The organism is Actinomadura oligospora ATCC 43269, from assembly GCF_000518265.1.
In the GTDB taxonomy this organism is placed as follows: Bacteria; Actinomycetota; Actinomycetes; order Streptosporangiales; family Streptosporangiaceae; genus Spirillospora; species Spirillospora oligospora.
On record NZ_JADG01000003.1, the window covers coordinates 230,687 to 342,713 of the forward strand.

Sequence of the window (112,027 nt, forward strand, 5' to 3'; positions counted from 1 at the left end):
GTAATGGGGGAATATGAGCATTGTGGACACGGGCACCGCCCGCAGTTCCCAGACCAGCCGCACCAGCAGCCGGAAGCGATCCTCACTCGGCGTCGTCATCGACCCTCCGTTCCATGTCAACGCCAGGTTCGTCGCCGAGAGTGATCGCCTCAACGCTCTCACAGGAAGTTCGAGACATTCGGGCGTGATATGTCGCGGAGCTGATGGCCCGCAGAACGAATACTTCTAACTTCGACTGAAGCGATTGACGCGAGCACGCAGGGTGACAAGGTGGTGCTCATGTCCCCAGCGGATCGCCAGTCATATCGCCGCCGCAAGATCGGCGTCGCGCTTCGGCAGTTTCGTGAGGCGCGCGGCTGGACCCAGGATGCCGCTGCGCGTCGGCTCGATCGTTCGCAAGCTTCCCTCAGCGCGTACGAGAACGGGCACCGTGCGATCCGTCCGCGAGACCTGGAGCAAATCCTGGACCGTTACGGCGTGCGCGATGTCCAGCAGAGGCAGCAACTCATGGACTTGGCGGCCCAGGGGCGCAGGGACGGCTGGTGGCACAGCTTCGAAGAGCGGCAAGACCCCACGGTGGTGGACTTCGCCTCGCTTGAGGCGGATGCGTCACGCATTCGCTCGCTTGAGTTGCACCTGGTGCCGGGCCTCCTGCAGACGGAGTCCTACGCTCGCGTGCTCCTTGGCTCCTACGACGGTGTGCTTGACGAGCCGCACGACGTGGAATCCTCGCTTCAGTTCAGGCTCAATCGTCAGCGCGTCCTTCGAGGCGATGATCCGCCACGCGTCGAATGGGTCATCGGTGAGGCGGCGCTGCATCTTCGGGTCGGGGGTTTGGAGGTGATGCGCGAGCAGATCGGCGCACTGCGCGAGGCCTCGCAGCTGCCTCATGTGGACCTGAGGGTGCTTCCGTTCACGGCGGGCAGCCATCCGGGTGTGGACGGGCCCTTCTCCATCATCGACGTCGTTCCTGACGAACTGATGCAGGTCGTCGCAGTGCACAGCCTCAGCCGAAGCTGGTACATCGATGATCCCTCGAACGTCGGAACCTACGTTCGAGTCTTCAAGAAGCTCCAGTCGCTCGCGCTCTCACGATCAGACTCCTGTGAGCGCCTCGACCAGATAGCGTCGGAGAAATGAGCAAGGTTTCCGAGTCTGTGCTTGCGTGGCGGAAGAGCAGTTACAGCGGTGTTGACAAAACCGACTGTGTCGAGGTGGCGGCACTGCTCGCCTCAGGGGCGGTGGCCGCTCGTGACTCGAAGGATCCGGGTGGGCCCTTGCTCGCGCTCGGGGCGGGCGAGTGGGCCGACTTCCTCGGAGCCGTGAAGGACGGCGCGTACGACCTCTGATCGCACGCCACCGGCGTCGTCCGCTGGCACCGCAAGAAGATCGGCGGTAAGGGCCGGGCACTGCCGCCCGGCCTGCGGTGCGTCAGGTCGGTGAGGCTGTGCCAGCTCTACGAGACCGGACAGCGTGGTGGTTCATCACTCGGGAGTGGGCCATTCCTCGGCCAGGAGCGCGTATGAGAGGCCGTCGAGCCATCCCTTGGTGCGGTGGAGGGAGTCTTTCACCGTGTGCTGTTCGCGGCGCATCCCGACCCGCTCCATCAGCCGCCACGAAGGTTCGTTGTCGTAGAAACATTCCGCGACCAGGCGGCGCAGGCCGAGACTCCCGAAGGAGACGTCGATGAGGGCGCGTACCGCTTCGGTGGCGTAGCCCTTGCCGCCGTAGGAGGGATCCAACGTCCACCCGAGCTCCGCCTGGACGCCTTTCGCCTGGTCGGCGACCTCCTCCTGGGCCCAAGCGTCCTGGACGTGCAGCGTCAGATCGCCGATCACCCGGCCGTCCAGTTCGACGATGAGCAGGCCTGTGAGCCGATCCTCGCGGAGAAAACGCTCACGGTAGTCGTCGTACGACGTCGTGGCGGCCCCGACCCATTCGTGAGACTCCGGCAGCTGCCGGTAGACCCAGGTCGCGTCCACGTCGTCAGGGGCAGCCCGGCGCAACAGCAGCCGGTCGGTGGAAATCGGCCAGTCCAGAGTGTCAAGAGGGTGGCGCATGGGCCTCATGCTGGCAGAGCCGTGGTGACACACAAAACGGATTTCTGCGGGCGACGTCCCAACAACGACGCGGCGATCGCCTTACAGGAACTGACCGGACACCGCAGCGACCAGGGGCCCCGGAGACCGCGTTCTGAAAACCAAGTGGAGTCGCTGTCGCGGGTATACCCGTGCCTCGGGTACGGGACGACCAGAGGACGGGGTCCTCATGTCCCCTGAGGCATGGCGTCATGGCAATACTGATCTTGGATCAAGGATCCCTCGGGCATAGGGTCCGGGTGACCACGGATCGAGGCGGGTGCGCAACGTGGTCGCGGTACTCGGCCAGCCCGTGTTCGTCCGTGGAGGTCCGGTGCCCGTCGGTTATTTGATCACAGTGGCGATCGTCGCGGTCGGCACACTGTGCGCTCTGGCGCCGGTGCGGAGGCCGCGCCCGCTCCAGATGCTGAGTTACCACTTCGGCCTCGTCGCGAACGAGATGCCGTTCGCCGCCTTCTTCTACATGCTGGTCCTGCCGACGTTGCTGGCATTCGGCCAGGGCGACATCGACTCGGCGGGCGGATGGGCGATCGTCGCCGCGGCCACAGTGACCACGGCCGGGCTCGTGGTCATCGCACGTCGCGGAATCGGGGACCGGACGCGGATCGAGCACGCCATGGACGAAGGGCTCGGCGCAGGGTGGCGCGGCACCCTCGACTCCGGCCTGGCCCAGGGCCTGCGGAGCCGACCTCCGCTGGTCCGCATCCTGTTCCATCCCGTCTATCGCCGCCGCCGGGACGTCCGGCGCGTGGCGAACCACTCCTACGGCGACGCGGGCCGCCGGAACCTCCTCGACGTCTACCACTCGCGTTCGCGGCCGGAAGGCGCGCCCGTGCTGATCCACCTGCACGGAGGCGAGTACCGTCACGGACACAAGAACAGCCAGTCGCTTCCGCTGCTCTATCACCTGGCCGGCCGGGGCTGGGTGTGCATCAGCGCCAACTACCGGCTGCGGCCCCACGCCCAGCACCCCGACCACCTGATCGACCTCAAGAAGATCATCGCCTGGGCGCGGGAACACGGCCACGAGTACGGAGCCGATCCGGCGACGCTGTTCGTGGCGGGCAGCTCGGCGGGCGGACACATGGCGGCGCTCGCCGCGCTCACGCCCAACGACCCCGACTTCCAGCCGGGCTTCGAGGACGCCGACACCTCCGTCACCGGCGCCATCTACCTGAACGGCTGGTACGGCGACTACTTCGGCATGGGCCCCCAGTCCTCACCGCTGGGCCACATCACCGCGGACGCGCCGCCGTTCCTCGTCGCGCACGGCGACCTGGACCCGCTGGTTCCCGTGGCGGACGCCCGGCACTTCGCCGACGAACTACGCCGCACCTCGGCGAACCCGGTCGTCTACGCCGAGCTGCGCGGCGGCAACCACGCCTTCGACCTCTACCACTCCTTCCGCTTCGAGGCGCTCGTCGACGCCATCGAGGGCTTCACCACCTGGGTGAGATCCCGAGAGAGGACGCCCCAGCCCTAACGACCCGACCGGGTGATGGTTCGTTCGAGGGCCGGGCGGCCCGGCGAAGCCCAGCGATGTCGAACCGGTGCGTGTCGCTATGTCTCGACCTGTTCCGCCTCGGTTCCCAGGTGCGGATGGTGCAGGTCGAGCGCGGGCCGTTCCGACCTGATCTGCGGGATCGAGTGGAAGTTGTGACGGGGAGGCGGGCATGAAGTGGCCCATTCCAGGGACGCGCCGTGGCCCCACGGGTCGTCGACCTCGACCCGCTTGCCCTTCTTCCACGTGATGTACACGTTGTAGAAGAACGGCAGCATGGAGGCGCCCAGGATGAACGAGAAGATCGAGGAGGTCTCGTTCAGCCCGGTGAACTGGCTGGCGTAGTCGGCGTACCGGCGCGGCATGCCCTCGGCTCCCAGCCAGTGCTGGATCAGGAACGTGCCGTGGAAGCCGACGAACAGCATCCAGAAGTGGATTTTGCCGAGCCGCTCGTTCAGCATCTTGCCGGTGAACTTCGGCCACCAGAAGTAGAAGCCCGCGAACATCGCGAAGACCACGGTTCCGAAGACGGTGTAGTGGAAGTGCGCGACGACGAAGTAGGAGTCCGACAGCTGGAAGTTCATCGGCGGGGACGCGAGGATGACGCCGGTCAGGCCGCCGAAAAGGAAGGTGACGAGAAAGCCGATCGACCACAGCATCGGTGTCTCGAACGTGAGTTGCCCTCGCCAGATCGTTCCGACCCAGTTGAAGAATTTCACGCCGGTTGGGACGGCGATGAGGAACGTCATGAACGAGAAGAACGGCAGCAGCACCTGCCCGGTCACGAACATGTGGTGCGCCCACACGGTCATCGAGAGGCCCGCGATAGTGATGGTCGCGAACACCAGGCCGATGTAACCGAACACCGGCTTACGGCTGAACACCGGGAAGATCTCGGTCACGATGCCGAAGAAGGGCAAGGCGATGATGTACACCTCCGGATGGCCGAAGAACCAGAAGAGGTGCTGCCAGAGCAGCGCGCCACCGTGCGAGGCGTCGAACACGTGCGCGCCGAACTTACGGTCGGCCTCCAGGGCCAGCAGCGCCGCGGCCAGGATCGGGAACGCCAGCAGGACCAGGATCGAGGTCAGCAGGATGTTCCAGACGAAGATCGGCATCCGGAACATCGTCATGCCGGGGGCGCGCATGCACAGGATCGTGGTGACGAAGTTGACCGAACCCATGATCGTGCCGAAGCCCGACATGGCCAGACCCATCACCCACATGTCGCCGCCGACGCCCGGCGAGCGCACGGCGTTGGAGAGCGGGGCGTAGCCGGTCCAGCCGAACGGCGCGGCGCCGCTCGGGGTGAGGAAGGCCAGCACGACGATCAGGCTGCCGAACAGGTACAGCCAGTACGCCAGCATGTTCATGCGCGGGAACGCGACGTCCGGCGCGCCGATCTGTAGCGGCATGATCACGTTCGTGAAGCCCGCGAACAGTGGCGTCGCGAACATCAGCAGCATGATCGTGCCGTGGATGCTGAACGACTGGTTGAACTGCTCGTTGCTGACTATCTGGAGCCCGGGCCTGAGAAGCTCGGCCCGGATGAGCATGGCGAGGACGCCGCCGAAGAGAAAGAAGGCGAAGGAGGTGATCAGGTACAGGTACCCGATCTTCTTGTGGTCGGTCGTGGACAGCCAGTCGGCGACCAGTCTCCCCTTGCTCGTCCGGGCTGCTGGAACGGCTTCCTGAGTCGGCTCTGCGGTTCTCATGTCCATCCGTTGGGTTCGGGAAATCATCGACCGGCGTCCGGCGTCCGGCGTCCGGCATCCGCCGTCCGGCGCGCGACGCACGGAGCAGCGGCGTCCGACACGTCCGCGGGCCGCGCTGCGCTTCTCGTGAAGGATTTACCAGGGGCGCGAAGGAATCACCGCTCCGGCAGGTAAACAACCATGCCCAATTGGGCATGAACAGGCATTGCGACATACTGCACAATTCGACAAGAATCACGCCAATAGCGACTGGTGCTCGACCCGAGGAACATGCGGTACGAGCCTCCGGGCGTCCTCGCGCGGGATGACGTGTCCGGCCTGGCTCTGGAACCGGGCCAGGGCCGAGGTCGGCGGCATCCTCGGCAGCTGCGGAACGGGTATGGGGGCATGCGACTCAGGTCACAGACGACGGAGGTCACAGAATCCGCGGCTCCATCGTCTTCCTCGTGCACCGGAGTAACAGAACGGGAGAGGTCATGAAGATCGCAGTCGCTGGTGGTACCGGGGTGGCCGGGCGGTTCGTCGTGGACGTGGTGAAGGCGCGCGGGCACACACCCGTGGTGATGTCGCGCGGGCGGGGCGTCGATCTGGTGAGCGGGGCCGGACTCGATGCGGCGCTGGCCGGGGTCGAGGCCGTCGTGGACGTCGCCAATCTGGCCACGAGCCGTAAGGCGGCGGCGGTGGAGTTCTTCGACAAGGCGGGGCGGAACCTCGTCGCCGCGGCCGGACGAGCCGGGGTGCGGCACCTCGTGACGCTCTCGATCGTGGGGATCGACCGGGTCAGGTTCGGCTACTACGCGGGCAAGCTGCGGCAGGAGGAGATCGTCCAGGGTGGGGCGGTGCCGTGGACGATTCTGCGGGCGACGCAGTTCCACGAGTTCGCCGGTCAACTGCTGGACCGAGTGCCCGGGCCGATCGCCCTGGTGCCGACAGGGCGGGTCCAGCCCGTCGCCGTGCGCGAGGTGGCCGAAGCCCTCGTCGACGCCGCCCTCGGCGCACCGCAGGGGATGGCCCCCGAACTCGCCGGCCCGCGGGTCGAGTCGCTGGTCGGCATGGCCCGGAGCCTCATCGCCGCCGGTGGGGCCCGCAGGCGCCCGGTCCTTCCCGTGTACTTGCCCGGAGGGATGAGCAGCGGTGGTCTGCTGCCGACCGGCGCCGGTCCTCGCGGCACCCAGACCTTCGCCGACTGGCTCAAGGAGCAGACCACTCCCGCATGACCGGTTCCGGCGGTCGGCGTCCCTTCAGGCCACTTCGCGCTGTCGGCCGTTCCGGTCCGGAAACATGGGCGATCTTGCTAGCGTGCGTTGAGGACGGCGTTTCCGATCTTTGAGGAGGGCTCGTGACTGACTCGAAGGACACCACCGCCGGACCGCGCGACGTGCTGGCGCGGTACCAGCAGGCGTCGATCGACAAGGCCCTGGACGTCATGGTCGACCTGTACGCCGAGGACGCCGTGCACGAGTTCCCCTTCAGCCGTCCGGGCATGCCGTCCGAACTGCGCGGACGCGAGGAGATCCGCGCCTTCCTGGAGGCGGGCTGGCGGGACGGCCCGCTCCGCTACGACTCCTATGGCGACGTGGTGGTGCGCGAGACCACCGACCCCGAGGTCATCGTCGTCGAGCAGTTCGCCGTCGGTTTCTCGAACGTGACCGGACGCGACTTCGTGCTCCCCAACATCGTCGTCCTGACGGTTCGCGACGGCCGGATCGTCCACTTCAAGGACTACGTGAACGTCCTGGCCGCCGGCGAGGCCCTGGGAATGGCACTGCCGTCCTAGCGACGTCCACGCGTTTGACCGTGCGGGCGGCGAGGCGGCAGGCTGGCGCCGTGATCTTCACTCAGGCGGAACTCGACTACCTGGCCGGTCAGCCCCTCGGCCGCCTGGCCACCGTCTCCCCGGCCGGCCAGGTGCAGAACAACCCCGTGAACTTCTCCGTGGACGCCGCCGCCGGAACGATCCTGATCGGCGGCGGCGCGATGGGGACGTCCAAGAAGTTCCGCAACGTCCAGCAGGGCAGCACCGTGTCCTTCGTCGTGGACGACCTGGAGTCGATCGACCCCTGGAAGGCGCGCGGCATCGAGATCCGCGGCACGGCCGAGGCGATCACGGCCGAGGAACCCCCGATGCCGCGCGTCTCCCGCGACCACATCAGGATCACGCCGACCCACATCGTCTCCTGGCACCTGGACGGCCCCCGGGCGAGCCGCAAGGTCTGACCGCGCCACCGCCGTCGCGAGCCGCCTACACGGGAGTGCTGAACGAGATCCAGACGTCAGGCGCCAGCTCCGGACGACCCGGTACACCTCGGCGTTCCTCCGTCCACACATCCCCGGCGATCTCCGTGGCCACCCGCCGCCAGAACCGCACGGCGGCGCCGTTGGCGTCCTGGAACGCTACGGCCCACGAGCCGGGATGCCTGGCCACGATCTCCTGGACGGCGTCCAGCCCGATCCCACTCCGCAACTCATCGAACTGCGACATGTCAGCAGCCCACGCCGACCCGACGCACCGCACCGCCATCGGGCTTGGCTAACCGGTGAACTCGGCGGCGATCGACGTGATGATCGTGTCGGCGTCGGCGAAGTCGGCGGCCTGCTCCATCGCGGCGAACAGCCCCTCGTAGTGCTCGACGTCCGGCCCGGTCAAGGTCAGAACCTGTGTCTCGGTGCCGACCGTGACCAGCCGTTCGTCGTAGATCTCGAACCCGTGGAGCGGCACTTCGGAGACCCGGGCGCTGAAGGGGACGATCCCGATGCGCAGACGCCGCCGTCCGATCAGTGTTCGCAGATGCTCCAGCTGGCCGAGCATGACCGCCTCATCGGCGACGCGCCACCGCAGCGCCGCCTCCGACAGCACCACCGTGATGGAGAGCTGACGTCTGGAGAGCACCGATTTCTGCCGCTCGTGCAGGGCCCGCAGTGATCGCTCCAGGGCCTCGCCCTCCAACGACAGCCCATAGATCTGCCGCGCGTAGTCGGGTGACCGGAGCAGCCCGGTCACCATGACCGGCTGGTAGACGCGCAATCTTCGCGCCTCGCCCTGGGCGCGGGCGATCTGCTGCTGGCGGGTCCAGGCGCCTCCGCGCATCAGAACCTTCCGGCTCTCGACGCGTCGGTGCAGGGACGTGGCCAGCTCGACCAGTTCGGTGGTGCGTTCAGGGGGCGCGGAGTAGATCAGGCACAGTGTCTCCACCATCTCTGCGGGCGGGACGGTCGCGCCGGTCTCGAAGCGGGAGATTCGCGGCTGACTCGTGCCCGTGCGCTCAGCGACCTGCATCCCGGTCAGCCCCGACCTCACACGCAGTTCACGAAGCGCGTCGGCCAACTCCCGGCCTCCACGCTCATATCGCTCAGGTGCCTCTTCCATCAGGGCCTGAAGTCTAGGGCGGACAGGGTACGAGACCGTGGCGGGCCCAAGCGGGACACCCCGCCTCAGCCCTTGGCGCGGAGCGTCATGCCCGCAACCAGGAGGAACGCCAGTGCTCAGGGTGAGCCTGCCACCACTGGTCATAGGGGACGGCGTCCCGCTCGGCCACCGCACGTGCGTGCCGCAACCTGACCGCCTCCCCATCGTCGGCCAGGTGCGCGCCGGTGAACCGCTGGTCCCGGTCGTACCGCAGGACGACAACGGCGTCATCGATGATCCAGAAGTCGGCGTCGGTCATCCCGTCCGGAGGCATGCGCTCCGACAGGTCAAGTATCCGCACCCGCTGTCCGTACCGTGAGGACGCCGGCCACGCCCATTCGCACGCATAGCGGAAGTAGGCGGTGGTGGGGTCGCGCAACACATGAACCTTGCCCCACCCCTTGCCCATCCGCACCTGCGCGGCGAGTTGCTCGTTCCAGCTCATGTCCGCCGGAGGACGGTAAGGCTCCCCGGCAACGTAGCGGCGGACCTGCTCGGACTCATGCTCGGTGTCGTAGTTGTCCAGGTTCTCCAGGCGGAAGACCTCGCGTTCGAAGTGGTCGAACATCTCAGAGAGCCGCTCCAGATCCAGCATCGACCTCCTCCTCCCACCGCACCTCGACCTCGACGGCCTGCTCACCCTCGGGAAGGGCCAGGCGGTCCAGCGCCTCGGGTTCGGTGACGGGCTTCCCGCGAATCAGCCACGTGCCCCGGTCGGTCAGGCTCTGGCCGAACGACGGAAGGTCCTCCAGGAGGGACGTGGGGACCTCCACGAGTGTTCGGTCCGCCTCGTCCACCACCCAGCCCTGCACGACGGCCGTCCTGATGCCGGTGCGGTAGACGGACGGGCAGATTGGCTTGTTCTCGCAGTCGGTTCGGACCAGTGCCCACACGCTGACCTCCGGGACTCGGGAAGCACGCCATCACTCAGCATTCGGTCCGTCAGTGAATAAGTCAAGGCCCTTGAGTTATGCAGTCTGTGGGCGAATACTCGCAGTGAAGCAGCGCACTCACCACGCAGCGCTTGGAGGAGTCTCATGGGCAAGCATGACTCGACTGGTGACGGTCACCGGCCCGGCCAGCCGATCCCGCCTGACAAGAAGGACGATGACAACACCGGTGGCGGCGGGAAGCGCGGGAAGTGAGCACCCGTCCGCCGATCGACGAGCTGGCCGATCGTCTGGTCGACCAGCTCGTCCGGGAGGGGCACCTGAGGTCCGGGCACTGGGGCGCGATGTTGCGCGAGGTGCCGCGCGACCACTTCGTCCCTGATCGTGCCTGGTGTCTTCCCGACACCCCGGACGGTGCGCCCCATGCGATCGACCGCGCTCTCAAGGCGGATCGGTGGCTCGACGCCGTCTACTCCGATTCGGCGATCATCACTCAGGTCGATGACGGCGCGGGCGACCCGGCTGATGGCAAGGGACGTCCGACATCGTCGCTCTCAGCCCCGGGCGTCGCGATCGGGTTTCTGGAACTGCTCGGGCCGCAGCCGGGGGAACGGATCCTGGAGATCGGCACGGGAACCGGCTGGACCGCCGCCGCCCTCACGCACCGCGTGGGGTCCTGTGGCGTCACGTCCATCGAGGTCGATCCCGCGGTGGCCGTCGAGGCCGCGGCGAACCTGGCGTCGGCTGGGCTCGTCCCCGGGGCGGACGTCCACCTGGTCGTCGGCGACGGGACCGACGGGCATCCTGACCACGCGCCCTTCGACAGGGTGCATGTGACCTGCGGCGTCACGACCGTCCCCCACACCTGGATCACGCAGACGCGGCCGGGCGGTGTGATCGTCCTGCCGTGGATGCCGGAGCACGGCGACGGGCGCGAACTGCGGCTGGTCGTCCAGGACGATGGGCGGACGGCCCACGGGCGGTTCAGCGGCATCTCCTCCTACATGATGTTGCGCGGTCAGCGCACGCGCATGCCCGACATCGACCCGGACGGCAGCGAACGGTGGAGTGAAGCCAGAACGCGCACCGACCCACGCGCCATCGTCTGGGACGGACCCGGCCAGGACCTCATGCTCACCGCCGCGATGCCCGACGTCATCATCGACAAGCGGCTCGACATGCGCGACGGGACCCTTCGCCTGGAGATGGCGACCGTGGACGGCACCAGCCAGGCCGTCATCGAATCGCGCTGGGGCGGCGAGCACGCGCAGGTTCGGCAGCTCGGCGACCGTTCCCTATGGGACGAGGCCGAGGCGGCACGAACACGCTGGCTGAAGGCCGGAAAGCCAGATGTCAGCCGGTACGGCCTCACGGTCGCCCCGGACGGACAGTACCTGTGGCTGGACGAACCACGTGGCACCGACCTGCGAGGCCGGACGGCCGGAGCCTGACGATCGTCCTCAGGTCGGGGACGATCGGAGGGCTCCGCTCGCCGTTGCCCATCCGGGAGGGGCGCCGTCAGGGGATGAGGATGAGTTTGCCGCGGGCGGTGCCGGTGGACAGGCGGGTGTGGGCTGTGGCGGCTTCGGTGAGGGGGAGGCGTTCGCCGATGGTGGTGCGCAGGACGCCCTCGGACGCCAGGCGTGACAGTTCGCGGAGGCGGCCGGTGTCGAACTGGGCGCCGATCACCTGGGGCGTGATGCCGCGTGCCTCGGTGAACGGTCCGCCGGGCACCCAGAACTCGGGCACGACGGTCACGTAGCGGCCTCCGTCGCGGACGGCGTCGAAGGCGGCCTGGGCGCGGTCGCCGCCGACGGTGTCGAGCGCCGCGTCCACCGGGCCCTCCCCGTTCGCGGTCACGGTGATGCCCCGGTGCTCGGCGAGCTGGACGGTCAGCGAGCCGACCGCGCCGCGCGGTCCGTTCACCAGGAGCGTCGCGCCGGGCGCGAGATCGAGGGCGGACAGGGCCTCGAACGCGGTCAGTCCGGCGAGGGGGAGCGCGGAGGCGTGCGCGGCGTCCATGCCGTCCGGGGCGAGGGCGAGCAGCCGGGTGGGAAGCGTGACGTACTCGGCGTACGCGCCGATTTGGGTGTGCTTGTGGCCGGTGATGGCGATGACGTCGGCTCCGGACGGCCATTCGGGAGTGCCGACCTCGATGGTTCCGGCCAGGTCGTATCCCGGGACGAGGGGCAGCCGCGGCTCGTCCGCCCACGGGTAGCGGCCTTCGCGCATGCCGAGGTCGGCCGGGTTCACGGCCACGGCCTTCACCCTGACCACGACCTCGTCGGGGCCGGGCTCGGGGACGGGCAGGTGGACGGGCTTCAGGTTCGCGGGCGGTCCGAAGGTCTCGACCGCCATGGCTAGCGTCTCCATGCGGACGACGTTAGGAGCGTCCGCGCGGCCTGTCGTTAACCCAGGTTAATCGCCATGCGGGAACGGATCCGGCTCAGCGCGACCGGCGTCACCCCGACGAAGGACGCGATCTGCCGTTGCGTCAACCGTCCGGCGAGATGGGGATAAGCGGCGAGGAAATCGCGGTACCGGGTCTCGGCGTCGTCCAGCAGCAGGGCGCGCTGGCGTTCGTCCTGCTGCAGGTAGAGGTGGTCGGTGAGCTTGGCCAACGCCCGTTCCCAGGCCGGATGGCCCGCGCAGAGCTCGTCGAAGGCGGGCCGGGAGGCGACCAGCAGCGCCGAGTCCTCCAGCGCCTCGGCCGTCGCGTGCGCCGGGGAGTCGCGCAGCACCGCGCCGTACGCGCACACCAGCTCGTCCTCGGCGCGGAACCCGAGCGCCCGCTCGCGCCCGTCCGCCGCCGAGTACCAGAGGGCGACAAGGCCGCGCGTCACGAAGGCGACCTTGTCGGCGGGCTCACCGGCACGGAACAGCAGCTCACCGCGCGGCAACGACACAGGCCGGAACACCTGCCGCGTCCTCGGCAACTCGGTTCGCGGGATGTCGGCGAGCCGAATCAGATACCGGTCAAGCGCCTCGTACCCGTCCATCTCCAACCCTCCCGCTGAAACCCACCCAATCCTAAGCGCCGCCCCCGGGCCCGCTCGCGGCTCGGTGGCGGGGCAGCGAGGTCAGCGGCGGACGACCGGGGCCTGGCGGTCGATCTCTCGGCCGAGGGCCATGACCATGTCCTCGAAGGCGGCCGTGCCGTGCTTGCCCCTCAGAGCGGGGAACAGGTTCTCGCGGGCGGCCATCCTGAGCATCTCGCTCAGGGCCGTGTGCGGGACGGGCCGTCCGAGCGCGAGCTCGTCGTGTGCCCGGCGCGAGAGGCGCATGAGTTCGGGGTGGTCGGCGGACTTGCTGAGGATCATGCGCGTGGCGTCCTGAGGAGCATGCGCGGAGTCTACGGGGGAGTGGTCCAGCCCGTCGCGGCCACCACTTCGCGCGCTATGCCCGGGACGGGACGGTCGTCGGTGGCCACGCGGACGGTGTTCAGAGGTCGGCGTCCCGGCTGAAGGTCCTCTGGATCCAGGTGCGCGTCGAGGTCCGGTCGGCGGGGGACGGCGGGACGTCGTCCGGGGACGGCTCCGCGCGCCGCCGGGCGGCGTCCTCCGAACGGTCGTGGGCCTCGGTGAGGTGGCCGTTCTCGAACAGCAGCTCCTGGACGTCCTCGTACTTCCACGAACTCTGGAATCCCATGTGGACGTACAGCTCGCTGAGGAACCCGCGGCCGAGCAGCAGCCGTCCGGTGAACCGCACCGGTTCCCGCAGGCCCTCGTAGCGGGGGCCGCGCAGCCCCTCCTTCAGGGGCGTGACCCCGAACAGCGGCGGCGGCTCGCCCTCGACGAGCATCTCCAGTTCCGTGAGGACGAGCCCGCCGTCCACCACCGTGTACTGGCACACGTAGCCGCGCCAGCAGGCGGTCGACATCGCGAGGGGCCTCAGCCCCAGCGCTGACGGGTCGAACAGGCCGTCGCCGTCCCGGCCCGTCAGCGCGTATGACTGATCGCGATAAATCACCGAATCAGGAATTTGTCCCGTCATGTGCCAAACGTAGTTGGCGAAGCGCTCATATCGCCGGGACGGCGGCGGACGGGTCGTGTCCGGCAAAGGCCATCCCGATCACGAACCCGGCGACCTCCTCCAGCTGCCGGGCCCGGTCCAGCCCGCCCAGGACGACCGGGTCTCCGCCCAGGTCACGGGCCAGTTCACCGACCGCCTTGAGCGCGCCCGGATCGTCCCCGGCCATGACCACGACCGGCGTGCGGCCCTCGGACGGCCCCGTCCACTGCATGAACGGGAACGTGTGGAACGCCTTCACGACGTGCGCGCCGGGCGCCGCCGACGCGATCCGCTCGGCCATCGACTCGCCGGGCGCGATGAGCAGGCTTCCGATTCCATGCCCGACGGCGTTCGTCGGGTCGATGAGCACCGTCCCGGACGGGACGCCCGCGAGGGCGACGACCTGCTCCGACGCGTCCCAGGGGACGGCCACGAGCACCGCGTCCCGTCCGGTGGCCACGTCCTCCAAAGGAACCGAACGCGCGCCGAGCTCGTCCGCCAAGGCCTGTGCCTTCTCGGGGGAGCGGCCCGCGATCGCCACCTCGTGCCCGGCCCGCGCCCATGCCGCGCCGAGCGTCCTCGCGATGTTGCCCGTCCCGATGATTCCGATCCGCATATTTCCGCCTTCCCTTGCTGGTCGGAAGGCCAACGTAGGGATTCCGAAATGCACCGATCGGTGCGTCTCGGATCGGGGACCATGGACGGGTGACCGATGAACTCATCGTCGACTGCCAGCTGCGCTCCGGGCTCGAACTCTTCGCCCACACCTGGGACCCGCTCGTCATCGTCGCGCTGCGCGGCGAGCCGCTGCGCCGCCGCGTCCTGAAGAACGCCATCGGCGGCGTCAGCGACAAGGTGCTGACCGAGTCCCTGCACCGGCTGCTCGCGAACGGCCTGGTCGCGCGCCGTTCGTTCGCCGAGGCCCCGCCCCGGGTCGAGTACGCGCTGACCCCGCTCGGCCGCACCCTCCTGGAGGGCCCGCTCCTCGCCCTCGGCCACTGGCTCGAGGGACACGCCGAGGAACTCCTCGCAGCTCAGGAGGCAAGCGAGGCAGGATGATCCTCGACCGCCGACGAGTTCGGCGCCGAGGAGTTCGCGCCCGCCCGGCGGTCACTCCTGACACACCGACGAAGGAGAGACCATGCTGGCAGAACCCGTCGAGGCGACCGATCTCAACATCTACGGCGACGCGAAGCTGCCCTGGGACCGGGTGGCCGCCGCCCTGGACGAGGGGCTCCCGCTCATGGAGACCGCCGTCTTCCTCGGGACGGTCGGCCCGCACGGTCGTCCGCACTCGGCGGGCATCGGAGCCGCCGAGTCCGAGGGCCACCTGTACTTCACCAGCGGACCGAAGACCCGCAAGTCGCAGCGCCTCGAGGCCAACCCGGCCTGCACGATCTCCATGCGGCTGCCCGGCGTCGACCTCGTCCTGGAAGGGGACGCCGCCCGCACCACCGACCAGGCCGAGATCGCCCGCGTCGCCGCCGTCTACGCCGCGGGCGGCTGGCCCGCCGAGCAGGACGGCGACGCGATCACCGCGCCCTACAGCGCACAGAGCGCCGGTCCGGGCCCCTGGCACCTCTTCCGCTTCACCGTCCACGCGGGCGTCGGCGTCGCCCTCGCCGAACCCTTCGGCGCCACCCGCTGGCGCTTCGCCTGACCGTCGCTGGACGTCGTCCGCGCCACGAGAAGGCCAGCGGGATCGGCATCGCCAGGGCTGTCCGCTAGGCGTGCTGCATTTCGGACGACCTGCGCGAGGTCCGGGACGGCCTCCGCGTCAGCATCAGGAAGCCGAGGTGGGCGAAGGGCAGGATCAGGATGAGGTCGGCGACGTGGGCGATGACGACCTCGCGGGGGATTCTGCTCAGCGGGAAGACGACGGCCCCGACCACGATGAGGACGCCGGTCGGCAGCGGCACGTACCTGATGCGCGTCAGCACGACCCCGAGCGCGATCATGCTGGTCGGGAACAGCACTCCGGCGACCCACAGCGTGAGGAACGCGGCGGCCGGGTGTTCTCCCATGAGCTTGACCGCCTGGTCGTGGCTGACTCCGAAGAGCTCTTCGGACAGGCCCTGGAGGCCGAAGGAGGCGCCGCCGAGGCAGCCGTAGACGGCCAGCGGCCAGGCGACCGCCGCATAGCGGGGGACGCGCTCCTCGATGTCGTGGAAGACGCGGGCGAGGCCGACGATCCAGCCGAGGGTCGCGAGCATGATGAGCGTGCCGGTGGTGATTCCCTGCCGGTCGCCTTCCCAGAAGAACGTCGAAAGGGCCTGGACGACCGGGGCGAGTATCAGGCAGCTCCCGGCGATGAATCTCGTGTGTGAAGCCATGCCCTGGACGCTAGAGAAACGCGCGATCCATTCCGTCGGCCCTCGGACTGCATCGCGGTACGGCGTTCGCGGCAGGGCCGCTACTCCGGGCGCGGTATCCCGGCCAGCCCGGTCTGGAAGGCGATCACGACCAGGTGGGCCCGGTCGCGGGCGCCGAGCTTCGCCATCGCCCGGTTGACGTGCGTCTTCGCGGTCATCGGACGCATCGCCAGCCGGACGGCGATGTCCTGGTTGGTCAGGCCCTCCGCGACCAGCGTCACGACCTCCCGCTCGCGGGCGGTGAGCGCCGCCAGACGCTCCGGCTCGACCGGCGCGCGGCCCGTCCGGGCCGTTCCGTCCGCGCGGCCCACGAACGCCGAGATCAGCCGCCTGGTCACGCTCGGCGCGAGCAGCGCGTCGCCCGCCATCACCGTCCGGACGGCCTGCCGCAGCCCCTCGGGGTCGATGTCCTTGAGGAGGAAGCCGCTCGCGCCCGCGTGAAGCGCCCCGAACACGTACTCGTCGTCGTCGAACGTCGTCAGCACCACGACCTTGGTCGCGGCGAGCCGTTCGTCCGCGAGGACGGCCCGGGTCGCGGCCAGGCCGTCCGTGCCGGGCATCCGCACGTCCATCAGGACGACGTCGGGTCGGTGCGTCCGCGCGAGCGCGACGGCCTCGTCTCCGTCGGCCGCCTCGCCGACGACCTCGATGTCGTCCGCGCGCTCGAGCAGCATTCTGAACCCGGCGCGCACCAGCGTCTGGTCGTCGGCCAGCAGCACCCGGATCATGTCGTCCCTCCGCCGGGCAGCCACGCGCGCACCCGGAACCCGCCCTCCGGGGCCGTCCTGGCCTCGACCCGTCCGCCCAGTCCCGCGGCGCGCTCGGCCATGCCCCGCAGCCCGTGCCCGCCGGACGTCCCGTCCTCCGCGCCCCGGCCGTCGTCCCGAATCTCAAGATCAAGACCGTCGTCACGGTAGCGGACGACGACCTCGACCGTCTCGGGATCCCCGTGCCGCAGGGCGTTGGCCAGTGCCTCCTGGACGATCCGGTACGCCGTCAGCCCGACGAGCCGCGGCACCGCGTGCGGCTCGCCCTCCGCCCGCAGGACGATGCGCGGCCCGGCGTCCCCGTAAGACGCGGCGAGACGTTCCAAGTCGTCCAGCCCAGGTGAGGGCGTCGTCCCCTCGGTGTCTCCCTCTTCGCGCAGCACGCGGACGGTCGCCCTCAACTCCCCGAGGGCTTCGCTCGTCGCCCGGCGCACCGCCAGCAGCGCCTCACGCGCGCGCGGGGGATCGTCGTCCAGGAACTCCGCCGCCACGCTCGACTGGACCCCGATCACCGCGATCGTGTGCGCCGACACGTCATGCAACTCGCGGGCGACCCGGATCCGCTCCTCGGCCACGCGCTGCGCGGTCTCGTGCTCCCGCCGCTCGGCCAGTGCCGCGAGCCGCCCCTCGAACTCCGCCCGCCGGGCCCGCCTGCTGCGGACGGAGTCCCCGAGCAGCAGCATCGCCACGAACACCACGGTCGACCCGTCCAGGACGGAATCGAACACCTCGGCCCCGGTGTGCCGCGCCCGTCCGGCCAGGTCCGCCACGATGAGCAGAGCCGCCACGACGAGCCCCGGCCACCGCCGTCGCGCGACCGCCACCGAGTACAAGGCCACCCAGACGGCGACCGCCGGAGCCCCGCCCGGATAGTCGAGCAGGTGGTAGACGAGCCACAGGCCCGCCACCACCGCCAGGACGGACGCGGGCCACCGTCGCCGTCCGAGCAGGCAGACGGCCATCGCGACCCCCAGCCCGAACGCCCAGCCGTCCGCGCCCCGCTCACCGGCGTCCACCGTCCCGGCGCCGATCCGGTACGCGTTCCCCGCCGCCGCGACCACGCAGACCGCGACGTCCAGGGCCCACGGCACCCTGGCGATCTCGTCCCGCCAACGGCGCACCGACGTGTCCCGGAAAGCCCCGATTCGCCCGTCCATCGCCAGCAGCGTCGCACAAACCGGGACGCGCGTCGCGCAAAGCATGGAGGCCGCCCTCCCAGCGGAAGACGGCCTCGTCGTCCTACTTCACTTCGCGCTTCATCAGGCGGTAGGCGCCGATGGCCAGGGGGACGACCATCCAGAGGGCGATGGCCGTCCCCGCGCGGGCCCATTCGGTGCCGGTGGCCGCGCTTTCGCCGGTCAGGGGCTCGAAGGCGCGGTTCGTGTCGAGCCACACGGACGCGTCGCGCAGGGCCTTCACCATCGAGCCGACCGTCGTCCAGACCGTCGGGAGGACGAAGTACAGGACGATCGCGACCGGCGTGTTCATCAGCAGCGTGCCGAACGCGACGCCGATCAGGACGGTCGCGACCTCGACCAGCAGCATCGAGCCGATCGCGCGCACCGGCAGGTCCCACTCGCCCGACGACACCCCGAGGACGCCGCCGACCCCGCGGCCGAGGACGCCGAGGACCAGGCCGAGCAGGACGAACCCGGTCGCGAGCACGACCGCCGCGAGCACCTTCGCCGTCAGGATCCGGAGCCGCTGCGGGACGAGCGCGAACGTCGTCAGCGCCGTCCGCTGCGACCACTCGCCGGTGACCGCGAGGATCCCGACGACCGGCAGCAGCAGGCCCACCCCGATCTGGGACAGCCCGAACAGCTGGCCCGCCGACTGCTCGTCCGCCGGGCGGACGGCCATGAACACCACGACCGTCGCGATCGCGACCAGCGCGATGATCGCGAGCAGCCAGCGGCCCGCGCGGGTGTCGGTCATCTTGCGCAGCTCGACCAGCTCGACCAGCGCGAGCCGCGTGAGCGGCGGACGCGCCGGGGCCTGCGTGAGGTCCAGCACGGTCATCGGAGAGCCTCCTGCGGAACGGACGGCGACGGCGTCGCCGGACCGGCCTGCCCGCCGGTCAGGGTGAGGAACAGCTCCTCCAGGCCGCCCCCGCCGGCCTGGCGAAGCTCCAGAAGGACGGCCCGCGACGCGGCGGCGGCCCGCCCGATCGCCTCGGCCGGGGCCTCCACGACGAACGCCTCGCCGCCGTCGCCGGTGGGCTCGCGGCGCAGGACCGGCAGGCCCGCCGCGACCAGCGCGGTGTACAGGGCCGCCGGGTCCAGGGCGCGGACGAACGTCCGGCCGGACGGCGCGAGCAGGTCGGACTTGGCCCCGTTCGCGACGACGCGTCCGCCCGCGATCACCACCAGCGTGTCGGCGACCGCCTCCACCTCGTGCAGCAGGTGCGAGGACAGCAGCACCGCGCCGCCCCGGTCGGCGAAGTCGCGCAGCAGCGTCCGCATCCAGTAGATGCCCTCGGGGTCCAGGCCGTTGGCGGGCTCGTCCAGGACCAGCACGGACGGGTCGCCGACCAGCGCCTGCGCGATCCCGAGCCGCTGCCGCATGCCGAGCGAGTAGTTCCCGACCCGGCGGCCCGCGGCCTTGCCGGCCAGCCCGACCGTCTCGAGCATCTCGTCCGCGCGCTTCGCCGGGACGCCGAGGACCCGCGCGGTCAGCGCGAGGGTCTCGCGTCCGGTCCGTCCCGCGTGCTGCGCCGACGCGTCCAGCAGCACCCCGACGTGCCGCCCGGGGTTCGGAATCGAGGCGAACGGCACGCCGAGCACCGTCGCCGTCCCGGACGTCGCGGGCGTCAGGCCGCAGAGCATCCTCATCGTGGTGGACTTGCCCGCGCCGTTCGGCCCGAGGAACCCCGTCACGGTGCCCGGGCGGCACCCGAAACTCACGTCCTCGACCACCGTGGTCGGGCCGTAGCGCTTGGTCAGTCGCTCGACTTCGATCATGCCCCCAGCCTGGCCTTTCGCCCGGTACGTCCGGAACATTCGAAAGTCGGCGGATGATCGACCGAGGTCGATCGGGCACGGCACGAAAGGAGGGGGTCGGCCGTCCAGGGAGGTCGGTCGTTCAGGGAGGAGTCAGTCGTTCAGGGCGGCGTCGTGGACGAGCAGCGCGATCTGGACGCGGTTGTTGAGCTCCAGCTTCGCCAGCAGCCGCGACACGTACGCCTTCACCGTCGCGACGCTCAGCGACAGCTCGCGGCCGATCTCGCTGTTGGTCAGGCCGCGTCCGACGCGCGTGGCGACCGCCAGCTCACCCTCGCTGAGCCGGTCGAGCAGGGCGCGCGCCCGCTCCTGCCGCGGGTCGACGCCCGCCTCGGCGACGTACCCCATCATCTTGCGCAGCACCGCCGGGGACAGCATCGGCTCCCCGGCCGCGACCTGCCGGACCGCCCGCATGATCTCCGGCGGCGGGGTGTGCTTGAGCAGGAAGCCGCTCGCGCCCGCGCGCATCGCCCGCAGGATGTGGTCGTCGGTGTCGAACGTGGTCAGGATGATGATCTCCGGCGGCTCGCGCCGGGAGCGCAGCAGCTGGGTCGCGGCCAGGCCGTCCACGCGCGGCATCCGGATGTCCATCAGCACCACGTCCGGGCGGTGCGCGTTCACGGCGGCGACGACCTCGGCGCCGTCGGCGACGTCCGCGACGATCTCCAGGTCGTCCGCGCCCGCCAGCATCATCGTCAGCCCCGCGCGGACGAGCGGATCGTCGTCCACGATGAGCACCCGGATCACCTCAGCCACACCCTCCACCTTATGGTTCACCCACCGGTAGCCGCGCCACCAGCAGGAACGTTCCCTCCGGCGTCCGGCCGTGGCTCAGCGTCCCGCCGACCAGCGCGACCCGCTCGCCCAGGCCGAGCAGCCCGGCCCCCGCCCCGGGCAGCCCCGAGACCGCCCGTCCGGCCTCCCCGGCCCCCGGCGGAAGCGGGTTCTCGATCCGGACGACCAGCTCCCCGCCCTCGGCGAGCAGCCCCACCCGCACGCGAGCCCCGGGAGCGTGCTTCCGCGCGTTCGTCAGCCCCTCCTGGACGATCCGGTAGGCGTGCCGTCCGATCCGCTCGGGCACGCCTCCGCCCGCCCCCACCCGATCGTCCAGCTCGAGGCGGTCTCCGGCGGCGCGGGCCTCGGTGATCAGGGACGGGAGGTCGGCGAGCGTCGGCTGCGGACGCTCCGGGGCGTCGTCCGGGACCTCCGGGACGGCGCGCAGGACGCCGATGACCTCCCGCAGGTCCTCCATGGCCTCGTACGCGCCCCGCCGGATGATCCCGGCGGCCTCGCGCTGCGCCTGCGGCGCGTCCGGGCCGAACTCCAGGGCCCCGGCGTGGACGGCGAGCAGCGAGATCCGGTGCGCCAGGACGTCGTGCATCTCGCGCGCGAGCCGCTCGCGCTCCAGCAGCCGCGCCTCCTCGACGCGCAGCCGCTGCCCCTCCTCCGCCTGCCGGGCCCGCTCCCGCAGCGACTCGACCAGCAGCCGCCGCGACCGGACGAGCATCCCCGCCGTGACCAGGACGGCGTGCAGCAGCGAGAAGACGACCGCCCCCTCCACGAACCCCTGCCGGGACGTGGTGGTCAGCGCCATCAGCCCGCACACGACCGTCGTCTCGGCCAGCGCGATCGGCACCGCCGCCCGCCACGGCCGCAGTACCGCGACGTTGAACACCGCGATCGCCGCGACCCCGTACGCGGCGGCCCCGGTGAACTGCGCCAGGATCAGCCCGATCGCCAGCGCCACCGGACGGTTCCGCCGGAACAGCAGCACCGCCAGGCAGCACAGCACGCCGAGCACCAGCTCCCGCGCCTGCGCCGACGTGCTGTTCTGGCTCGGCTGGTCGATCTGGGACAGCCCGTTCGTGACCAGCGCCAACACCGCTCCGAGCGCCGTGACGCCGAGGTCCCCGGCCCATTCCCGGGCAGACCGCCCATCTCTCACGAAAGCGACGCTATCGACCGTCCGTCCCGCGCGGGCCCGCCAACGGTCGCCCGCCCATCGACTTTGGTCTATCCCCGCCGGGGACGTGACCGCCCTGGACTTGACCTTCACATCGATGTCAGGCATTAGGGTCGTCCCCTCAAAAGATCTTGAAGAGACGAGGTGGCGACGATGCCGGGTGTGGTGATCATCGGAGCGGGTCCGGGAGTCGGGCAGGCCGTGGCGCGCAGGTTCGCCGTGGAGGGACTGCCGGTCGCCCTGCTGGCCCGGAGTGAGAAGACCCTGCGCGAGGCGGCGGACGCGCTCGCCTCCACCGGCGTGCCGGTCGCCACGTTCACGGCCGACGCCGCTGACAGGACCGACCTGGACGCCGCGCTCGACAAGGCCGTCGGCGAGCACGGCGTCCCGGACGTCGTCGTCTACAACGCCGCCCTCATCCGTCCGGACGTCCTGGGCGAGCTGTCGGTGCGCGAGCACATGGACGCGTGGGCGGTCAACGTGGTCGGCGCGGCCAACGCCGCCGCCCGCCTCGCCCCGGCCATGGCCGAGCGCGGCGGCGGGACGTTCCTGATCACCGGCGGCATGCCCGAGCCGAAGCCGGAGTACGTCAGCCTCTCCCTGGGCAAGGCGGGCGTCCGGACGCTGGTCACGCTCATCGACCAGCAGTACGGCGAGGCCGGGGTGCACGCGGCGAGCGTCACGATCGCCGGCCCGGTCGCCCCCGGCACCGACTTCGACCCCGACGACATCGCCGAGCACTACTGGCGCCTGCACGAGCAGCCCCGCCCCGACTGGCAGCACGAAGCCCTCCACACCGGCCGCTCCTGACCTGTCGGCGCGGTCCCACGCGCGCGGCTGCGGCGACGAACTCCGGCGGGCCGCTACGACGGAGGCCCCTCCTCGCTCGCGGCCACGGCTCACGCGGCGTCCGCCGCTTTGTCTGGAGCTTCGCTGCTTTGTCTGGAGTGACGGATGGGGATTGTCGGACAAACCCGTGCGTCCCAGAGTGGGGTCTGACCAGCCGAAAGGTCACCGGTCAAGAGGTCGTCCGTGATCGTCGGACAGGGAAGGGACCACCCAATGAAGATCAGATCGAGCGTCCGCGCCGTCGCCGTGCTCGGCGCGGCCACCGCACTCCTCGGCGCCGTCAGCACCGGCCCCGCCAACGCCACCGTCCAGACCCCCGTGGCCGGCAAGGGCATCGTCATCCCGCTGCACGGGAAGGCCGACGCCCGAACCGGCGACGCCTCCAAGCCTGGTCTGCTCGCCTACTACGGATGCGCAAGCGGGACCGTCTGCATCTACCCTGGCGCGGACTGGAACAACAGCCAGCCCATCTACCGCTTCTACGAGTACGGTGCCGCCCGGTTCTACAACCTGTACGGCACCAAGCGCGTGATGAACAACCAGTACGCCACGTCGACGCACAACGGACGGGTTTACGTGTGTCACGGCCAAGACGGAAACAACTGCGACATCTGGATCGGTCCCGGACAGTTCCACGACGTCAAGGACATCGGTTCGTACAACAGCCTCTTGCTCACCTAGCACTACCAGGTCACCTCATCAGCACGGCTCGGAGATAGGACGCCGGGAGCCCGGCCCTTCTGTCCAGCCACCATCAGAAGAGCAGGGCGCTCCCGGAAACGCAGGCCCTCCCCGGTTCCACGGGGAGGGCCTGCGTGTGCGCGTGTGGTGGCGCGTTGTCGAATCCGTTCGCGTTCGGCACGCTGCTGTTCGACCTGGAAGCCGACCCGGAACGGGCCACCGCCTGAGGAGCACTCCGCCGATGAACGCCGCAGACCGTGAAGCCCGCGTCGAGGAGGCCCTCGCCCGGCTCGACCTGGACGCCAAGGCGAGCCTGCTGTCCGGGCAGGACCTCTGGACCCTGCCCGCGCTGCCCGAGATCGGCCTCGCCTCGATCGTGATGTCGGACGGCCCGGTCGGAGTGCGCGGGACCGCGTTCGACCCGTCCGACACGTCCCTCACCCTGCCGAGCCCGACCGCCCTCGCCGCGACCTGGGACCCGGACCTGGCCCGACGCGCCGGACGGGCCCTCGCGGCCGAAGCCCATCGCAAGGGCGTGCACGTCCTGCTCGCGCCGACCGTCAACCTGCACCGGTCACCGCTCGGCGGACGGCACTTCGAGTGCTACTCCGAGGACCCGCTGCTCACCGCCCGCATCGGCGCGGCCCACGTCACCGGCGTCCAGGAGTGCGGCGTCGCCGCGACGGTGAAGCACTTCGTCGCCAACGACGCCGAGACCGAGCGGTTCACCGTGACGAACCGGATCGGGGAGCGCGCGCTGCGCGAGCTGTACCTCGCGCCGTTCGAGCAGATCGTCGCGGAGGCCCGGCCGTGGCTGGTGATGTCGGCCTACAACGCCGTCAACGGCCCGACCATGACCGAGAACCGGGAGCTCCAGTCCGGCGTGCTGCGCGGCGAGTGGGGCTTCGACGGCGTGGTGGTGTCGGACTGGCTGGCGGCCCGCGACACCGTCCGGGCGATCGAGGGCGGGCTGGACGTCGCGATGCCCGGCCCGCGCACGGTGTTCGGGCGCGCGCTGGCGGCGGCCGTCCGGGACGGGCGCGTGAGCGAGAAGAGCGTGGACGACGCCGTCCGGAACGTCCTGCGGCTGGCCGCCCGCGTCGGCCTGCTCGACGGCCTCCCTCCCGAAGTGCCCGCCGAGAGCCGCCCTGTCCCCGAGGACGGCCGCGCGGTGGCTCGCGAGATCGCGACGCGCTCCTTCGTCCTGCTGCACAACCGCGCGAGCGTCCTTCCCCTGGACCCGGCGGTACTTCCGGGCGGCATCGCGCTCATCGGACGCGCCGCCGAGGCACCGCGCGTCCTCGGCGGCGGCTCGGCCACCGTCTTCCCCGAACGCGTCGTGTCCCTCCTGGACGCCCTGCGCGACGCCCTCCCCGAGGCGACTCCGCTCACCCACGAACCCGGAACCGACCTCACCGAGGCGCTCGCCGTCGCGGGGGAGGGCTTCGACCTGTGGACGGTCCTGCGCGCCGAGCGCGGCGCGGTGCTCGCCCAACAGGAGGTCACGAGCGGGCGCATCCGCTGGACGGACTCGTCCCTGCCGGGCGGCGTCGACTACGACGCGCTCGCGACGGTCGAGCTGACCGGCCGTTTCACCCCGCGGGAATCCGGTTCGCACACCTTCGGCACGCGAGGCGTCGGGGCGTTCACTCTCACCGTGGACGGCCACGTCCTGTTCGACGGAGAGCACCGCTCAGCGGGCGCGGACCCTCTGGAAGCCCTCACGGGCCGTCCGATCCCACGCGGCGACATCGAACTGCGCGCAGGTGAACCGGTCGAGGTCGTCCTGCTCGCCACCACTCCCAAGATGGAGTACGGCGACCTGCGCGGAGTCTCCTTCGCCCTCGCGCACGCCGCGCCCGCGCGCTCCGACGACCCCCTGATCGACCGCGCGGTGGCCGCCGCCGCGTCCGCCGACGTCGCGGTCGTCGTGGTCGCCACGACCGAGGCCGTCGAGAGCGAGGGCTTCGACCGCGAGACCCTGCGCCTGCCCGGACGCCAGGACGACCTGGTCGCACGGGTCGCCGCCGCCAACCCCCGCACCGTCGTCGTCGTGAACGCCGGATCGCCGGTCGAGATGCCGTGGCGCGACGACGTGGCGGCGGTCCTCCTGTCCTGGTTCCCAGGTCAGGAGGGCGGGGCCGCGCTGGCGGACGTCCTGCTGGGCCTTGACGAGCCCGGCGGACGCCTCCCCACCACCTGGCTTGCCCGCCTCACCGACGCCCCGGTCACCCGCGTCACCCCCGAGGACGGCGTCCTGCCCTACGACGAGGGCGTCTTCATCGGCTACCGCGCCTGGCAGCGCCACCCGGCCGTCCCCGCCTACCCGTTCGGACACGGCCTCGGCTACACCACCTGGACCTACGAGACCTTGGAGACGACCGCCGACTCCGCGCGCGTCCGCGTCCGCAACACCGGCGACCGTCCGGGCCGAGAGACCGTGCAACTCTACGTAGGCCCGGCCGAGGCGGACCCGTCCCGCCCCACCCACTGGCTGGCAGGCTTCGCCACCGCGACCGCCGCCCCTGGCGAGATGGCCGACATCGAGGTGCCCCTACCGCTCCGCGCCTTCCAGATCTGGGATGAGGAAACTTCCACCTGGACGACCGTCCCCGGTGACTACCGAATCCACGCCGCCCACGACGCCACCGACCTGCGCCTCACAACAACCCTCACCATCCCCTGACCCGCGCCCACCAGGTTCAGGCGCGTCGGGCTCAGCCGTCGGTCGACTGACGAGCACGGTGGGCGCGAAGCTTGTGCCGGTTGCCGCACCGCTCCATCGAGCACCAGCGCCGCGCCCCCGGACGGGACGAGTCGACGAACACGAGCGGGCAGTTGTCGCTCGCACACTCCCGGATGCGCCCGGCGAGCGGCCCGGTCAGCAGCTCGATCATCTCCCTGGCCATCGTCGACAGCGCCTGCGTGGCCGTCACCGGCGGCGCCCACCCCACGGAGCCGCCGTCCGCGGCCAACTCCGGAGCCAACGCAGGCGCGGAAGCGGCCCGGTTGATGACCGCCACGTCCTCGGCCGCGAGCGGCAGCCCGTCGGCGCGAGCGTGCGCGACGACCCAGACGGCCTGCCGCAACGTCTTGGCCGCGACCAGCTCGGACGGCGTGACCGGAACGGTCAGGGCAACCGACAACGGCGGCTCGGCCAGCCATTCGGCCAGGTCGCCGGGCTCATGAAGCGTCTCGAACACCGCGTACGGGCCCTCGCCCCCGGTGTGCGCGAAATCCAGGCATACGGCCCCGGCGTCGAACCGAAATGACCCGCCCTTGGGATCGTGCAGAACCCGACCGGTTGTGCTCGTGCGCATGAAACCACTATAACTGGTTTCACATGGACACCCCTTAAACGGGTTTCGTCTCCGAGGAGGGCAACGATGACCGTCCGTCACATCAACCCCGAGGGCATGCACCGCAGCCCGGCGTTCAGCCAGGCCGTTGTGGTCGAGCAGCCCGCGAAGACCATCTACATCGGGGGCCAGAACGGCGTGGGCCCCGACGGCAAGGTCGTCGGCCCCACCCTCGCCGACCAGGCCGCCCAGGCGCTCCGCAACATCACCACCATCCTGGAGAGCGAGGGCGCGACCCTGGCGGACATCGTCCACTGGCGCGTCGCCGTCGTGGAAGGCCATTCCTTCAACGACGGCTACGCCGCCTTCCAGGAGATCTGGGACCCCAAGAACCCCCCACCCGCCATCACCGTCCACGTGGTCACCGGCCTCGGCCCCGACCACCTCGTGGAAATCGACGCCGTAGCCGCCCTCTGACCCCACACCCGACCCGCCTCACCCCGTCAGAGGTGTGGTGGTGACGGGTTGGCCTAGGGCGCTGCCTTGGAGCCAGTCGGTCCAGGACTTGGCCCAAGGGGTGGGGCCGTTGCCGAAGCGGAGTTTGCGGGACGTGCCGGTGACCTCGATGATGTCGCCGACGTTGGTGAAGTCGAAGAACCACTTCGCGTCCGAGGGGGACGCGTTGACGCAGCCGTGGCTGACGTTGGAGTTGCCCTGGGAGCCGGTGGACCACGGGGCCGCGTGGACGAACGTGCCGCTGTAGGTCATGCGGACGTTCCAGTCGGTGGGGATCCGGTACGCGCCGGGATCGCCGGTGGTCGCCGAGTCCATGATGATGTGGGCGTCCTTCTCCTGGGCGATCATGACGCCGGTGTAGCTGTCGTCGCCCGGACGGCCCAGGCTGACCGGCAGCGTCCGGACGAGCCTGCCCGCTTTGTAGACCTTCGCCTCATGGGTCTCGGCGTTGATCCTCGTGTAGTGCTTCGCGCCGACGGTGAAGGAGAGCGCGCGGTCCTTGGTGCCGTAGAGGCCGGTGCCCGCCTTCACCCCGGCCAGGTGCGCGACCAGCTTCACCTTCGTGCCGGACGGCCAGTACTCCTTCGGCCGGAAGTCGACCTCGCGGTCGCTGATCCAGTACCAGGCGCCCGTGATGTGGGTGGACGTCCGCAACTCCAGGGATCGTTCGACCGCCTGCTTGCCCGCCTTCGTCGGCACGTCGCCGCTCAGCAGCAGCTGGATGGGGATGCCGACGCCGACGGCCTCGCCGTTCAGCGGCGCCAGGCCGCTCTCGAGCTTCTGCTTGGCGGCGAGCGTGGTGAACGTGGACGTCGCGGTCGCCTGCTTGCCGCCGTCGCCGCCGTGCGCGGTCACCGTGTACGTCGCGCCCGGGACGAGACCCCACGACGTCTGCCAGCTCCTACCGTCCGGCGACAGTTTTCCGTCGGCCTTGCGCCCCTTGGCGTCGGCGACGGAGACGTCCGTCAGTCTGCCCTTCGCGGCCTTCACCACGACCGGCTGGTCGGGAGCGACCTGCTGCGTCCCGTTCGCCGGAGTGATGGACGGCGGGGGAGCGGCGTCCTTCGAGCCGCCCCCGCCCGACCCGCCACCGGACGAACAGCCCGCTACCAGCGAGAACACCCCGACCAGCGCCACACCTTCCCTGAACCTGCCCACGCTCGTACCTCCCCGTCGTCCCCTCCAGGGTAAGCACGCACCTCCGGCCAGCAGGGCCGAGCCGATTCTCTTCACAAGGCCGGCGGCCCGCCCTGTCGGAACTGGGCGCCATGCCGCTGTCAGCGATTGCGGAAGTCGACCTTCGCGCGCAGGGCGGCGAACTCGTCGTCGTTCTCCGTGTACGCGTCGAAGGAGATTCGGAAGTCGCCCCGGGGAATCTCCCGGGGCAACTGGAACGTCCAGGTCTGTTTCCAGGGTCCTGGGGGAGCCTCCAGGTCGCCCGAAAGCTTGCCGCCCCAGCTCGCCAGCAGATCGGGCAGCGAGAGCGTCCGGCGAACCAGGGTGATAAGGCCGAGCTTCACGGTCATCTGCACGTACACCTGCGCCAGATCCACCTTCTGGCGCAGCTCACCCTCCAGGTCGACGCGGAGCTGACTCCCCGGCTTGGGGAACGAGGGATCCAAGGTGACGTCGCTGATCCGCAGGACGTAGGAGTCGTCGCTGAGGTCTTCGAGCAAGTCTGTTGACATGTCCAGACCGTATCCAAATCACTGCGGATGGTAACTGCATCTCGACGGGCAGGCATGTCGCCGAGAACGGAGCCCGCTCAAACGTGTCGACCTGCCCACTGAAACCCCGGCGCAGGGGGCACCACGGGACCAAGAGCGAAGGCGGGACCTCCGCCGACAAGCCCGCCGCGCCGCCCGCAGCATCGGCCGCCCCATCCGAACCAAGGTCCACGCCTCCACCCGACTCTTCGCGTGCCATAGGACCAGGTCAGATGGCATTCCAGCACGCGAGAAGGGCGGTCCCCGAGGTTGGGGACCGCCCTTGCCCGCGCGCTGAAGGTCCTTGGGGACAGACCAACCGGGAGCCGTGCCAACGCACGGCTCCCGGTTGGTCTGTCCCGGATCAGGTCAGGGGGATGCGATGCGCTCGATTCCGCGGGGGAGTTCTGCTGCGGCGGCGCGGTCCAGGAGGAACAGTGTGGAGCGACGTCCGCGCGCGCCCGCGACCGGGACCTGCACGGGCCCGGCCTCGGGGGACAGGCCCAGCCGGACGGCCTTGGCCTTCGACTCGCCCGCCGCGAGCACCCACACGTCCCGGGCCGCCCGCAGGGACGGCATGGTCAGCGAGATGCGCGTCGGCGGCGGCTTCGGCGCGCCGCGCACGCCCACCACCGGACGGTCGTCGTACAGCGCGGGCATCCCCGGGAACAGCGACGCGACGTGCGCGTCCGGCCCGACGCCCAGCATCAGCACGTCGAAGGACGGGACGGGGCCGTGGTCCTCCGGACGCGCCGCCCGGCGCAGCTCCTCGGCGTACCGCGCGGCGGCGGCCTCGGGGTCGGCGCCGTCCGGGCCGTTCGTCGCGGGCATCGGGTGCACCCGCGCCGGGTCGAGGTCCACGTGGTCGAGCAGCGCCGCGCGCGCCCCGGTCTCGTTGCGCTCCGGGTCGCCGGTCGGCAGGAACCGCTCGTCGCCCCACCAGATGTCCAGCTTGTGCCAGTCGATCGCGTCCCGCGCGGGCGTGGCGTTCAGCGCGGACAGGACGGCCGTGCCGACGCCGCCGCCCGTCAGCACCACCGAGGCGGTGCCGCGCGCGGCCTGGGCGTCCACGATCCGGGTGACCAGGCGCGCCGCCGCGGCCTTCGCCAGCAGCTCCTGGTCGCGGTGGATCAGGACGGTCGGAGTGCTCACTTGGACGACCCCGAACCCGAGCCGGAGCCCGGCCGCTTGGCGGGCGCCGCCTTCTTCGCGGCGCTCTTGTCCGCCGCCTCGGCCTCCTGCTGCGTGGTCGCGGCGGACAGGTCCTTGGCGAACCGCGTCACCGCGTCCTGGTACACCTCGTCCGGGTCGAGCCGTCGCAGCTCCTCGGCCAGCAGGTCGGCCATCGGACGGCGCTGCAGCGAGACCTGCCGGTCCGGCTGGCCGGGACGCGCGAGCGTCGCGACGCGTCCGTCGGGACGTGACACCTGGATGTCGCCGTCCTTGGTCGTCAGCCGGACGGCGGTGATGCCAGGCCCGTCCGACGAGGACCGGACGACCCGGATGCCGAGCCGCACCTCGAGCCAGGCCGCCAGCAGTTCGGCGGACGGGCTGTCCGGCTCCGCCGAGACCTCGCCACCGGTGATCCGGTCGTGGTCCTGGTCGAGCGCCGCCGCCAGCAGCGAACGCCAGTTGGTGATGCGGGTCCAGGCGAAGTCGGTGTCGCCAGGGCGGTACACCTCGGCGAGCCGGGCGAGGGTGCCGAGCCGGTCGCGGGCCGCGTAGGAGTCGGTCACCCGGCGCGCGGCGAGCGCGCCGAGCGGGTCGGACGCCGGGGCCTTCGGGACCCGTCCGCCCGGCCACCAGGTGACCACCGGGGTGTCCGGCATCAGCAGCGGCACGACGACCGAGTCGGCGTGCTCGGCGAGCGGGCCGTACATGCGCAGCAGCACGGTCTCGCCCGGCCCGGTCTCGCCCATCCGGATCTCGGCGTCCAGCCGGGACGAGCTGCCGCGCGCGTCCCGCGAGATGACCGTCAGCACCCGGCACGGGTGCTCGCGGGCCGCCTCGGTCGCCGCGCGGACCGCGTCGTACTGCGCCGACTCGTCGGTGACGATGATCAGGGTGAGCACCATGCCGACGGCCGGGCCGCCCATCAGGTGCCGGGCCTGGGTCAGCGACTCCTGGATCCGGCGGGTGGTGGTGTTGGTGAGATCGATGTTCATGGGTTAGAGCCGCCTCCAGACACGGCCGTCGCGCGCCATCATCGCGTCCGAGCTGTCGGGCCCGTAGCCGCCGGACTTGTACTGGTCGACCTTCTTCTGGGACGCCCAGTGCTCCTCGACCGGGTCGAGGATCCGCCAGGACAGCTCGACCTCCTCCTGCCGCGGGAACAGCGGCGGGTCGCCGATCAGCACGTCCAGGATCAGCCGCTCGTAGGCCTCGGGGGACGACTCGGTGAACGACTCGCCGTAGGCGAAGTCCATGTTGACGTCGCGGATCTCCATCGAGGTGCCGGGCACCTTCGAGCCGAACCGGACGGTGATGCCCTCGTCCGGCTGCACCCGCATGACCAGGGCGTTCTGCCCCAGCTCCTCGGTGTCGGTCTGCGAGAACGGCTGGTGCGGGGCCTTCTGGAACACCATCGCGACCTCGGTGACCCGGCGCGACAGGCGCTTGCCGGTGCGCAGGTAGAACGGCACCCCGGCCCAGCGGCGGCTGTCGATCTCCAGCTTGACCGCCGCGTAGGTCTCGGTGGTGGACGACTGCGGGATGCCCTCCTCCTCCAGGTATCCCGCGACCTTCACGCCGCCCTGCCATCCCGCCGCGTACTGGCCGCGCGCGGTCGCCAGCGACAGGTCGTCCGGCAGCCGCACCTGCGACAGGATCTTCGCCTTCTCCGCGCGGACGGCCTCGGAGCTGAACGAGGTCGGCTCCTCCATCGCGGTCAGGGCGAGCAGCTGGAGCAGGTGGTTCTGGATGACGTCGCGGGCCGCGCCGATGCCGTCGTAGTACCCGGCGCGTCCGCCGATGCCGATGTCCTCGGCCATCGTGATCTGCACGTGGTCGACGTGGTACCGGTTCCAGATCGGCTCGAACATCGTGTTGGCGAACCGCAGCGCCAGGATGTTCTGGACGGTCTCCTTGCCGAGGTAGTGGTCGATCCGGAAGATCGACTCCTCGGGGAAGACCCGGTGCACGATGTCGTTGAGCTCCTGGGCCGACTTCAGGTCGTGCCCGAACGGCTTCTCGATGACGACCCGCCGCCAGGAGTTCTCCGACCGGTCGGCCAGGCCGCTGCGCTGCAGCTGCTCGGTGACCGTCGAGAAGAACTTCGGCGGGATCGACATGTAGAAGGCGTAGTTGCCGCCGGTGCCGCGGCTGGCGTCCAGTTCCTTGACCGCCATGGCCAGCGCGTCGAACGCGCCGGGGTCGTTGAACTCGCCGGGGACGAAGTGCATGCCCTCCGACAGGTGGTCCCAGACGTCCTCGCGGAACGGGGTGCGCGCGTGCTCCTTGACCGCCTCGTAGGCGATCTGGCGGAAGTCCTGGTGGTCCCAGTCGCGGCGGGCGAAGCCCACCAGCGAGAACCCGGGCGGCAGCAGCCCCCGGTTGGCCAGGTCGTAGATGGCCGGAAGCAGCTTCTTGCGCGACAGGTCCCCGGTGACCCCGAACAACACCAGCACGCACGGCCCGGCCACACGTGGCAGCCGCTTGTCCCGCGGATCCCGGAGCGGATTGGGTGCTGTGTCCGTCACGTGGCGGTCCCCTCTTCTCGCACTATGCCGTGGACCGTTCCTGCCCACTTGTTTCTTGAGTCCCCTCGCCGCGCCGTGCACGGCTCGCGCCGTCCGCGCGGGCGAGGGCGTCGCGGGCGGCGCGTCGGGCCGGGCGTCGCGCACCGGTCCCGGACCGGCGCGTCGGCGCCGGTCACCCCCAGGTATACGCCCATCTCGCGAAGATCATTCCCTTCGGCGGGGTAACGGCAACCCCAGGCGATCGTCACAGGCCGGTCGGTCACCCCGTCGCCTGCGCTCTCATCCCGGACCCTCCGCTCTGCGGCGCCCCGGCGGCCCCGCCCTGCGCCGTGCCCGCCCCGCCCTGCGCCGCGCCGGACGTGCCGAGGGCACGGACGGCCTCGGCGAGGCGTCCCGCGCCCTCCACCGCGTCCCGCAGGTGGACGCGGACGACCGGCAGACCCAGCGCGCGCAGCGCCCGCTCCTCGGCGAGCGCCCGCGCCAGCTGCAACGACGCCAGCCCGTACGGACGGCCCGGCACCGGCATGTCGGCGACCGGGTCGCCCTCCGGCGGGTTGCTGGTGACCAGAAGGAACGCGCCGCCACCCGGGCCGCGCTTGTGCACGGAACCGGTCGCGTGCAGATACCCCGGACCCGCGCCGTAAACCACCGGACGGCCCGTGTGCCGCGCCAGCGTCGGCGCGAGGTAACGCCCGGAGAACTCGCCGGACAGGTACGTCACCACCGACAGGTAGCCCTCCGGCGGCACCTGCGCCAGCAGCGCCACGAGCGTCGCGGACAGCCCGTCCGGGTGGTGCGGGACGGGCAGGTCGGTGTGGATCTCCATGTCCTCGTCGGCGAACACCGGACGGCCGGTCGGCAGCGGTCCGCCCGCCGCCGTGGCCAGCAGCGAGGCCGCGTCGTCCTCGGCGTCCTGCGCGACGGTGCCGCCCGGCTCGAACGGGTTCACGCCGAGCAGCCACCCGGCGACCGCCGTCGCGTACTCCCACAGCAGGAACTGCGCGCCGAGCGGCGCCCACACCGAGGTCTCGGCGTCGCCGTGCGTCCCCTGCTTGGGGTTCAGCGCGATGGCGTGCGCGTCGGCCAGTTGCGCCGGGCTGCCCGGCGGCTCGAGCGCCAGCACGCCCCGGCCGCGCTTGCCGGTTCCGGCCGCGAGCACCTGCGCGATCCAGCCACTGAGCGCGCCGGACCCGCCTGGCTCGTGCAGCGCGAGCTTGGCCCGCGCAAGTCCCTCGGGCCCGCGCTGCGCGCAGCCGCCGATGATGGCGCCGAGCAGCAGGCCCGGATTGTCCTTGTCGTTCTGCAGGGCGGGAGCGAGCGCGGCGGCCTCGTCCAGCACCTGGCCCACGTCCGCACCCGCGAGCACCGCGGGCACCAGCCCGTACGCCGAGAGCGCCGCCATGTGCCCCGGCAGGCCGGGATCGGTCAGCCCTACCCGGTACCCCTTGCCGCGCGCGAACCCGTGCAGCGGGCTGCCCTGGTCGGTGATCACCACGAACCGCGCGGCGAGCTCCCGGTCGGTGAGCCCCTTCTGCCGGAACGCGTCCGCGAGGATGCGCAGGTAGGCGTCCCCTTCGAGGGACACTCCGGACTTGCTCGCCAGCACCACCAGGGTGCGGTCGAGGCGCTCCAGCGTGAACGCGAGCGCCGCGGTGTCCGAGCCGTCCAGGACGGTGAGGGCCCCGGCCGTGGTCCCGGCGGCGGCGTGCTGCTCCATGATCGCCTGCGCGGCCAGGGCGTCCGCGCCGATCCCGACCAGCACCACGTGGTCCAGGCCCGCGTACCGCGCCTCGGCGACGACGTCGTCCACCTTGTCCAGCAGGTAGCGGGAGGCGAACGGCAGGTCCAGCCAGGCCAGCCTGCTGTGGTCGACGGCCCGCCGGCCCCACAGCCGCGGGTCCTTGGCCGCCAGTGCCGCGGGCACCCCGCAGGCGACCAGGTAGTCGCGCGCCTGCAGCGCCTGCTCGAGCACGTCGCCGCGCGTCAGTACGTCGAATCCGGACACCGTTCCTCCCCGACCCATCGTTTCAGGACTCACCCGGCATTCGCGACCGACTCTCCGATCTTCCATGTGTCGATTTGTGAACAAGTGAGAAAAAACGAGGACAAAACCGTGAAGCCCGGCCATACAGGACGGCCGGGCTTCGGAGCCGGTGGATCAGGTGAGCGCCTTGGCGAGCCGGGCCAGCCCGTCGGCGCGGTTCTTCAGGTGCACGCGCACGACCGGACGGGACCGGGCGCGCAACGCGCGCAGGTCGCCGAACGCCTGGGCCAGCTGGAGCTCGGCCAGGCTGTACGGACGTCCGGGGATCGGCACGTCGTGCTCCGCCGCGCCGGTGACCAGAAGGAACGCGCCGTTCTCCGGCCCGCCCTTGTGGTACTGGCCCGTGGAGTGCAGGTAGCGCGGACCCCAGCCGAAGGTGACCGGGACGGGGGAGCGGCGCAGGCGGCCACCCCGTTCGGCCAGCAGCGGACGCAGCGCCGCGGCGGACGCGTCGCCGTCCGGATCCAGGTAGGCCAGGGCGGCCAGGTACCCGCCGTCCGGGACGGCGGCGAGCAACGCGTCCACGGCGTCCGAGAGGGAGCGGACGCCCTTGAGGAGGTCCTCGCGCCCGTGCACCTCGACGGCGTCGTCGGTGAAGGCGGGGGCGCTCGGGATGACGGTCGGGGCGGCGCCCTCGGCCGCGCGCAGCAGCGCGGCGGTGTTGTCCGCGGACTCGGCGACGGCGGGCTGGTCGAACGGGTTGACCCCGATCACCCGTCCCGCCACCGCGACCGCGAACTCCCAGAGCAGGAACTGCGCGCCGAGCGGCCCGGAGACCGACAGACCTGCTTCCCGCGCGGGACCCGGCTCGTCCGGACGGGCGCCCAGGATGACGCGCCGGACGTTCGGGGTGAGCTCGAAACCGGGCGCGGCCACGGCCTCCACGACGACCGGGAGCAGGCCCCGCCCGTCCTTCCCGGTGGACGCCGCGACCAGCTGCTCGATCCACGCGGCGAGGCCGGGCAGACCCGAGCCGTGGTCGGCGACGACGAGCTTGTCGCGCCCCGCGAGCGCGGACGCGCCGAGCGCCGCGCCCAGGGCCAGCGCCGGATTGTCGTAGGGCTGGTCGAGCGTCCCGGCCAGCACGGACGCCTCGTCCAGCAACTCCTCGGTGTCCGCGCCGGCGAGCGCGGACGGCGCCAGCCCGTAGGCGTCCAGCGCGCCGAAGCGACCGCCGGTCTCCGGGTCGCCGTGCAGGGTGTCGTACCGGCCGTCCAGCGGCGAGCCCGGGTCGGTGACGACCAGGACGTGCGCGGCCGGGTCGAGCCCGGCGGCGCCGAACGCGTCCTCGAAGACGCGCAGGTGGGCGTCCGTCTCCACGGTGGTCCCGCTCTTGTCGGCGGCCACCAGCAGCGTCGCCGGCAACGCGGTCAGGGCCGCCCGCACCGTGTGCGGGTCACCGGTGTCCAGGACGACCAGTTCCGTCCCCTCCGGCGCCGCCGACCGGACAATCGCCCCGGCGGCGGCCGTCGCCGCGCCGGTCCCGGCCAGGACGACCCGGGTGAGCCCGGCGGCCCGGGCCTCCCGGACCCGCCCGGCCAGACGGCCGAGCAGGTCACGGGAGGTCTCGGGCAGCCGCAGCCAGCCCAGGCGCCGCGCCGCCACGGGCGCGGCGTCCGGGCCCCACAGGCGACCGGCGCCCTGCAACAGCGCCCCGGGGACGCCGTCGGAGACGAGCCGGTCCAGGACGGACTCGGTCTCGTCCACCAGCGGACCCCGGATGGTGACCGACACCCCCGCTGCGGTCACCACCGAGGTCACGCCTTGGCCGCCTTGTCCCGCAGCTCGGAGGTGATCGTGTCGAGCATCTCCTTCCAGGAGACCTCGAACTTCTCGACGCCCTCGTCCTCCAGGACCTTCACGACGTCGTCGTAGTCGACGCCGACGTCCTTCAGGCTCTGCATGACACCGCGCGCCTCGTCGTACATGGAGGTGATGGTGTCGCCGGCCGGGTCGCCCTTCTCGGACTCCGCCTCGAGCGTCGCCTCCGGCATCGTGTTCACCACGCCGTCGGCGACCAGGCCGTCCACGTACAGGGTCGGCGGGAGGTTCGGGTCCTTCACGCCGGTGGACGCCCACAGCGGACGCTGCGGACGCGCCCCCGCGTCACGCAGCCTCGACCAGCGGTCGGTGCCGAACTTCTCCTCGAACAGCGCGTACGCGAGCCGCGCGTTCGCGAGGCCCGCCTGGGAACGCAGCGCCTTGGCCTCGTCCGTGCCGATCTTGTCCAGGCGCTTGTCGATCTCGGTGTCCACGCGGGACACGAAGAAGGACGCCACCGACTCGATCAGGCGGATGTCGTGCCCGTTCGCGCGGGCCTGCTCCAGGCCGGCGAAGTAGGCGTCGATGACCTCGCCGTACCGCTCCAGGGAGAAGATCAGCGTCACGTTCACGCTGATCCCGTCGGCCAGCGCCGCGGTGATCGCGGGCAGTCCCTCCTTCGTCGCGGGGATCTTGATGAACACGTTCGGCCGGTCGACCATCCACCACAGCGCGCGCGCCTCGGCGATCGTCTTCTCGGTCTCGCGGGCCAGCCGCGGGTCCACCTCGATCGACACCCGGCCGTCCACGCCCTCGCTCCGGTCGTAGACCGGGCGCAGCACGTCGGCGGCCCAGCGGATGTCGTAGGTCGTGATCGCGCGGGACGCCTCCTCGACGTCCACGCCGCGCACCGCCAGGTCACGGACCTGGTCGTCGTAGGCGTCGCCCTTGCCGAGCGCCTTGGCGAAGATCGTCGGGTTGGAGGTGACCCCCACCACGCTCTTCTCCTTGACCAGCTGCTCGAGGTTGCCCGTGCGCAGCCGCTCCCGGCTGATGTCGTCCAGCCAGATCGACACGCCCTGCTGGGAGAGCCTCTTCAGAGTGTCGCTCATCGCTCGTCGCTTCCTCTCGCCTCAGTTACCCGTGGTGCTGCCGCGTCCCGCGCCGGGCGCCGCGGCCTTGATACGGCTGGCCCGCGCCGCCGCCGCGACCCGCTCGGCGGTGAAGCCGAACTGCTCGAACAGCGTCTTGTGGTCGGCCGAGGCGCCGAAGTGCTCGAGGCTGACGACCTGGCCGGCGTCGCCGACGTAGTAGCGCCAGCCGAGCCCGATGCCCGCCTCGATCGCGACGCGGGCGGTGACGCCGGGCGGCAGCACCTCCTGCTTGTAGGAGTCGTCCTGCTCCTCGAACCACTCCACCGACGGCATCGACACCACGCGGGTTGGGATGCCCTCGGCCTGCAGCGTCTCGCGGGCGTCGACGGCGAGCTGCACCTCCGAGCCGGTCGCGATGAGGATCACCTCGGGCCGTCCGCCCTCGGCCTCGGCCAGGACGTAGCCGCCCCGGGCGACGCCGTCGGCGGACGCCAGCTCGCCGGACCGGTCGAAGGTCGGCAGCTTCTGCCGGGACAGGATCAGGCCCGCCGGACGGTCGGTGTGCTCCAGGATCGTCGCCCAGGCGACCGCGGTCTCGTTGGCGTCGGCCGGGCGGACGACGTCCAGCCCCGGGATCGCGCGCAGCGCCCACAGGTGCTCGACCGGCTGGTGGGTCGGGCCGTCCTCGCCGAGGCCGATCGAGTCGTGCGTCCAGACGTAGGTGACCGGCAGCTTCATCAGCGCCGCGAGCCGGACGGCCGGGCGCATGTAGTCGCTGAACACCAGGAACGTGCCGCCGTAGGGGCGGGTGCCGCCGTGCAGCGCGATGCCGTTGAGGATCGAGCCCATGCCGTGCTCGCGGATGCCGAAGTGCAGCGTCCGGCCGTACGGCCCGCCCGGGAACTCCTTGGTCTGGAACTCCTCGGGGATGAAGGACGGCTCGCCCTTCATCGTGGTGTTGTTGGACTCGGCCAGGTCGGCCGAACCGCCCCACAGCTCCGGCAGCACCGGGGCCAGGGCGTTCAGCACCTGTCCGGACGCGGCGCGGGTGGCCAGGTCCTTGCCGGCGGCGAAGGACGGGACGGCCTTCTTCCAGCCCTCGGGCAGCTCGCGCCGGGAGATCCGGTCGTACAGGGCGGCCTTGTCCGGGTTGGCCTTGCGCCACGCCTGGTAGCGCTCGTCCCACTCGGCGTGCGCCGCGCGCCCGCGCTCGACGACGCCGCGCGCGTGGTCCAGGACCTCCGCGTTGACGTCGAAGGTGCGGTCCGGGTCCATACCCATGATCTTCTTGGTGGCGGCCACCTCGTCCGCGCCGAGCGCGGAGCCGTGGATCTTGCCGGTGTTCTTCTTGTTCGGCGCGGGCCAGCCGATGATCGTGCGCAGCGAGATCAGCGACGGGCGGGCGCTCTCGCGCTCGGCGGCGGCGAGGGCCTCGGCGAGCCGGCCGACGTTCTCCTCGTACTCGCCGTCGACGGTCCAGTCGACGGTCTGGACGTCCCAGCCGTAGGCCGCGTAGCGGGCCTTGACGTCCTCCGACTTCGCGATCTGGGTGTCGTCCTCGATCGAGATGTGGTTGTCGTCGTAGATCATGACCAGGTTGCCCAGGCGCTGGTGCCCGGCGATCGCGCTGGCCTCGTGGCTGATGCCCTCCTCGATGTCGCCGTCGGAGGCGATCACCCACACGCGGTGGTCGAAGGGGGACTGGCCGGCGGCGGTCTCCGGGTCGAACAGGCCGCGCTCGCGGCGGGCCGCCATCGCCATGCCGACCGCGTTGCCGATGCCCTGGCCGAGCGGGCCGGTCGTGGTCTCCACGCCCGCGGTGTGCCCGTGCTCGGGGTGGCCCGGCGTCAGGCTGCCCCACTTGCGCAGCCGCTTCAGGTCGTCCAGCGTCAGCGGGTAGCCCGACAGGTAGAGCTGGATGTACAGGGTCAGGCTGGAGTGCCCGCAGGACAGGACGAACCGGTCCCGGCCCGCCCACTCGGGGTCGGTCGGGTCGTGCTGCAGGAAACGCTGGAACAGAAGGTAGGCGGCGGGCGCCAGGCTCATGGCCGTGCCGGGGTGCCCGGAACCGGCTTCCTCGACCGCGTCCATCGCGAGGGCGCGGACCGTGTCCACCGCCCGCCGGTCCAGCTCGGACCACTCAAACGTGCTGTTGTCCCCACTCACGGACGCCAGGCTCCTCTCGAACCACATATTTAGCGATGTCTGTCACACGGAGGCGGAGTCGTTCCTCTGTCGCGTCCGTACGTCGCAACATGACGCGCACCGTGCGTGTTCCCCCCTCGGAGGGGCCCACGGAACGGTGGACGACCCGTGTCACGGGCGCTCCGGCGAGATCGCTCCGGCCCGCCTCCGAGCCTATCCAACCCTGCGGTCGGCTCCCGTGACCTCGTCCGGCCCGGAACCGGTGGAACCCCCGCGGACCGCCTCGTCCGGGAGCCTGCCCGATCGTTTCACGCCATAACCCCCGTCCAGAAGGCCGGAGGCCGAGCGACTGGGGCCGCATGGGCCGGACGGCACGCACGCGGGGAGGAGACCGGCCCGAACCGGGAGGGAGGACCCGCCCCATCGCCCCGGCCGCAGGGCCCTTGACGGACGGCCCGGGACGACGCCGCAGGTCGGACGGGGGCCGGAGGGAGCGCGCGGCGCGTCCGGTGCCCCGGTGCGTGAACCCCGGAGGGGTCGGACTACAGTGGACCCGCGGTTGAGGCGACCGGCACGACGCCGAAAGCGACCGCGAAAAGCATTAGCAGGCCGGGGCACCCGTCCCGGACCGGCCCGAAGGATCGCGGGGGCACCGTTTGGTGGACGCGATTTGGCGGACGCGAATTCCCTTGCCTAGTTGGACGTGGACCCGATTGTGACGGTGCTCAGTAACAAGCTCGGCGTCGAGCAGCTGGACGACCCGATGCCGGGGGCGGCATCGGCGGCGGCCCCCTCTGCCGCGACCCCGGCCGAGAGGCGGACGCTCGGCACGAGCGTCCGCGCCTACGTGGCGCTCACCAAGCCCCGCGTGATCGAGCTGCTCCTGATCACGACCATCCCGGTGATGTTCCTGGCGGCCGACGGCCTGCCCTCGCTCGGCCGGGTGCTGCTGACCTTCGCCTTCGGCTGGATGTCGGCGGGCGCGGCGAACGCGGTCAACTGCTACATCGACCGCGACATCGACGCCAAGATGCGCCGCACCCGGCGCCGCCCGCTGGCCCGCGCGCAGGTCCTGCCGGGCCGGGCGCTCGCCTTCGGGATCGCCCTCGCGGTGATCTCCACGGTCGGGTTCGCGCTCGCGGTGAACGTGCTGTCGGCCGCGATGTCGCTGTTCGCGATCCTGTTCTACGTCTTCGTGTACTCGCTGCTGCTCAAGCGCCGCACCTCCCAGAACATCATCTGGGGCGGCATCGCGGGCTGCATGCCGGTGCTGATCGGCTGGTCGGCCGTCCGCGGCTCCATCGACTGGACCCCCTTCGTCCTGTTCGGCGTGGTGTTCCTGTGGACGCCGCCGCACACCTGGACGCTGGCGATGCGCTACAAGGAGGACTACGCCGTCGCCAAGGTCCCGATGCTGCCGGTCGTGGCGTCCGAGAAGCGGGTCCTCGGCGAGAGCCTCGCCTACACCTGGGCGACCGTGGCCTGCTCGCTGCTGCTCTGGCCGGTCGCCGGGATGACCCCGGTGTACGGGACCGTCGCGATCCTGCTCGGCCTGGTCTTCCTCGCCGAGGGGCACCGGCTGCTGAAGGACGTCCTGAGGGGCGTGACGGGCGTGCACCTGCGGCCGATGCGCTTCTTCCACCTCTCCAACGTCTACCTGGCGCTGCTGTTCACCGCCGTCGCCGTGGACCCCCTCCTGCACTGATCATCGCGGCGGGCGCGGGTCCGCGCCCGGCCGCCGGTTCCTGAACGATTGCCCCAGGTCGGCGGGGTAGTGTCAACGCCGCGCTCACGCGACCGTTACGCTCCCGCTATGGCGCGCATTGATCCCAAGGCGGTGCTCGAGGGGCGGATGCCGGGGCGTCCCCCGGTGGGCCTCCTGCTCGGCCTCACCGTCTCCTCCCTGTGCGCCCTCATCGCGCTCGGCATCGACGCCATCTACGGCGGCGCCGGGTTCTGGGTCGGGATGATCCTGGCGATCCTCCCGATCCCGCTGCTGATCGCCCTGGTCCTCACCCTCGACCGGATGGAGCCGGAGCCTCCGCGCGCCCTGGTGTTCTCGTTCATGTGGGGCGCGGGCGTCGCCGTCCTCGGCGCGCTCGTCCTGAACACCCTCGGCCTGCTCTACATCACCGTCCCGATCTTCGGGGAGGTCAAGGGGCACTTCATCAGCGCCACCTTCGGCGCCCCGGTGATCGAGGAGTCGCTGAAGGGCGCGGTCCTGTTCGGGCTGCTCTGGTGGCGGCGCAACGAGATCGACGGCTTCGCGGACGGGATCATGTACGCCTGCATGGTCGGCCTCGGCTTCGCGATGATGGAGAACGTCACCTACTACATGCGGGCGTTCGACCTCGGCGGCACCAAGCAGCTCCAGACCGTGTTCATACTGCGCGGCATCGTCGCCCCGCTGAGCCACCCGCTGTTCACCTCCATGACCGGCATCGGCGTCGCCTGGGCCGCCACCCACCGGCGCGGACGCATCACCGCGCCGGCCCTCGGCCTGCTCGGCGCCATGCTCCTGCACGGCCTGTGGAACGGTGCCGCCGCCATGGGCCTCGGCGGCCTCGGCTCGGTCTACGTCCTGGACGCGGTCGTCCTGGCCGCCCTGCTCACCGTCGTGTTCGTCGAGCGGCACAACACCGTCCAGCGGATCGAGCACATTCTGCCGATGTACGAGCCGACCGGCCTGGTCACGCCCGCCGACATCCGGATGCTGAAGTCCATCCCGGCGCGCCGGGCCGCCCGCCGGTGGGCCCGCGCGCTCGGCGGACGCGGCGCGGCCAAGGCGATGGAGGACTACCAGCTCGCCGCGACCGAGCTCGCCCTGCTGCACAAGCGCGCCGAGCGCGGCGTCGCCGAGCCCCGCTGGTTCGAGGCCCGCCGCGACTCGCTGCTGAGCCTGATGGGCCTGGCCCGGCAGACGTTCCTGCGCACGGCGCCGCCCGCGCAGCGCCAGGGCCCGCCCTGGGCCGATCCGGGGCCGTCCGGCTTCGTCCCGCCGCCCGCCCCGGGCCCCTACGGCTGAGGGCCGGGCAGAGGCCGCAGGGCGGCCCGCCGGGCGGTCTGGCGGACGGGCCGGTAAGCGAAACGCCCATATACGCCTTGGACGGGGGCCGGGTCAAGGCTTCGGGGGCCCGGCCCTACGATGAGGGGCGTGGCCGAACGATCCCAGACCGCTGCTGCCCCACGCCCTGCCGACCCGCGCCGGTCGCGCAATCCGCTCACCCGGGTGATCGACTCCTTCTGGAACCCGACCCCGGCGTCGCTGCGGCTGCTGGCGCTGCTCGGCGTCATCGGCAACGCGCTGATCGTCGCGACCGGCGGCGCGGTCCGGGTGACCAAGTCCGGCCTCGGCTGCCCCGACTGGCCCCGGTGCTCGGGCGACAGCCTCGTCCCGACGCACAACCCGGCGCACTCGGCCGCCAATATGGCGATCGAGTTCGGCAACCGGATGCTCACCTTCGTGGTGCTGGCGATCGGCGTCCTGGTGTTCGTGGCGGCGCTGCGGCTGGTCCCGCGCCGCAAGGACCTGGTCTGGTGGGCGCTCGCCCAGCCGATGAGCGTGGTCGCGCAGGCGGTCATCGGCGGCATCGTGGTGCTGAGCAAGCTGCACCCGGCGGCCGTCGCCCTGCACTTCCTGATCTCGCCGGCGCTGCTGGTCTTCTGCGTGGCCCTGTACGAGCGCTCGGGCGAGGGCGACACGGCGCCGGAGCGGATCGTCCGGCCGGTGCTGCGCGGGCTGTCGGCGGTGCTGGCGTCCGCCGCCGCCGTCGTCCTGGTCGCCGGGACGGTCGTCACCGGCACCGGCCCGCACGCGGGCGACGACAAGTCCCGCCGCTGGGGCTTCGAGATCGAGGACGTCACGCGCGTGCACAGCGGCCTGGCCTGGATCACCGTCGGGCTGACCGTCCTGGCCCTGATCGTGGCCTTCCGGACCGGCGCGCCCGCCGCCTACCGCCGCCGCGTGCTCACCCTGGTCGCCATCGAGGTGGCGCAGGGCGCGCTCGGCTACATCCAGTACTTCATGGGCGTTCCCGGGCCCCTGGTCGTGCTGCACATGCTCGGCGCGGTGCTGCTCTGGATCACCGCCCTGCGCATCCTGTTCGCGACCCGCGACCGCGGTTCGATGCCCGCGGCCGAGACGGCGGCCCCGGCCCCGTCCTCCCGCACCGAGCCTCAGCCCGCCTGAACCGCATGGTTCTCTGAAGCCAGCCTGGGCTGCGGGGTTCTCCGCTTGGCACGGCACAGGCGCAGGCCCCCGTCCGGTCGTCCGGACGGGGGCCTGCGGCCTTTCGTCAGCCCTTCTTGGCGAGGAACTCGCGGAGGCGGGGGAGCGGCCAGGTGTTGATCACGTCGTCGGGCGTGATCCAGGCGCGCTGGGCGGTGCCGACCGAGAACCGGATGTTGCGCATGTCGGCGACCGAGTGCGCGTCGGTGTCGATCGCGAACCTCACGCCAAGCCGGAGCGCCCGGCGGGCCAGGTCGGCGGGCAGGTCGAGCCGGTCGGGGAACGAATTGACCTCCATCGCCGTCCCGGTGCGGGCGGCGGCGCGGAACACCTCGTCCCAGTCGGCGTCGACCGGGGCGCGGCGGCCGAGGGACCGGGCCGTGGGGTGGCCGATCACGTGGACGTGCGGGTTCTCGCACGCGGTGATCAGGCGGCGGGTCACCTCCTCGCGGCTCTGGGTGAAGTGCGAGTGGACGGACGCCACGCACACGTCGAAGCCCTCGAGGAAGTCGGCGTCCCAGTCGACCGAGCCGTCCGGGCCGATGTTCAGCTCGGTCCCGTGCAGGATCACCAGGTCCGGGTACTGCTTCTGGAGCTCCCGGACGCGCTCGCGCTGGGCGAGCATCTTCTCGTCGGTCATCCGCTGCATGACCAGGTCGGGCGCGTGATCGGTGACCGCGTAGTACTCCAGGCCCCGCGCGGCGGCGGCCTTGACCATCTCCTCCAGGGAGGCGACGCCGTCGGTGAGGTCGGTGTGGGTGTGCAGGTCGCCGCGCAGGTCGTCCACCTGGACGAGCCGGGGGAGCTCGTCCTTCCGCGCGGCCTCGATCTCGCCGGTGTCCTCGCGCAGCGGCGGCGGGATCCAGGGCAGGCCGAGCCGCCGGTACACCTCGTCCTCGGTCTCGGACACCACCAGCTCGCCGGACTCGACGTCGAACAGGCCGTACTCCGACAGCTTCAGCCCGGCCCGGACGGCCATCTCGCGCGTGCGGATGTTGTGCGCCTGCGACCCGGTGAAGTACTGGAGCGCCGCGCCCCACGACTCCGGCGGGACGACCCGCAGGTCGACCTGGAGGCCGCGGGAGGTGCGCACCGAGGTCTTCTTGTCGCCGCTCCCGATGATCTCGGTGACGAACGGCAGCTCCTTGAACGCCTCCATGATCGGGTGCGGATCGTCCGAGGCGACCAGGACGTCCACGTCGCCGATGGTCTCGCGCCACCGCCGCAGCGACCCGGTGTACTGGCACCGCTCCACGCCCGGCAGCCCGGAGATCGCCGCGACGACGTCGTCGGCGAGCCCGCTCGCGACGTCGATCAGGGCGCGGTCACCGGTCTGCGACAGCAACTCGATGCCGTGCAGGATGTTCTCCACCGACTTCGGGCCGAAGCCCTTGACGCCCTTGAGTCGCTCCTTGCCGATCGCCTCCGACAGCTCGGCGACCGAGGAGATGCCCAGCTCGTCGTACAGCTGGTAGGCGCGCTTCGGGCCGAGCGTCGGGATCTCGGTCAGCGCCCGGACCCCCGCGGGGATCTGGGCGCGCAGGTCCTCCACCTGCCGGATCGTGCCGGTTTGGTTGAAGTCGAGCAGCTTCTTGGCGATCGCCTCGCCGACCGTCGGGATCTTCCGCAGGCCGGGGAGGCCGAGGCCGGAGATGTCGTCCGGGAAGCCCTCGACCGCCCGGGCGGCCTTCTCGTAGGCCCGGATCTTGAAGGCGTCACCGCCGGTGATGGACAGCAGGTCGGCGAGCTCCCGTAGCAGCTCGGCGGCCTCCTCGTTCGCGCGTGCCATACCGGCAGCCTACGAGGCGCCTACGACAGAACACGGGCCGGGCGGGCCACGATCCGCCCGCCCGATCGGGCGACAGGATCAGCCGAGCGGCGCGACAGGGTCAGCGGAGCGGGGCGACGGGGCCGTCCGGCTGCTCGGTGCGCCCTCGGACGACGGCCTCGGCGATCTCCCCGGCGCGCTCGTCGGAGTAGGCGCGGAACCCGTCCGCGGTCACCACGGCCAGCGAGGGGTAGATCCGCCGGGACGTGTCGGGCCCGCCGGTCGCCGAGTCGTCGTCGGCGGCGTCGTACAGCGCCTGGACGGCGACCAGGGCGGCCTCGTCCTCGGTCAGGTCGTCCCGGTACAGCTTCTTCAGCGCGCCCGAGGCGTACGGCGAGCCGGAGCCGTCCGCGTGGTAGCGGCGCACCTCGGTCGGCGCGCCGGTCACGTCGTAGGAGTAGATGCGTCCGACGCCGTCGTCGAGGTCCCAGCCCGCGAGCAGCGGCACGACCGCGAGGCCCTGCAGCGCCGCCGCCAGGTTCGCCTGGACGACCGCGCCGAGCCGCCGCGCCTTGCCCGGCAGCGACAGCGGGACGGTCTCCATCTTCTCGTAGTGCTCCAGCTCCACCTGGAACAGCCGGACCATGTCCATCGCCAGGCCGACCGTCCCGGCGAACGCGACCACCGAGTGGTCGTCGCCGCGCTGGACCTTGTTCAGCTCCCGGTAGGCGATCTGGTGCCCCTGCGTGGCACGGCGGTCGCCCGCCATCAGCACCCCGCCGGGGAAGGTGAGCGCGAGGACCGTGGTGCCGTGCGGCAGGTCCAGCGGGCGCGCGGCCTCGGGCGTCCGGTTCACCGGCAGCAGCTCGGGCGCGTGCAGGCGCAGGAAGTCCACGAACGACGCCTGTCCCGCCTCGAAGAACTCGGGCGGCAACCCCTGCTCGTCGTTCAGGCCGGTCACGGCGGCTCCTCTCGCTCTCGTCGGGACGCCGGGTCCGTCCCGAGATCGATCCTTGCACGCTACCGCGCGCCCCGCCACATCACGCCCTCGCCGGGCGCCGGGTCAGGGTTGGGGGGTTTCGGGCGGGGGCTTCTCGCCGAGGGTGGCGCCCGCGCAGGCGGCCATGACGCAGACGATCGCCACCCACTGGAGGCCGGACAGGACCTCGCCGAGGAGGACGACGCCGACCAGGGCGGCGACGGCCGGTTCGAGGCTCATCAGGATGCCGAACACGCGCGCGGGCATGCGGCGCAGCGCCTCGAGCTCCAGCGAGTAGGGGATCACCGACGACATCAGGCCGACGCCCAGGCCGAGCAGCAGCAGCCGCGGGTCGAGGAGCTTCGCGCCGCCGGTCGCGATGCCGACCGGGAGCATCGCTGCGGTCGCGACGATGCTGGCCAGGGCGAGGCCGGTGGAGCCGGAGAAACGGCGTCCGGTGGCGGCGCTGAGGAGGATGTAGAGGGCCCAGCCGACGCCCGCGAGCAGCGCGAAGCCGATGCCGACCAGGTCGGTGGCGCTGCCGCTGCCGCGTGCCAGGAGCAGCACGCCGCCGGCGGCCAGGGCCGTCCACAGCAGGTCGCGCGGACGCCGGGACGCGAACACCGCGACCGCCAGCGGCCCGAGGAACTCGATCGTGACCGCGACGCCCAGCGGGATCCGGGAGAACGACTGGTAGATCGCGAAGTTCATCAGGCCGAGCGTCAGGCCGAAGCCCGCCGCGACCGCCAGGTTGCGCCGCGAGTGGTCGCGCAGGATCGTCCGCAGCGCCCTGCGCGCCACGAACGCCAGGACGACCGCGGAGGTGACCAGCCGCAGCAGGACCAGCGCGGCGGGCGGCAGCTGCCCGAACAGGTGCTTGGCGATGCCCGCCCCGACCTGCAGCGACAGGATGCCGAGCAGGATCAGCGCGGGCGGCGGGACGGCGCCGAGCGAGAAGCGGGCGGCGCGGCTCGCGCCACCCGCCGGAAGGGCCGAACCGGGGGCTTCGGCGAGGGCCAACGGACTACTCCCAGCGGAAGAAACGGGCGGCGAGGGCGAGACCGGCGACGGCCCACACCGCGAGGACGATCAGGGGCTTGCCGGGCAGCGTCGCGCCGTGCTGCAGGACCTGCCGCAGCCCGCCCGCGAGCGCGGAGATCGGCAGCAGCTCCAGCGCGGCGCGCACCCCGTTGGGGAACTTGGTCAGCGGGAACACCACCCCGCCGACCGCGAGCAGCAGGATGTAGACCAGGTTCGCGGCGGCGAGGGTCGCCTCGGCGCGCAGCGTCCCGGCCATGAGCAGCCCGAACCCGCTGAACGCGGCGGTGCCGAGCAGCAGCAGGACGACCACGGAGAACGGGTCGCCGTGCGGGTGCCAGCCGAGCGCCAGCGCGACCGCGCCGATCACGACGGCCTGCAGGATCTCCACGAGGACGACCGTGAGGGTCTTGGCGGCGATCAGCCCGGCCCGGGGCAGCGGCGTCGCGCCGAGCCGCTTGAGCACGCCGTAGCGGCGTTCGAAGCCGGTGCCGATGGCCTGGCCGGTGAACGCGGTCGACATGACCGCGAGGGCCAGGACGCCGGGTGCGAGGAAGTCGACCCGGTCGCCCGGCCCGAGGTCGAGCAGGGACGTGGCGGAGAACAGCGTCAGCAGGACGACCGGGATGATCAGCGTGAGCAGCAGCTGCTCGCCGTTGCGCAGCAGCGCGCGCAGCTCGTAGCCGGTCTGCGCGGCGATCATCCGGGGCAGCGCGACGGCGCCCGGGGCGGGCGTCAGGTCGAGCCGTCCGGCGGCGGTGGCCTCGGTGGTGGTCTCGGCGGAGGTGGTCACGAGCGCAGCTCCCGTCCGGTCAGCTCAAGGAAGACGTCCTCGAGGGTGCGGCGCTCGATCCGCAGGTCCTCGGCGAGGACGCCGTGCGAGGCGCACCAGGCCGTCACGGTGGCCAGCAGCTCGGGGCCGACCTCGCCCTCGACGAGGTAGTGCCCGGAGGGCGACTCCTTGGCGGCGCTGCCCACCGGGAGCGCCGCCAGCAGCTCGTCCAGGCCGAGGCCGGGACGGGCGCGGAAGCGCAGCTGCCGCTCGGCGCCGGTCAGCTCGGCGGGGGAGCCCTGCGCGACGACCCGGCCGTGGTCGACGATCACCACGTGGTCGGCGAGCCGCTCGGCCTCCTCCATGTAGTGCGTGGTCAGCACCACCGACACCCCGGCGTCGCGGAGCCCCGCGACCAGGTCCCAGGTGGCGTGCCGGGCCTGCGGGTCGAGCCCGGTGGTCGGCTCGTCCAGGAAGACCAGCTCGGGGCGTCCGACGATGGCGAGGGCCAGCGAGAGGCGCTGCTGCTGCCCGCCGGACAGCCGCCGGTACGGGGTGCGGGCGTGGCCGGTGAGGCCGAGCCGTTCCAGAAGCGCTTCCGGGTCGAGGGGGTTCGCGTGGAACGCGGCGACGAGCTTGAGGAACTCGCCGGCCTTCGCGGTGCCGGGGACGCCGCCGGACTGCGGCATCACGCCGACGCGCGGCTTGAGCGCCCTGGCGTCGGCGACGGGGTCGAGGCCGAGGACGCGGACGGTGCCGGAGTCGGCGCGCCGGAAGCCCTCGCAGATCTCGATCGTGGTGGTCTTGCCCGCGCCGTTCGGGCCGAGCAGCGCGGTGATCTCGCCGCGCGCGGCCCCGAAGGACGACCCGTCCACCGCGGTCTTCGCGCCGTACCGCTTGACCAGCCCGTCGATCCGGACCGCGCTGCCGGATGTGGTGGTGTCGTCTCCGGGGGGTGCCATGCCCCCGAGTTTATGACCGGCCCTTCCACGTTCCGGCCCGGGATGCCCGTGCCGCGCCGTGACGGTCGCCACGTCCGCGTTCCGGCGGCTCTCCGGAGCCCGCCCACGGCCGCGGACGCCCCTGCGGACGCCCCTGCGGGCGGCCCGCGCGACGGGGACGCAGGTCGGTGAAAGTCCCGACAAAGCTTCGGTGATGGGACGGTCCGTCGGCGCGGGGGAGGCCGGGGCCGGTGGCAGCGTGACGGTCATGGCCGCTCAGCTGCGTCAACTGCGCAACCGCATCCGCTCGGTGAAGTCCACGGCGAAGATCACCCGGGCCCAGGAACTGATCGCCGCCGCGCGGATCTCGCAGGCGCAGCTGCGGCTGTTCCAGGCCATGCCGTACGCGCGGCAGGTGACGCGGGCCGTCGAGGCGCTGATCGGCCACCACGTCCACATGGACCACGCGCTGCTGAACGAGGCCCCCGACACCTCGCGGGTCGCGCTGCTGGTGGTGACCAGCGACCGCGGGTTCTGCGGCGCGTTCAACAACAACGCGATCAAGCAGGGCGAGGCGCTGATGGCGCGGCTGCGCGAGCAGGACGCCGAGCCCGTCCTGTACGTGTGCGGGCAGCGGGGGATCGACCACTTCCGGTTCAAGGGCGTGCCGGTCGAGCGCTCCTGGCACGGCGACTCCGGGCGGCCCGACTACGCGACCACCGCCGAGATCGGGCAGACGCTGCTGGAGGCGTTCGACCTTCCGACCAGGGAGGGCGGCGTCGGCGGGGTGCACGTCGTCTACACCGAGTTCGTGTCGATGCTGTCGCAGCGGGTGGCCGTCCGGCGGGTCCTGCCCCTGGAGATCGAGGAGGTGGAGGAGGGGGAGGCCGAGGCGCGGGCGGAGTCGGCCTACGAGTTCGAGCCGGATCCGCTCCTGCTGCTGGACGGGCTGCTCCGGCAGTACGTCCACGGCCGCCTCTGGCACATGCGGCTGGAGTCGGCCGCCGCCGAGCACGCCGCCCGCCGGGCCGCGATGATGTCGGCCACCGACAACGCCATCGAGTTGATCGAGAGGCTCACCCGGCAGGCCAACGAGGCCCGCCAGGAGGAGATCACGATGGAGATCACCGAGATCGTCGCGGGTGCGAACGCGCTCGGGGCCGGCCGGAGCGACTGAGCCGCCCGAGGCCCCGAGGCGAGGGTAAAACCTTCCCTAAAACTGGACATAAAGCTCAAAACAGACTAAAACCGTCCCTCAATCAGGAGGATCGCCGACCGGGGGACGGAAGCAGGATGGCGCTGAGCGCGGGTGAGCACAGGACGCTGGCGGAGATCGCGCGGCGCGTGGCCGCCGACGACCCCGAGTTCGGCCGCCGCCTCTCGGCGTTCGGCGGCTACGAGACCAGCGTCCTCGGCCTTCCGTCGGGCTGGACGCTCGTCCCGGTCGCGCTCGTCGGAGCCATACTGGTCGCCGGGTTCCTGGTGGTCTCGGTCATGACCTCGGGCGCGGGCGCCTCGGGCGGCGCGGACGCCGGGACCGGGACCGGGCCCGCGGCCTGTGCCGGGCACCCCGCCCAGGCGCTCGCCGGGAACTGTCGGGGCTGACCACTCGACACCTTCTCCGAACCTTTCCGGGATCGCCCCGGCCGATGTGAAATCGGCCGGGGCGATCTTATTTCTCATGTGAATATGCGAGTTTCAAGTGGTGCCGGTCACCACGTGCCGCCAACACTTCTCGAAGGGTGATGCGTCGGGGTCCTCAGGGTCGCAAAGGGCGGTCAAAGAAGCGTCCCCGATCTGTCGACGCTGGGCCTCGGAACACCTCGGACGGCCTGTGTGGCCAGGCGCTCAGAGGTCGTGCGGGCCAAGGGAAGGTCATGCGAAGCGCCCTGCGCGGTAAATGTGAAAACCCCTCCAAGCCACTCGCATTTCGGGCGTACTAACGTCTTGATCGTTCACGAGTTTTCGTGAACCCGCCCAGGGGTAATTCCCCGCATGTCGCATGATCGTTTGGTGCGGCCGGGGGTGAATCGGATCGGTCGAGGGGGCGCGGGATATGAGCGATCGGGCGACACCGTCGAGGCCATCGGCGGGGGAGGCGGGCGAACTCGACCGGGCCGGGGAGGCGCAGCCGGGCAAGGTCCTCGGAGAGGCGGGGAAACTCGGGCTCCCGCAGTCCACGGCCCTGGTCGTCGGCAACATCGTCGGAACCGGCATCTTCCTGCTGCCCGCCTCACTCGCAGCCATCGGGACGATCAGCTTCCCGGTCATGATCGCCACCACGGTCGGCGCGATCGCGCTGGCCCTGGTGTTCGGCAAGCTCGGCGCGCGGATCCCGGCGTCCGGCGGGCCCTACGCCTACGCGCGCAACGCCTTCGGCGAGTTCATGGGGTTCTGGAGCGCCTGGTCGTTCTGGATCACCGCCTGGGGCGGCAACGCGGGCATCGCGGTCGCCTGGGTCGGCTACGTCAACCACTTCCTGCACTGGGACAACACCGCCGGGCAGATCGTCATCGGCCTGGTCGGCATCTGGATCCCGGCGCTGATCAACCTGACCGGCGTGAAGAACATCGGGCTGTTCCAGAGCGTCACCACGGTGCTGAAGTTCGTCCCGCTGATCTTCGTCGGCATCATCGGGCTGTTCTTCGTCACGTCCGCCAACTTCGGCCCGTTCAACGCCGGCGGCGGCTCGATGTGGAGCGCGATCACGCTGTCCCTCGGCCTGATCCTGTTCATCTACTCCGGGATGGAGTCGGTGACCATCGTCGCCGAGCGGATCAAGGACCCCGAGCGCAACGTCGGCCGGGCCAGCGTCTACGGCGTCCTGGCCTGCGGCGCGATGTACCTGCTGGCGACCTTCGCCGTCTTCGGGACCGTCCCGCACGACCAGCTGATGAACTCCACCGCCCCGTTCGCCGACTCCCTGAACAACATGTTCGGCGGCGCCATGTGGGGCAACGTGATGGCGGTCTGCGCGATCATCTCCGGCATCGGCGCCCTGAACGGCTGGACGATGCTGGTCGCCGAGATGCCCATGGCCGCCGCCCGCGACGGCATGTTCCCCAGGTCCTTCGCCCGGCTGTCCAAGCGCGAGGCCCCGGTCGTCGGCATCCTCGTCGGGACGGGCCTGACCACCCTGATGCTGCTGTTCGCCTACGCGTCCGAGAACACCTTCAACACGATCCTGCTGTTCGCGTCCTTCACCACCGCGATCCCCTACTTCTTCTCCGCCGCGGCCCAGCTGTTCTGGCTGGTCACCGGGGGACGGGAGGTCAACAAGGCGCGGATGGCCAAGGACATGACCGTGGGGGTCGTCGCGCTGGTCTTCTCCTTCGCCATCGTCTACAGCTCCGGCGAGCAGGCCGTCATGCTCGGCACCCTCGCGATGCTGATCGGCGTCGTCGTCTACATCTGGACCAAGGCCCGGCGCGGCGAGTACGGCCCCAGGAGCGAGGGCGCGACCGCGCCGCCCGCCCCCTCCGGCCCGTCCGGCGGGCCCGGGACCGCCGCCGGTTCCAGCGGCTGAGCCCTGCGGCGTCCCGCCCGGCCCGCCCCGGCCGGACGCCGCCACCGCCGCCGCCGCACATCTGAACTTCCACCACCGAGCAAGTCAGCAAGGAGGCTGAACATCATGTCCTTCCACGTCGAGTCCGAGGTCGGCAAGCTGCGCCAGGTGCTGGTGCACCGCCCGGAGCTCTCGCTGAAGCGGCTGACCCCGTCCAACGCCGCGGACCTGCTGTTCGACGACGTCCTCTGGGTGCAGCGGGCCGGGGAGGAGCACGAGGAGTTCCAGAAGGTGCTGCGCTCCCGCGGCATCAAGGTGCACCTGCTGCTGGACCTGCTGCGCGAGACCATCGAGATCCCCGAGGCCAAGAAGCACATCCTGGACTACGTGATCGACCCGCACTGGTTCGGTCCCCTGGCCACCGACGGGATCCGCAACGCCTTCGACGCCATGGACCTGCGCGAGCTCGGCTCGTTCCTCATCGGCGGCATCACCAAGCGGGAGCTGCTGGAGCGGATGGACGACATCAAGTCGATCGCGTTCCACGCCATCCAGATGGACGACTTCATCCTCCCGCCGCTGCCGAACCACCTGTTCACCCGCGACACCTCCTGCTGGGTCTACGACGGCGTGTCCATCAACGCCATGAAGAAGAAGGCCCGGATGCGCGAGACGGTGAACATGGAGGCCGTCTACAGGTGGCACCCGCTGTTCGCCGGCGGCTACAACAAGCCGGACGCGGGCGGGTTCAACGTCTGGAACGAGGGCACCCCGATGGCCCCCACCACGATCGAGGGCGGCGACGTCCTGGTCATCGGCAAGGACTCGGTGCTGATCGGGATGAGCGAGCGCACCCAGCCGCAGGCCGTCGAGATGCTCGCCAAGTCGCTGTTCGCGCAGGGCTCGGCCAAGAAGATCGTCGCCCTGCAGATGCCGCAGAAGCGCGCCTTCATGCACCTGGACACGGTCATGACGATGGTGGACCACGGCGTCTTCACCAAGTACGCGGGAATGGGCCTGCTGCCGTCCTTCACCGTCGAGCCCGGTGACACCGAGAAGGAGCTCAAGGTCACCGACCACAAGGCCGACGACATGCACAAGGCCATCGCCCACGCCCTGGACCTGGACGACATCAAGGTGCTCACCGCCCACCAGGACGTGTTCGCCGCCGAGCGCGAGCAGTGGGACGACGGCTCCAACGTCCTGGCGGTCGAGCCGGGCGTCGTCGTCGCCTACGAGCGCAACACCACCACCAACAACTACCTCGCCAAGAACGGCATCGAGGTCATCACCATCCGGGGCAGCGAGCTCGGCCGGGGCCGCGGCGGCCCCCGCTGCATGAGCTGCCCGCTGGAGCGCGACGCCTGACCGGTCCGGCCGCCGGACGCGAGGGCCGGGCCCGCCAGGGTCCGGTCGCCCGTCCACCCGGACCGCCCGTCCGCCGGGCTCTCCCGCCCGCTGCCCGCCCGCATCTCGCCCGAACGGAGATACCGACACCATGGGTTACAACCTGTACGGCCGCAGCTTCCTCAAGGAGCTGGACTTCACCCCGAAGGAGTGGAAGTACCTGCTCGACCTGTCCGCCGACCTCAAGGTGGCCAAGCGCAGCGGCGCCGAGGAGCCCCGGCTGCGGCGCAAGAACATCGCGCTGATCTTCGAGAAGTCCTCCACCCGCACCCGCTGCGCGTTCGAGGTCGCCGCCTACGACCAGGGCGCGCACGTCACCTACCTCCCCCCGTCCGGCTCGCAGATGGGCCACAAGGAGTCGGCCAAGGACACCGCCCGCGTGCTGGGCCGCATGTTCGACGGCATCGAGTACCGGGGAGACAGCCAGAAGACGGTGGAGGAACTCGCCGAGTACTCCGGCGTCCCGGTCTGGAACGGCCTGACCGACGAGTGGCACCCGACCCAGATGCTCGCCGACCAGCTCACCATGTTCGAGCACGGCAACGGCCGTCCGCTCAACTCGCTGTCCTACGCCTACCTCGGCGACGCCCGCAACAACATGGCGCACTCCTACATCGCCGCGGGCGCCCTGTCCGGCATGGACGTCCGGATCGCCGCGCCCAGGTCCCTCTGGCCCGACCAGGACATGGCCGTCAAGCCCGCCCAGGAGATCAACGCCCGCACCGGCGGCAAGCTGCTCATCACCGAGGACGCGCGGGAGGCCGTGCGCGGCGTCGACTACGTCGTCACCGACGTGTGGGTGTCGATGGGCGAGCCCAAGGAGATCTGGGACGAGCGCATCAAGCTGCTCAAGCCGTACCAGGTCAACGCCGAGATCATGAAGGCGACCGGCAACCCGAACGTGAGGTTCATGCACTGCCTGCCCGCGTTCCACAACCGCGAGACCACGGTCGGCGAGGACATCTACCGCAAGACCGGCCTGGACGCCCTGGAGGTGACCGAGGAGGTGTTCGAGTCCGAGGCGTCCATCGTCTTCGACGAGGCCGAGAACCGCCTGCACACCATCAAGGCCGTCATGGTCGCGACGCTCGGCTGACCGGCTCCCTTCGCCCACGACTTCCGCCCACGACTTCCGCCCTTCGACCTTCGATTCAGAGGACACAGCATGAGAGTCGTCGTCGCACTCGGGGGCAACGCCCTGATGCAACGCGGGGACAAGCCCGACGCGGAGATCCAGCGCGCCAACGTCCAGACCGCGGTGCGGTCGCTCGCGCCGCTGGCCGAACGGCACGAGCTGATCATCACGCACGGCAACGGTCCGCAGGTCGGCGTCCTGGCGCTGGAGAGCATCAACGACCCGAACCTGAGCCGGCCCTACCCGCTGGACACCATCGGCGCCGAGACCCAGGGCATGATCGGCTACTGGATGCTGCAGGCGCTGCAGAACGCGCTGCCCGGCCGCCAGGTGCTGTCACTGGTCAACCAGACCCTGGTGTCGGCGGTGGACCCCGCGTTCGAGGACCCGACCAAGTTCGTCGGGCAGGTCTACACACGGGAGGAGGCGGAGAAGTTCGCCAAGGAGTACGGCTGGTCGGTCCGGCCGGACGGCGACTACTGGCGGCGGGTCGTCCCGTCGCCGCAGCCGCAGCGGGTGATCGAGACCCGGCTGATCCGGCAGGCCGTCCGCACCGGCACCGTCGTGGTCTGCGCGGGGGGCGGCGGCATCCCGGTCATCCGCAACGACGTCGGGCAGCTGGAGGGCGTCGAGGCGGTCATCGACAAGGACCTCACCGCCGCGATGCTCGCCGAGACGCTGGAGGCCGACGCCTTCCTCATCCTTACCGACGTGCCGAACGTGGTGCGCGGCTACGGCACGCCACAGGCCGAGCCGATCGGCCACACCACGCCGTTCGAGCTGCGCTCGGAGGAGTTCCCGGCCGGGTCGATGGGCCCCAAGATCGACGCGGTCTGCGGGTTCGTGGAGAAGACCGGCGACATGGCCGCCATCGGCAAGCTCGACCAGTGCATCGAGATCCTGGACGGGGCCGCGGGCACGATCGTGACGCCGAACGCCACGTGGCCGCTCGCCAGCACGCTGTGACCAGGAGTATATGATCAGCGACGCAGGGTGACCGGTTCGGGGCGGGCGGATCGGGCACCCTCCCGTCGCACCTCTGCTCAGCGGCCTCAACGGCTCCCGACGAAAGCAGCGACCACCGTGGCCACCGCTTCATCAGGCTCCATGCTGCACAGCCTGTTCCGGACCAAGCCCGTCGACCAGATCGTCCAGGAGGGCGGGCAGGGCGAGCTGAAACGCTCGATGTCCCTGCTCCAGCTCACGATGTTCAGCGTGGGTGCGACCCTCGGCACCGGCATCTTCGTGGTGCTCGGGGAGGCGGTGCCGCTCGTCGGGCCCGCGATCGTGCTGTCGTTCGTCCTCGCCGCGATCACCGCGCTGTTCTCCGCGCTCTCCTACGCCGAGCTCGCCGGGACGATCCCGGTGTCCGGATCGTCCTACTCCTACACCTACGCGACCATGGGCGAGCTGATCGCCTGGGTCAGCGGCTGGTGCCTGCTGCTGGAGTACGCCGTGTCGGTGTCGGCCGTCGCGGTCGGCTGGGGCCAGTACCTGAACGACTTCTTCAGGCAGACCTTCGACTTCACGCTGCCCGAGTCGATCAGCAACCCGCCCGGCTCCGGCGGTTACCTCAACATCCCCGCCATCGTCGTTGTGGTGCTGGCGATGCTGCTGCTCCTGCAGGGCGCGTCGGAGTCCGCCACGGTCAACTCGATCATGGTGTTCCTGAAGATCGGTGTGCTGGTCTTCTTCTGCGTCGTCGCCTTCACCGCCTTCGACACCGGCAACCTCACGCCGTTCGCGCCGATGGGCTGGGCCGGGATCCAGGCCGCCGGATCGAAGGTGTTCTTCTCCTACATCGGCTTCGACGCCGCGTCCACGGCCGGTGAGGAGGCCAAGAACCCCCGGCGCGACCTGCCGCTCGCCATCATCGGCTCACTGGTGATCGTCACCGTCGTCTACGTCGCGGTCGGCCTCGCCGCCGTCGGCGCCATGAACTGGACGGAGTTCAAGCAGGGCGAGAGCGAGGCGTCGCTGTCGCTGGTCCTGGAACGCGCCACGGGCATGTCGTGGCCGTCCGCCATCCTGTCGCTCGGCGCCGTCATCGCCATCGCCAGCGTCGTGCTGTCGGTGATGTACGGCCAGACCCGCATCCTGTTCGCGATGTCCCGCGACGGCCTGGTGCCGAGGGTGTTCCAGCGGGTCAGCCCGCGCCACCGGGTGCCGGTCGCCAACACCCTCATCGTGTCGGCGTTCATCGCCCTGCTCGCCGCCGTCGTCCCCCTCGGCCACCTCGCCGACGCCACCAGCATCGGCACCCTGTTCGCGTTCGGCCTGGTCAACATCGGCGTGATCGTGCTCCGCCGCTCCCGGCCCGACCTGACCCGCAGCTTCCGAACCCCGTTCTACCCGGTCACCCCCGTGCTCGGCGTGCTGTTCTGCGCCGGGCTGATCTTCACCCTGGACCACGTGACCCAGCAGATCTTCCTGATCTGGATGGCCGTCGGCCTGGTCGTCTACTTCGCCTACAGCCGCCGCCACTCGCTGCTCGGGCGGCAGGCCGCGGGGCCAGGGCAGCCACCGATCCAGAAGGGGGCGCCATGAGCGACGCCACGCCCGCAGCGAAACCGTCCGGCAGGAACGGCAGGAACGGCAGGAACGGCAGGAACGGCAAGAACGGGAACGGGGACGGCCACCGCGTCCTGGTCGGCTACTCGCCTGATGACCGCGGCGACGACGCCCTCGCCCTCGGGTCGCTGGCCGCCCGCACCGTCGGAGCCCCGCTCGTCGTCGCCAACGTCCACCCGCCCGCCTGGCCCAGCCGCGGCGCCGGCTCGGTGGACGCCGAATGGCTCGCCTACCTGCGCGAGCAGTCCGCCGCCGCGTGCGCCCAGGCCGCCGAACGGCTGGCCGGGCTGAAGCATCCCAAACGCGGCGTCACCTACCGCGTGAACGCCCACCGGGGCAGCGGACGCGGCCTGGTCGAGGTCGCCGAGGAGATCGGCGCGACCCTGATCGTCATCGGGTCCGGGCCGCGCGGACGCCGGGACCGCATCGCCATCGGCAGCACCGCCGACCAGCTCCTGCACGGCTCGCCCGTCCCGGTCCTGCTCGCCCCACGCGGCTACGCCGAGAGTCCACCGGACCGGTTCGAGCGGCTCACCCTGGCCTACAACCGGCGCCGGGACGTCCAGTCCACGATGGACCTGCTCACCGCCTTCTCCGTCGAGTTCGGCGTGCCCGTCCGGCTGGTCACGCTCGTGCTGCGCCCGTCCGGCCTGCCCGCCCGGTTCCTCGGCGCGGACGACGTCGTCCAGCGCCAGTTCGACCAGGCAGAGAAGGACCTGGCCCACGCCCGGGAGGCCCTCGCCGAACGCGGCGTCAAGGACGTCGAGACCGAGGCCGTCCAGGGCACCCACGTAAACAAGGCTTTGAACAACGTCGACATGCTTCCCGGGGAGCTGCTCGCCACCATGTCCAGCCACGAGGGGCCCCTGCGCAAGGTGTTCGTCGGGGAGAGCTCGGGCAAGATCGTCCGCGCCTCGGGCGTGCCCGTCCTGGTGTTGCCCCGGGGCTATGGCCGGTAGCGGCGGGATCGGATCCGGCGGCGCCGAGGTGATGGCGGGCGCCGCCGCCGGCGAGCCCAGGCCCCGCCGGGTGCTCGGGCTGCCCGCCGCGACCGCGCTGGTCATCGGCAACGTCGTCGGCGTCGGCGTCTTCCAGCTCCCGGCCGCCATCGCCGGTTACGGGACGATCGGCATCGTCGCGTTCGTCGTCGTCTCGATCTGCTCGGTGCTGCTCGCCGTCGTGTTCGGCTGGCTCGCCCAGCGGCTCCCGCACACCGGCGGCCCCTACGTCTACGCCCGCGACGCCTTCGGCGAGCTCTCCGGATTCCTCACCGCCTGGTCCTACTGGATCACCGCCTGGGCCAGCAACGGCGCGCTCGTCGTCGCCTGGGTGGGCTACGTGAACGTGGTCGTCCCGCTGCACGGCAAGGGAGGGAACCTCCTGATCACCATCGGGGCACTCTGGCTGGCCGTGCTCGCCAACCTCGTCGGGGTGCGCGGCGCGGGCGCGATCGCGCTGATCACGACCATCCTGAAGTTCGTTCCGCTCGTGCTCATCGCCTTCGTCGGGCTCTTCTTCGTCCAGACGGACAACTTCGGGCCGTTCCTCGTGCACGGCAGCGCGATCGGCTCGCTCTCGGCGGCCGCCGCCGTCCTGATGTTCAGCTTCCTCGGGGTCGAGTCGGCCACCGTCGCCGCGGAGGAGGTCCACGACCCGCGCCGCAACGTCATGCGCGCCACCGTCATCGGGACCGTCGCGTCCGCCGTCGTCTACGTCGCCGGCACCATCTCGATCTTCGGACTCGTCCCGCACGGAACGCTCGAGCACTCCACGGCCCCCTACGCGGACGCCGCCAGGGCCATGATCCCCGGTTGGAGCGGCGCGGACGACACGATGGCCATCGCCGCCGTGATCTCCGGCGCCGGGACGCTCGTCGGCTGGACGCTGATCAGCGCCCGGATGCCCTACGCCGCCGCCCGCGACTCCCTGTTCCCGCAGATGTTCCTGCGCCGGAACCGGCACGGCGTCCCATGGTTCGGCCTGGTCGTCTCCGGGACGCTCGCCTCCCTGATCACCCTGCTGAACTACACCGGCGGGCTCCAGGCGGCGTTCACCGCGCTGGCGCTGCTGACGACCTTCACCGCCGCCGTCCCCTACGTGTTCTCGGCCGCCGCGCACCTGCTCTGGCTGCTCACCGACCACGGCCCGGCCGGACGTCCGGAGGCCGCGGTCCGCTTCGCCCGGGACGTGTTGGTCAGCGCGATCGCCGTGGGGTTCACCATCTGGCTCGTGGCCGGGGCGGGCTACAGTGCCGTCTACCAGGGCGTCCTGCTGCTGTTCGTGGCGATCCCGGTCTATGTGTACATGCGCTGGCGGGCCGCGCGGGCCGCGGTGCTCAAGGGCGACGCGTCCGAGAACTCCCAGGCTGGGTAATAAGGCCGGAAAAGTTAGTTAGGTAAGGCTTGCCTGCGTGAGCGACGGCACCGGCGAACGGTTGAAGGGTGGGAAGGAATTACGGCACACTGATGTTGTGAAAAACGTGAGCGAGACGTCGACCAGCGCCGAGGCCGCCCCCGCGCGGCCCGTCGGCGTGCCGTCGACACCGCCGAGCGGCGAGCGCGACACCCGCGCGCGCGTGGCCCGGCTCATTCTCGAGCACGGCCCGATCACCGCGTCCACGCTGGGGGAGCGCATAGGGCTCACGCCCGCCGCGATCCGCCGGCACCTGGACGCACTGCTCGCCGAGGGCATGATCGAGGTCCGCCGCGACCGCCGTCCGGCGCATCGCGGCCGCGGCCGCCCGGCCAAGTGGTTCGCCATCACCGACGCCGGCCGCAACGCGTTCGTGCACGCCTACGACGACCTGGCCACCAGCGCCCTGCGGTTCCTCGCCGAGACGGCGGGGGAGCGGGCGGTGGCCGAGTTCGCCCGGCGGCAGATCGCCGACCTCGAGCGACGCTACCACCCGGTCGTCCAGGGGGCGCCGCCGCAGCAGCGCGTCCGCCGCCTGGCCGAGGCACTGTCCGGCGACGGCTACGCCGCCGCCGCGGCCAAGGCCCCCCAGCCGGGGGGCGGCGAGCAGCTCTGCCAGCACCACTGCCCGGTCGCGCACGTCGCCGCGGAGTTCCCGCAGCTGTGCGAGGCCGAGACCGAGGCGTTCAGCCGCCTGCTGGGCACCCCCGTCCAGCGGCTGGCGACCATCGCCCACGGCGACGGAATATGCACCACCCACGTCAGCTCCCGGTCCCTCTGCGAGGCGTCCGGAGCCGACGTTCAGAACACCGATGACCAGGAGACCGGAGGGTCCTCCCTATGACTACGGCTGCCCACCCCGAGCTGGAAGGGCTCGACAGGTACAAGTTCGGTTGGGCCGACCCCGACACCGCCGGGGCCTCGGCGCGCCGCGGCCTGAACGAGGACGTCGTCCGCGACATCTCGGCGAAGAAGGGCGAGCCCGACTGGATGCTCGACCTCCGGCTGAAGGGGTTGCGGCTGTTCGACAAGAAGCCGATGCCCGGCTGGGGCTCGGACCTGTCGGAGATCGACTTCGACAACATCAAGTACTTCGTCCGCTCCACCGAGAAGCAGGCCGCTTCCTGGGAGGAGCTCCCCGAGGACATCAAGAACACCTACGACAAGCTCGGCATCCCGGAGGCGGAGAAGCAGCGCCTCATCGCGGGCGTCGCCGCGCAGTACGAGTCGGAGGTCGTCTACCACAAGATCCGCGACGATCTTGAGGAGAAGGGTGTCATCTTCCTCGACACCGACACCGGTCTCAAGGAGCACCCGGAGATCTTCCAGGAGTACTTCGGCTCGGTGATCCCGGTCGGCGACAACAAGTTCGCCGCGCTGAACACCTCGGTCTGGTCCGGCGGCTCGTTCATCTACGTCCCCCCGGGCGTGCACGTCGAGATCCCGCTCCAGGCCTACTTCCGGATCAACACCGAGAACATGGGCCAGTTCGAGCGGACGCTGATCATCGCGGACGAGGGCTCGTACGTGCACTACGTCGAGGGCTGTACCGCGCCGATCTACAAGTCGGACTCGCTGCACTCGGCCGTCGTCGAGATCGTCGTGAAGAAGGACGCCCGCGTCCGCTACACGACCATCCAGAACTGGTCGAACAACGTCTACAACCTGGTCACCAAGCGCGCCGTCGCCTACGAGGGCGCGACCATGGAGTGGATCGACGGCAACATCGGCTCCAAGGTCACCATGAAGTACCCGGCCGTCTACCTGCTGGGCGAGCACGCCAAGGGCGAGACCCTGTCGATCGCCTTCGCGGGCGAGGGCCAGCACCAGGACGCGGGCGCCAAGATGGTGCACGCCGCGCCGAACACCTCCTCGACGATCGTGTCGAAGTCGGTGGCGCGCGGCGGCGGCCGGACGTCCTACCGCGGCCTGGTGCAGATCCAGGAGGGCGCCGAGCACAGCAAGTCCACGGTCAAGTGCGACGCGCTGCTGGTCGACCAGATCTCCCGGTCCGACACCTACCCGTACGTCGACGTCCGCGAGGACGACGTGGAGATGGGCCACGAGGCCACCGTCTCCAAGGTGTCGGAGGACCAGCTGTTCTACCTGATGAGCCGCGGCCTCACCGAGGACGAGGCGATGGCGATGATCGTGCGCGGGTTCGTCGAGCCCATCGCGCGCGAGCTGCCGATGGAGTACGCGCTCGAGCTGAACCGGCTCATCGAGCTTCAGATGGAAGGAGCCGTCGGCTGATGGGGCTCGACACCAGGCCTCTCTCGACCTTGCACGAGAAGGCGTCCTACGAGGTCGCCGACTTCGAGGTCCCGACCGGGCGTGAGGAGGAGTGGCGGTTCACCCCGCTGCGCCGCCTGAAGGGCCTGCACAACGGCACGGCCGACGCGTCCGGCAAGGTCATCTCGGAGATCGAGACTCCGGCCGAGATCAAGGTCGAGACCGTCGGCCGGGACGACGAGCGCCTCGGCAAGGCGTTCGTGCCGTCCGACCGCGTCAGCGCGCAGGCGTGGACCTCGTTCACCGAGGCCACCGTCGTGACCGTGCCGCAGGAGGTCGAGGCGTCCGCCCCGGTCGTCATCCGGCGGCACGGCGAGGACGCGTCCGGCGCGGCGTACGGGCACACCACGGTGATCGTGGAGCCGTTCGCCAAGGCGACGGTCGTGCTGAGCCACCGCGGCTCGGCGCTCTACGCCGAGAACGTGGAGTTCGTGGTCGGCGACAGCGCCTCGCTGTCGGTGATCAGCCTGCAGGACTGGGCGGACGACGCCGTCCACGTCGGCCGGCAGCACGCGAAGCTGGGCCGGGACGCCCGCTTCACCTCGCACAACATCAGCCTGGGCGGCGACCTGGTGCGGATCTCCCCGTCGGTGGAGTACGCCGAGCGCGGCGGCGACGCCGAGCTGTACGGCGTGTACTTCGCCGACGGCGGCCAGCACCTGGAGCACCGGCTGCTGGTCGACCACGCCGTCGCGACCTGCCGCAGCCGCGTGGACTACCGCGGCGCGCTGCAGGACCAGGACGCCCACGCGGTCTGGATCGGCGACGTGATCATCCGGGCCGAGGCCGAGGGCACCGACACCTACGAGCTGAACCGCAACCTCGTCCTCACCGACGGGACGCGGGTCGACTCGGTGCCGAACCTGGAGATCCTGACCGGCGAGGTCGCCGGGGCGGGGCACGCGTCGGCGTCGGGAAGGCTGGACGACGAGCACCTGTTCTACCTTCAGGCGCGCGGCATCCCGTTCGACCAGGCCCGCCGCATGGTGGTGCGGGGCTTCCTCGGCCAGCTCGTCGACCGGATCCAGGTCGAGGAGGTGCGGGAGAAGGTCGCCGCGGCGATCGAGGCCGAGCTCGACCGGGCCCCGGCGCCGGAGACGGAGCCGGCCCGATGAGCTTCGTGAAGGTCTGCCCGCTGGCCGAGATCCCGGCGGACGGCGCGCTCGCCGTCGAGGTGGACGACACCCCGGTCGCGGTGGTGCGCAGCGGCGATGAGGTGTTCGCGGTCAGCGACATCTGCTCGCACGCGGAGGTCTCGCTCTCCGAGGGCGAGGTCTACAACGGCACGATCGAGTGCTGGCTGCACGGGTCCTGCTTCGACCTCCGGAGCGGCAAGCCCACCAACCCGCCCGCGACGCAGCCCGTCGCCACCTACAAGGTCAAGGTCGAGGACGGCGACGTCTACGTCTCGCTCGACTCCGAGGACTAGGAAACACAGATATGGCCACCCTTGAGATCCGCGACCTGCACGTCTCCGTCGGAGCGGGCGAGGACGCGAAGGAGATCCTGCGCGGCGTCGACCTGACCGTCAAGGCGGGCGAGACGCACGCGATCATGGGCCCGAACGGGTCCGGCAAGTCCACGCTCGCCTACGCGATCGCGGGCCACCCGAAGTACACCGTCACCTCCGGCACGGTCACCCTGGACGGCGAGGACGTCCTGGAGATGAGCGTCGACGAGCGGGCCCGCGCGGGCCTGTTCCTGGCGATGCAGTACCCGGTGGAGGTGCCGGGCGTGTCGGTGTCGAACTTCCTGCGCTCGGCCGTCACCGCCGTCCGCGGCGAGGCGCCGAAGCTGCGCGTGTTCGCCAAGGAGACCAAGGCCGCGATGGACGCGCTGTCCATCGACCCGGCGTTCGCCCAGCGCTCGCTGAACGAGGGCTTCTCCGGCGGCGAGAAGAAGCGGCACGAGATCCTCCAGCTGGAGATGCTCAAGCCGAAGATCGCGGTGCTGGACGAGACCGACTCCGGCCTGGACGTGGACGCCCTGAAGGTCGTCTCCGAGGGCATCAACCGGTTCCACGACGGCGACCCCGAGACCGGCGTCCTGCTGATCACGCACTACACCCGCATCCTGCGGTACGTGAAGCCGGACTTCGTGCACGTGTTCGCCGGCGGCCGGATCGTCGAGCAGGGCGGCCCGGAGCTGGCCGACCAGCTCGAGAGCGAGGGCTACGAGAAGTACGTGAAGGCGGGCGCGTCGGCATGACCCTGTTGCCCGAGGAGATCAAGAAGGACTTCCCCCTCCTCCAGCGGACGGTCCGGGGCGGGAACCCGCTGATCTACCTGGACTCCGGGGCGACCTCGCAGAAGCCGGTCCAGGTGCTGGACGCCGAGCGGGAGTTCTACGAGAAGCGCAACGCGGCCGTCCACCGGGGCGCGCACCTGCTCGCCGAGGAGGCGACGGACGCGTTCGAGAGCGCGCGCGAGAAGATCGCGCGGTTCGTCGGGGCCGTGCCGGGCGAGATCGTGTTCACCAAGAACGCGACCGAGGCGATCAACCTGGTGGCGTACGCGATGAGCAACGCCGCCACGTTCGGTCCCGAGGCCGACCGGTTCAAGGTGGGTCCGGGCGACGAGGTCCTCGTCACCGAGATGGAGCATCACGCCAACCTCGTCCCCTGGCAGCAGCTCTGCCAGCGGACGGGCGCGACGCTGCGCTGGTTCGGGATCACCGACGAGGGCCGCCTGGACCTGTCCGAGCTCGACTCGCTGGTGAACGAGCGGACCAAGCTGGTCGCGCTCACGCACCAGTCGAACGTGCTCGGCACCGTCCCGCCGGTCGAGCTGATCGCCGCGCGGGCCCGCCAGGTCGGCGCGCTGGTCGTGCTGGACGCCGCGCAGTCGGTGCCGCACATGCCGGTGGACGTGGCGTCCCTCGGCGCCGACTTCCTGGTGTTCTCGGGCCACAAGATGCTCGGCCCGACCGGGATCGGCGTGCTGTGGGGCCGCTCGGAGCTGCTGGAGGCGATGCCCCCGTTCATCACCGGCGGCTCGATGATCGAGACCGTCACGATGGAGGGCACCACCTTCATGCCGCCGCCGCAGCGGTTCGAGGCCGGGTCGCCGAACGTGGCGCAGGCCGTGGCGCTCGGCGCGGCGGTCGACTACCTGTCGGACCTCGGCATGGCGAACGTCCACGCGCACGAGGTCACGCTCACCGGGTACGCCCTGGAGCGGCTCGGCGAGATCGCGGGCGTGCGGGTCATCGGCCCGGGCACGACCGAGGCGCGCGGCGGCGCGGTGTCGTTCACGGTGGAGGAGATCCACCCGCACGACGTCGGCCAGGTGCTGGACGAGCTGGGCGTGGAGGTCCGGGTCGGACACCACTGCGCCAAGCCGATCTGCCGCCGGTTCGGCATCCCCGCGACGACCCGGGCGTCCTTCTACGTGCACAACACCCTGGCGGACGTCGACGCCCTCGCCGACGGCGTCCGGCAGGCGCAGAAGTTCTTCGGAACAGCCTGATCCAGCGGGCTGTTGAAGAACGACGAAGGCCCCTCACGAGGAAACGGAAGCCATGCAGCTTGAGGCGATGTACCAGGAGGTCATCCTGGACCATTACCGCAATCCCCATCACAAGGGGCTGCGGGAGCCGTTCGAGGGCGAGGCGCACCACGTCAACCCCACCTGCGGGGACGAGGCGACGGTGCGCGTCCACCTGGACGGCGTGGGCCGGGACGCGGTCGTCGCGGACGTCTCGTACGACGCCATGGGCTGCTCGATCAGCCAGGCCAGCGCGTCGGTCATGACCGACCTGGTCATCGGAAAGTCCGTCAAGGAGGCGATGGGCGTCGGCGAGGAGTTCCTCGCGCTGATGCAGTCGCGCGGCCAGGACGTCGAACTGGACGAGGACGTCCTGGAGGACGCCATCGCCTTCGCCGGGGTGTCGAAGTACCCCGCCCGGATCAAGTGCGCCCTGCTCGCCTGGATGGCGTTCAAGGACGCGACCGCCCGCGCCCTGGGAGAGGCAGCATGAGCGAGAACGCCACCGAAACCGAGACCGCCGAGGTCGCCACGGCCGTGGAGCCCTCGGCCGTCACCGAGACGGCCGCCGAGGCCGTCAGCGAGCCCGAGACGGCCGCCGAGGCCGTGCCGGGCACTCCGGCCCCCGAGCCCGACGCCACCCCGGACGAGGAGATCCTGGAGGCTCTCCGCGACGTGGTGGACCCGGAGCTCGGCATCAACGTCGTGGACCTGGGCCTGGTCTACGGGGTGACCATCGCCGACGAGGTGGCCACCCTGGACATGACGCTGACCAGCGCCGCGTGTCCGCTCACCGACGTGATCGAGGACCAGGCGCACAGCGCGCTGGAGGGCCTGGTCAAGGACGTGAAGATCAACTGGGTCTGGCTGCCGCCGTGGGGCCCGGACAAGATCACCGACGAGGGCCGGGACCAGCTGCGCGCCCTCGGCTTCAACGTCTGATCCGTCCGGCCCCTGCGGGGCCCCGGACGCCTGACCTGAGGCGTCGTGCGGAGGCCGCACCCCGAATCGGGGTGCGGCCTCCGCCGTCCTAGCCTTGTCCCCATGCAGGACGCCCTCCCCGAGTCACCCGAGGAACTCCGGGCCCGCCGCGCCGCGTCCTTCGGCGCGAACGCGGCCGCCTACGCCGCCGAGCGCCCCGACTACCCGGTCGCGGCCGTCCGGTGGGCGCTGGACCGCCTTCCGGGCCGTCCGGCCCGTGTGCTCGATCTGGGGGCCGGGACGGGCAAGCTGACCGGCGTCCTGCTCGAGGCCGGGATCCCGGCCGAGGCGATCACCGCTGTCGAGCCCGACGCGGCGATGCTGGCCGAGCTGCGCCGGGCCCACCCCGGTGTGACCGCCCTCCAGGGCACCGCCGAGGAGATCCCGCTGCCGGACGGCTCGGTCGACGCCGTCCTGGCGGGCCAGGCGATGCAGTGGTTCGACCTGGACCGGGCGTACCCGGAGATGCACCGCGTCCTGACGCCGGGAGGCGTCATGGGCGCCCTCTGGAACCGGTACGACACCGCGGTCCCGTGGGTGGCCGAGATGAAGCGGATCGCCCGCGGCGGCTTCGCGGTCGAGCAGGGGCGCGCCAGGCGGCTGCCGGACCACCCGCTGTTCCCCCACGTCGAGCGCACCGAGTTCCCGCACCTCCAGCGCCGGACGGCCGAGTCGATGGCCGCGACGATCGGCACCCACTCACACGTCCTGATCATGGACGCCCCGAAGCGCGAGGCCCTCCTGAACAGGATCGTCGACCACCTGCGCGCCACCCCGGACACCGCCGCCGGCGAGTTCGACCTCCCCCTGATCACCCTCACCATCCGCGCCGTCGCCCGCTGAGCCGCGCGGCGCCGGCTACCGGCGGTGGCGGCGGAGGGCGGCGATGGTCCAGACCAGGATCAGGACGATCAGAGCCTGGAGCGCCGCTCCGGAGGGCGGATGGCCCGTGAGATGGGGGTACCAGGCGTGCATGCCTCCATCGTCGCGGCCTCGGCCTGCGGGGACATCGTCGGCGGGCCGGAGATCGGGTGTACTCCGAAGGATGTAGGCGGGTCCGGCCCGGGGGAGGGCGCGGGAGGTCCGCGGTGGTGCTGGGATAGGGGGGTGCAGCGCCTCACCACCAGGCAGGACGCCATGATCGCGCCGCTCGCTTTCGCGGGCGGCGTCCTGCTGCTGTTCGCCCACGGGTACGTGCGGTGGACGGTGCACGGCTGGAGCGCGCCGATCGGGCTCCGGGCCGTCCCGCTGGCCGTGATGTGCGTCGGGATGCTGTTCCGGCGGACGGCCCCCATGACCGGGCTGGCGATCTCGACGGCCGGGAACCTCTTCGAGGTGATCCTCGGGCCGAGCCTGGGCGGCGCGGTGATCTACACCGACGCGCTGTACGCGGCGACGCTGTACGGGCCGCGCGCGGCGGTGCGATGGCTGCTCGGCACGACGGTCGGGGCCTCGCTGTCGGTGGTGGCCGGGGTCGGGCTGCTGGTCGGCAGGCTCGGGCCCGGCGTGGTGCTCGGCGCGGTCGCCGGGACGACCTGGCTGACGCCGGTGCTGACCGCCATGATCGTCCGGGAGCACCGGGACCGCGCGGAGGCCGAGCGGGAGCGGGCCGGGCAGGTGGCGCGGCTGGCGGAGATGGACCGGCTGGCCGCCGTGACGGCCGAGCGGGCGCGGATGGCGCGGGAGCTGCACGACGTGGTCGCCAACCACCTGAGCGCGGTGGCGCTGCACGCGACGGCGCTGCTGCGGGTGCGCGACCTGGACGAGGAGGGCCTGCGGCGGGCCATGGAGGTCATCCGGGAGAACAGCGTGCAGGGGCTGACCGAGATGCGGCGCATGATCGGCCTGCTGCGGGAGGAGGGGGCCGACCCGCCCGCCGCGCCCCGGCTGGCTGAGCTGGACCGCCTGGTCGCGCACGCCGCGCGCTCGGACCTGTCGGCGCGGCTGGAGGTCGTGGGGGAGCCGTACGCGCCGCCGGCGGCCGTCGAGCTGGCCGCCTACCGGATCGTCCAGGAGTCGCTGACGAACGCGCTCAAGCACGGCGGCCCGGGGCGGGCCGAGGTCCGGCTGACCTACGGGACGGGACGGGTGGCGGTGCGCGTGACCAGCCCGCTCGGCGGGGCGTCGGAGTTGCCGGGCGCGGGCGCCGGGCTGATCGGAATGCGGGAGCGGGCCACGCTGCTCGGCGGGGAGTTCGCCGCCGGGGCGCACGGCGGGGCCTGGGTGGTGCGGGCGGAGCTGCCCCTCGACGGAGGGGTGGACGGAGGGGGCACACGGTGATCAGGGTGCTGGTGGCCGACGACCAGGCGGCGGTGCGGGCCGGGATCGCGCTGATCCTGCGCGCGGCCCCGGACGTGGAGGTGGTCGCGGAGGCCGCCGACGGCGAGGAGGCCGTCGCGCTGACCCGCGAGCTGCGGCCGGACGTGGTCCTGATGGACGTCCGTATGCCGAGGATGGACGGGATCGCCGCGACCCGCGAGGTCGCCGGGCTCGCCGACGTGCTGGTGCTGACGACGTTCGACGCCGACGAGCACGTGTTCGGGGCCCTGCGCGCGGGCGCGGCCGGGTTCCTGCTGAAGGACGTGGACGCCGACCGGCTGGTGGACGCCGTCCGGACGGTCGCGGCGGGGGAGGGGGTGATCGCGCCGCAGGTCACCCGGCGGCTGATCGGCGCGTTCGCCGCCGCGCCCGCGCCCGCCGAGCCCGTGGCGCTGGACGTGCTCACCCCGCGCGAGCGGGACGTCCTGGCGTGCCTGGGGGACGGCCTGTCGAACCAGCAGATCGCCGAACGCCTGGAGATGGCGGAGACGACCGCGAAGACGCACGTCAGCCGCATCCTGGCCAAGCTGGGGCTGCGCAGCCGGGTGCAGGCCGCGATCGTGGCCCGCGAGCACGGCGACGAGCTCCGCTGACCCCGCTCAGGGGGCCATGCCACGGATCAGGTCGGCCACCCGGACGATCCCGAGGCAGCGGCCGAGCTCGTCGGTGACGACCAGGTCGTCGTACACGCGCTCGGCGTCCTGCCCGGCCGCGCGCAGCGCGGCGACGGCCGGGACGGTGCGCGGCACCGGACGCGGGGCGTCGGCGAGCCGGACGGCGGGCCGGTGCGCGTGCAGCGCGTGCCCGTACGCCCCGGACAGCTTCAGCAGGAACCGGGTCCGGTCGACGCTCGCGACCGGCCGCTGGCGCGCGTCCACCAGGACGACGCTCGTCGCGCCCGTCTCGGCGTTCAGCGTGGTGAGGACCTCGTCGGCGGTGACGGTCTCGGGCAGCGTCATGGCCGGGATGGTGAACTCCGAGACGCGCGGCCCGAGGTCCGCCGCCGCCGGACGGGCCGGGCCGGGCGCGTCGCGTCCGGCCACCGGGACCGTGACCGGTTCCCCGGGCCGCCATCCCGGGGGCGCGAACGCCGGGCCCTGAGCCAGCCGGACGCCCAGCCCGCGCTGCTGGAGCACCTGCTGCTCGGTGGCCAGGCCGGGCGTGAGCAGGTGGGTGCCGAGGCCGTGCGCCAGTTCCACCAGCGCCCGCACCAGCGCCTCCCTGCGCGGGTCGGTCGGCGCCCGCCGGACGAGGTCGGGATGCACCGCGACCAGGTAGGGGACGGTCTCGGCGAGCAGGTCCAGCGGGGCGTGGGCGGCGCCCAGCTCGCCCAGGCCGACCAGGTACCCGGCCCGGCGCAGGGCGTGCAGCCCGGCGGCGACGGCCTGCCGCTGGAACGGCGGGAAGCCCCCGGCGACCGAGACGATGAACTCGCCGGGCCGCCGTCCGGTCGCGGCGAGCCGCCGGTGCAGCTCGGTCAGCACCGGTTCCCCGCGCGCGACCGTCTCGGCGCGGACCGTCACCAGCAGGGGCAGCCGGGTGGGCAGCAGGGCGCCCGCCCCGGCGGCGTGCGCGGCGCGCCCGAGATCGGCGCGGACCGCGTCGTCGGTGGGCTCGGGGCTCAGCCTCGGGTCGAGCGGCAGCGCCCCGGCGTCCGGGGCGAGCGCCTCGACCGCGACGACCGCGCCCGACTCCAGGTCGATGACCGGCTGGAACAGCTCCCGGGCCGGGATCAGAACTTCTTGCGGTGACACGACCGCATCATCGCTGGTCAAAGCGGGTAAAACGAGCGTCGTCAGCCGCCGTTCACCAACATTTCGTCACCGCGCGACGAACCTCACCGCCTGTCGGACGCCCGACTACGCCCCGCCGCCGAAGGCTTCGAGGACGCCGCCACAAAGGACGCCGCCGCAAGGGGACGCGGCTGCTAGGGGGCGCGGCCACCGGTCAGGGCGGACAGGAGGTAGGTGACACCGGCGAGGAGCGCGAGCCAGGCGTAGGGCGCGACGTCGGCGCCCCGGAGCGCCTGGACGACCAGCGCGGCCACCAGGCCCGCCGACAGGACGTCGCCGGTCATCGCCGCCGCCTTCAGGTGCGTCCGGCCCCGGTGTCCGCGGCCGAACGCCTCGCTGATCGCCAAGCCCTGCTCGTCCCGCCGGTACGCCAGATGCGCCGCGTACCCGGCGAGCACCGCCAGGGCGACCAGCGCGGTGCCCCGGCGGCCGTCCGCCAGCAGGACCCCGCCGACCACCAGACCCGCGCCGAGGACGAGGACGGGAACCGCCCACCGACGTGCCGACCTGCGTTCGGGAGCCAACCACATGGAGGACATCTTTCCCGATCAGCGGCACAGCGGACAGCCGTTCGCGGCACCCGCCTTCGGACGGCCTGCGGGGCGGCGGCGATCCGCGTCACTGTGCGGTGCTGTGGATCATCCGGAACTCGACGCCGAACGGGTCCCTGACGTCGGCCATCCGGCCGTACGGGGTGTCCCACGGGCCGCCCCTGAGGACGCCGCCGCCGTCCTTCACCCGCTGGACGGCCTGGTCGGTGTCGGTCACCTCGAAGTACATGACCCACAGCGGGAACTCGCGCTTCTCGTCGCGCGCGATCCCGCCGATCGGCCGGTTGTCCGGGCGGGCGAGCACGTGGAACTCCTCGTCCGGCCCGGCGTCGACCTTCTCCGGACGCAGGTCGAACACCGTCTGGTAGAAGGAGCGCGCCGCGGCGGTGTCGCGGGTGTGGAGCTCCTCCCAGGCGAACGAGCCCGGCTCGTTGACGATGCCCGAGCCCGGCATGGACTTGCCCTGCCAGAGCCCGAACTGCGCGCCGGACGGGTCCTTCGCCATGGCCATCCGGCCGTGCTCGAACACGTCCCCGACGGGCTGGACGACCTCGCCGCCCGCGTCGGCGATCCGCTTGATCGTCCCGTCGGCGTCGTCGGTCGCGAAGTACAGGTTCCACCAGTGGCGGCCGCCGGTGCTGTCCGCGGGCACCTGGACCATGCCCGCGATCATCTGGCCGTTTAGCATGACGGCCTCGTAGCCCATGGCGTCCGGGCCGAGGTTCTGGAAGCTCCAGCCGAACAGCCCGCCGTAGAACGTCTTCGCGCGCGCGATGTCCGGGATGCCGATGTCGACGTAGCTCGGAGTGCCGAGCGGTGGATTGCTGGTCACGCGGACCATCACGGTTCCCCCTTGTCGTGGCCGGGTGGGTCCCGGCCCCTCGGGTGGTCTTCCCGGGCATGTTCTCGCCACGCCCAGCGTTCGTACATGCGTTTGAAGGTTTTCGGCATGGCCGGACCGGGCGGGCCGTCCACGTAGACTGATCGGCTGCGCCTCCACCCGCCTCATCTGTCAGGGAAACACTTGTGATCATCGCGAACGACATCGAGCTGCGCGCCGGGGCCCGGCTGCTGATCGAGGGCGCCACCTTCCGGGTCAACCCCGGCGACCGGGTCGGCCTGGTCGGGCGCAACGGCGCGGGCAAGACCACGCTCACCAAGGTGCTCGCCGGGGACGCGCAGCCCGCCGCGGGCGGGGTCACCCGCTCCGGCACGCTCGGCTACCTGCCGCAGGACCCGCGCGGGGTCGACCTGGAAGAGCTCGCCCGCGACCGGATCCTGTCCGCCCGGGGCCTGGACGAGGTGATCCGCAAGCTGCGCGCGGCCGAGGAGCGGATGGCCACCAAGACCGGCGCCGACCGGGACAAGGCCGTCCGGCAGTACGGACGGCTGGAGGAGCGGCTGCACATCCTCGGCGGCTACTCGGCCGAGGCCGAGGCGGCGTCGATCGCGTCCAGCCTGGGGCTGCCCGACCGCGTCCTCGGACAGCCGCTCGGCACCCTGTCGGGCGGCCAGCGCCGCCGCGTCGAGCTGGCCCGCATCCTGTTCTCCGGCGCCGACACCCTGCTGCTGGACGAGCCGACCAACCACCTGGACGCCGACTCGATCATGTGGCTGCGCGACTTCCTCAAGTCGCACCAGGGCGGCCTGGTGGTGATCAGCCACGACGTGGAGCTGCTGGACGTGGTCGTGAACCGGGTGTTCCACCTGGACGCCAACCGCAGCATCGTCGACATCTACAACGTCGGCTGGAAGAAGTACCAGGAGGCGCGCGAGACCGACGAGCGCCGCCGCAAGCGGGAACGCGCCAACGCCCAGCGCCAGGCGTCCACGCTGCTGTCCCAGGCCGACAAGATGCGCGCCAAGGCCACCAAGGCCAAGGCGGCCCAGCAGATGGACCGGCGGGCCCGGCAGCTGCTGGCGGGCGTGGAGGACGAGCGGCAGGCCGACAAGGTCGCCAAGATCCGCTTCCCCGACCCGGCCCCGTGCGGCAAGACCCCGCTCACCGCGGAAGGTTTGTCCAAGTCGTACGGTTCCTTGGAGATCTTCACCGATGTCTCCCTCGCCGTGGACCGCGGCAGCCGGGTGGTCATCCTGGGCCTGAACGGCGCGGGCAAGACCACGCTCCTGCGCCTGCTGGCGGGCCAGGACAAGTCCGACACCGGGAAGGTCGTCCCCGGGCACGGGCTGCGGATCGGCTACTACGCCCAGGAGCACGAGACCCTCGAGGTCGAGCGCTCGGTGCTGGAGAACATGCAGTCCGCCGCGCCGGACCTCCCGCCGGTCGAGGTCCGCAAGATCCTCGGCTCGTTCCTGTTCTCCGGGGACGACGTGGACAAGCCCGCCGGCGTGCTGTCCGGCGGCGAGAAGACCAGGCTCGCGCTCGCCATGCTGGTCGTCTCCAGCGCCAACGTGCTGCTGCTGGACGAGCCGACCAACAACCTCGACCCCGCGTCCCGCGAGGAGATCCTCGCGGCGCTGCGCACCTTCGCCGGGGCCATCGTCCTGGTGACGCACGATGAGGGTGCGGTGTCGGCGCTCCGGCCGGAAAGAGTGATTTTGCTTCCAGATGGGGTCGAGGACATCTGGAGTGACGAGTTTGCCGATCTGGTGGCACTTGCGTGACCTGCATGGGGAGTTCGACAGATCTTTTCTGGCGGAGTGGGTAGCCGAACGCGCGGGAATGACTGATCATGGCGGGGGATAACGCAGCGGTCACCACATCACTACGGGAGGTACTCGTGGCCGAGACCCTCAAGAAGGGCACCCGCGTGACCGGTGCCGAGCGCGACAAGCTGGCGGCGGAACTCAAGAAGAGGTACGACTCCGGCGAGAGCATCCGCGCCCTGGCAGCCGCCACCGGCCGCTCCTACGGCTTCATCCACCGGATTCTCACCGAATCCGGCGTCAACCTGCGCGGTCGCGGAGGGGCGACCCGCGGCAAGAAGTCCTGACCCCGGGCCTGGTCCGGTGGGAACCGGCGTGCACTGCCGCACGAGGCACGGCGCGTCCCTCCGGACGGGCGGACCGCCTGACCTGCCGTCGCGGACGACCGAGTAGGGTTCGGTCGCGACGGCGGGCCGGGTACCGTCCCCGCGCGTGCCGCGCGCGGGTCGCCCCGTCCGCCGTGCTGCACGTCGACACAGCGGAGAAGGGGTATGTCATGGCGGACGCGGAGCTGGGACGGCCGGAACCGGCCACGACGGCGGGACCGCCCACCGAGGCGGAGCTCGCCGAGGGCGGGCTGCGGCTCGAGGTGGACGGGGCGGTCGCGACCGTCACGCTCGCCCGGCCCGAGCGGCGCAACGCCATGACGTTCGCCACCTGGCGGTCGCTGGCGGCCATCGGCCGCACGCTGCCGCCGGAGGTGCGGGTCGTCGTCCTCCGCGGCGACGGCCCGTCGTTCTCCGCCGGCATCGACCTGTCGATGTTCTCCGGCGGGGAAGGGGGGTTCCCCTTCGGGGCCGACGATGAGACGGGCGACCGGTTCATCGCGGGCCTGCAGGAGGGCTACACCTGGCTGCGGAATCCGGAGATCGTCACCGTCGCGGCGGTGCACGGGCACGCGATCGGCGGGGGCTTCCAGCTCGCGCTGGCCTGCGACATCCGGATCGCCGCGGAGGACGCGAAGTTCTGCATGAAGGAGCCCGCGCTCGGCCTGGTGCCGGACCTGACCGGCACCAAACCCCTGGTCGAGATCGTGGGCGTCAACCGGGCGATGGAGCTCTGCCTCACCGCCCGGACCGTGGACGCCGCCGAGGCGGCCCGACTCGGCTTCGTCGAGCGGGTCGTCCCGTCGGACGGCCTCGACGCGGCGGTGGAGGCCCTCACGGCCGAGCTGCTCGCGGTCAACGCCGAGGCCGCCGTCGCCACCAAGCGGCTGCTGCTCGAGGCCCCGCAGAACACCCTGGACGAGCAGCGCGCCGCCGAGCGGCGTGAGCAGCTCGTCCGGCTGCGCGCGCTGGCCGCCGCCTTCAGCGGCTGACCCGCCTGCCCCTGTGAACTCTTCCGCACCGGCCACGCTGTCGTGGCCGGTGCGGAACGTTCCACTTCCCATTCGGTCAAGTGGAGAAAACCCGCCGTGCGGACGGCGCGCCCGTCCGCACGGCGGTGCCATTCTTGCGGAGAGATCAGGATTTCGGCCAGTCCTCAGGGGGACTGTCTCGAAGTTTTCGGATATTTCGGTTACTTGAGCGAAGTATCTCCGCCCGGGGCGACCGGAAGCAGGACGCGGCTCGCGCCCGGCCGGAGGGTGACCGCGGTGCCCGCCGGGTGGCGGAGTGTGTAGTCGTAGTCGGTCGACAGGATGATCACGCCCAGCCGGTGTCCCGCCTTGACCGTGTAGTCGGTGGGCTGCATGTCCCAGCGGAAGGAGTAGGTCTTCCCGGGCGTGAGCGGCTCGCTGCGGGAGATCGAGCTCCGGTTGCGCGCGTCCAGCCAGCCCCGCGTGATGATCTTGTAGGGGGCCGTCTCGGTGGCGAGCTCCTGCCGGAGGGTGCAGCCCTCGTCACCTGGGACGCTCTGGCCGTAGCAGACCTTGTCGGTCGTGGTGACCCGGGCACCGGTGGGCCGCGTGTCGGTGCCGTAGTCCACCAGCAGTGCGGTCAGGTAGGGCGACGAGCCGTTGAGCGAGGCGCGGATGTCGGCCTTCGGGATGCCGTCCAGCCGCAGCGGCTTGGACAGCGGCCCGGTCAGGTAGGCCAGCCGGTTCGGGTCGGCCTTGTCCTCGCCGGTGAGCAACTGCTCGGCGGTGCGGGTGCGGCCCTCGTCGGTGAACGCCTGCGGCGCGCCGCTCCGGGGACGCGTCCCGAGGACGCCGGGCTGGCCGCCGGAGCCGGATCCGGGGTTCAGGCTGACCGGAAGCGTGCGGGTGCCGGGGAGCGGCCAGTCCTTGGCGGTCTCCCACGAGCCGTCCGGGTGCTGGATGTCCACCTTCGGCTCGTTCTCGATGCCGTTGCGGATCCCGTACAGGTACCGGTCGAACCAGTGGTGCGTCTGGCGCAGCCACTCGTCGATGCGCCAGCGGAACGGGGTGGCGTGGTTGGCCTGGTGCAGCCACAGCTTGTGCGGGACGCCCGCCTTCTTCAGGGCGTTCCACCACCGGACGGACTGCTCGGTCTTGACGTTCCAGTCGTTCAGGCCGTGCACCACCATCACGGCCGCCTTCACCTTCCTGGCGTCCTTGACGTAGTTACGGTCGTCCCAGAAGGGGCTGTAGTCGCCGGTGTCGCGGTCCTGGCGCGCCTCGATCTCGTCGATGACCTGCTTGCAGACCTCGGGGTTCTTCCGCGTCAGGACGGCCTTGGCGAGCACGTCCAGGTCCTCGCCCTGGTATCCGCCGGGCGCGATCACCCCGCCGTTGTCGCGGTAGTACCCGTACCAGTCGGAGATGCCCGCGATCGGGACGATGGCCTTCAGGCCGTCCACGCCGGTCGCGGCGGCCATGTTCGGCAGCGTCCCGTCGTAGGACTGGCCGATCATGCCGACGTTCCCGGTGGACCAGTCGGCCTTCACCGGCGTCCCGTCCGGGGCCCAGCCGCGCGCCCGGCCGTTCAGCCAGTCCACCGCGGCCTTCGCGCCCGCCTGTTCGTTGCGCGCGCCGGACGTCGGGCAGCCGGTCGAGCCGCCGGTGCCGACGCTGTCCAGGTCAGCGACGGCGTACCCGCGCGGCAGGAAGTAGTTGTCGTAGTAGCCGGGGAAGACCTCGGCGAGGTTCCGCTGGAACCGGGTGGCGGCCAGGCTGCTGGTCCCGCCGATGTCCACCGGGTGGTTCGGGACGTCCAGGATGCCCGCCCAGTACGGGCTCGGCTCCATGATCGTCGGGACCTTGAGGCCCTGCCCGGTCTCCTTCGGGCGCATGATCCGCAGCCGGACGGTGTCGCGCTTGCCGTCCCGGTCGCTGTCGACCGTGGTCTCGATGTCGACGGCCTGGCTGATCGCGTCCGCCCGGGAGAACACGGGCTGCGTCTCGCCGTCCCTGACCTGGGCGGACGTCTTCTCTGTGGGCTTCGTTGCCGGTCTGCCCGGGGTCGCGGCGGACGCGTCCGGCGCGAGCGCGGTGAGCGTCACGACGGCGACGGCGGCCGCGCCCGCCGTGAGGAATCGCTTCATGGGGGCTCCTGGGGGGATATGAGCCGGTAGTGACTGAAATGTCACATGGGAGTGAACCCCACAAGATCGAATTTGGGAAGGGTGGTGACCTGGATCGGACCGGGATCCCGGCCGCGGCGCGGCCGGGAACGGCGCCCGGGGACGGGGGCGCGGGATCCGGGCGCGGGATCGGGAAGGCGCGACGCCTCCGGGACGTTGTCCACGGTGCGAGCTGAGATGCTTACTTGATTACGTTCGCTCGACGACGTGCGCCGGCCGGTGTCCGTGCCGCGCGACGTCCACGTCCGCGAGGACCTTGGGAGGGCCTGAATGGGGATGCCCGGGATGCCGGGGAACGGCTGGCAGGTGATGGCCTCGTTCCGGCGGGACAGCTCGGTCACGCAGAAGAAGCTGGCCAAGGGGACCGTCAAGCGGATCGCCGGGTACGCCCGGCCCTACGTCCGCGACCTGGTGCTGTTCCTGGCGTTGAACGCGCTCGGCGCGGTGATCGTGGTGGCCAACCCGCTGCTGCTGAAGGGGATCATCGACCACGGGATCATCCCGCGCGACAAGGGCGTCGTGGTCGGCCTGGCGCTCACCGTGGCGGCCCTGGCGCTGCTGGAGGCCGTGCTCGGGCTCGCCCAGCGCTGGTACTCGGCGCGGATCGGCGAGGGCCTGATCTACGACCTGCGGACACAGGTGTTCGGGCACGTCCAGCGGCAGCCCGTCGCGTTCTTCATGCGCGCCCAGACCGGCTCGCTGATCAGCCGCCTCAACAGCGACGTGATCGGCGCGCAGCGGGCCCTGACGACCACGCTGTCCTCGGTGGTGTCCAACGTGATCAGCCTGGTCCTGGTGCTGGTCACGATGCTGGTGCTGTCCTGGCAGGTCACCCTGATCGCGCTCCTGCTGCTCCCGATCTTCGTGCTGCCCGCCAAGTGGGTCGGCAAGCGGCTGCAGGCCGTCAGCCGCGAGCAGATGCAGCTGGACGCCGAGATGAGCTCGCTGATGACCGAGCGGTTCAACGTCGCCGGGGCGATGCTCGCCAAGCTCTACGGCCGTCCGGCCGAGGAGGAGGAGACCTTCGCCGGACGGGCCGCCCGCGTCCGCGACATCGGCGTCGTCTCGGCCATGTACGGCCGGGTGTTCTTCACCGCGCTGACCCTGGTCGCCGCGCTCGCGACCGCGATGGTCTACGGCGTCGGCGGCGCGCTGGTCGTGGACGGCAGCTTCCAGCTGGGCACCCTGGTCGCCCTCGCGACCCTGCTGACCCGCATGTACGGGCCGCTGACCGCGCTGTCCAACGTGCACGTGGACGTGATGACCGCACTGGTCAGCTTCGACCGCGTCTTCGAGGTGCTCGACCTCAAGCCGCTCATCGACGACAAGGACGACGCCACGCCGCTCACCGTGGACGAGGACGAGGCGCCCGCGATCGAGTTCGACCACGTGTCGTTCAGCTACCCGTCCGGCGAGGAGGTCTCGCTGGCCTCGCTGGAGTCGATCGCGCGCAGCGACACCGCGCCCGCCCGCGACGTGCTGTTCGACGTGGACTTCACCGCCGAGCCGGGACGGCTCGTCGCGCTGGTCGGGCCGTCGGGGGCGGGCAAGTCCACGATCACGCACCTGGTGTCGCGGCTGTACGACGTGTCCGGCGGCGCGCTCCGGATCGGCGGGCAGGACGTCCGGGACGTCACGCTCGACTCGCTCCGCGCCCGCGTCGGGGTCGTCAGCCAGGACGCGCACCTGTTCCACGACTCCATCCGCGAGAACATGCGGTACGCCCGTCCGGACGCGACCGACGAGCAGATCACCGCGGCGCTCGAGGCGGCGCAGGTCGGGGAGCTGATCGCCGACATGCCCGACGGCCTGGACACCGTGGTCGGCGACCGCGGCTACCGGCTGTCGGGCGGCGAGAAGCAGCGCCTGGCCATCGCCCGCCTGCTGCTCAAGGCCCCCTCGGTGGTCGTCCTGGACGAGGCGACCGCGCACCTGGACTCCGAGTCCGAGGCGGCCGTCCAGCGGGCCCTGGCGACCGCGCTCGCGGGCCGGACGTCCCTGGTGATCGCGCACCGGCTGTCCACGATCCGCGAGGCGGACCAGATCCTGGTGGTCGACGGCGGGCGGATCGTCGAGCACGGACGGCACGAGGACCTGCTCGCGGGCGGTGGCCTGTACGCCGAGCTGTACCGCACCCAGTTCGCCCGCCAGGAGGGACGAGCCGACGCCGCGCCCGCCCTCGCCGCCGACTGACCGCCGGACGGCCGACTGACCCGGTGTCGTCACCGGTCTCACGCCGCCGACCAGCCACGACGTCGCAATACCGTGATCGTGCGATCACTTTCCGTAAGGTGATGTCTGTCAACGCGACAGAACAAACGGGGGGTGGCACGCGATGACGAGAATGCGTACGACAGGGGCCGTGCTGATGCTGGCGGCGGTGGCCTTCGCGGGCGCGGCCTGCGGCGCGGACAAGGACGCGACCAGGGCCGAGGCCGGGGGCGCGGGCGGGATGGCGAAGGGGACCGAGAGCGCGGCGAACGCGAGGCCCAGGGCGATGGCCCCGGTGGCGGCGCATCAGGCGTCGGTGCACGTGGGCAGGACCTGCATGGACATCGGGGTGGTGGCCCGCTCGTCCGACGGCAAGGCCGCCATGTGCACCCTGAAGAACGGCGAGAAGCAGCCCCGCTGGACCGCCGCCCCCGCCGGGATCGCGCCCGCCGCCACGGGGAGCGTCCAGGTGGGCACCTACTGCTCGGACGCGGGCGCGGTCGGCCAGACCTCCGAGGGCAAGGGCGCGACCTGCACGAAGTCGAGCAACGGGGGACGGGCCCGGTGGGCTCCGGCGGAGACGGGCACCGTGACCGTTCCCGGGGCCGTCCGCCCGGGGGCGTTCTGCGCGCCGCAGGCCGCCAAGGGCAAGACCGCCCAGGGGGTCGGCTACACCTGCACCACGACGCCGAAGGACCAGCAGCCCCGCTGGCGGAAGTGACCCCGCATCCAGGTTTTCCGGAATGTCGGACATCTCGGGTGTCGATGCGGTTTCCTGGGTCTTCCTTCCGGCGCGCCGGAGCGGCCACACGGCGGCCATGTCCGCGCACCACGATGGACGCCGCACCCGCGAGGTCCGAGGAGAAGATCATGCGCGTGGAGATCCGCCCGGACCGGCTCGTCCGCACCGGGACGGGCCGGTACACGGTGCTCCTGGTGGGGCTCGGCGCGGCGGGGGTGGCGATCGGCTGGCTCGGGCCCGAGCTGCGCCGCGACGCCCGCCGCGTCCCCCTCGCCGACCCCGCCCGACGCTGACCTCCCCGCCCTGATCCGGCGGAGGCGGGGAGGGCGGAGGGACGGGTCAGTCGCTGAGGCGGTAGCCGAGGCGGTGCAGCTCGTTGCCCGCGATCCGCTCGACCTGGACGATCTGGCGCGGCGTGAGGCGGTCGCGCCAGATCCCGACGCGGCGCTCGGGGTCGGTGTGGTCGGCCGGGGCGCCGGACCGGACGAGCCCGGCCATCACGCCCGGCGACAGCGGCGCCTCCAGGTACTCCGAGACGGCCTTGGAGGTCCGCCGGGGATGGGCCGCCAGGTCCTCGAACCGGACGGTGTGCAGCTGGTCCTCGGGGACCTGGGCGCGCAGCCGCGCCGAGAGCCGCACCGAGCCGCGCCAGCGCAGCGCGCACTTCACCGCGAGGGCCGCGCTGGGCCAGCGGCGGCGCTCGTCCTCCTCCTCGACGCCGAGGAACGGGTTGGGGAACACCTCGTCCAGGTTCGACAGGCCCGGCCGGAACCAGCCCAGGCAGCCGTCGTCGGCGAGCATCTCGGCGACGACGTCCCGGCCGTCCCTGATCACCTGGACGAACTGGGCGTCGGGGAAGGCGTCCAGGAGCACGTCGGCGCTGTACAGCAGGTCGGGCGTGGCGTCGGCGAACCGCTCCACGCCGCGCGGCTCGACGCACGGCTCCTCCGCCGGACGGCCCGCCGCCGGACGGCCCGCGTCCGGCCGGAACCGGCCCGCGGCCCCGGGCGGGACGGGCGGCAGGCCCGCCAGCGCGCGGCAGTCGGCCGGGCACTCCCGGCAGCCGCCGGGCGTGATCTGCCAGCTCTCGGCGTAGGCGTCGCGCAGCACCCGGGCGGCCCCGACCCCGCGTCCCGTCGCGATCGACGGGCGCCGGGCGTAGGCGTAGACCAGGCGCAGCACGTTCGGGCGGCCCGCCGTCAGGTGAAATCCGGCGGAACGCTTGACGGCGCGGGCGAGCACGTCCGCGCCTGAGTGGGGGGATCCCAGGATGAACACGGGGCGGCGGACCTTGGTCCCGTTGATCACCAGGATGTGCGGCGTCGACCTCATACGAGCCCTCAGTTTCTCATTCCGCGGGCCCTCTCAGGCCCGCCACGCCCAGAGCGGCGCCGCGTGTTTCGCCCGGCAGCGCGATTCCCTCCGGACCGGGCCGGACGGGCGAGACGGTCGGAACCGGGGCGCTCCGGCCCTAGGCTGGTGGCATGGCAGCAGCACCCCCCGGGGCCGGTCCGGGCGACGTGGAGCGCGCCGGGTCGCTGATGGTCGCCGCCCGGCGGATCACCGTGCTCACCGGGGCCGGGATCAGCACCGACAGCGGGATCCCGGATTTCCGGGGCCCGCAGGGCGTGTGGACCAAGGACCCGGCCGCCGCCGCGATGTCCACCATCGGGGCCTACATCTCCGACCCCGAGGTGCGCCGCAACGCCTGGCGGGCCCGGCTCGCCCACCCCGCGTGGGACGCCCGGCCGAACGCCGGCCACGCGGCCCTGGTGGCCCTGGAGCGCGCCGGACGGCTGAACGGCCTGGTCACCCAGAACATCGACGGCCTCCACCAGGCCGCCGGGTCCGACCCGGCGCTGGTGCTGGAGATCCACGGCACGATGCTGGAGGCCGAGTGCCTGTCCTGCGGCCTGCGCACCCCGATGCCGGAGGTGCTGGCGCGGGTCGAGGCCGGTGAGGACGACCCGCCGTGCCCGGAGTGCGGCGGCATCCAGAAGTCCGCGACGATCTCGTTCGGCCAGGCGCTCCGGGAGGACGTCCTGGACGCCTCGGTCGCCGCCGCCCGCTCCTGTGACCTGCTGCTGGCCGTGGGCACCTCGCTGACCGTCCACCCGGCCGCCGGGCTGTGCGGCGAGGCCGTCGACCACGGCGCCCGGCTGGTGATCATGAACGCCGAGCCGACCCCCTACGATCCGATGGCGCACGCGATCGTCCGCGCCCCCATCGGGGAGGCGCTGCCCCGCCTGGTCTCCGCCGTCACGGGCGACGATCCGGGCGGTTCGGAGGACGGCGCGAAGGACGGCCCGACGGGCGGTCCGGCCGGCTGAGGGACGGAGCCGGGGCATGGTCACGAACCGTTGGCACGTCGTGACCAGACGCCCCTTCCATCGGACGACATCTGCTGACAAGCTCTAGGGATCGCGGTGCGAGGAGGGAACGGGTTGAGCAGCGGGGGCGCTCGCGAGACGGAGCGGGACGGCCGTGACGGTCCGCCCGGCTCCCGGCCCCGCAGGCACGTCCGGCTCCGTCCGGGCGACCGGGTGGCGATCATCGCCCCCAGCGGCCGGGTGGATCCGGAACGCCTGGCGGCCGGGTGCGCGTTGCTGCGCGGCCTGGGCCTGGACGTCACGGTCGGCAAGCACACCCTGGACGCGGCCAACCTGAGCGAAGGCGGGCCTGACGCGGGGCACGCGGTCCGGGACGACTGGTACCGGCTCGCGGGGACCGACGCCGACCGCGCCGCCGACCTGGCCGACGCCTGGTGCGACCCGTCCGTGCGAGCCGTGCTGTGCGCGCGGGGCGGCTACGGCGCGACCCGCCTGCTGGACCACCTCGACTGGGCCGCGCTCGCCGCGGCGACCGGCCCGGAGCCGAAGATCCTGCACGGTTCCAGCGACATCACCGCGCTGCACTCCGCGTTCGGCGCGCGGTTCGGGATCACCACGTCCTTCGGGCCCATGGTCGCGTCCCAGATCGTGGCCGGACCGGACGACGGCGAGGATGGCGAGGGCGCCGTGGCGGGCCTGCGCGCCGCGCTGTTCGGTAGTGGAACGATCGAAGCGCCCGGGACCTCGGTCATCAGGGACGGCCACGCCGAGGGTCTCCTGACCGGCGGCACGCTGTCGCTTCTGACCGCGCTGCTCGGCACCCCGCACGCCCCGCCCCCGGCCGCCGGGAGGATCGTCCTCCTGGAGGACGTCACCGAGGAGCCGTACCGGCTCGACCGGATGCTCACCCAGCTGCTCCAGTCCGGCTGGCTGGACGGCGCGGCCGGGATCGCGCTCGGCTCCTTCCACGACTGCGGCGACCCCGCCGAGGCCGAGGCCGTGCTCGCGGCCCGCCTCGCCCCGCTTGGCGTGCCGGTGCTGGCGGGGCTGCCCGCCGGGCACGGCCCACGCCAGCTCACCCTCGAACTCGGAGCGCCGGCCGTCCTTTCCACCGGCGCCCGCCACCTCCTCGGAGGTCTCGGATGACCGGACGGCACTCCCGGCACGACCCCGCGGCCGACGGAACGCTCGACTCGCTGGTGGTGCTGGTCGCCGAGAGCCTCGGCTACACCTGCCGCGCGGTGTCGGCCGAGGTGATGCTGCTGGAGGGGCCCACCCGGCTGCACGTCGGGATGCGGGACCTGCGGCAGATCGCCCGGCTGATCCCGCGCGACGACTGGCCCGCGCTCGTGTCGGACCACATCACCACGCTCACCACGGCGCTGGAGGAGCCGCTGGACCTGGCGGACTTCGACCTGGCCCAGCACCTGCTGCGCACCCGGCTCTACCAGAGCGCGGCCGACATCGGCGGCCTCGCCGCCCGGCCGTTCGCGCCGGGCCTGATCGAGGCCGTGGTCGTGGACACCCCGACCGCCGTCCGGACGGTCACCTCCCAGGAGGCGGGCGGCTGGCCGGTCTCGGGCGACGCGCTGTTCATGCTGGGCCGGGCCAACGTCCGCGCGGACGGCCCGCTCCGGGTGGACGAGCACGACCTCGGCCAGGTGCGGGTGGCGGTGCTGTCCGGCTGGACGGCCTACACCGCGACGCACCTGGCGTGGCTGGAGGAGTACCTGCACATCGGCCCGCACGGCGCGCTGGTGACCGTCCCGAACCGCAGCCTGGTGATCGTCCACCCGCTGCGGTCGTCGGACCCGTCGCCCCGCGTCCGGTACCGGGCCGCGGCCATCGCCGCGCACGAGCTGCACTCGCACGCCCGGAACGCCTACGAGGAGGGGCCGGGGTCGCTCAGCCCGCACGTGTACTGGTGGCGGGCGGGCCAGATGGACCGGCTCGACCTGCGCTACCAGGACGGCACGGTCGTGCTGCCCGAGGGGTTCGCGGCGGCCGTCGTCGGCCCGGCGTCCCGCAGCGAGCGCGCCGAGCCGCTCTAGAACATCGGAAAGCCCGGAGGCGCCGCCTGTGCGGGCTTCCGGGCTTTTCCTATGGCTTCGGGACCGGGGCGTTCGGGGGGCGTGCTCGCGGTTCGGGACGTTCCGGTGGTCAGACTGCGACCGGCTCGACGACCGGGTCCTCGGCGGGCTGTTCGGGGGAGGGGAGCTTGATCGCGAGGGCGGGGACCGTCCAGTGGCAGATCGGGCCGATCAGGACGGCGTAAAGGACCGTTCCAATCCCGACGGTGCCGCCGAGCAGCCAGCCGACCAGCAGGACGGTCAGTTCGATCCCGGTGCGGGCGACGCGGATCGGGATGCCCTTGGAGGCCAGACCGGTCATCAGGCCGTCGCGCGGGCCGGGGCCGTGGCCCGCGCCGATGTAGCAGCCGGTGGCGAACCCGCCGATGAGGATCGCGGCGATCAGGTAAGTCCAGCGCAGGGCCGTGCCGTCGGGGTCGGGGAGGATCCAGAGGCCGAGGTCGGCGAACACCCCGACCAGCAGGACGTTGCTGATCGTGCCGAGTCCGGGCCGCTGCCGCAGTGGGATCCAGCCCAGCATGACCACCGCCCCGGCGATGATGATCCAGGCGCCGAGGGACAGCCCGAACTGGCGCGCGAGGCCCTGGTGGAACACGTCCCACGGGTCGTTGCCCAGGGTGGAGTCCACCTGGAGGGCGATCCCGAAGCCGTAGAGGGCCAGTCCGACGTAGAGCTGGAAGAGTCGGCGAAGCGTCAAGGCCATTCCGTTCATATCGGTCATAGTGGTACAAGTGGCTTGGTGACTATAGGGCCAATGTGCGAAAGTGGCCCATATGAACGGAACGCGGTACGTGAGTGGACTGCAACTGGCCCGGCTGCTGGGTGAGGTGCCGCGCGAGCGGCCGCTGTACGCGGGACTCGCGCGCGCGGTGCGCCGCCTCGTCCAGGACGGGCGGCTCGCGCTCCGCACCCGGCTGCCCGCCGAGCGCGACCTGGCCGCCGCGCTCGGCGTCAGCCGCACGACCGTGACCGCCGCCTACGACCGGCTGCGCTCGGAGGGCTATGTGGAGAGCCGGCAGGGCGCGGGCAGCTGGACGGCCCTCCCGACCGACGGCTCGACCGCGCTGCGGTCGCCCGTCGCGTCCGGCGCGGTCGTGCCGCGCTTCGGGATGGCGCACGCGCCCGAGGCCGGGGCCGGGTTCATCGACCTCGGCTGCGCGGCTCCGGCCGTCCCGGCGATCTTCCACGAGGCGGTGGAGGCCGCGGTCGCCACGCTGCCGCGGCACTACGGCGGCCCCGGCTACGACCCGGCCGGCCTGCCCGAGCTGCGGGAGGTGATCGCCGCCGGGTACGCCGAACGCGGCGTCCCCACGCACGCCGACCAGATCATCGTGACCAACGGCGCGCAGCAGGCGTTCGGCATGCTGCTGGAGATGTTCATGACGCCGGGGGACGGCGTGCTGGTCGAGCGGCCCGCCTACCCGAACGCGCTGGACGCGCTGCGCCGCCGGGGCGCCCGGCTCGTCCCGGTCGGCGTCGGCGCGGGCTGGGACGTCGAACTGATCGCCGGGGCGATGCGGCAGGCGGCCGTCCGGATCGCCTACATGATCCCCGACTTCCAGAACCCGACCGGCCACCTCATGGGCGACGGGGACCGGGACGCGCTGGTGTCGGCCGCCCGCGCCGCCGACACCCTGCTGATGGTGGACGAGACGTTCGCGGGCCTCGCGCTCGACCCGGCCGTGCCCGAGCCGCTCCCGGTCGCCGCCTACGACCGGGACGGCCACGTGATCAGCATCGGCTCGATGGCCAAGCTCGGGTGGGGCGGGCTGCGGATCGGGTGGATCCGGGCCAGCGCGCCCGTCGCGCGCCGGATCGCGGTCGGCCGCGAGTCGATGGACATGGCGAGCCCGGTGCTGGACCAGATCATCGTCCGGGAGCTGCTGCTGCGCGCGGACGAGATGCGCGCCGAGCGGGTCGCCGCGCTGACCGCGGGCCGGGACGCCCTGGTCGACGCCCTCCACGAGCACCTGCCCGACTGGACGTTCCGGGTGCCGCCGGGCGGCATGTCACTGTGGGTGGGGGTCGGCGCACCGGTCGCGACGCGGCTCGCCGAGGCCGCGGCCCGGCGCGGCGTCCGGGTGGTCGCCGGGCCGGTGTTCGGCGCCGACGGCGTCCTGGAGGACCGGCTGCGGCTGCCGTTCGTGCTGCCGCCCGCGACGCTGCGGGAGGCCGTGGGACGGCTCGCGCTGGCCCGTGAGGACCTGCGGGACGCCCCGCCCGCCCGTCCGCTCCGCGTCCTGGTCTAGGACGCGCCACGGCGCTGTTTTCCGCGGGCGGGCCGGGCGGGGCGCTGATCAGGGCGCCGGGCCGGGACGGCCATCGGGCGCGCGGTGGTCGGGGTGGGGGCCGGTCAGGAGCCGGTGCGGCGGATGTAGCCGACCAGGTGCTCGCGCTCGCTCTCCAGCTCGTCGATCGCGCTCTTGACCACGTCGCCGATGCTGACGATCCCGGCGAGCCGGTCGTCCTCCAGCACCGGGACGTGCCGGATCCGGTGCTCGGTCATGGTCTGGCGCAGGTCCTCCACGGCGGTGTCGGGCGCGACGGTGCGCACCCGTTCGGTCATGATCGCCGAGACCGGGCGGTCGAGCAGGTCGGCGCCGTGTTCGTGCAGGCGGCGCACGATGTCGCGCTCGGAGGCGATCCCGGCGATGGCCGCGCCGTCCGGTGACACGACGACCGCGCCGATGTTGTGCTCGGCGAGGACGGCCAGCAGTTCGCGCACGGTGGCGTCCGGGCGGACCGTGGCCACCGTGCCTCCTTTCCTGCGAAGGATGTCGCGTATACGCATCTCACACGCTCCGGGGGTCGGGTGCAGGGTTGGCGGTGAGGGTCTTGCCCAACGTCGCACGGAGGACGCGCGCGGGGGAACCCTTGGAGGGCAAAGCCTGACGAATCGGCTACGACATTTGTCGTTGAACCGGGGCGAACGCCTTGTGCCGACCCCGGTGTGACCCCTCCTCGAGAAGGTTACCTAGAGTGGGTGATCAGTCGCACAGCGTCCCGGTCGTGGACGCGGTCCGCGACCGACAACGGGTCGAAGGGAGTCGCCGTGACCGTGCCCCGCATCGTGATCGTGGGCGCCGGGTTCGCCGGATACGGCACCGCGCGCCGCCTGGAGCGGACGCTCCGCCCGGCCGAGGCCGCGATCTCGCTCGTCGCGCCGTTCGGCTACACGCTCTACCAGCCGCTGCTGCCCGAGGTCGCGTGCGGGACGCTGGATCCGCGGGCGATCGCCGGGCCGCTGCACCGGCTGCTGCACCGCACCCGGTTCGTCCCCGGCACCGCCCTCGGCGTGGACCTGCGCGAGCGGACGGTCACCGTCAGCAAGATCGACGGCGACCAGACCACGCTGCGCTACGACCGGCTCGTGCTCTGCCCGGGCAGCGTCACCCGCACCTTCGACATCCCCGGCCTGAAGGAGCACGGCCACGGGATGAAGAACCTCGCCGAGGCCGTCTACCTGCGTGACCACGTGATCGCGCAGCTGGAGCTGGCGGCGGCGACCCACGATCCGGAGGAGCGCGCGGCGCGGCTGGGCTTCATCGTGGTCGGCGGCGGCTACTCCGGCGTCGAGACCACCGCGAACCTGCAGCTGCTGACCTACAAGGCGCTGCGGCGCTTCCCGCGGCTCGACCCGGCCCTGCTGTCGTGGACGCTGCTCGACATCGCGCCCAAACTGCTTCCCGAGCTCGGCGCGCGGCTCGGCGAGGTGGCGATGATGACGCTGCGGCGGCGCGGCGTGGACGTCCGGCTCGGGGTCAGCCTCGAACAGCTCGACGCCCACTCCGCGCGCCTCACCGACGGCCGGACGCTGCCGTGCCACACCCTGATCTGGACGGCCGGGGTGAAGCCGTCGCCGGTCGTCGCGACCCTGGACGCGCCCACCGAGAAGGGCCGCCTGGTCGTCGGCGCGGACCTGCGGCTCGCGGGCTTCCCCGAGGTGATCGCGCTCGGCGACGCCGCCGCCGTCCCGAACGTGGTGAAGGGCGGCGGCGCGATCTGCCCGCCGACCGCGCAGCACGCCACCCGGCAGGCCCGGGTGGCCGCCGCCAACGTCGCGGCGGGCCTGCACGGCCGTCCGGCGCGGCGGTACGCGCACCGCGACCTCGGCATGGTCGTGGACCTGGGCGGGACGCAGGCGGTCGCGCGGACGTTCGGGACGAGCCTCACCGGGCCGCTCGCCCAGGCCCTCGCACGCGGGTACCACCTGTCGACGCTCCCGGGATACCGCACCAAGGCGCGCGTCCTGGCCCAGTGGGGCCTGCACGCCGTCGGCGGGGACGACCTCATCCGGATGGGGTTCCTGGACACGCGCACCGGCGTCCCCGTCGACCTCGGCCACACGGTCGCCGCGACGGTCTGATGCGGATCCGGCGGGCGCCGGGCCGCGGCGGCGCGCGCGCCGCCGCGAGCGGGCTGCTGGCCTGTGGGCTGCTGGTCGGCGGGGCGTCGGCGGGATGCGGGTCCGGTGCGTCCGGGCCGCCGGTCGTGGACCTGTACAACGCGCCGCAGGAGCACCTGGCGCGGATCGTCGGACGCTGCAACGGGCTCGCGGGCGGCGCGTACCGGATCCGGCTGAACACGCTGCCGCGCGGCGCGGACGACCAGCGCGAGCAGCTCGTCCGGCGGCTCGCGGCCGGGGACACCGGCCTGGACGTGCTCGGACTCGACGTCACCTGGACGGCCGAACTCGCCGAGGCGGGCTGGATCCGCCGGTGGACGGGAGCGGACGCCGCGCAGGTCCGGCAGGGCACCCTGGCGGCGCCGCTCGACACCGCGACCTGGCATGGCGGGCTCTACGCGGCGCCGTACAACACCAACGTCCAGCTGCTCTGGTACCGGTCGGACCTCATCCCGAGCCCGCCGCGCACGTGGTCGGGCCTGATGGCCGAGTCCGCGCGCCTGGCCCGGGAGGGCAGGCCCGCGTACGGCGAGGTCACCGGCGCGCAGTACGAGGGCCTGGTGGTCTGGTTCAACAGCCTGGTCGCGTCGGCGGGCGGGAGCATCCTGACGCCGGACGGCGAGCACGTCGCGCTCGGCGCGCCCGCCCTCACGGCGCTGACGGTGATGCGCGCGTTCGCCCGGTCCGAGGCCGCCGACCCGTCGCTGTCCAACACCCAGGAGGACGACGCGCGGCTCGCGGTCGAGGCCGGGCGCGGCGCCTACGAGATCAACTGGCCGTTCGTGTACGCGTCGATGCTGGCGAACCGTCCGGGGATGGCCGCGCGCTTCCGCTGGGCGCCGTACCCGGGCGTCAACGGCGTCGGGCGGTCTCCGCTCGGCGGCGCGAACTTCGCGGTCAGCCGGTACTCGCGGCACCCGCGGGCGGCGTTCCGCGCGGCCCTGTGCCTGCGCGATCCGGAGAGCCAGCGGGTCGCGGCCGTCGAGGACGGCCTGCCGCCCACGACCGAGGCCGTGTACGACGCGCCGGGGATGGCGAAGGCGTACCCGATGCGGCGGGCGATCAAGGACGCGTTGCGCACCGCCGCGCCGCGTCCGAAGACGCCCACCTACCAGAACGTCTCGACGGTGACGGCCGTGACGCTGTCGCCGCCCCGGTCCATCGACCCGCCGCGGACGTCGCGCACGCTGCGCTCGCTCATCGGGGACGCGCTGGAGAGCCGGGGAGTGCTGCCGTGACCGGGCGCGCGACCGGGGGGAGGGCGGCCGGGCGGGGGGCCCGGGACGAGCGGAGGCTCGGATGGTGGCTGTGCGCCCCGGCCGGGCTGGTGATGCTGCTGGTGACCGGCTGGCCCGTCCTCTACTCGGTGCTGCTGTCACTCCAGCGCTACGACCTGCGCTTCCCGGACAGGAAGGCGTGGATCGGACTGGCGAACTACGGGACCGTCCTGACCGACGCGTTCTGGTGGAACGCGGTCGCGGTGACGGCGGTCGTCACCGTGGTCAGCGTGGCGATCGAGCTCGTCCTCGGGATGGCGATCGCGCTGGTGATGTACCGGACGCTGGTCGCCCGGGGCCTGGTCCGCGCGGCGGTGCTGATCCCGTACGGCATCGTGACGGTCGCCGCCGCCTACGGCTGGAAGTACGCCTGGACGCCCGGCACCGGATGGCTCGCCGGGTTCCTGCCCGCGGGCAGCGCGCCGCTGACCGAGCGCTGGCCCGCCCTCGGGATCATCATCGTCGCCGAGGTCTGGAAGACCACGCCGTTCATGTCGCTGCTGCTCATGGCGGGACTGGCGCTGGTGCCCGAGGACACCCTGAAGGCCGCCGCGATGGACGGCGCGTCCGCGTGGCAGCGGTTCCGGCTGGTCGTCCTGCCGCTGATGGCGCCCACGATCTTCGCCGCGCTGCTGTTCCGGACCCTGGACGCGGTGCGGATCTTCGATGACATCTACGTGCTGACCAACGGCGCGCAGAGCACCTCGTCGGTGTCGATCATCGCCTACCACAACCTGGTCTCCGGGCTGAACCTCGGCATCGGCTCGACCATGTCGGTGCTGGTCTTCCTCGGCGTGGCCGTGGTGCCGGTCGTGTTCGTCAAGGTGCTCGGCGCGTCCGCGCCGGGGCAGGACCGGGGGCGCTGATGGGCGGGAACTCGCGCGCCAGGTGGGCGCTGCTCGACCTGCTCGTCCTGGTGTACGCGCTGGTCCCGGTCGCGTGGATCGCGTCGCTGTCGTTCAAGGAACCGTCGACCGTCAGCGCCGGGACGTTCTGGCCGACCCGGTGGACGTGGTCGAACTACACCGGGATCTTCCAGAACGACGACTTCGTGCGCGGGCTGGTGAACTCGATCGGGATCGGGCTGATCTCCACGGCGATCGCGATCGCGCTCGGCACGATGGCCGCCTACGCGGTGGCCCGGCTGAGGTTCCCCGGCCGCAACGCGGTGCTCGGGGTGTCCCTGCTGATCTCGATGTTCCCGCAGATCTCGCTGGTCACGCCGCTGTTCGAGATCGAGCGGCGGCTCGGGCTGTTCGACACCTGGCCCGGGCTGGTGCTGCCATACGTGACCTTCGCGCTGCCGCTGACCATCTACACGCTCTCGACGTTCTTCCGGGAGATCCCGTGGGACCTGGAGAAGGCCGCCACCATGGACGGCGCGACACCGTTCCAGGCGTTCCGGCTGGTGATCGTGCCGCTGGCGCTGCCGGGCGTGGTGACCACCGCGATCCTGGCGTTCATCCTGTGCTGGAACGACTTCCTGTTCTCGATCTCGCTGACCTCGTCGAACGCGGCCCGCACCGCGCCCGCCACGATCTCGTTCTTCACCGGCTCCTCGCAGTTCGAGGACCCGACCGGGTCGATCGCGGCGGCGGCCGTGGTGATCACGATCCCGATCGTGGTGTTCGTGCTGGTGTTCCAGCGGCGGATCGTGTCCGGGCTGACGTCCGGCGCGGTGAAGGGATGACGGGTGGCGGGGGAGGCCGGAAGGGGGTGACCGGTGGCTGAGATCGTCCTGGCGGGGCTGACCAAGCGGTACCCGGACGGCACCCTGGCGGTGGAGCGGTTCGACCTGACCATCGCCGACGGCGAGTTCATCATCCTGGTCGGGCCGTCCGGCTGCGGGAAGTCCACCACGCTCAACATGATCGCCGGGCTGGAGGACATCAGCGACGGCGAGCTGCGCATCGACGGGACGCGGGTGAACGAGCGCGCGCCGCGCGACCGCGACATCGCGATGGTGTTCCAGTCCTACGCGCTGTACCCGCACATGACCGTCCGGGAGAACATCGGGTTCCCGCTGCGCCTGGCGAAGACCGGCAAGGCCGAGGCCGGGCGGCGGATCGACGAGGCCGCGCGGCTGCTCGACCTCGGGGAGCTGCTCGACCGCAAGCCCGCGCACCTGTCCGGCGGGCAGCGGCAGCGGGTCGCGATGGGCCGCGCGATCGTCCGCGACCCGAAGGCGTTCCTGATGGACGAGCCGCTGTCCAACCTGGACGCCAAGCTGCGCGTCCAGATGCGCACGATGATCTCGCGGCTGCAGAAGCGGCTCGGCACGACCACGGTGTACGTCACCCACGACCAGACCGAGGCGATGACCCTCGGCGACCGGATCGTCCTGATGCGCCGGGGCGTCGTCCAGCAGATCGGCCCGCCCCAGGAGCTGTACGACCGTCCGCGCAACCTGTTCGTCGCGGGGTTCATCGGCTCGCCGTCGATGAACTTCCTGCCCTGCCGGGTCACCGGCGACCACCTGACGACGGTCATCGGGGACGTCCCGCTCACCGGGGCCACGCGCCGCGCGCTCGCCGAACGCGACGCGCCGGAGGACCTCATCCTGGGCCTGCGTCCCGAGGCGTTCGAGGACGCCCGGCTCGCCCCCGACGGGATCTCGGACGGCCACCACACCGTCACCGGGCACATCGACATCCTGGAGTCGCTCGGCTCGGAGAAGCTCGCCTACATCGCGCTGGACGAGGCGGGCGCGATCCAGTCCGATCACCTCGCCGACGCGTTCCAGGGAGGTTCGGGGGAGACCCACGTGCAGCTGGTCGCGCACCTCGACCCGAGGTCCCCGGCGCGGGAGGGCGAGGACGTCCTGCTCGTCTTCGACCCGTCCGCGCTCCACCTGTTCGACCCGGACAGCGGCCTGAACCTGACGCCCGGACCGGACGACCGGGCGTAGCCGGTCAGGCCAGGGCCGGGAGCGTGGTGAGCTCCACCATGCGGCGTTCGGGGCCGCGCCGCCGCAGCGCGAGGTACCCGGCGAAAGCGGCAGGGCCGAACAGCACCTGCGCGGGGATCAGGTCGGGCCGGTGGCCGGTCAGGGCGTCCAGGACGGGCGGCGTGAGCGTCGGCAGGATCGCGCCGAACACCGCGACCAGCACGAGCGCGAGGCGCAGGCCGGACCGTCCGTACGCCTTGTAGGACACCGTGGAGTACAGCGAGTACGCCAGCAGGTCGCCCATGCCGAGCACACTGGAGTAGTCACCGATCCGCAGGCCCACGGACGGCGCGAACGGGTAGCCCTGGATCGCCTCGACGAGATCCTGCGTCAGCGGGATCGCGGTCGCGAACGTCAGGTCGTACACGGCGAGCGCCAGCACGAACCACGCGATGTGCCGCAACCGCATGCCGCCCTGGACGTTCAGGTTCGTCGCCGACACGACCACCAGCCCGACGATCGCGCTGTTCGCCAGCCAGTACACGGGGGAGTCCGAGCCGAGCAGCCGGTGTCCGGCGAGGTCGGTGGCGAGGAGCGCGAGGATCAGGGCCCAGCGCAGCGGTGTGCGGCCCACGACGGGCTGGTAGCCGACGGTCAGGCCGCCCGCGAACACCAGCGCCAGCACCGCCGGGAGCGCCGCGCCGGGCAGCGCCAGGTACACGAACGGCAGCGCCAGGACGAACCCCATCATGACCACGATGTCGCGGCCGTTGAACGTCCCGACCGGCGGACGCGGCACCCGGAAATGCCGGAGGTACAGCACCGCGCCCGCGGGGACGGCCAGCGCGAAGGCGAGGGTGACGCCGGTGGAGTAGATCTGCTGGCCTGTGTTCACGGGGTCTCCTTCGGGCCGGGCGCGCGGGTGAAGGTCTCCTCGCGCAGGTCGCAGCGCAGCGTGTGGAACAGCCGGGCCTCGTCCTCGTCCAGCTCGATGATCTCGGCGGTGACGTCGAGGTCCCGGTCGGCGAACGCCTTCACCACGTCCGACGGGGACGGCCCGCGTGCCGCGACCGTGAGGTGCAGGCGGCCGTCCCCGGCGACCGTGGCCCGGTGCCGGACGGGCCACTCGACGCCCGGCAGCCCGTCCAGCGCCTCGATCACGTCGCGCTGCGTGACGATCCCGTCCCGGGTGCGCAGCAGCCTGCTCTCCTTGCCGAGGATCTTCGACACCGCCGGGACGCCCGCCAGCTCGCAGTCCAGCCCGTCGGGCAGCACGCGCACCACGTCGCGGGTGTCGTAGCGCAGCACCGGCATGCACTCGCGGTACGGGTAGAACGGCGTGACGACGAGTGTGCCCAGCTCGCCCACGTCGGCGGGCTCGTCGGAGTCCAGGCGCTTCACCTCGGTGTAGCCCATGTTCAGGTCGAGGTGCAGGTGGCCGCCCAGGCACGTCCGGCCGCCCACGGGGAGCAGCTCGGTCACGCCGTAGGGGTCGTGGACGCGCCGGACGCCGAAGGTGTCGCACGCCGCCTCGGCCAGGTGCGGTGACAGCACCTCGCCGCCGGAGAAGATCGTCCGCAGCTCGAAGTCGTCCGGGCCGAGCCCGCGGCGCCGGGCCGCCGAGACGAGCTGCCCGAGGTAGCTCGGATAGGCGGTCAGGATCGTCGGGGCCGGTCCGGTCCGGTCCAGCAGCTGGTCGATCGACTCGTCCGGGGGGACCTGCCCGACGACCCGCGCCGGCGCGTTCGCGAGCCGGAACAGCCCCAGGTCCTCCTGGATGGCGGCGGTCGCGCGCGAGCTGATGTTGATCTGCATGCAGTCGCCCGGTCGGATCTCGGCGCGCAGGAGCATCGCCAGCGCGATCAGCGCGGGCCAGAGCTCGATCTCGTACCGGGACAGCCACACCCGGGTGGGCGTGCCCGTCGTGCCGGTGGTCTGCGTGCTGATGTAGGGGGCCCCGCACATCATGTCCGCGGAGCGGGCGACGATGTCGTCCTTGACGGTCACCGGGACCGAGCGCAGCGACTCCAGGGTCAGCCCGGCCGGGTCCACCCCGGCGGCCTCGAACCGCTCGCGGTAGAACACCGACTTGTCGGCGAGCCGCCGGGCGGTGCGGCGCAGGGCGCGGGTCTGCAGGTCGCGGCGCTCGTTCGGGTCGTTGAACGGCCCGTCCACCAGCTGGTCCACGTCGTCGCCGGGTGAGCCGAACTCGTGGAGCGTGGCGAGGGCGTCGTCCACCAGCCGCTCCACCAGCCGGGGGTTCATCCGCCGGCCGAACACCATCGCCATCGCCACCCGGATCTGTCGGATCCCGGTCTCCAGCACTTCGCCTCCGCGGGGTCGCCTCTGCTTGGAAACGGACCGGGCGTGCGGGGAGGGCGACCCTCCCCGCACCCCCGGGTCATGTTCAGGAGACGGAGCAGTAGCCGAAGAAGACGGCGGTCATCGAGCCGGTCACGTAGCGGACCTGCTTGGCGGCGATCTTAACGGCGGCCATGGTGGCCTCCCTTCCCTGAGGTGTCCGGACCGGTCGGCCCGAACGACTTCATCGTGCGGGGAGCCCTTGACGCGGCGGCTATCGACCTCTTTATTGATCTTGTATTCGGCACGGGGGCCAGTCCGGAACGGGCGGGCCTCGCCGAAGGCTGCGCGAGGGGGACGAACGATGGAGTTCTCGGTGCTCGGGCCTGTGGAGGCGCGCGACGGCGGTGTGCCGCTGGCGATCGGCGGGGCGTTGCGGCGGGCGCTGCTGGCGGCGCTGCTGCTCGAACCCGGCCGGGTCGTCTCGGACGACTCGTTGGTCCAGGTGCTGTGGGCGGTTCCGCCGGAGACCGCCCGCGCGCAGATCAGGCAGCACGTCTCGGGCCTGCGCCGCGTCCTCGGCGCGGGGACGATCGTCCGTCGGGGTTCGGGGTACATGGTGGACGCCGAGCCGTGCAGCGTCGACCTGGCGGTCTTCGTGCGGAGCACGGAGCTGGCACGGACCGCGTCCGGGGCGGGCCGCACGGCGGACGCGGCGGCGCTGTTGCGGGACGCGCTCGCGCTGTGGCACGGTGAGCCCCTCGGCGGCGCCGCCCACGACTTCGTCCGGCGGGCCGCGCCCGCCCTGGAGGAGCGTCGGCTGGCCGCCGTCGAGGACTGCTTCGACGCCGAACTGGCCGAGGGCCGCCACACCGAACTGGTGGGGGAGATCCTGGCGGAGGTCGAGCGGCACCCGCTGCGCGAGCGGATGCGCGGGCAGCTCATGATCGCCCTGTACCGGTGCGGACGCCAGTCCGAGGCGCTCGAGGTCTTCCGGGAGGGCGGGCGGCTGCTGCGCGAGGAGGTCGGGCTCGACCCCGGCCCCCGGCTGCGCGCCCTGGAACGTGCCGTCCACGCCGAGGACCCGGTGCTCGACCCGCCCGTCCGGGCCGCGGGCCCTCAGGGCGCCGCCGAGCAGGCCCTGCGGCTGCCCGCCGACCTGGCCGACTTCACCGGCCGGGAGGTCGAGATCGCCCGTCTCTTCAAGGTGCTCGCCGAGGGCGCGCAGGGCGACCGTCCGACCGTCTGCGCGATCTCCGGCGCGCCGGGGACCGGGAAGTCCGCGCTCGCCGTGCGGCTGGCGCACATGCTGGGCGCCGCGTTCCCGGGCGGCTGCGTCCACGTCGACCTGCGCGACCACGGCGGCGACCCGGCGCGGGCCCTGGCCAGGCTCCTGCGGCTGCTCGGCGTCGCCGACGTCGCGGACGCGATGGAGGAGCGTGTCGACCAGTACCTCGACCTGCTGTCCCGGCGGCGGATCCTGGTCGTGCTGGACAACGCCGAGCGGGAGGCGGCGGTCCGTCCGCTGCTGCCGCAGGCGCCCGGCTGCGCCGCGCTGGTCACCGCGCGCGGCCCGCTGCCCGGCCTGTCCGGCCTGCCCGGCCTGCACCGGACCGCGCTGCGCCCGTTCCCGGCGGCGACGGCGCACGAGATGCTCGCCCGGATCGCCGGGCGGGCCCGCGCGCAGGCCGAGCCGGAGGCCGTGGCCGAGATCGCCGAGCTGTGCGGCTTCCTGCCGCTGGCCCTGCGGATCGCCGGGACCCGGCTGGCGATGCGCCCGCACGCCCAGGTCGGGCGGTTCGCCGCCCGGCTTCACAGCGCGGCCCGCCGCCTGGACGAGCTGCGCGCCGCGGACCTGGACCTGCGCCGGGTGCTGGCCACCGCGACGCTGGCGCTGGCGGCCCCGGCCCGGCGGGCCTTCGCCGTCCTCGGCCCGCGCTCGGTCCGGTTCTGCGCCACCGAGGCGGCGGTCGCGCTCGGGGTGAGCCTGGAGAACGCCGAGGACGTCATCGACGAGCTGGCCGGGGCGGGCCTGATCGAGTTCGCCGGGCACGACGTCGGCGGCCACGACACCTACCGCTTCCCCGAGCTGCTGCGCCTCCACGCCCTCGAGTACGCCTCCGAGTACGCCTCCGAACGCGTGCCCGGGCACGTTCCCGAGGGCGCTCTGGAGTACGTTTCCGAGGGCGTCGGAGAGCAGGCGTCCGGGCGCGTCCCCGGACAGGCTCTGAAGTACGTCTCCGAGTGCGCCTCCGGGCACGCGTCCGAGTGCGCGCCGGGACTAGCCGACGTCGATGCGGGCGAACAGGCGCATCAACCCGGGTGACAGCCGGGAGACCAGGCGGCTGACGTGCGCCTCGGGCGTCACCGGGACGACCGCGCGGTCCTTCAGCACGGCCCGGACGACCTGCTCGGCGACCCGGTCCGGGCCGTAGTTGCGCAGCGCGTAGGCGCGGGACGCGCGCTCGCGGTCCTGCTGCTGCGCCGCCGCGTCCCGTCCGACGAACCGGGACGTCCTGGTGATGTTGGTGTTGACGACGCCGGGGCAGATCGCGGTGACGCCGATGCCCTGGCCCGCCAGCTCGGCGCGCAGGCACTCGCTGAGCATCAGCACCGCCGCCTTGCTCGTGGCGTAGGCGGGCAGCGTCCGGGACGGCGTGAACGCGGCGGCCGAGGCCGTGTTCACGATGTGGCCGCCCTGCCCGCGCTCGGCCATCTGCCCCGCGAACAGCCGCGTCCCGTGGACGACGCCCCACAGGTTGACGTCCAGGACGCGCTTCCAGTCGTCCGGGGTGTGGTCGAGGAAGCCGCCCGCCATGCCGATCCCGGCGTTGTTGACGACCACCTCGGGGACGCCGTGGTCGTGCAGGACGGTCTTGGCGAAGTCCTCCATCGCGTCCGCGTCCGCCACGTCCACCTGGAAGGCGTGCGCGTCCGGGCCGAGCAGGCGCGCCAGCTCGGCGGTGCGCTGCGCGGACGCCGGATCCAGATCGGCGGCGACGACCTCCGCGCCGCGCTCGGCGAACGCCAGCGCGGTCGCCCGGCCGATGCCGCTGCCCGCGCCGGTCACGACCACGAGCGAGCCCTCGAACGGCCGCCGGTCCGGCGCGACCCGGGCCCGGCGCAGCGCGCGGGACTCGGCGGCGGTCAGCGTGCCGCCGGTCGTCCCGGTGATGTGCTCGCCGATCCAGCGCGCGATCACCTCCGGGTGGCTGCGCACCACCCAGTGCCCGGCGGGGATCGTCCGCAGCGACAGGTCCGGGACGCGGTCGCCGAGCCCGCCGACCAGGTGCGGCGACACGAACAGGTCCTTGGTCGGGACGATGACCTGCGTCGGGACGTCCGTCCGTCGGTCGAGCGGACGGCGCATTCTCCGCAGCATGTTCGCCCGGTACAGGCCGACCCCGGCCGCGCCGTCGCGCGGCAGCGTGCGCGCCGGATGCCCGTCCCGCGACGGGACGCCCTCGCCGACCTCCAGCGCCTTCGCGAACGCCCCGGCCATCCCGGCCCGCCACACCATCTCGGGCAGCAGCGGCGTCTGGAAGAAGTAGATGTACCAGGACCGGACGGCCTGCCCGAGCCCGTTCCGCACGTTCCGCGGCGTCGGACGCCGCAGGTTGCGGCGCGTCAGGCCCGCGACGTGGTCCAGGCAGGGCCCGGAGATCGAGGTGAACGAGGCGAACCGCTCCGGCATCGTGCAGGCGGCCTCCCACGCCTGGATCGACCCCCAGTCGTGCCCGACCAGGTGCGCCTTCCGCTCCGGCGCGGTCGCGTCGAGGACGGCCGTCATGTCGGCCATGAGGTAGGAGAAGGTGTAGTTCCGCTTCCCGAACGGCCGCGACGACGCCCCCGCGCCGCGCACGTCGTACCGGACGACGTGGTACCGCTCGGCGAGCCGTCCGGCCACCTCGTCCCAGACCGCGTGCGTGTCGGGGTACCCGTGCATCAGCAGGACGGTCGGACGCGCCGGATCCCCCTGCTCGTAAACGGCCAGATCGACACCGTCCCCCCGAACACGCCTGCGCCGGACGGTCTCCGAGGTCTGCGGGGAGGTCATGCGGACGCCTTTCGTGCGGCCCAGCGGTGGACGTGGGGGAGGTCGTCGTCGAGCCAGTACGCGTCGTCCTCGGTGACCACGAGGAGCTCCTCGAACTTCACCCCGACGCCGCGGAACCCGATGTGCGGCTCGACCGCCCACAGGCCGGGCGTCGGCGGGTGCTGGGACTGCCTCGCGCCGTTCCACAGCGGCGAGCGGCCCTCGAGCCGCTCCTTGACCAGCTCGCGGCCGATCGTCTGGAGGAACCGGACCCCGAACGGGAACCCGACGCCCTTCGGCAGCGGCCCGCCGATGATCCCGACCTGGTGCCCGATGACGCGTCCCGGGTACTTCCTGTGCCGGTTCTGGTAGCCCTGGCGGTCGATCAGGGCGTCCACCTCGGCGTAGATGTCGGCGAACGTCCGCCGCTCACGCACCAGCTCCAGGATGAGCGTCCGGTGGGCGGCGAGGTCGGCGTCGAGCTGCTGCCAGATCCGGTTCTCGCCCAGGACGCCCCCGTACCCGATGTCGGCGGAGAAGCCCTTCTTCACCGGGGCCATGTCGAGGATGTACGGCATGCCCTCCTCCAGCCGCCTGCCGCTCGGCAGGAACTGGGTGGGCACCTTGAACCCCTGGAAGGCGGTGCGGTCGCCGAACCAGGCGAACGGGGTGTGCAGCCAGTCGTCCACGCCGTGGTCGCGCAGCCAGCGCCGCATCCGGCGGCACGCCTCGCGCTCGGTCACGCCCGGCTCGAGCGTGGCCGCCACCTCCTCGGCGCACTGGTAGCACAGGCGCTGGATCTCACGGAACCGCTCAAGCTCCGCCGCGTTGTCGGTGCGGGCGAGCGCGACATTATTGGACACAGTGTTAATTAAGCGCGCGCACGGGCCCCCGTCAAGTCGGCCCGCGGGTGACCCCCGCCACCCCGGGCCGCTTCCAGGGCCCCGCTCCTCCTAGTAGGGGTTGTGCCCCGCGGCCTTCGCGGCGGGGGACGTCATGAGGTAGTCGAGCGCGCGGGGCGTCGAGCAGATCTGCGACGGGTGGTGGGACGGCCGCAGGTAGACCGGGGCCTCACCGAGCAGGAGCTTGAAGATGCCCGGGACGTGCCCCCTGCGCACCGACCGCCGGTAGGCGAGCCACACGCGCGGCAGCGTCACCCTGCCGCGGACCGTCGGGTCCTGCCTCAGCAGGTAGAGCGAGCCGCCGATGAGCGCCCAGTACAGGAAGAACAGCGACACCACCCACGCGGCCACGCGCATCGGGTACCGGCCGCCCATCGCCTGGTAGGTGTCGAACACGACGGACCGGTGCTCGACCTCCTCGGCGCCGTGCCAGCGCAGCAGGTCCAGCATGGTCGGGTCCACGCCGGCCTCGTCCAGCCGCCGGTTGTCCATGATCCACTGGCCGAGGACGGCGGTGTAGTGCTCGATCGAGGAGACCGCCGCGAGCTCGAACCGCAGCCGCCGCCGCCAGGACCGCGGCGACCTGGCCTTCAGCTTCTCCATGTCCGCCGGGCGCTGGGCGTTGCCCGCCGCCATCTGGCGGGTGATCCGCTCGGTGTCGATCCCGTTGGCCTCCAGGATCTGGTCGAGCACGCCCTGGTGCGAGCGCGCGTGCACCATCTCCTGGCCGATGAACCCGCGGATCTCCTCCAGCAGCGTCTCGTCGCGCAGGTGGGGCCGGGCGTCCCGGACGGCCTGGATGAACCACTTCTCGCCCTCGGGCAGGACGATATGGAAGGAGTTGATGATGTGCGTGGCGACCGGATCCCCGGGGATCCAGTGCAGCGGCGTGGACGACCAGTCGAACACCACCCGGCGCGGCCGGATCGGGGGGTGCCGCTCGTCGATCTCGAAGTCCGTCCCCCTGGGAGTAAGGGACTCGGCCATGGGCGCTCCTTCGGGGTCCGTCCCACGCCCGCACGGGTGGGATGGGGAGCAGGGTACAGAAGTGACCTACTGGTGAGTAGTCACTTCATGCGCGAATTCGGCCGCCACGGGTGTAGATGTTCATCGTCGAGCCACGAAGAAAGCCGACCAGGGTCATCCCGGCGTCCTCCGCCAGCTCCACCGCGAGCGAGGACGGCGCCGACACCGCCGCCAGGACGGGGATCCCCGCGCCCATCGCCTTCTGGGTCAGCTCGAACGACGCCCGGCCGCTCACCATGAGCACCGTCCCGGCCAGCGGGAGGCGGCCGTCGCGCAGTGCCCAGCCCACGACCTTGTCGACCGCGTTGTGCCGTCCGACGTCCTCCCGAAGCGCCAGCAGCTTGCCGGACGCGTCGAACAGCCCCGCCGCGTGCAGCCCGCCCGTCCGGTCGAACACCCGCTGCGCCGCGCGCAGCGATTCGGGCATGCAGGCCAGGACCTCGGCGTCCAGTTCCAGCGGGTCGGCCGCCACGTCGTAGGGCCGCTCGGCGCGCAGCGCCTCGATGCTCGACTTGCCGCACACCCCGCAGGCGCTGGTCGTGGTGAACGCGCGGACGAGCGACGCGTCCGGCGGCCGGACGCCGGGCGCGAGCACCACGTCCAGGGTGTTCTGCTCGTGGGTGTCGGCGCAGTACCGCATCGCCGCGATGTCGTCGGCCGACCGGACGATCCCCTCCGCCGCCAGGAACCCGGCGACCAGGTCGAAGTCGTCGCCGGGCGTCCGCATCGTGATCGTGAGCGGCGCGCCCGCCACCCGGATCTCCAGCGGCTCCTCGACCGCGAGCGTGTCCGCCCGCCGGTTCCGCGCGCCGCCCACCGCCAGCCGTTCCACCGGCCTGCGCACCGTGATCCGCCCCATGCTCCGAAACTACTCCCTCGCTTGGTTACCACCCGCTCACCGGACGATCAGTCGCGCACGCCCCGGGCGCGCGGCGTCCGCCAGTTCCAGCGCATCGCGGCCAACCGCAGCCCGAACGCCAGCAGCGCGGACCCGGCCGACACGAACACCCCGTGCAGCCCCTCCTCCCACAGGGCCGTCGCGACCGTCGCGCCGACCAGGGAGGGCAGCGCGTAGAGCTGCCGGTCGTAGAGCACCGAGGGGATCTGCCCGCTCATCATGTCGCGCAGGATGCCGCCGCCGACCGCCGTGATGACCCCGAGCAGCACCGCGTGCAGCGGGGACAGGCCGTAGTCGAGGGCCTTGATCGCGCCGGTGACGCAGAACAGGCCGAGCCCGGCCGCGTCGAACATCATGACGGTCGGCATGATCCTGGTGACCTGGGGGTGCCAGAAGAACACCAGCGCCGTGGCGAGCAGCGGGACGACCACATAGCCGACGCTGGTGAAGGCGGCGGGCGGCACCGCGCCGATCACCACGTCGCGCAGCACCCCGCCGCCGAGCGCGGTGATCTCGGCCAGCACCACCATGCCGACGACGTCCAGCCGCTTCTGCACCGCCGCGAGCGCCCCCGACACCGCGAACACGAAGATCCCGGCGAGGTCGAGCGCGCCGGGAATTCCGAGATCACTCACAAGGCGATCATCTCAGGCCGCCGGATCAGTCCCGGCGGTCGATGCCCCAGTTGGCGACGATCGCGGCGAACGGCGGGATGACCATGGCGATGATCGACATCACGATGGCGGCCGGCGGACTGAACCGGGCGACCACCGTCCAGGACAGGACGAACAGCGTGAGGCAGGTGCCCATCATGATGCCGTACGCCACCTTGCGGCGCCTCATGTCTCCAGGCTACGTCGCACCCCGCCGGGCCGCGCGCGAGGACCTACGCCGTGACGTCCGGCCGGTAGCCGAACTCGGCCGCGGCGCGCTCGACCCGCTGACGCAGGGCGTCCCCGACCTTCTGGGTGCTTCCGTTCAGCACCCGGACGCGGGCGCCAGCGATAGCCTCGCCCGCCGCGCGACATCCTCCAGCGCCACCATGATCGTCTCCCTCCGCCTCAGCCGTGCTCCAGCGCCATCCGGAGGCCGAGCCCGACCAGGACCGTCCCGGTGACGCGGTCGAACACCCGCCGCACCCGCTCCCGCGACAGCACCCGCCCGAGCGCCCCGACCAGCAGCGAGAACAGCCGCCACCACAGGACGGCGCAGGCCAGGAACACCCCGGCCAGAACGGCCGTCGTCGCGAGGCGCGGCTCGCCGTCCGCGACGAACTGCGGCAGCAGCGTCAGGAAGATCAGCACGATCTTGGGGTTGAGCAGGTTGCTCAGCAGCCCCTGCCGGAACGCCGCCGTCCGCGTGACCGCCACAACGGGCGCGGACGTCTCGGCGTACGCCTCGCGCCCCGATCCGCCGGACCGCCGCCGGGCGTGCCAGATCGCGGAAGCCCCGAGGTAGACCAGATAGGCCGCGCCCGCCAGCCGGACGACCGTGAACGCGGCGGCCGAGGCGGCGAGCAACGCCGACAGCCCGGCCACGGCAGCGCAGGCGTGCACCGCGATGCCGAGGCAGCACCCCAGGCCCGTCCACCACGCGACGCTCGGCCCACCTCGCACGCCGTTCCGGAGCACCAGCGCCATATCCGGCCCCGGAGTGACGGTCAGAACAGCGACAACAAGCAAAAACGGCAACATAAGCGCAGGCACCCGCCGATCGTAGCCCCGCCCCGAAAGCCCCCCGGCCCACACCGTCCGCCGAGCTCACACGGCCCGCTCGAACACCGCCGAAGTACCAGCGCGACCGGCTGGGGTGCGGCTGGCCGAGTACCGCCCACGACCTCTAGGGGCAGCACGACTGCACCCTCGTAGACGCCGCTGATCAGCGCAAAACTCCGAATCGAGGCGTCCTCCCCGCTCCCGAAGACGCGCCGAGGCGGCCGGAGGAGAACAAAGCGTGAGACGCCCATGATTCGGCGGGTGACACCAGCGTCCCGATCACAACGACGGTCGCCGTGGCCGAGCCGACTGCGGGTTCCCTGGTAGCCGCCGTCGGCCGTCACGTGCGCGCCGCGACAGGCACAGACGATCCGCACCACCTTGCGGAACTGCCGCACCGACAGGCCCGTGAACTCCGGCACCCACTCGACCCGGTTCACTTGGTTGCCCAATTGATGGGGGAGGGGGTGCGGAGAGTATTGCCAGGTCATCGGCATATCGGGGTCGCCCATGAGTAGCCACAACGTCTTGGCGGCTGCTCCGAAGGAGCGCCGCTGCAGGCGTGCCAGCCTGCTTTTTTGGTTTACCTGCACACGTAAGCCCTGACGGTGTGCACATCCGATTCTGCGGACGGAATAGGCGAGCGTTCTGCATCACAGGTGGTTGCTTTCAGCTCCGATGATGCGGCGAGGCTCGGAGTGCGCCGGATGGTGGGCCGTCGGCCGATTTGCGGTTCGGTGGGCAGAGGGCCGGACTGGTGGTGCAGTGGTCAGGGTTTGAGGGCTACTCCGCAGAAGGCCGTCACCTCGGGAGGGGGTCCCCAGCGGTTCGGCTCGGGGCGCCAGTGGGAGACCGAGACGATGCCGGGGTCCAGAAGGTCTAGGTCGTGGAAGAAGGCGGCGATCTGTTCTGGGGTGCGCAGGCGGTAGGGGTCGCCTGCTTCCGCGCGGGTGCGTTCGGCGTCGGCCGCGGCGTCCGGGTCCACGGCGTCGGTGCCGTCCTCCAGGACCAGGTAGCTTCCTGAGGGCAGAGCCTTCATCAACTGGTCGCGGATCGCCATCGCCTCGGCGTCGTCCCAGATGTTGCCGAGGATGCCCAGCATCATCAGCGCGACAGGACGTGTGAGGTCCAGGGTCTTTGCCGCTTGGCGCAGGATCGTGCCGGGGTCGCGGACGTCGGCGGCGAGGTAGTCGCAGGCTCCCTCCGGCGTGCTCGACAGCAGGGCGCGCGCGTGGACCAGCACCAGGGGATCGTTGTCGACGTAGACGATCCGGGACTCTGGTGCGACGCGCTGGGCGACCTCGTGGGTGTTGTCGGCCGTGGGCAATCCGGTGCCGATGTCCAGGAACTGGCGTATGCCTACGTCGCTGGCGAGGAAGCGCACCGCCCGCCCGAGGAACAGCCGAGAGTGTCGTGCGACGTCCACGATCGCCGGGTAGACCGCGCGCACCTTCTCGCCGACCTCGCGATCCGCGGGGTAGTTGTCCTTGCCGCCGAGCCAGTAGTTCCACACCCGGGCCGAGTGAGGAACGTTGGTGTCGATGTGTGGATCGGCTGAGTGGTCTCGGTCTGGCATGGCTCTCCGTTCGACAACGTGCCCCAGGGGCGACCCCGAGCCCCTGACCAGGACTCCGCGAACCATAGAACAGGTCGATCGGGGTGCGACAAATAGGAGTAGAGCTCCTGCGCGGCCCAGGCTGGTCTTCGTTCGCCGCTAATCGTGCGCGTTGTTGAGCATGCTGCCGTATCCATGCCCCATCGAATGTGACCTTCTCGCCCATATTCGATCCCCGCCACGATGCAGGACTCGGCGCTTGATCTTGCCCCAAGGGACAAATGCGGTCAACCCTTTCCAGGTTGGAGACACGCTTGGGGGCCACGGCTACCTCGACGGGATGGGCGGCGAGTTCGGTAGGGGTCGAGTGCTGGCACCGGCGCGTTGGTTCTTGGCCGTTCGCTAGGCGGAGGGCGGACTGGTTGAGTATCGGTGTCGGCTGGTCTGAGTACTTGAGCGCTGTTGGTGGGGTGGGCGCGGCGTGAGGGTTGATGTATGACCCGACGCCGTGTGGTGCTTGTTCAGTGTTGCGTGATGTTGTTTGCCGTGGGCGCGCGGGTGTTGGCGCCTGGCTGGCTCGCGGCGATGATGTTGTTCTCGCTTGGGCTTGTTCCGTTGGTGCTGCTTGCGCCGCTGATCGTCGCGACCTTGGTGTTGCCGCGTGGACGGGTTGGGGTCGTCACGGTCGCGGCGTTCGCGGTCACCGACGTGGCGTTGCTTGCGTTCGCCTGGGCTTACCCGGACTTCTCTGACGCTTCGAACGAGATCGCCGTCCCGGCGGCGGCGTTGTTCGGGCTCGGTGAGCCGCTTGGCTCTGGTGGCGGGGTCATCGCCTCCTATGGCACCGCCGGACGTGTTCTGACTGCGGTCGGCGAGGTTGGGTTCGTCGGGTATGTCGTCTGCGCGGTCGCGACGGCCGTGCTTGTGGGAGTCCTACGGGTGCGGCGGAGCCGTGCGGGTGGGCGTCCGGATCCGGACGGGGCGGTGTTGGCCGGGGTCGGCCACCGGGGGTTGTAGGGGTTCGAGGGCAGATCTACGTTCCCTGCGAAGGCCGCGAAGATCTACACCTCTGTAGCGGCAGTTTGCTGAGGAGCCCCCGTATGAGACACCGAAGCTTGACCGCCGCCGGGATCGTCCTGGTGCTGGGCGGGGCGTTGACCGCGGTCGCGTCCGCTGCGGCGGGGCCGTCCGTCGGGAACATCTCGCCCGGGAATCCCTACGCCTCCTGCACGGCGGGGGCCACGCCCGGTGCCAAGGTCACCGTCGGGGCCGAGGAGGAGCCGTGGGTCGCGGTGGACCGGCGCAACCCCGGGCACGTCATCGCCGCCTACCAGCAGGACCGCTGGTCGAACGGCGGCGCGCACGGCGTCGCCGCGTCCTACAGCACCGACGGGAGGCACTTCACCAAGGTTCCGCTGCCGTTCAGCAAGTGCGCGCCCGGCGGCCTGGACTACGAGCGCGCCTCGGACGCCTGGGTCGACTTCGGCCCGGACGGCGTCGCCTACTCCAGCGGCCTGGACTTCGACGTCAGCAGCGCCCGCAACGGCGTCGGCGCCGCCACGTCCTACGACGGCGGCAGGACCTGGACGCACGTCACCCAGCTGATCGACGACACCGACGCGGCGTTCACCGACGACAAGAACTCGGTCACCGCCGACCCGCGCCACCCCGGCACGGCCTACCAGGTGTGGGACCGCATCGACCAGGTCGCGAGCGGGCCCGGCGCGCACTACGACGGGCCGTCCTACATCGCGATCACCCGCGACCACGGACGCACCTGGGGTCCCGCGCACGTGTTCGTCGACACCAGCGTCGTCCCGAACTCGCAGACCATCGGCAACGTCATCGTCGCCGACGCCCGCACCGACACCCTGTACGACTTCTTCGAGTGGCAGACCTACAGCGACACCACCGGGACCCGGCCGACCGACCTGCACTACGCGTTCGTCACGTCCCACGACCAGGGCCGGACGTGGAGCAAGCCGACGACGATCGCCTCCGACACGTCCGTGCCGGAGGTCCACCCGAACGCGCCGGACGACGCGAGCAAGGCGCTGCGCGCGGGCGCGAACCTGATCAGCGCCGCGATCGACCCGGTGACCGGCGAGCTGTACGCCGCGTTCGAGGGCTCGGCCTTCACCGGCGGCCGGTACGACGACGTCGAGCTCGTCCACTCCGCCGACCACGGCCGGACGTGGTCGGCGCCCGTCCAGATCAACCAGGCCCCGGCGGCGCCCGCGTTCACCCCGTCCATCGCGGTGAACGACCACGGCCAGGTCGCGGTCACCTACTACGACCTGCGCTACCTCCAGCCGGGCGACGCCACGACGCTGCCGACGGCCATGTGGATGGCGACCTACCCGCGCGGCGGGACGCGGCCGTCCGAGCGCCGGATCTCCCCGGTGTTCGACTGGCTGCTCGCGCCGTACGCCGGGTGGGGCCACTTCCTCGGCGACTACGAGGCCGTCGCGGTGAGCGGCGGCACGTCCTTCCGCCCTGTCCTGGTCGCGACCACCGGCGACGCGTCCGACGCGACGGACGTCTACAGCGGCGTCTTCGGGCCCGGCCCGGTCAACTCCGGCCCGCCGCTCGCCCACCCCGCGCCGCGCCTGGCCGTCCCCACCCACCTCAACGCCCACCCACGCCGCCACTGACGCCCGCCTCCCGCGCGCCCGCCCCGGTCACCGGCCGGGGCGGGCGCTTCGCGATCAAGGGCGGGTGTGAGCCGGGTCGCATGCCGGAGGGGACAGGGTTGGCTAAAATGGCCTGAGGTCCTCGTGAGGACGAGGCCGCGGCGGTGGGGCCCGCCGCCCCCGATCGCCCGTGACACGGGCCCGGGGCAACCGCGACGCCTGATCCGCCAACGGTCCCTGCCAGAGTGATCCGCCGTGCCCTGGTAGGAGGAACCGATGCCCGAGCCCCGTCTGCCCGTCGATCCCGATGTGGAGCTGCGCGTCCCCGAACAGCGACGTGAACTGGCCCACGCCCCCTGGGCGACGCTCGGCGCGATCTCGGCCGGCGGGGTGTGCGGGGCGCTCGCCCGCTACGGGCTCGCCACCGCCTTTCCCCACGATCCCGGCGCGTTCCCCTGGGCCACCTTCGGGACCAACGTCCTCGGCTGCCTGATCATCGGCGTGCTCATGGTGGTGATCACCGAGGGGCCGCGCCCGCACCCGCTGCTGCGGCCCTTCCTCGGCGTCGGCGTCCTCGGCGGCTTCACCACCTTCTCCACGGCGATGGTGGACGTCCAGCAGGCCGTCGGGCAGGGGGCGTCCCGCACGGCCCTGCTCTACCTCGCCGCGACCCTGGTGACGGCGCTCGCCGCCGTCTGGACCGGCGTCCGGCTGACCCGCGCGCTCACCCCGGCGCGGACGGACTCCAGGGCCGCCGCCCAGGAGGCCGCCAGGGTCGCCGCCGTGGCGTCCGAGGGGGACGCGCGATGACGCTGCTGCTCGTCGCGCTCGGCGCGGCCGTCGGCGCGCCCGTGCGCTACCTGACCGACCGCGCCGTCCAGGCCCGGCACGACTCGGTGTTCCCGTGGGGGACGTTCGCCGTGAACGTGTTCGGCTGCCTGCTCCTCGGGTTCCTCGCGGCCTATCCCGCGGGCGGGCTCATGGCGCTCGCCGGAACCGGATTCTGCGGCGCGCTGACCACCTACTCCACCTTCGGGTACGAGACCGTCCGGCTCGCCGAGACCGGCGCGCGCCCGTACGCGGTGCTGAACGTCGTCGCCTCGCTCGGCGCGGGGCTGGGCTCGGCGTGGGTCGGCATGGTCCTCGCCCAGGCCGTCTCCGGGACGTCCTGACCTGCCCTTGCCCAGGCCGTCTCCGGGATGTCCTGACCAGCCTTTTTGCCCAACCTGGGGCGGGTTTTGGGCTTCTCGCTGAGGGGTTGCGGCTACGGGTCCCATGACGGGCGGTGTGGGGAGGAGGCGGGTCGTGTCGGATTCGATGTACGGTCCCGCGCCCCGGCCGGACGACCCGGCGGCGTCCCGGCCGCGGCTGCGCCCGGGACGGCTGTGGGCCGGGGGCCTCGCGACGGCTGTCGTGGCCGCGCTCGTCGTCGTGGTCGGGGTGCTGCTCGTGCGCGGCGTCCTGGACATCCCGGTGCTCGCGCCCAGCGGGAGGGGCACCTACGGCGACTCGTCCACCACCAGTTACGCCGTCGTGGCCGCCGCCGCGGCGCTCCTCGCGACCGCGCTGCTGCACCTGCTGCTCGTGGCGGTGCCGAGGCCGGTCGCGTTCTTCGGCTGGATCGGCTCCCTGGCGACCGCCGCGGCCGTCCTGCTCCCGCTGACCATGAACAGTCTCGACGACTCGGCGCTCGCCACCGCCGGGATCAACCTCGTCACCGGCGTCAGCATCGTCAGCCTGCTGTGCGCGGTCGCGTCCGCGGCGGTGCAGCGTCCCCCCGACGTCCGGCCGCCGCCCCCGCCGGGGTACTACGGGTGACCGGGACGCGGCGGCGGTGGGCCGTCCTGGCGGTCCTGTCGGGGAGCCTGCTGATCATCGCGATGGACGCCACGATCCTGAACGTGGCGTTCCCGTCGCTGGTGGCGGACCTGCGGCCGTCCTCGGTCGAGCAGCTGTGGATCATCGACGCGTACGCGCTGGTGCTGTCCGGGCTGCTCATCACGGCGGGCGCGCTCGGCGACCGCTGGGGACGGCGCAGGCTGCTGCTCATCGGGTTCGTCCTGTTCGCGGTGGCCTCGCTGCTCGCGGTCGTCGCCACCGCGCCCTGGGGGGTGATCGCGGCGCGGGCGCTGCTCGGCGTCGGCGGCGCGGCGATCATGCCGTCCACGATCTCGATCCTGCGCGTGGTGTTCACCGACCCGCGCGAGCGCGCCGTCGCCTACAGCGTCTGGACGGCCGTGATCGGCGCGGGCATGGCCCTCGGCCCGCTCGTCGGCGGCCTGGTCGTGCAGGCGTCCGGCTGGAAGGCCGCGTTCCTGCTGAACATCCCGGTCGCCGCCCTGTGCATCGGGTTCGCGCTGTGGCTGGTGCCCGAGTCGTCCCATCCGCGCGAGGGGGGCTGGGACTGGTGGGGCGTCGTCCTGTCGGTCGTCGGGATGGTCGCGCTCGCCGGGGGCATCAAGCTGGTCGGCGGTCACGACGTCCCGTCCGGCCTGGTGCTGCTGGGTGTCGCGGCGGTCACGCTGACGGTGTTCGTCCGGCGCGAGCTGCGGATCGACAACCCGCTGCTGGCGGTGCGGATGTTCGGCGACCCGGTCTTCACCGTCTCGGCCGTCGCGATCTTCCTCGGCATGATGGGGCTGGGCGCGGTGCTGTTCCTGCTCACCCAGTGGTTCCAGTACGCGCGCGGCCTGGAGCCGTTCGAGGCCGGGCTGCGGCTGCTGCCCGCCCCGGCCACGCTGATCGTCGCGCCGCTGTTCACGCCCCGGCTGATGGAGCGGTTCGGCGTCCGGGTCGTCCTCGGCGCGGGCATGGTCCTCGCGGCCGTCGGGATGGCCGTCCCGTGGATCGCCGACCTCGCCGGACGGCTCGAGTACGTCGAGATCGCGGTCGCGCTGGTGTGCCTCGGCACGGGTTTCGGCATCGCGACGACCGCCGCGTCCGTGGCGCTGCTGTCGTCCTCGCCTCAGGAGGAGGCGGGCGGCGCGGCGGCCGTCGAGGAGATCTCCTACGAGCTGGGCAGCGCGATGGGCGTCGCCGCGATCGGCAGCCTCGCCGCCGTCCTGTACCGGGGGGACGTGCCGGACCTCGGCCTGAGCGAGGCCGAGATGGCGCGCGTCCGGGACTCGATCGGCGAGGCCGCCGTCATCGCGGCGCAGAACGGCGGCGGGCTCGGC

At 71.8% G+C, this 112,027-nt stretch carries 110 protein-coding genes (2 of these 110 cut by a window edge); 58 read left to right on the plus strand and 52 right to left on the minus strand.

Translation table 11 applies throughout. The features are described from left to right. Positions 1-99, minus strand: the 5' portion of a protein-coding gene (locus P696_RS0100995; RefSeq protein ID WP_026410879.1) for a hypothetical protein. Its footprint begins 162 nt before the window's first position; only the first 99 of its 261 coding nucleotides appear in the window; the start codon lies at positions 97-99; its stop codon lies off the left edge, out of view. A gap of 180 nt (positions 100-279) precedes the next feature. Between P696_RS0100995 and P696_RS0101000 the strand changes: the two genes are divergently transcribed. Both P696_RS0101000 and P696_RS0101005 read left to right on the plus strand, forming a co-directional pair. Next, complete coding sequence (locus tag P696_RS0101000) at positions 280-1,140, plus strand: helix-turn-helix domain-containing protein (RefSeq protein WP_034482941.1); 861 nt, start codon at positions 280-282, stop codon at positions 1,138-1,140. Further along, positions 1,137-1,349 carry a DUF397 domain-containing protein gene (locus P696_RS0101005; RefSeq protein WP_026410881.1) on the plus strand — a complete coding sequence of 71 codons (213 nt, stop codon included), beginning with the start codon at positions 1,137-1,139 and terminating at the stop codon, positions 1,347-1,349. The genes P696_RS0101000 and P696_RS0101005 overlap by 4 nt, the downstream gene beginning before the upstream one ends. A 135-nt stretch (positions 1,350-1,484) precedes the next feature. Here the strand turns inward: P696_RS0101005 and P696_RS0101010 are convergent, their stop codons facing one another. Further along, positions 1,485-2,060, minus strand: coding sequence for a GNAT family N-acetyltransferase (locus P696_RS0101010; protein ID WP_026410882.1), 576 nt, complete (start codon positions 2,058-2,060; stop codon positions 1,485-1,487). Between the two features lie 298 nt (positions 2,061-2,358). On the opposite strand from P696_RS0101010, the gene P696_RS0101015 reads away from it, so the two are divergent. Then, the gene (locus P696_RS0101015; protein WP_245627463.1) at positions 2,359-3,582 is read left to right on the plus strand and encodes an alpha/beta hydrolase; all 1,224 of its coding nucleotides are present in this window, start codon (positions 2,359-2,361) and stop codon (positions 3,580-3,582) included. Between the two features lie 77 nt (positions 3,583-3,659). Here P696_RS0101015 and ctaD read toward each other — a convergent pair whose 3' ends face one another. Then, positions 3,660-5,321 carry an aa3-type cytochrome oxidase subunit I gene (gene ctaD / locus P696_RS0101020; protein ID WP_026410884.1) on the minus strand — a complete coding sequence of 554 codons (1,662 nt, stop codon included), beginning with the start codon at positions 5,319-5,321 and terminating at the stop codon, positions 3,660-3,662. A gap of 470 nt (positions 5,322-5,791) precedes the next feature. Between ctaD and P696_RS0101025 the strand changes: the two genes are divergently transcribed. The 3 genes from P696_RS0101025 to P696_RS0101035 all read left to right on the plus strand — a co-directional run bounded on the left by P696_RS0101025 (position 5,792) and on the right by P696_RS0101035 (position 7,532). Then, positions 5,792-6,532 (plus strand): SDR family oxidoreductase, encoded by a 741-nt coding sequence (locus P696_RS0101025; protein ID WP_026410885.1) that lies wholly within the window; start codon positions 5,792-5,794, stop codon positions 6,530-6,532. Positions 6,533-6,654: 122 nt separating this feature from the next. Next, positions 6,655-7,092: a nuclear transport factor 2 family protein gene (locus P696_RS42385; protein WP_034482684.1), complete on the plus strand. Its 438-nt coding sequence runs from the start codon at positions 6,655-6,657 to the stop codon at positions 7,090-7,092. A 50-nt stretch (positions 7,093-7,142) separates the two neighbouring features. Next, positions 7,143-7,532 (plus strand): PPOX class F420-dependent oxidoreductase, encoded by a 390-nt coding sequence (locus P696_RS0101035; protein ID WP_026410886.1) that lies wholly within the window; start codon positions 7,143-7,145, stop codon positions 7,530-7,532. A gap of 25 nt (positions 7,533-7,557) precedes the next feature. Here P696_RS0101035 and P696_RS42390 read toward each other — a convergent pair whose 3' ends face one another. The 4 genes from P696_RS42390 to P696_RS57800 form a co-directional block, all read right to left on the minus strand. After that, positions 7,558-7,797 (minus strand): hypothetical protein, encoded by a 240-nt coding sequence (locus tag P696_RS42390; RefSeq protein WP_211245572.1) that lies wholly within the window; start codon positions 7,795-7,797, stop codon positions 7,558-7,560. Positions 7,798-7,845: 48 nt separating this feature from the next. Continuing rightward, positions 7,846-8,682, minus strand: a complete 837-nt coding sequence (locus P696_RS42395) for a helix-turn-helix domain-containing protein (RefSeq protein ID WP_170026283.1) — start codon at positions 8,680-8,682, stop codon at positions 7,846-7,848. Positions 8,683-8,767: 85 nt separating this feature from the next. Then, complete coding sequence (locus P696_RS56770; protein ID WP_051466521.1) at positions 8,768-9,316, minus strand: DUF6879 family protein; 549 nt, start codon at positions 9,314-9,316, stop codon at positions 8,768-8,770. After that, positions 9,291-9,614 carry a hypothetical protein gene (locus P696_RS57800; RefSeq protein ID WP_051466522.1) on the minus strand — a complete coding sequence of 108 codons (324 nt, stop codon included), beginning with the start codon at positions 9,612-9,614 and terminating at the stop codon, positions 9,291-9,293. Before P696_RS57800 ends, P696_RS56770 begins: the two co-directional genes overlap by 26 nt. 248 nt (positions 9,615-9,862) lie before the next feature. Between P696_RS57800 and P696_RS42410 the strand changes: the two genes are divergently transcribed. Continuing rightward, positions 9,863-11,062 (plus strand): methyltransferase domain-containing protein, encoded by a 1,200-nt coding sequence (locus P696_RS42410; RefSeq protein WP_034482686.1) that lies wholly within the window; start codon positions 9,863-9,865, stop codon positions 11,060-11,062. 67 nt (positions 11,063-11,129) lie between these two features. Here the strand turns inward: P696_RS42410 and P696_RS0101070 are convergent, their stop codons facing one another. The 5 genes from P696_RS0101070 to P696_RS0101090 all read right to left on the minus strand — a co-directional run bounded on the left by P696_RS0101070 (position 11,130) and on the right by P696_RS0101090 (position 14,292). Then, on the minus strand, positions 11,130-11,984 hold the full coding sequence (locus P696_RS0101070; RefSeq protein ID WP_026410887.1) for an NADP-dependent oxidoreductase: 855 nt from the start codon (positions 11,982-11,984) through the stop codon (positions 11,130-11,132). Between the two features lie 35 nt (positions 11,985-12,019). Continuing rightward, positions 12,020-12,610 (minus strand): Crp/Fnr family transcriptional regulator, encoded by a 591-nt coding sequence (locus tag P696_RS42415; protein ID WP_034482688.1) that lies wholly within the window; start codon positions 12,608-12,610, stop codon positions 12,020-12,022. Between the two features lie 81 nt (positions 12,611-12,691). Then, a complete protein-coding gene (locus P696_RS0101080; protein WP_026410888.1) occupies positions 12,692-12,931 on the minus strand; it encodes a hypothetical protein in 240 nt (79 codons plus the stop codon). A gap of 121 nt (positions 12,932-13,052) precedes the next feature. Continuing rightward, complete coding sequence (locus tag P696_RS55525; RefSeq protein WP_157429449.1) at positions 13,053-13,604, minus strand: hypothetical protein; 552 nt, start codon at positions 13,602-13,604, stop codon at positions 13,053-13,055. 25 nt (positions 13,605-13,629) lie between these two features. After that, entirely contained in the window at positions 13,630-14,292 is a 663-nt protein-coding gene (locus P696_RS0101090) for an NADPH-dependent F420 reductase (protein WP_281174899.1), read from the minus strand. Positions 14,293-14,327: 35 nt separating this feature from the next. Between P696_RS0101090 and P696_RS0101095 the strand changes: the two genes are divergently transcribed. Together P696_RS0101095 and P696_RS0101100 are read left to right on the plus strand one after the other, a co-directional pair. Next, complete coding sequence (locus P696_RS0101095) at positions 14,328-14,681, plus strand: winged helix-turn-helix transcriptional regulator (protein WP_211245573.1); 354 nt, start codon at positions 14,328-14,330, stop codon at positions 14,679-14,681. Between the two features lie 82 nt (positions 14,682-14,763). Then, entirely contained in the window at positions 14,764-15,282 is a 519-nt protein-coding gene (locus P696_RS0101100) for a pyridoxamine 5'-phosphate oxidase family protein (RefSeq protein WP_026410891.1), read from the plus strand. Between the two features lie 64 nt (positions 15,283-15,346). Here P696_RS0101100 and P696_RS0101105 read toward each other — a convergent pair whose 3' ends face one another. From P696_RS0101105 to P696_RS42430, 7 genes are all read right to left on the minus strand, one after another. Next, positions 15,347-15,955: a hypothetical protein gene (locus tag P696_RS0101105; RefSeq protein ID WP_051466527.1), complete on the minus strand. Its 609-nt coding sequence runs from the start codon at positions 15,953-15,955 to the stop codon at positions 15,347-15,349. A gap of 80 nt (positions 15,956-16,035) precedes the next feature. Continuing rightward, positions 16,036-16,722, minus strand: a complete 687-nt coding sequence (locus tag P696_RS0101110; protein ID WP_026410893.1) for a response regulator transcription factor — start codon at positions 16,720-16,722, stop codon at positions 16,036-16,038. After that, positions 16,719-17,918 (minus strand): sensor histidine kinase, encoded by a 1,200-nt coding sequence (locus P696_RS0101115; RefSeq protein WP_084336629.1) that lies wholly within the window; start codon positions 17,916-17,918, stop codon positions 16,719-16,721. The genes P696_RS0101110 and P696_RS0101115 overlap by 4 nt, the downstream gene beginning before the upstream one ends. Before the next feature lie 82 nt (positions 17,919-18,000). After that, positions 18,001-18,780, minus strand: coding sequence for an ABC transporter permease subunit (locus P696_RS0101120; RefSeq protein ID WP_026410895.1), 780 nt, complete (start codon positions 18,778-18,780; stop codon positions 18,001-18,003). Continuing rightward, entirely contained in the window at positions 18,777-19,721 is a 945-nt protein-coding gene (locus P696_RS42425) for an ABC transporter ATP-binding protein (RefSeq protein ID WP_051466532.1), read from the minus strand. Before P696_RS42425 ends, P696_RS0101120 begins: the two co-directional genes overlap by 4 nt. Before the next feature lie 132 nt (positions 19,722-19,853). Next, on the minus strand, positions 19,854-20,507 hold the full coding sequence (locus P696_RS0101130) for a response regulator transcription factor (protein WP_425394125.1): 654 nt from the start codon (positions 20,505-20,507) through the stop codon (positions 19,854-19,856). A gap of 19 nt (positions 20,508-20,526) precedes the next feature. Further along, positions 20,527-21,705 carry a sensor histidine kinase gene (locus tag P696_RS42430; protein WP_157429450.1) on the minus strand — a complete coding sequence of 393 codons (1,179 nt, stop codon included), beginning with the start codon at positions 21,703-21,705 and terminating at the stop codon, positions 20,527-20,529. A 171-nt stretch (positions 21,706-21,876) separates the two neighbouring features. On the opposite strand from P696_RS42430, the gene P696_RS0101140 reads away from it, so the two are divergent. From P696_RS0101140 to P696_RS0101155, 3 genes are all read left to right on the plus strand, one after another. After that, a complete protein-coding gene (locus P696_RS0101140) occupies positions 21,877-22,533 on the plus strand; it encodes an SDR family NAD(P)-dependent oxidoreductase (RefSeq protein ID WP_026410897.1) in 657 nt (218 codons plus the stop codon). Between the two features lie 252 nt (positions 22,534-22,785). Next, the gene (locus P696_RS0101145; protein WP_051466534.1) at positions 22,786-23,253 is read left to right on the plus strand and encodes a hypothetical protein; all 468 of its coding nucleotides are present in this window, start codon (positions 22,786-22,788) and stop codon (positions 23,251-23,253) included. A gap of 241 nt (positions 23,254-23,494) precedes the next feature. Then, complete coding sequence (locus tag P696_RS0101155; RefSeq protein ID WP_026410899.1) at positions 23,495-25,939, plus strand: glycoside hydrolase family 3 protein; 2,445 nt, start codon at positions 23,495-23,497, stop codon at positions 25,937-25,939. A 31-nt stretch (positions 25,940-25,970) separates the two neighbouring features. On the opposite strand, the gene P696_RS0101160 is transcribed toward P696_RS0101155, so the two are convergent. Next, positions 25,971-26,573 (minus strand): CGNR zinc finger domain-containing protein, encoded by a 603-nt coding sequence (locus P696_RS0101160; protein ID WP_026410900.1) that lies wholly within the window; start codon positions 26,571-26,573, stop codon positions 25,971-25,973. 66 nt (positions 26,574-26,639) lie between these two features. Here P696_RS0101160 and P696_RS0101165 point away from each other — a divergent pair, with 66 nt between their 5' ends. After that, on the plus strand, positions 26,640-27,029 hold the full coding sequence (locus P696_RS0101165; RefSeq protein WP_026410901.1) for a RidA family protein: 390 nt from the start codon (positions 26,640-26,642) through the stop codon (positions 27,027-27,029). Between the two features lie 18 nt (positions 27,030-27,047). Here P696_RS0101165 and P696_RS0101170 read toward each other — a convergent pair whose 3' ends face one another. The 9 genes from P696_RS0101170 to tkt form a co-directional block, all read right to left on the minus strand. After that, positions 27,048-28,226 carry a L,D-transpeptidase gene (locus P696_RS0101170; RefSeq protein WP_026410902.1) on the minus strand — a complete coding sequence of 393 codons (1,179 nt, stop codon included), beginning with the start codon at positions 28,224-28,226 and terminating at the stop codon, positions 27,048-27,050. A 119-nt stretch (positions 28,227-28,345) separates the two neighbouring features. Then, positions 28,346-28,756, minus strand: coding sequence for an ML domain-containing protein (locus P696_RS42435; RefSeq protein ID WP_157429451.1), 411 nt, complete (start codon positions 28,754-28,756; stop codon positions 28,346-28,348). A gap of 387 nt (positions 28,757-29,143) precedes the next feature. After that, entirely contained in the window at positions 29,144-29,926 is a 783-nt protein-coding gene (gene pgl, locus P696_RS0101180) for a 6-phosphogluconolactonase (RefSeq protein ID WP_026410903.1), read from the minus strand. Then, the gene (opcA, locus tag P696_RS42440; protein WP_034482689.1) at positions 29,923-30,939 is read right to left on the minus strand and encodes a glucose-6-phosphate dehydrogenase assembly protein OpcA; all 1,017 of its coding nucleotides are present in this window, start codon (positions 30,937-30,939) and stop codon (positions 29,923-29,925) included. Before opcA ends, pgl begins: the two co-directional genes overlap by 4 nt. Positions 30,940-30,942: 3 nt before the next feature. Then, positions 30,943-32,472 (minus strand): glucose-6-phosphate dehydrogenase, encoded by a 1,530-nt coding sequence (gene zwf / locus P696_RS0101190; protein ID WP_026410904.1) that lies wholly within the window; start codon positions 32,470-32,472, stop codon positions 30,943-30,945. A gap of 259 nt (positions 32,473-32,731) precedes the next feature. Then, entirely contained in the window at positions 32,732-34,477 is a 1,746-nt protein-coding gene (locus P696_RS42445) for a hypothetical protein (RefSeq protein WP_064743840.1), read from the minus strand. Between the two features lie 153 nt (positions 34,478-34,630). Further along, positions 34,631-36,277, minus strand: a complete 1,647-nt coding sequence (locus P696_RS0101200) for a hypothetical protein (protein ID WP_026410905.1) — start codon at positions 36,275-36,277, stop codon at positions 34,631-34,633. Next, positions 36,274-37,389, minus strand: coding sequence for a transaldolase (gene tal, locus P696_RS0101205; RefSeq protein WP_026410906.1), 1,116 nt, complete (start codon positions 37,387-37,389; stop codon positions 36,274-36,276). The genes P696_RS0101200 and tal overlap by 4 nt, the downstream gene beginning before the upstream one ends. A 21-nt stretch (positions 37,390-37,410) precedes the next feature. Next, the gene (gene tkt, locus P696_RS0101210) at positions 37,411-39,537 is read right to left on the minus strand and encodes a transketolase (RefSeq protein ID WP_026410907.1); all 2,127 of its coding nucleotides are present in this window, start codon (positions 39,535-39,537) and stop codon (positions 37,411-37,413) included. Positions 39,538-40,279: 742 nt separating this feature from the next. Here tkt and P696_RS0101215 point away from each other — a divergent pair. The 3 genes from P696_RS0101215 (at position 40,280) to P696_RS0101225 (ending at position 43,705) form a co-directional block, all read left to right on the plus strand. After that, a complete protein-coding gene (locus P696_RS0101215; RefSeq protein WP_026410908.1) occupies positions 40,280-41,221 on the plus strand; it encodes a heme o synthase in 942 nt (313 codons plus the stop codon). Between the two features lie 108 nt (positions 41,222-41,329). Then, complete coding sequence (locus P696_RS0101220; RefSeq protein ID WP_026410909.1) at positions 41,330-42,541, plus strand: PrsW family intramembrane metalloprotease; 1,212 nt, start codon at positions 41,330-41,332, stop codon at positions 42,539-42,541. A 129-nt stretch (positions 42,542-42,670) separates the two neighbouring features. Further along, positions 42,671-43,705 (plus strand): COX15/CtaA family protein, encoded by a 1,035-nt coding sequence (locus tag P696_RS0101225; RefSeq protein ID WP_026410910.1) that lies wholly within the window; start codon positions 42,671-42,673, stop codon positions 43,703-43,705. A gap of 106 nt (positions 43,706-43,811) precedes the next feature. Here the strand turns inward: P696_RS0101225 and polX are convergent, their stop codons facing one another. The 5 genes from polX to P696_RS0101250 all read right to left on the minus strand — a co-directional run bounded on the left by polX (position 43,812) and on the right by P696_RS0101250 (position 49,263). Then, on the minus strand, positions 43,812-45,533 hold the full coding sequence (gene polX, locus P696_RS0101230) for a DNA polymerase/3'-5' exonuclease PolX (RefSeq protein WP_026410911.1): 1,722 nt from the start codon (positions 45,531-45,533) through the stop codon (positions 43,812-43,814). A gap of 100 nt (positions 45,534-45,633) precedes the next feature. Further along, complete coding sequence (prcB, locus tag P696_RS0101235; RefSeq protein ID WP_051466542.1) at positions 45,634-46,473, minus strand: proteasome subunit beta; 840 nt, start codon at positions 46,471-46,473, stop codon at positions 45,634-45,636. Between the two features lie 102 nt (positions 46,474-46,575). Then, entirely contained in the window at positions 46,576-47,511 is a 936-nt protein-coding gene (locus tag P696_RS42450; protein WP_034482690.1) for an EamA family transporter, read from the minus strand. Between the two features lie 4 nt (positions 47,512-47,515). Next, positions 47,516-48,232 (minus strand): ABC transporter permease, encoded by a 717-nt coding sequence (locus P696_RS0101245; protein WP_051466794.1) that lies wholly within the window; start codon positions 48,230-48,232, stop codon positions 47,516-47,518. A gap of 86 nt (positions 48,233-48,318) precedes the next feature. Beyond that, positions 48,319-49,263, minus strand: a complete 945-nt coding sequence (locus tag P696_RS0101250; RefSeq protein WP_051466543.1) for an ABC transporter ATP-binding protein — start codon at positions 49,261-49,263, stop codon at positions 48,319-48,321. Between the two features lie 247 nt (positions 49,264-49,510). On the opposite strand from P696_RS0101250, the gene P696_RS0101255 reads away from it, so the two are divergent. From P696_RS0101255 to P696_RS0101355, 20 genes are all read left to right on the plus strand, one after another. After that, on the plus strand, positions 49,511-50,419 hold the full coding sequence (locus P696_RS0101255; protein WP_026410915.1) for a F0F1 ATP synthase subunit gamma: 909 nt from the start codon (positions 49,511-49,513) through the stop codon (positions 50,417-50,419). Positions 50,420-50,535: 116 nt separating this feature from the next. After that, positions 50,536-50,847 carry a DUF3040 domain-containing protein gene (locus tag P696_RS0101260; RefSeq protein WP_026410916.1) on the plus strand — a complete coding sequence of 104 codons (312 nt, stop codon included), beginning with the start codon at positions 50,536-50,538 and terminating at the stop codon, positions 50,845-50,847. Between the two features lie 451 nt (positions 50,848-51,298). Beyond that, positions 51,299-52,768, plus strand: coding sequence for an amino acid permease (locus P696_RS42455; RefSeq protein ID WP_051466545.1), 1,470 nt, complete (start codon positions 51,299-51,301; stop codon positions 52,766-52,768). Between the two features lie 105 nt (positions 52,769-52,873). Then, positions 52,874-54,115, plus strand: coding sequence for an arginine deiminase (locus tag P696_RS0101270; protein ID WP_026410917.1), 1,242 nt, complete (start codon positions 52,874-52,876; stop codon positions 54,113-54,115). Between the two features lie 130 nt (positions 54,116-54,245). After that, positions 54,246-55,250 (plus strand): ornithine carbamoyltransferase, encoded by a 1,005-nt coding sequence (gene argF / locus P696_RS0101275; RefSeq protein ID WP_026410918.1) that lies wholly within the window; start codon positions 54,246-54,248, stop codon positions 55,248-55,250. 69 nt (positions 55,251-55,319) lie between these two features. Further along, on the plus strand, positions 55,320-56,255 hold the full coding sequence (gene arcC, locus P696_RS0101280) for a carbamate kinase (protein ID WP_026410919.1): 936 nt from the start codon (positions 55,320-55,322) through the stop codon (positions 56,253-56,255). A gap of 141 nt (positions 56,256-56,396) precedes the next feature. Beyond that, positions 56,397-57,836 (plus strand): amino acid permease, encoded by a 1,440-nt coding sequence (locus P696_RS42460; RefSeq protein WP_084336637.1) that lies wholly within the window; start codon positions 56,397-56,399, stop codon positions 57,834-57,836. Further along, complete coding sequence (locus tag P696_RS0101290) at positions 57,833-58,819, plus strand: universal stress protein (RefSeq protein ID WP_084336639.1); 987 nt, start codon at positions 57,833-57,835, stop codon at positions 58,817-58,819. Before P696_RS42460 ends, P696_RS0101290 begins: the two co-directional genes overlap by 4 nt. Then, positions 58,809-60,233, plus strand: a complete 1,425-nt coding sequence (locus P696_RS42465) for an APC family permease (protein ID WP_211245574.1) — start codon at positions 58,809-58,811, stop codon at positions 60,231-60,233. The genes P696_RS0101290 and P696_RS42465 overlap by 11 nt, the downstream gene beginning before the upstream one ends. A 157-nt stretch (positions 60,234-60,390) precedes the next feature. Beyond that, entirely contained in the window at positions 60,391-61,116 is a 726-nt protein-coding gene (locus P696_RS0101300) for a helix-turn-helix transcriptional regulator (RefSeq protein WP_051466799.1), read from the plus strand. Next, positions 61,113-62,525: a Fe-S cluster assembly protein SufB gene (gene sufB / locus P696_RS0101305; RefSeq protein ID WP_026410922.1), complete on the plus strand. Its 1,413-nt coding sequence runs from the start codon at positions 61,113-61,115 to the stop codon at positions 62,523-62,525. The genes P696_RS0101300 and sufB overlap by 4 nt, the downstream gene beginning before the upstream one ends. After that, positions 62,525-63,679, plus strand: coding sequence for a Fe-S cluster assembly protein SufD (gene sufD, locus P696_RS0101310; protein WP_026410923.1), 1,155 nt, complete (start codon positions 62,525-62,527; stop codon positions 63,677-63,679). The genes sufB and sufD overlap by 1 nt, the downstream gene beginning before the upstream one ends. Next, a complete protein-coding gene (locus tag P696_RS0101315; RefSeq protein ID WP_026410924.1) occupies positions 63,676-63,993 on the plus strand; it encodes a non-heme iron oxygenase ferredoxin subunit in 318 nt (105 codons plus the stop codon). The genes sufD and P696_RS0101315 overlap by 4 nt, the downstream gene beginning before the upstream one ends. Before the next feature lie 11 nt (positions 63,994-64,004). Next, positions 64,005-64,772, plus strand: a complete 768-nt coding sequence (gene sufC, locus P696_RS0101320) for a Fe-S cluster assembly ATPase SufC (protein WP_026410925.1) — start codon at positions 64,005-64,007, stop codon at positions 64,770-64,772. Then, positions 64,769-66,031, plus strand: coding sequence for a cysteine desulfurase (locus P696_RS0101325; protein WP_026410926.1), 1,263 nt, complete (start codon positions 64,769-64,771; stop codon positions 66,029-66,031). Before sufC ends, P696_RS0101325 begins: the two co-directional genes overlap by 4 nt. A gap of 52 nt (positions 66,032-66,083) precedes the next feature. Further along, positions 66,084-66,542, plus strand: coding sequence for a Fe-S cluster assembly sulfur transfer protein SufU (sufU, locus tag P696_RS0101330; RefSeq protein ID WP_026410927.1), 459 nt, complete (start codon positions 66,084-66,086; stop codon positions 66,540-66,542). Next, positions 66,539-66,991 carry a metal-sulfur cluster assembly factor gene (locus tag P696_RS0101335; protein WP_425394118.1) on the plus strand — a complete coding sequence of 151 codons (453 nt, stop codon included), beginning with the start codon at positions 66,539-66,541 and terminating at the stop codon, positions 66,989-66,991. Before sufU ends, P696_RS0101335 begins: the two co-directional genes overlap by 4 nt. Before the next feature lie 102 nt (positions 66,992-67,093). Beyond that, positions 67,094-67,873 (plus strand): class I SAM-dependent methyltransferase, encoded by a 780-nt coding sequence (locus P696_RS0101340; protein ID WP_026410929.1) that lies wholly within the window; start codon positions 67,094-67,096, stop codon positions 67,871-67,873. Between the two features lie 264 nt (positions 67,874-68,137). Beyond that, positions 68,138-69,310 (plus strand): sensor histidine kinase, encoded by a 1,173-nt coding sequence (locus P696_RS0101350; RefSeq protein ID WP_026410930.1) that lies wholly within the window; start codon positions 68,138-68,140, stop codon positions 69,308-69,310. Continuing rightward, positions 69,307-69,942, plus strand: coding sequence for a response regulator (locus P696_RS0101355; RefSeq protein ID WP_026410931.1), 636 nt, complete (start codon positions 69,307-69,309; stop codon positions 69,940-69,942). Before P696_RS0101350 ends, P696_RS0101355 begins: the two co-directional genes overlap by 4 nt. A gap of 6 nt (positions 69,943-69,948) precedes the next feature. On the opposite strand, the gene P696_RS42470 is transcribed toward P696_RS0101355, so the two are convergent. The 3 genes from P696_RS42470 to P696_RS0101370 all read right to left on the minus strand — a co-directional run bounded on the left by P696_RS42470 (position 69,949) and on the right by P696_RS0101370 (position 72,525). Then, the gene (locus tag P696_RS42470; protein ID WP_051466547.1) at positions 69,949-71,103 is read right to left on the minus strand and encodes an EAL domain-containing protein; all 1,155 of its coding nucleotides are present in this window, start codon (positions 71,101-71,103) and stop codon (positions 69,949-69,951) included. Between the two features lie 173 nt (positions 71,104-71,276). Then, on the minus strand, positions 71,277-71,672 hold the full coding sequence (locus tag P696_RS0101365; protein WP_026410932.1) for a hypothetical protein: 396 nt from the start codon (positions 71,670-71,672) through the stop codon (positions 71,277-71,279). An 88-nt stretch (positions 71,673-71,760) separates the two neighbouring features. After that, a complete protein-coding gene (locus P696_RS0101370; RefSeq protein WP_170026285.1) occupies positions 71,761-72,525 on the minus strand; it encodes a VOC family protein in 765 nt (254 codons plus the stop codon). Positions 72,526-72,719: 194 nt separating this feature from the next. Here P696_RS0101370 and P696_RS0101375 point away from each other — a divergent pair, with 194 nt between their 5' ends. From P696_RS0101375 to P696_RS0101385, 3 genes are all read left to right on the plus strand, one after another. Continuing rightward, positions 72,720-74,318, plus strand: a complete 1,599-nt coding sequence (locus P696_RS0101375; RefSeq protein ID WP_026410934.1) for an ABC-F family ATP-binding cassette domain-containing protein — start codon at positions 72,720-72,722, stop codon at positions 74,316-74,318. Positions 74,319-74,434: 116 nt separating this feature from the next. Next, complete coding sequence (locus tag P696_RS0101380) at positions 74,435-74,647, plus strand: helix-turn-helix domain-containing protein (protein WP_012852589.1); 213 nt, start codon at positions 74,435-74,437, stop codon at positions 74,645-74,647. Between the two features lie 209 nt (positions 74,648-74,856). Then, on the plus strand, positions 74,857-75,678 hold the full coding sequence (locus tag P696_RS0101385) for an enoyl-CoA hydratase/isomerase family protein (RefSeq protein ID WP_026410935.1): 822 nt from the start codon (positions 74,857-74,859) through the stop codon (positions 75,676-75,678). A 200-nt stretch (positions 75,679-75,878) separates the two neighbouring features. Here the strand turns inward: P696_RS0101385 and P696_RS0101390 are convergent, their stop codons facing one another. Then, entirely contained in the window at positions 75,879-77,804 is a 1,926-nt protein-coding gene (locus P696_RS0101390; protein WP_026410936.1) for a Xaa-Pro dipeptidyl-peptidase, read from the minus strand. 315 nt (positions 77,805-78,119) lie between these two features. On the opposite strand from P696_RS0101390, the gene P696_RS42475 reads away from it, so the two are divergent. From P696_RS42475 to P696_RS0101405, 3 genes are all read left to right on the plus strand, one after another. Continuing rightward, entirely contained in the window at positions 78,120-80,036 is a 1,917-nt protein-coding gene (locus tag P696_RS42475) for an ABC transporter ATP-binding protein (RefSeq protein WP_425394126.1), read from the plus strand. Between the two features lie 142 nt (positions 80,037-80,178). Then, positions 80,179-80,775 carry a hypothetical protein gene (locus P696_RS0101400; RefSeq protein WP_157429452.1) on the plus strand — a complete coding sequence of 199 codons (597 nt, stop codon included), beginning with the start codon at positions 80,179-80,181 and terminating at the stop codon, positions 80,773-80,775. Between the two features lie 149 nt (positions 80,776-80,924). Then, a complete protein-coding gene (locus P696_RS0101405; RefSeq protein ID WP_157429453.1) occupies positions 80,925-81,089 on the plus strand; it encodes a hypothetical protein in 165 nt (54 codons plus the stop codon). Positions 81,090-81,135: 46 nt separating this feature from the next. Here the strand turns inward: P696_RS0101405 and P696_RS0101410 are convergent, their stop codons facing one another. Beyond that, a complete protein-coding gene (locus P696_RS0101410; protein WP_026410939.1) occupies positions 81,136-82,128 on the minus strand; it encodes a sulfotransferase in 993 nt (330 codons plus the stop codon). A gap of 152 nt (positions 82,129-82,280) precedes the next feature. Between P696_RS0101410 and P696_RS42480 the strand changes: the two genes are divergently transcribed. The 3 genes from P696_RS42480 to P696_RS42490 all read left to right on the plus strand — a co-directional run bounded on the left by P696_RS42480 (position 82,281) and on the right by P696_RS42490 (position 85,177). Further along, on the plus strand, positions 82,281-83,126 hold the full coding sequence (locus tag P696_RS42480; RefSeq protein WP_084336645.1) for an SIR2 family NAD-dependent protein deacylase: 846 nt from the start codon (positions 82,281-82,283) through the stop codon (positions 83,124-83,126). Between the two features lie 114 nt (positions 83,127-83,240). Continuing rightward, complete coding sequence (locus P696_RS42485; RefSeq protein WP_084336647.1) at positions 83,241-84,272, plus strand: S66 peptidase family protein; 1,032 nt, start codon at positions 83,241-83,243, stop codon at positions 84,270-84,272. After that, positions 84,269-85,177, plus strand: a complete 909-nt coding sequence (locus P696_RS42490) for a hypothetical protein (protein ID WP_051466549.1) — start codon at positions 84,269-84,271, stop codon at positions 85,175-85,177. Before P696_RS42485 ends, P696_RS42490 begins: the two co-directional genes overlap by 4 nt. A gap of 109 nt (positions 85,178-85,286) precedes the next feature. Here the strand turns inward: P696_RS42490 and yczE are convergent, their stop codons facing one another. Further along, positions 85,287-85,919 carry a membrane protein YczE gene (yczE, locus tag P696_RS0101430; protein ID WP_026410940.1) on the minus strand — a complete coding sequence of 211 codons (633 nt, stop codon included), beginning with the start codon at positions 85,917-85,919 and terminating at the stop codon, positions 85,287-85,289. Between the two features lie 70 nt (positions 85,920-85,989). Here yczE and yczR point away from each other — a divergent pair, with 70 nt between their 5' ends. After that, positions 85,990-87,465 (plus strand): MocR-like transcription factor YczR, encoded by a 1,476-nt coding sequence (gene yczR / locus P696_RS0101435; RefSeq protein ID WP_034482702.1) that lies wholly within the window; start codon positions 85,990-85,992, stop codon positions 87,463-87,465. Between the two features lie 104 nt (positions 87,466-87,569). Here yczR and P696_RS0101440 read toward each other — a convergent pair whose 3' ends face one another. Beyond that, the gene (locus tag P696_RS0101440) at positions 87,570-88,007 is read right to left on the minus strand and encodes a CBS domain-containing protein (protein ID WP_026410942.1); all 438 of its coding nucleotides are present in this window, start codon (positions 88,005-88,007) and stop codon (positions 87,570-87,572) included. 261 nt (positions 88,008-88,268) lie between these two features. On the opposite strand from P696_RS0101440, the gene P696_RS42495 reads away from it, so the two are divergent. From P696_RS42495 to P696_RS0101465, 5 genes are read left to right on the plus strand one after another with little or no spacing between them, the layout of a single operon-like run. Next, a complete protein-coding gene (locus tag P696_RS42495) occupies positions 88,269-89,582 on the plus strand; it encodes an NAD(P)/FAD-dependent oxidoreductase (RefSeq protein ID WP_034482982.1) in 1,314 nt (437 codons plus the stop codon). Next, positions 89,582-90,859 (plus strand): ABC transporter substrate-binding protein, encoded by a 1,278-nt coding sequence (locus P696_RS0101450; RefSeq protein ID WP_026410943.1) that lies wholly within the window; start codon positions 89,582-89,584, stop codon positions 90,857-90,859. Before P696_RS42495 ends, P696_RS0101450 begins: the two co-directional genes overlap by 1 nt. Beyond that, a complete protein-coding gene (locus P696_RS0101455) occupies positions 90,856-91,764 on the plus strand; it encodes a carbohydrate ABC transporter permease (RefSeq protein WP_026410944.1) in 909 nt (302 codons plus the stop codon). The genes P696_RS0101450 and P696_RS0101455 overlap by 4 nt, the downstream gene beginning before the upstream one ends. Further along, the gene (locus P696_RS0101460) at positions 91,764-92,588 is read left to right on the plus strand and encodes a carbohydrate ABC transporter permease (protein ID WP_026410945.1); all 825 of its coding nucleotides are present in this window, start codon (positions 91,764-91,766) and stop codon (positions 92,586-92,588) included. The genes P696_RS0101455 and P696_RS0101460 overlap by 1 nt, the downstream gene beginning before the upstream one ends. Before the next feature lie 33 nt (positions 92,589-92,621). Continuing rightward, a complete protein-coding gene (locus P696_RS0101465; protein ID WP_026410946.1) occupies positions 92,622-93,806 on the plus strand; it encodes an ABC transporter ATP-binding protein in 1,185 nt (394 codons plus the stop codon). Between the two features lie 4 nt (positions 93,807-93,810). Here P696_RS0101465 and P696_RS0101470 read toward each other — a convergent pair whose 3' ends face one another. Next, complete coding sequence (locus tag P696_RS0101470) at positions 93,811-94,680, minus strand: hypothetical protein (RefSeq protein WP_026410947.1); 870 nt, start codon at positions 94,678-94,680, stop codon at positions 93,811-93,813. Beyond that, positions 94,677-96,110, minus strand: coding sequence for a phenylacetate--CoA ligase family protein (locus P696_RS42500; RefSeq protein ID WP_051466551.1), 1,434 nt, complete (start codon positions 96,108-96,110; stop codon positions 94,677-94,679). Before P696_RS42500 ends, P696_RS0101470 begins: the two co-directional genes overlap by 4 nt. Before the next feature lie 340 nt (positions 96,111-96,450). Here P696_RS42500 and P696_RS42505 point away from each other — a divergent pair, with 340 nt between their 5' ends. Next, positions 96,451-98,412 (plus strand): AfsR/SARP family transcriptional regulator, encoded by a 1,962-nt coding sequence (locus P696_RS42505; protein ID WP_051466554.1) that lies wholly within the window; start codon positions 96,451-96,453, stop codon positions 98,410-98,412. On the opposite strand, the gene P696_RS0101490 is transcribed toward P696_RS42505, so the two are convergent. The 9 genes from P696_RS0101490 to P696_RS0101530 form a co-directional block, all read right to left on the minus strand. Beyond that, positions 98,368-100,143, minus strand: a complete 1,776-nt coding sequence (locus tag P696_RS0101490; RefSeq protein ID WP_026410948.1) for an SDR family oxidoreductase — start codon at positions 100,141-100,143, stop codon at positions 98,368-98,370. The genes P696_RS42505 and P696_RS0101490 overlap by 45 nt on opposite strands. After that, complete coding sequence (locus P696_RS0101495; RefSeq protein ID WP_026410949.1) at positions 100,140-100,985, minus strand: M24 family metallopeptidase; 846 nt, start codon at positions 100,983-100,985, stop codon at positions 100,140-100,142. Before P696_RS0101495 ends, P696_RS0101490 begins: the two co-directional genes overlap by 4 nt. Positions 100,986-101,075: 90 nt before the next feature. Further along, positions 101,076-102,011, minus strand: a complete 936-nt coding sequence (locus P696_RS0101500; RefSeq protein WP_084336649.1) for a metal-dependent hydrolase — start codon at positions 102,009-102,011, stop codon at positions 101,076-101,078. 85 nt (positions 102,012-102,096) lie between these two features. Next, positions 102,097-102,909: a formate dehydrogenase accessory sulfurtransferase FdhD gene (gene fdhD, locus P696_RS0101505; protein WP_026410951.1), complete on the minus strand. Its 813-nt coding sequence runs from the start codon at positions 102,907-102,909 to the stop codon at positions 102,097-102,099. A 47-nt stretch (positions 102,910-102,956) separates the two neighbouring features. Beyond that, positions 102,957-103,583, minus strand: coding sequence for a trimeric intracellular cation channel family protein (locus P696_RS0101510; protein ID WP_026410952.1), 627 nt, complete (start codon positions 103,581-103,583; stop codon positions 102,957-102,959). A 25-nt stretch (positions 103,584-103,608) separates the two neighbouring features. Then, positions 103,609-103,791, minus strand: coding sequence for a DUF3099 domain-containing protein (locus P696_RS0101515; RefSeq protein ID WP_026410953.1), 183 nt, complete (start codon positions 103,789-103,791; stop codon positions 103,609-103,611). Between the two features lie 43 nt (positions 103,792-103,834). After that, entirely contained in the window at positions 103,835-103,933 is a 99-nt protein-coding gene (locus tag P696_RS57805) for a LacI family DNA-binding transcriptional regulator (RefSeq protein ID WP_245627464.1), read from the minus strand. Between the two features lie 76 nt (positions 103,934-104,009). Continuing rightward, positions 104,010-104,642, minus strand: a complete 633-nt coding sequence (locus P696_RS0101525; RefSeq protein ID WP_281174911.1) for a LysE family translocator — start codon at positions 104,640-104,642, stop codon at positions 104,010-104,012. A 790-nt stretch (positions 104,643-105,432) separates the two neighbouring features. Continuing rightward, positions 105,433-106,239 (minus strand): SAM-dependent methyltransferase, encoded by an 807-nt coding sequence (locus tag P696_RS0101530; protein ID WP_026410955.1) that lies wholly within the window; start codon positions 106,237-106,239, stop codon positions 105,433-105,435. A 513-nt stretch (positions 106,240-106,752) separates the two neighbouring features. On the opposite strand from P696_RS0101530, the gene P696_RS0101535 reads away from it, so the two are divergent. The 6 genes from P696_RS0101535 to P696_RS42525 all read left to right on the plus strand — a co-directional run. Next, positions 106,753-107,235 (plus strand): hypothetical protein, encoded by a 483-nt coding sequence (locus P696_RS0101535; RefSeq protein WP_157429454.1) that lies wholly within the window; start codon positions 106,753-106,755, stop codon positions 107,233-107,235. An 83-nt stretch (positions 107,236-107,318) separates the two neighbouring features. Then, the gene (locus tag P696_RS42510; RefSeq protein ID WP_157429455.1) at positions 107,319-108,872 is read left to right on the plus strand and encodes a sialidase family protein; all 1,554 of its coding nucleotides are present in this window, start codon (positions 107,319-107,321) and stop codon (positions 108,870-108,872) included. Between the two features lie 255 nt (positions 108,873-109,127). Continuing rightward, complete coding sequence (locus P696_RS42515; RefSeq protein ID WP_051466557.1) at positions 109,128-109,661, plus strand: fluoride efflux transporter FluC; 534 nt, start codon at positions 109,128-109,130, stop codon at positions 109,659-109,661. Further along, on the plus strand, positions 109,658-110,023 hold the full coding sequence (gene crcB / locus P696_RS0101550) for a fluoride efflux transporter CrcB (RefSeq protein WP_026410957.1): 366 nt from the start codon (positions 109,658-109,660) through the stop codon (positions 110,021-110,023). Before P696_RS42515 ends, crcB begins: the two co-directional genes overlap by 4 nt. 133 nt (positions 110,024-110,156) lie before the next feature. Continuing rightward, entirely contained in the window at positions 110,157-110,669 is a 513-nt protein-coding gene (locus P696_RS42520) for a DUF6069 family protein (RefSeq protein ID WP_211245576.1), read from the plus strand. After that, on the plus strand, positions 110,666-112,027 hold the 5' portion of the coding sequence (locus P696_RS42525; RefSeq protein ID WP_034482706.1) for an MFS transporter. 147 nt of this gene lie beyond the right edge of the window; the window shows 1,362 of its 1,509 coding nt (coding positions 1-1,362); the start codon lies at positions 110,666-110,668; the stop codon falls past the right edge of the window. The genes P696_RS42520 and P696_RS42525 overlap by 4 nt, the downstream gene beginning before the upstream one ends.

What these genes read in the sequence shown, in the direction of transcription:
- P696_RS0101000 (WP_034482941.1), top strand. Translation starts at nt 280, where the DNA reads ATGTCCCCAGCGGATCGCCAGTCATATCGCCGCCGCAAGATCGGCGTC.
- P696_RS0101005 (WP_026410881.1), top strand. Translation starts at nt 1,137, where the DNA reads ATGAGCAAGGTTTCCGAGTCTGTGCTTGCGTGGCGGAAGAGCAGTTAC.
- P696_RS0101010 (WP_026410882.1), bottom strand. Translation starts at nt 2,060, where the DNA reads ATGCGCCACCCTCTTGACACTCTGGACTGGCCGATTTCCACCGACCGG.
- ctaD (WP_026410884.1), bottom strand. Translation starts at nt 5,321, where the DNA reads ATGGACATGAGAACCGCAGAGCCGACTCAGGAAGCCGTTCCAGCAGCC.
- P696_RS0101025 (WP_026410885.1), top strand. Translation starts at nt 5,792, where the DNA reads ATGAAGATCGCAGTCGCTGGTGGTACCGGGGTGGCCGGGCGGTTCGTC.
- P696_RS42390 (WP_211245572.1), bottom strand. Translation starts at nt 7,797, where the DNA reads ATGTCGCAGTTCGATGAGTTGCGGAGTGGGATCGGGCTGGACGCCGTC.
- P696_RS42395 (WP_170026283.1), bottom strand. Translation starts at nt 8,682, where the DNA reads ATGGAAGAGGCACCTGAGCGATATGAGCGTGGAGGCCGGGAGTTGGCC.
- P696_RS56770 (WP_051466521.1), bottom strand. Translation starts at nt 9,316, where the DNA reads ATGCTGGATCTGGAGCGGCTCTCTGAGATGTTCGACCACTTCGAACGC.
- P696_RS0101070 (WP_026410887.1), bottom strand. Translation starts at nt 11,984, where the DNA reads ATGGAGACGCTAGCCATGGCGGTCGAGACCTTCGGACCGCCCGCGAAC.
- P696_RS42415 (WP_034482688.1), bottom strand. Translation starts at nt 12,610, where the DNA reads ATGGACGGGTACGAGGCGCTTGACCGGTATCTGATTCGGCTCGCCGAC.
- P696_RS0101080 (WP_026410888.1), bottom strand. Translation starts at nt 12,931, where the DNA reads ATGATCCTCAGCAAGTCCGCCGACCACCCCGAACTCATGCGCCTCTCG.
- P696_RS55525 (WP_157429449.1), bottom strand. Translation starts at nt 13,604, where the DNA reads ATGACGGGACAAATTCCTGATTCGGTGATTTATCGCGATCAGTCATAC.
- P696_RS0101100 (WP_026410891.1), top strand. Translation starts at nt 14,764, where the DNA reads ATGCTGGCAGAACCCGTCGAGGCGACCGATCTCAACATCTACGGCGAC.
- P696_RS0101105 (WP_051466527.1), bottom strand. Translation starts at nt 15,955, where the DNA reads ATGGCTTCACACACGAGATTCATCGCCGGGAGCTGCCTGATACTCGCC.
- P696_RS0101110 (WP_026410893.1), bottom strand. Translation starts at nt 16,722, where the DNA reads ATGATCCGGGTGCTGCTGGCCGACGACCAGACGCTGGTGCGCGCCGGG.
- P696_RS0101115 (WP_084336629.1), bottom strand. Translation starts at nt 17,918, where the DNA reads ATGGACGGGCGAATCGGGGCTTTCCGGGACACGTCGGTGCGCCGTTGG.
- P696_RS0101120 (WP_026410895.1), bottom strand. Translation starts at nt 18,780, where the DNA reads ATGACCGTGCTGGACCTCACGCAGGCCCCGGCGCGTCCGCCGCTCACG.
- P696_RS42425 (WP_051466532.1), bottom strand. Translation starts at nt 19,721, where the DNA reads ATGATCGAAGTCGAGCGACTGACCAAGCGCTACGGCCCGACCACGGTG.
- P696_RS0101140 (WP_026410897.1), top strand. Translation starts at nt 21,877, where the DNA reads ATGCCGGGTGTGGTGATCATCGGAGCGGGTCCGGGAGTCGGGCAGGCC.
- P696_RS0101145 (WP_051466534.1), top strand. Translation starts at nt 22,786, where the DNA reads ATGAAGATCAGATCGAGCGTCCGCGCCGTCGCCGTGCTCGGCGCGGCC.
- P696_RS0101155 (WP_026410899.1), top strand. Translation starts at nt 23,495, where the DNA reads ATGAACGCCGCAGACCGTGAAGCCCGCGTCGAGGAGGCCCTCGCCCGG.
- P696_RS0101160 (WP_026410900.1), bottom strand. Translation starts at nt 26,573, where the DNA reads ATGCGCACGAGCACAACCGGTCGGGTTCTGCACGATCCCAAGGGCGGG.
- P696_RS0101165 (WP_026410901.1), top strand. Translation starts at nt 26,640, where the DNA reads ATGACCGTCCGTCACATCAACCCCGAGGGCATGCACCGCAGCCCGGCG.
- P696_RS42435 (WP_157429451.1), bottom strand. Translation starts at nt 28,756, where the DNA reads ATGTCAACAGACTTGCTCGAAGACCTCAGCGACGACTCCTACGTCCTG.
- opcA (WP_034482689.1), bottom strand. Translation starts at nt 30,939, where the DNA reads ATGAACATCGATCTCACCAACACCACCACCCGCCGGATCCAGGAGTCG.
- tal (WP_026410906.1), bottom strand. Translation starts at nt 37,389, where the DNA reads ATGAGCGACACTCTGAAGAGGCTCTCCCAGCAGGGCGTGTCGATCTGG.
- P696_RS0101215 (WP_026410908.1), top strand. Translation starts at nt 40,280, where the DNA reads ATGCCGGGGGCGGCATCGGCGGCGGCCCCCTCTGCCGCGACCCCGGCC.
- P696_RS0101220 (WP_026410909.1), top strand. Translation starts at nt 41,330, where the DNA reads ATGGCGCGCATTGATCCCAAGGCGGTGCTCGAGGGGCGGATGCCGGGG.
- polX (WP_026410911.1), bottom strand. Translation starts at nt 45,533, where the DNA reads ATGGCACGCGCGAACGAGGAGGCCGCCGAGCTGCTACGGGAGCTCGCC.
- P696_RS0101245 (WP_051466794.1), bottom strand. Translation starts at nt 48,232, where the DNA reads ATGATCGCCGCGCAGACCGGCTACGAGCTGCGCGCGCTGCTGCGCAAC.
- P696_RS0101250 (WP_051466543.1), bottom strand. Translation starts at nt 49,263, where the DNA reads ATGGCACCCCCCGGAGACGACACCACCACATCCGGCAGCGCGGTCCGG.
- P696_RS0101255 (WP_026410915.1), top strand. Translation starts at nt 49,511, where the DNA reads ATGGCCGCTCAGCTGCGTCAACTGCGCAACCGCATCCGCTCGGTGAAG.
- P696_RS0101260 (WP_026410916.1), top strand. Translation starts at nt 50,536, where the DNA reads ATGGCGCTGAGCGCGGGTGAGCACAGGACGCTGGCGGAGATCGCGCGG.
- P696_RS42455 (WP_051466545.1), top strand. Translation starts at nt 51,299, where the DNA reads ATGAGCGATCGGGCGACACCGTCGAGGCCATCGGCGGGGGAGGCGGGC.
- P696_RS0101270 (WP_026410917.1), top strand. Translation starts at nt 52,874, where the DNA reads ATGTCCTTCCACGTCGAGTCCGAGGTCGGCAAGCTGCGCCAGGTGCTG.
- argF (WP_026410918.1), top strand. Translation starts at nt 54,246, where the DNA reads ATGGGTTACAACCTGTACGGCCGCAGCTTCCTCAAGGAGCTGGACTTC.
- arcC (WP_026410919.1), top strand. Translation starts at nt 55,320, where the DNA reads ATGAGAGTCGTCGTCGCACTCGGGGGCAACGCCCTGATGCAACGCGGG.
- P696_RS42460 (WP_084336637.1), top strand. Translation starts at nt 56,397, where the DNA reads ATGCTGCACAGCCTGTTCCGGACCAAGCCCGTCGACCAGATCGTCCAG.
- P696_RS0101290 (WP_084336639.1), top strand. Translation starts at nt 57,833, where the DNA reads ATGAGCGACGCCACGCCCGCAGCGAAACCGTCCGGCAGGAACGGCAGG.
- P696_RS42465 (WP_211245574.1), top strand. Translation starts at nt 58,809, where the DNA reads ATGGCCGGTAGCGGCGGGATCGGATCCGGCGGCGCCGAGGTGATGGCG.
- sufB (WP_026410922.1), top strand. Translation starts at nt 61,113, where the DNA reads ATGACTACGGCTGCCCACCCCGAGCTGGAAGGGCTCGACAGGTACAAG.
- sufD (WP_026410923.1), top strand. Translation starts at nt 62,525, where the DNA reads ATGGGGCTCGACACCAGGCCTCTCTCGACCTTGCACGAGAAGGCGTCC.
- P696_RS0101315 (WP_026410924.1), top strand. Translation starts at nt 63,676, where the DNA reads ATGAGCTTCGTGAAGGTCTGCCCGCTGGCCGAGATCCCGGCGGACGGC.
- sufC (WP_026410925.1), top strand. Translation starts at nt 64,005, where the DNA reads ATGGCCACCCTTGAGATCCGCGACCTGCACGTCTCCGTCGGAGCGGGC.
- P696_RS0101325 (WP_026410926.1), top strand. Translation starts at nt 64,769, where the DNA reads ATGACCCTGTTGCCCGAGGAGATCAAGAAGGACTTCCCCCTCCTCCAG.
- sufU (WP_026410927.1), top strand. Translation starts at nt 66,084, where the DNA reads ATGCAGCTTGAGGCGATGTACCAGGAGGTCATCCTGGACCATTACCGC.
- P696_RS0101335 (WP_425394118.1), top strand. Translation starts at nt 66,539, where the DNA reads ATGAGCGAGAACGCCACCGAAACCGAGACCGCCGAGGTCGCCACGGCC.
- P696_RS0101340 (WP_026410929.1), top strand. Translation starts at nt 67,094, where the DNA reads ATGCAGGACGCCCTCCCCGAGTCACCCGAGGAACTCCGGGCCCGCCGC.
- P696_RS0101365 (WP_026410932.1), bottom strand. Translation starts at nt 71,672, where the DNA reads ATGTGGTTGGCTCCCGAACGCAGGTCGGCACGTCGGTGGGCGGTTCCC.
- P696_RS0101385 (WP_026410935.1), top strand. Translation starts at nt 74,857, where the DNA reads ATGGCGGACGCGGAGCTGGGACGGCCGGAACCGGCCACGACGGCGGGA.
- P696_RS0101390 (WP_026410936.1), bottom strand. Translation starts at nt 77,804, where the DNA reads ATGAAGCGATTCCTCACGGCGGGCGCGGCCGCCGTCGCCGTCGTGACG.
- P696_RS42475 (WP_425394126.1), top strand. Translation starts at nt 78,120, where the DNA reads ATGCCCGGGATGCCGGGGAACGGCTGGCAGGTGATGGCCTCGTTCCGG.
- P696_RS0101400 (WP_157429452.1), top strand. Translation starts at nt 80,179, where the DNA reads ATGACGAGAATGCGTACGACAGGGGCCGTGCTGATGCTGGCGGCGGTG.
- P696_RS0101405 (WP_157429453.1), top strand. Translation starts at nt 80,925, where the DNA reads ATGCGCGTGGAGATCCGCCCGGACCGGCTCGTCCGCACCGGGACGGGC.
- P696_RS0101410 (WP_026410939.1), bottom strand. Translation starts at nt 82,128, where the DNA reads ATGAGGTCGACGCCGCACATCCTGGTGATCAACGGGACCAAGGTCCGC.
- P696_RS42480 (WP_084336645.1), top strand. Translation starts at nt 82,281, where the DNA reads ATGGCAGCAGCACCCCCCGGGGCCGGTCCGGGCGACGTGGAGCGCGCC.
- P696_RS42490 (WP_051466549.1), top strand. Translation starts at nt 84,269, where the DNA reads ATGACCGGACGGCACTCCCGGCACGACCCCGCGGCCGACGGAACGCTC.
- yczE (WP_026410940.1), bottom strand. Translation starts at nt 85,919, where the DNA reads ATGGCCTTGACGCTTCGCCGACTCTTCCAGCTCTACGTCGGACTGGCC.
- yczR (WP_034482702.1), top strand. Translation starts at nt 85,990, where the DNA reads ATGAACGGAACGCGGTACGTGAGTGGACTGCAACTGGCCCGGCTGCTG.
- P696_RS0101440 (WP_026410942.1), bottom strand. Translation starts at nt 88,007, where the DNA reads ATGCGTATACGCGACATCCTTCGCAGGAAAGGAGGCACGGTGGCCACG.
- P696_RS0101450 (WP_026410943.1), top strand. Translation starts at nt 89,582, where the DNA reads ATGCGGATCCGGCGGGCGCCGGGCCGCGGCGGCGCGCGCGCCGCCGCG.
- P696_RS0101460 (WP_026410945.1), top strand. Translation starts at nt 91,764, where the DNA reads ATGGGCGGGAACTCGCGCGCCAGGTGGGCGCTGCTCGACCTGCTCGTC.
- P696_RS42505 (WP_051466554.1), top strand. Translation starts at nt 96,451, where the DNA reads ATGGAGTTCTCGGTGCTCGGGCCTGTGGAGGCGCGCGACGGCGGTGTG.
- P696_RS0101490 (WP_026410948.1), bottom strand. Translation starts at nt 100,143, where the DNA reads ATGACCTCCCCGCAGACCTCGGAGACCGTCCGGCGCAGGCGTGTTCGG.
- P696_RS0101500 (WP_084336649.1), bottom strand. Translation starts at nt 102,011, where the DNA reads ATGGCCGAGTCCCTTACTCCCAGGGGGACGGACTTCGAGATCGACGAG.
- fdhD (WP_026410951.1), bottom strand. Translation starts at nt 102,909, where the DNA reads ATGGGGCGGATCACGGTGCGCAGGCCGGTGGAACGGCTGGCGGTGGGC.
- P696_RS0101515 (WP_026410953.1), bottom strand. Translation starts at nt 103,791, where the DNA reads ATGAGGCGCCGCAAGGTGGCGTACGGCATCATGATGGGCACCTGCCTC.
- P696_RS0101525 (WP_281174911.1), bottom strand. Translation starts at nt 104,642, where the DNA reads ATGTTGCCGTTTTTGCTTGTTGTCGCTGTTCTGACCGTCACTCCGGGG.
- P696_RS0101530 (WP_026410955.1), bottom strand. Translation starts at nt 106,239, where the DNA reads ATGCCAGACCGAGACCACTCAGCCGATCCACACATCGACACCAACGTT.
- P696_RS0101535 (WP_157429454.1), top strand. Translation starts at nt 106,753, where the DNA reads ATGTTGTTTGCCGTGGGCGCGCGGGTGTTGGCGCCTGGCTGGCTCGCG.
- P696_RS42510 (WP_157429455.1), top strand. Translation starts at nt 107,319, where the DNA reads ATGAGACACCGAAGCTTGACCGCCGCCGGGATCGTCCTGGTGCTGGGC.
- P696_RS42515 (WP_051466557.1), top strand. Translation starts at nt 109,128, where the DNA reads ATGCCCGAGCCCCGTCTGCCCGTCGATCCCGATGTGGAGCTGCGCGTC.
- crcB (WP_026410957.1), top strand. Translation starts at nt 109,658, where the DNA reads ATGACGCTGCTGCTCGTCGCGCTCGGCGCGGCCGTCGGCGCGCCCGTG.